This window comes from Halomonas sp. hl-4 (assembly GCF_900215475.1).
Taxonomy (GTDB): Bacteria; Pseudomonadota; Gammaproteobacteria; order Pseudomonadales; family Halomonadaceae; genus Vreelandella.
In genome coordinates, this window is the sequence record NZ_LT907845.1 from 509,190 (window position 1) to 624,532 (window position 115,343).

Annotated in this window: 106 protein-coding genes, 5 tRNA genes and 2 pseudogenes (2 of these 113 cut by a window edge); 78 read left to right on the plus strand and 35 right to left on the minus strand. The window is 53.8% G+C overall.

The window, feature by feature from the left end; all coding sequences use genetic code 11:
- The 4 genes from CPH17_RS02565 to CPH17_RS02580 all read left to right on the plus strand — a co-directional run.
- Positions 1-1,323, plus strand: partial view of a bifunctional prephenate dehydrogenase/3-phosphoshikimate 1-carboxyvinyltransferase gene (locus CPH17_RS02565; protein ID WP_074396462.1) — the 3' portion only. Its footprint begins 951 nt before the window's first position; the window shows 1,323 of its 2,274 coding nt (coding positions 952-2,274); its start codon lies off the left edge, out of view; its stop codon occupies positions 1,321-1,323.
- The gene (cmk, locus tag CPH17_RS02570) at positions 1,320-2,009 is read left to right on the plus strand and encodes a (d)CMP kinase (RefSeq protein ID WP_074396461.1); all 690 of its coding nucleotides are present in this window, start codon (positions 1,320-1,322) and stop codon (positions 2,007-2,009) included. The genes CPH17_RS02565 and cmk overlap by 4 nt, the downstream gene beginning before the upstream one ends.
- Before the next feature lie 184 nt (positions 2,010-2,193).
- Positions 2,194-3,870: a 30S ribosomal protein S1 gene (gene rpsA, locus CPH17_RS02575; RefSeq protein ID WP_074396460.1), complete on the plus strand. Its 1,677-nt coding sequence runs from the start codon at positions 2,194-2,196 to the stop codon at positions 3,868-3,870.
- Between the two features lie 276 nt (positions 3,871-4,146).
- A complete protein-coding gene (locus tag CPH17_RS02580; RefSeq protein WP_074396459.1) occupies positions 4,147-4,521 on the plus strand; it encodes a histone-like nucleoid-structuring protein, MvaT/MvaU family in 375 nt (124 codons plus the stop codon).
- A 72-nt stretch (positions 4,522-4,593) separates the two neighbouring features.
- Here CPH17_RS02580 and CPH17_RS02585 read toward each other — a convergent pair whose 3' ends face one another.
- A complete protein-coding gene (locus CPH17_RS02585) occupies positions 4,594-5,424 on the minus strand; it encodes a helix-turn-helix domain-containing protein (RefSeq protein WP_096298202.1) in 831 nt (276 codons plus the stop codon).
- A 357-nt stretch (positions 5,425-5,781) separates the two neighbouring features.
- Between CPH17_RS02585 and CPH17_RS02590 the strand changes: the two genes are divergently transcribed.
- Positions 5,782-6,108, plus strand: a complete 327-nt coding sequence (locus CPH17_RS02590; protein WP_074396457.1) for a hypothetical protein — start codon at positions 5,782-5,784, stop codon at positions 6,106-6,108.
- 16 nt (positions 6,109-6,124) lie between these two features.
- Here CPH17_RS02590 and CPH17_RS02595 read toward each other — a convergent pair whose 3' ends face one another.
- The 6 genes from CPH17_RS02595 to pilB all read right to left on the minus strand — a co-directional run bounded on the left by CPH17_RS02595 (position 6,125) and on the right by pilB (position 11,852).
- The gene (locus CPH17_RS02595) at positions 6,125-7,003 is read right to left on the minus strand and encodes a DNA replication terminus site-binding protein (protein WP_096298204.1); all 879 of its coding nucleotides are present in this window, start codon (positions 7,001-7,003) and stop codon (positions 6,125-6,127) included.
- A gap of 51 nt (positions 7,004-7,054) precedes the next feature.
- Entirely contained in the window at positions 7,055-7,288 is a 234-nt protein-coding gene (gene yacG / locus CPH17_RS02600; protein WP_074396455.1) for a DNA gyrase inhibitor YacG, read from the minus strand.
- A gap of 63 nt (positions 7,289-7,351) precedes the next feature.
- Positions 7,352-7,954 carry a dephospho-CoA kinase gene (coaE, locus tag CPH17_RS02605; protein WP_074396454.1) on the minus strand — a complete coding sequence of 201 codons (603 nt, stop codon included), beginning with the start codon at positions 7,952-7,954 and terminating at the stop codon, positions 7,352-7,354.
- Between the two features lie 40 nt (positions 7,955-7,994).
- Positions 7,995-8,840 (minus strand): prepilin peptidase, encoded by an 846-nt coding sequence (locus tag CPH17_RS02610; RefSeq protein WP_096298206.1) that lies wholly within the window; start codon positions 8,838-8,840, stop codon positions 7,995-7,997.
- A 21-nt stretch (positions 8,841-8,861) separates the two neighbouring features.
- The gene (locus CPH17_RS02615) at positions 8,862-10,094 is read right to left on the minus strand and encodes a type II secretion system F family protein (protein ID WP_096298208.1); all 1,233 of its coding nucleotides are present in this window, start codon (positions 10,092-10,094) and stop codon (positions 8,862-8,864) included.
- Positions 10,095-10,097: 3 nt separating this feature from the next.
- Positions 10,098-11,852: a type IV-A pilus assembly ATPase PilB gene (pilB, locus tag CPH17_RS02620; protein WP_096298210.1), complete on the minus strand. Its 1,755-nt coding sequence runs from the start codon at positions 11,850-11,852 to the stop codon at positions 10,098-10,100.
- Between the two features lie 239 nt (positions 11,853-12,091).
- Here pilB and CPH17_RS20350 point away from each other — a divergent pair, with 239 nt between their 5' ends.
- The 10 genes from CPH17_RS20350 to CPH17_RS02670 all read left to right on the plus strand — a co-directional run bounded on the left by CPH17_RS20350 (position 12,092) and on the right by CPH17_RS02670 (position 22,727).
- Complete coding sequence (locus CPH17_RS20350; RefSeq protein WP_096298212.1) at positions 12,092-12,559, plus strand: pilin; 468 nt, start codon at positions 12,092-12,094, stop codon at positions 12,557-12,559.
- Positions 12,560-12,680: 121 nt separating this feature from the next.
- A complete protein-coding gene (locus tag CPH17_RS20355; protein WP_096300881.1) occupies positions 12,681-13,097 on the plus strand; it encodes a pilin in 417 nt (138 codons plus the stop codon).
- Between the two features lie 83 nt (positions 13,098-13,180).
- Positions 13,181-13,633: an anti-virulence regulator CigR family protein gene (locus CPH17_RS02635; protein ID WP_074396448.1), complete on the plus strand. Its 453-nt coding sequence runs from the start codon at positions 13,181-13,183 to the stop codon at positions 13,631-13,633.
- A gap of 25 nt (positions 13,634-13,658) precedes the next feature.
- Complete coding sequence (locus CPH17_RS02640) at positions 13,659-14,477, plus strand: inositol monophosphatase family protein (RefSeq protein ID WP_074396447.1); 819 nt, start codon at positions 13,659-13,661, stop codon at positions 14,475-14,477.
- A gap of 126 nt (positions 14,478-14,603) precedes the next feature.
- Positions 14,604-14,680 (plus strand) — tRNA-Pro (locus tag CPH17_RS02645).
- Positions 14,681-15,345: 665 nt separating this feature from the next.
- The gene (locus CPH17_RS02650; protein WP_231896436.1) at positions 15,346-16,794 is read left to right on the plus strand and encodes a YfcC family protein; all 1,449 of its coding nucleotides are present in this window, start codon (positions 15,346-15,348) and stop codon (positions 16,792-16,794) included.
- Positions 16,795-16,817: 23 nt separating this feature from the next.
- Positions 16,818-18,047: an arginine deiminase gene (locus CPH17_RS02655; protein WP_074396445.1), complete on the plus strand. Its 1,230-nt coding sequence runs from the start codon at positions 16,818-16,820 to the stop codon at positions 18,045-18,047.
- 17 nt (positions 18,048-18,064) lie between these two features.
- Entirely contained in the window at positions 18,065-19,066 is a 1,002-nt protein-coding gene (argF, locus tag CPH17_RS02660; protein ID WP_074396444.1) for an ornithine carbamoyltransferase, read from the plus strand.
- 15 nt (positions 19,067-19,081) lie between these two features.
- Positions 19,082-19,987, plus strand: coding sequence for a carbamate kinase (arcC, locus tag CPH17_RS02665; RefSeq protein ID WP_074396443.1), 906 nt, complete (start codon positions 19,082-19,084; stop codon positions 19,985-19,987).
- Entirely contained in the window at positions 19,974-22,727 is a 2,754-nt protein-coding gene (locus CPH17_RS02670) for an HAD-IC family P-type ATPase (protein ID WP_074398499.1), read from the plus strand. Before arcC ends, CPH17_RS02670 begins: the two co-directional genes overlap by 14 nt.
- Before the next feature lie 610 nt (positions 22,728-23,337).
- Here CPH17_RS02670 and CPH17_RS02675 read toward each other — a convergent pair.
- The 4 genes and pseudogenes from CPH17_RS02675 to ppnN all read right to left on the minus strand — a co-directional run bounded on the left by CPH17_RS02675 (position 23,338) and on the right by ppnN (position 28,000).
- A pseudogene (locus CPH17_RS02675) lies at positions 23,338-24,458 on the minus strand (IS3 family transposase).
- A 339-nt stretch (positions 24,459-24,797) separates the two neighbouring features.
- Positions 24,798-26,099: an MFS transporter gene (locus tag CPH17_RS02680; protein ID WP_074396442.1), complete on the minus strand. Its 1,302-nt coding sequence runs from the start codon at positions 26,097-26,099 to the stop codon at positions 24,798-24,800.
- 234 nt (positions 26,100-26,333) lie between these two features.
- Positions 26,334-26,534, minus strand: coding sequence for a hypothetical protein (locus CPH17_RS02685; protein WP_074396441.1), 201 nt, complete (start codon positions 26,532-26,534; stop codon positions 26,334-26,336).
- Positions 26,535-26,617: 83 nt separating this feature from the next.
- Entirely contained in the window at positions 26,618-28,000 is a 1,383-nt protein-coding gene (gene ppnN / locus CPH17_RS02690) for a nucleotide 5'-monophosphate nucleosidase PpnN (protein ID WP_074396440.1), read from the minus strand.
- Positions 28,001-28,128: 128 nt separating this feature from the next.
- On the opposite strand from ppnN, the gene CPH17_RS02695 reads away from it, so the two are divergent.
- Positions 28,129-29,019 carry a LysR family transcriptional regulator gene (locus CPH17_RS02695; protein ID WP_096300882.1) on the plus strand — a complete coding sequence of 297 codons (891 nt, stop codon included), beginning with the start codon at positions 28,129-28,131 and terminating at the stop codon, positions 29,017-29,019.
- A 52-nt stretch (positions 29,020-29,071) separates the two neighbouring features.
- Here CPH17_RS02695 and gcvP read toward each other — a convergent pair.
- Both gcvP and gcvH read right to left on the minus strand, forming a co-directional pair.
- Positions 29,072-31,970 (minus strand): annotated as a pseudogene (gene gcvP, locus CPH17_RS02700) (aminomethyl-transferring glycine dehydrogenase).
- 75 nt (positions 31,971-32,045) lie between these two features.
- On the minus strand, positions 32,046-32,435 hold the full coding sequence (gcvH, locus tag CPH17_RS02705) for a glycine cleavage system protein GcvH (RefSeq protein WP_074396438.1): 390 nt from the start codon (positions 32,433-32,435) through the stop codon (positions 32,046-32,048).
- 410 nt (positions 32,436-32,845) lie between these two features.
- On the opposite strand from gcvH, the gene CPH17_RS02710 reads away from it, so the two are divergent.
- Positions 32,846-34,246, plus strand: a complete 1,401-nt coding sequence (locus CPH17_RS02710; RefSeq protein ID WP_074396437.1) for an alanine/glycine:cation symporter family protein — start codon at positions 32,846-32,848, stop codon at positions 34,244-34,246.
- Between the two features lie 94 nt (positions 34,247-34,340).
- Positions 34,341-35,453, plus strand: a complete 1,113-nt coding sequence (gene gcvT / locus CPH17_RS02715; RefSeq protein WP_074396436.1) for a glycine cleavage system aminomethyltransferase GcvT — start codon at positions 34,341-34,343, stop codon at positions 35,451-35,453.
- Positions 35,454-35,507: 54 nt separating this feature from the next.
- Here gcvT and CPH17_RS02720 read toward each other — a convergent pair whose 3' ends face one another.
- From CPH17_RS02720 to CPH17_RS02730, 3 genes are read right to left on the minus strand one after another with little or no spacing between them, the layout of a single operon-like run.
- A complete protein-coding gene (locus tag CPH17_RS02720; RefSeq protein WP_096300883.1) occupies positions 35,508-36,368 on the minus strand; it encodes a LysM peptidoglycan-binding domain-containing protein in 861 nt (286 codons plus the stop codon).
- Between the two features lie 35 nt (positions 36,369-36,403).
- The gene (locus CPH17_RS02725; protein WP_074396435.1) at positions 36,404-37,285 is read right to left on the minus strand and encodes an acyltransferase; all 882 of its coding nucleotides are present in this window, start codon (positions 37,283-37,285) and stop codon (positions 36,404-36,406) included.
- A gap of 52 nt (positions 37,286-37,337) precedes the next feature.
- Complete coding sequence (locus tag CPH17_RS02730) at positions 37,338-38,249, minus strand: LysR family transcriptional regulator (RefSeq protein ID WP_074396434.1); 912 nt, start codon at positions 38,247-38,249, stop codon at positions 37,338-37,340.
- Between the two features lie 173 nt (positions 38,250-38,422).
- Between CPH17_RS02730 and CPH17_RS02735 the strand changes: the two genes are divergently transcribed.
- Together CPH17_RS02735 and CPH17_RS02740 are read left to right on the plus strand one after the other, a co-directional pair.
- The gene (locus tag CPH17_RS02735) at positions 38,423-39,121 is read left to right on the plus strand and encodes a CoA transferase subunit A (protein WP_074396433.1); all 699 of its coding nucleotides are present in this window, start codon (positions 38,423-38,425) and stop codon (positions 39,119-39,121) included.
- Between the two features lie 49 nt (positions 39,122-39,170).
- Positions 39,171-39,836, plus strand: coding sequence for a CoA transferase subunit B (locus tag CPH17_RS02740; protein ID WP_074396432.1), 666 nt, complete (start codon positions 39,171-39,173; stop codon positions 39,834-39,836).
- Between the two features lie 41 nt (positions 39,837-39,877).
- On the opposite strand, the gene CPH17_RS02745 is transcribed toward CPH17_RS02740, so the two are convergent.
- Together CPH17_RS02745 and CPH17_RS02750 are read right to left on the minus strand one after the other, a co-directional pair.
- Complete coding sequence (locus tag CPH17_RS02745; protein ID WP_074396431.1) at positions 39,878-40,645, minus strand: DUF1338 family protein; 768 nt, start codon at positions 40,643-40,645, stop codon at positions 39,878-39,880.
- Between the two features lie 114 nt (positions 40,646-40,759).
- Positions 40,760-41,035 carry a GrxA family glutaredoxin gene (locus CPH17_RS02750; RefSeq protein WP_074396430.1) on the minus strand — a complete coding sequence of 92 codons (276 nt, stop codon included), beginning with the start codon at positions 41,033-41,035 and terminating at the stop codon, positions 40,760-40,762.
- A 198-nt stretch (positions 41,036-41,233) separates the two neighbouring features.
- Here CPH17_RS02750 and CPH17_RS02755 point away from each other — a divergent pair, with 198 nt between their 5' ends.
- Entirely contained in the window at positions 41,234-42,007 is a 774-nt protein-coding gene (locus CPH17_RS02755; RefSeq protein WP_074396429.1) for a 3-hydroxybutyrate dehydrogenase, read from the plus strand.
- Between the two features lie 44 nt (positions 42,008-42,051).
- On the opposite strand, the gene CPH17_RS02760 is transcribed toward CPH17_RS02755, so the two are convergent.
- Genes CPH17_RS02760 through CPH17_RS02770 form a run of 3 tightly spaced genes read right to left on the minus strand, consistent with a single transcriptional unit; the run spans position 42,052 to position 44,323 of the window.
- Positions 42,052-42,591, minus strand: a complete 540-nt coding sequence (locus CPH17_RS02760; RefSeq protein ID WP_074396428.1) for a response regulator transcription factor — start codon at positions 42,589-42,591, stop codon at positions 42,052-42,054.
- A gap of 41 nt (positions 42,592-42,632) precedes the next feature.
- Entirely contained in the window at positions 42,633-43,901 is a 1,269-nt protein-coding gene (locus tag CPH17_RS02765) for an ATP-binding protein (RefSeq protein WP_074396427.1), read from the minus strand.
- 5 nt (positions 43,902-43,906) lie between these two features.
- Complete coding sequence (locus CPH17_RS02770; protein WP_074396426.1) at positions 43,907-44,323, minus strand: hypothetical protein; 417 nt, start codon at positions 44,321-44,323, stop codon at positions 43,907-43,909.
- A 184-nt stretch (positions 44,324-44,507) separates the two neighbouring features.
- On the opposite strand from CPH17_RS02770, the gene pyrC reads away from it, so the two are divergent.
- On the plus strand, positions 44,508-45,542 hold the full coding sequence (gene pyrC, locus CPH17_RS02775; protein ID WP_074396425.1) for a dihydroorotase: 1,035 nt from the start codon (positions 44,508-44,510) through the stop codon (positions 45,540-45,542).
- On the opposite strand, the gene mtnN is transcribed toward pyrC, so the two are convergent.
- Together mtnN and folD are read right to left on the minus strand one after the other, a co-directional pair.
- Positions 45,535-46,242, minus strand: coding sequence for a 5'-methylthioadenosine/S-adenosylhomocysteine nucleosidase (gene mtnN / locus CPH17_RS02780; protein WP_074396424.1), 708 nt, complete (start codon positions 46,240-46,242; stop codon positions 45,535-45,537). The two genes, pyrC and mtnN, sit on opposite strands and share 8 nt — an antisense overlap.
- Positions 46,243-46,285: 43 nt before the next feature.
- The gene (gene folD / locus CPH17_RS02785) at positions 46,286-47,149 is read right to left on the minus strand and encodes a bifunctional methylenetetrahydrofolate dehydrogenase/methenyltetrahydrofolate cyclohydrolase FolD (protein WP_074396423.1); all 864 of its coding nucleotides are present in this window, start codon (positions 47,147-47,149) and stop codon (positions 46,286-46,288) included.
- Between the two features lie 201 nt (positions 47,150-47,350).
- On the opposite strand from folD, the gene CPH17_RS02790 reads away from it, so the two are divergent.
- The 8 genes from CPH17_RS02790 (at position 47,351) to CPH17_RS02825 (ending at position 52,479) form a co-directional block, all read left to right on the plus strand.
- A tRNA-Pro gene (locus CPH17_RS02790) sits at positions 47,351-47,427 on the plus strand.
- Between the two features lie 87 nt (positions 47,428-47,514).
- Positions 47,515-47,591, plus strand: a tRNA-Arg gene (locus CPH17_RS02795).
- A 52-nt stretch (positions 47,592-47,643) separates the two neighbouring features.
- A tRNA-His gene (locus tag CPH17_RS02800) sits at positions 47,644-47,718 on the plus strand.
- A 50-nt stretch (positions 47,719-47,768) separates the two neighbouring features.
- A tRNA-His gene (locus tag CPH17_RS02805) sits at positions 47,769-47,843 on the plus strand.
- 488 nt (positions 47,844-48,331) lie between these two features.
- Positions 48,332-49,573, plus strand: a complete 1,242-nt coding sequence (locus tag CPH17_RS02810; RefSeq protein ID WP_074396422.1) for an NAD(P)/FAD-dependent oxidoreductase — start codon at positions 48,332-48,334, stop codon at positions 49,571-49,573.
- 73 nt (positions 49,574-49,646) lie between these two features.
- On the plus strand, positions 49,647-49,856 hold the full coding sequence (locus tag CPH17_RS02815) for a putative motility protein (protein ID WP_074396421.1): 210 nt from the start codon (positions 49,647-49,649) through the stop codon (positions 49,854-49,856).
- 231 nt (positions 49,857-50,087) lie between these two features.
- Positions 50,088-51,677 (plus strand): peptide chain release factor 3, encoded by a 1,590-nt coding sequence (locus CPH17_RS02820; RefSeq protein WP_074396420.1) that lies wholly within the window; start codon positions 50,088-50,090, stop codon positions 51,675-51,677.
- Between the two features lie 28 nt (positions 51,678-51,705).
- Entirely contained in the window at positions 51,706-52,479 is a 774-nt protein-coding gene (locus CPH17_RS02825) for a TatD family hydrolase (RefSeq protein WP_074396419.1), read from the plus strand.
- On the opposite strand, the gene ygfZ is transcribed toward CPH17_RS02825, so the two are convergent.
- Positions 52,476-53,438: a CAF17-like 4Fe-4S cluster assembly/insertion protein YgfZ gene (gene ygfZ / locus CPH17_RS02830; protein ID WP_074398496.1), complete on the minus strand. Its 963-nt coding sequence runs from the start codon at positions 53,436-53,438 to the stop codon at positions 52,476-52,478. The two genes, CPH17_RS02825 and ygfZ, sit on opposite strands and share 4 nt — an antisense overlap.
- 200 nt (positions 53,439-53,638) lie before the next feature.
- On the opposite strand from ygfZ, the gene CPH17_RS02835 reads away from it, so the two are divergent.
- The 7 genes from CPH17_RS02835 (at position 53,639) to CPH17_RS02865 (ending at position 61,316) form a co-directional block, all read left to right on the plus strand.
- Positions 53,639-53,836 (plus strand): hypothetical protein, encoded by a 198-nt coding sequence (locus CPH17_RS02835; protein ID WP_074396418.1) that lies wholly within the window; start codon positions 53,639-53,641, stop codon positions 53,834-53,836.
- Positions 53,836-54,243: an OsmC family protein gene (locus tag CPH17_RS02840; RefSeq protein ID WP_074396417.1), complete on the plus strand. Its 408-nt coding sequence runs from the start codon at positions 53,836-53,838 to the stop codon at positions 54,241-54,243. The genes CPH17_RS02835 and CPH17_RS02840 overlap by 1 nt, the downstream gene beginning before the upstream one ends.
- Before the next feature lie 26 nt (positions 54,244-54,269).
- Positions 54,270-56,294 (plus strand): excinuclease ABC subunit UvrB, encoded by a 2,025-nt coding sequence (uvrB, locus tag CPH17_RS02845; protein WP_096298219.1) that lies wholly within the window; start codon positions 54,270-54,272, stop codon positions 56,292-56,294.
- 3 nt (positions 56,295-56,297) lie between these two features.
- Positions 56,298-57,125 (plus strand): endonuclease VIII, encoded by an 828-nt coding sequence (nei, locus tag CPH17_RS02850; RefSeq protein ID WP_096298221.1) that lies wholly within the window; start codon positions 56,298-56,300, stop codon positions 57,123-57,125.
- A gap of 180 nt (positions 57,126-57,305) precedes the next feature.
- Entirely contained in the window at positions 57,306-58,811 is a 1,506-nt protein-coding gene (locus CPH17_RS02855; protein WP_096298223.1) for a fumarate hydratase, read from the plus strand.
- A gap of 113 nt (positions 58,812-58,924) precedes the next feature.
- Complete coding sequence (gene cls / locus CPH17_RS02860) at positions 58,925-60,343, plus strand: cardiolipin synthase (RefSeq protein WP_074396413.1); 1,419 nt, start codon at positions 58,925-58,927, stop codon at positions 60,341-60,343.
- A 55-nt stretch (positions 60,344-60,398) separates the two neighbouring features.
- Positions 60,399-61,316, plus strand: a complete 918-nt coding sequence (locus CPH17_RS02865) for a LysR substrate-binding domain-containing protein (protein WP_074396412.1) — start codon at positions 60,399-60,401, stop codon at positions 61,314-61,316.
- A gap of 9 nt (positions 61,317-61,325) precedes the next feature.
- Here the strand turns inward: CPH17_RS02865 and CPH17_RS02870 are convergent, their stop codons facing one another.
- The gene (locus CPH17_RS02870) at positions 61,326-62,429 is read right to left on the minus strand and encodes a bifunctional nicotinamide-nucleotide adenylyltransferase/Nudix hydroxylase (RefSeq protein ID WP_074396411.1); all 1,104 of its coding nucleotides are present in this window, start codon (positions 62,427-62,429) and stop codon (positions 61,326-61,328) included.
- 155 nt (positions 62,430-62,584) lie between these two features.
- Between CPH17_RS02870 and CPH17_RS02875 the strand changes: the two genes are divergently transcribed.
- Entirely contained in the window at positions 62,585-63,493 is a 909-nt protein-coding gene (locus CPH17_RS02875; RefSeq protein ID WP_074396410.1) for a YihY/virulence factor BrkB family protein, read from the plus strand.
- A 15-nt stretch (positions 63,494-63,508) separates the two neighbouring features.
- Positions 63,509-63,784: an acylphosphatase gene (locus CPH17_RS02880; RefSeq protein WP_096298225.1), complete on the plus strand. Its 276-nt coding sequence runs from the start codon at positions 63,509-63,511 to the stop codon at positions 63,782-63,784.
- On the opposite strand, the gene CPH17_RS02885 is transcribed toward CPH17_RS02880, so the two are convergent.
- Entirely contained in the window at positions 63,781-64,722 is a 942-nt protein-coding gene (locus CPH17_RS02885; protein WP_096300884.1) for a D-2-hydroxyacid dehydrogenase, read from the minus strand. The two genes, CPH17_RS02880 and CPH17_RS02885, sit on opposite strands and share 4 nt — an antisense overlap.
- Before the next feature lie 182 nt (positions 64,723-64,904).
- Here CPH17_RS02885 and CPH17_RS02890 point away from each other — a divergent pair, with 182 nt between their 5' ends.
- The 13 genes from CPH17_RS02890 (at position 64,905) to CPH17_RS02950 (ending at position 75,775) form a co-directional block, all read left to right on the plus strand.
- Positions 64,905-65,189, plus strand: coding sequence for an FmdB family zinc ribbon protein (locus tag CPH17_RS02890; RefSeq protein WP_096298227.1), 285 nt, complete (start codon positions 64,905-64,907; stop codon positions 65,187-65,189).
- A gap of 64 nt (positions 65,190-65,253) precedes the next feature.
- Entirely contained in the window at positions 65,254-67,035 is a 1,782-nt protein-coding gene (aspS, locus tag CPH17_RS02895; protein ID WP_096298229.1) for an aspartate--tRNA ligase, read from the plus strand.
- 71 nt (positions 67,036-67,106) lie between these two features.
- On the plus strand, positions 67,107-67,661 hold the full coding sequence (gene ruvC / locus CPH17_RS02900) for a crossover junction endodeoxyribonuclease RuvC (protein ID WP_074396406.1): 555 nt from the start codon (positions 67,107-67,109) through the stop codon (positions 67,659-67,661).
- A 130-nt stretch (positions 67,662-67,791) separates the two neighbouring features.
- A complete protein-coding gene (gene ruvA, locus CPH17_RS02905; protein ID WP_096298231.1) occupies positions 67,792-68,400 on the plus strand; it encodes a Holliday junction branch migration protein RuvA in 609 nt (202 codons plus the stop codon).
- Positions 68,401-68,435: 35 nt separating this feature from the next.
- The gene (ruvB, locus tag CPH17_RS02910; protein WP_074396404.1) at positions 68,436-69,473 is read left to right on the plus strand and encodes a Holliday junction branch migration DNA helicase RuvB; all 1,038 of its coding nucleotides are present in this window, start codon (positions 68,436-68,438) and stop codon (positions 69,471-69,473) included.
- Positions 69,470-69,862, plus strand: coding sequence for a tol-pal system-associated acyl-CoA thioesterase (gene ybgC / locus CPH17_RS02915; RefSeq protein WP_096298233.1), 393 nt, complete (start codon positions 69,470-69,472; stop codon positions 69,860-69,862). Before ruvB ends, ybgC begins: the two co-directional genes overlap by 4 nt.
- Positions 69,863-69,930: 68 nt before the next feature.
- Entirely contained in the window at positions 69,931-70,605 is a 675-nt protein-coding gene (gene tolQ / locus CPH17_RS02920) for a protein TolQ (protein ID WP_231896537.1), read from the plus strand.
- A gap of 12 nt (positions 70,606-70,617) precedes the next feature.
- A complete protein-coding gene (gene tolR, locus CPH17_RS02925; protein WP_074396401.1) occupies positions 70,618-71,055 on the plus strand; it encodes a protein TolR in 438 nt (145 codons plus the stop codon).
- Positions 71,056-71,068: 13 nt separating this feature from the next.
- Positions 71,069-72,271, plus strand: a complete 1,203-nt coding sequence (tolA, locus tag CPH17_RS02930; RefSeq protein WP_231898072.1) for a cell envelope integrity protein TolA — start codon at positions 71,069-71,071, stop codon at positions 72,269-72,271.
- Complete coding sequence (tolB, locus tag CPH17_RS02935) at positions 72,271-73,560, plus strand: Tol-Pal system beta propeller repeat protein TolB (RefSeq protein ID WP_096298237.1); 1,290 nt, start codon at positions 72,271-72,273, stop codon at positions 73,558-73,560. Before tolA ends, tolB begins: the two co-directional genes overlap by 1 nt.
- 33 nt (positions 73,561-73,593) lie before the next feature.
- Positions 73,594-74,148 carry a peptidoglycan-associated lipoprotein Pal gene (gene pal / locus CPH17_RS02940; RefSeq protein WP_074396398.1) on the plus strand — a complete coding sequence of 185 codons (555 nt, stop codon included), beginning with the start codon at positions 73,594-73,596 and terminating at the stop codon, positions 74,146-74,148.
- A 44-nt stretch (positions 74,149-74,192) separates the two neighbouring features.
- Positions 74,193-74,981: a tol-pal system protein YbgF gene (gene ybgF / locus CPH17_RS02945; protein ID WP_074396397.1), complete on the plus strand. Its 789-nt coding sequence runs from the start codon at positions 74,193-74,195 to the stop codon at positions 74,979-74,981.
- A 29-nt stretch (positions 74,982-75,010) separates the two neighbouring features.
- Entirely contained in the window at positions 75,011-75,775 is a 765-nt protein-coding gene (locus CPH17_RS02950) for a YciK family oxidoreductase (protein WP_074396396.1), read from the plus strand.
- A gap of 9 nt (positions 75,776-75,784) precedes the next feature.
- Here CPH17_RS02950 and CPH17_RS02955 read toward each other — a convergent pair whose 3' ends face one another.
- Together CPH17_RS02955 and ubiG are read right to left on the minus strand one after the other, a co-directional pair.
- Positions 75,785-76,453 carry an HAD family hydrolase gene (locus CPH17_RS02955; protein WP_074396395.1) on the minus strand — a complete coding sequence of 223 codons (669 nt, stop codon included), beginning with the start codon at positions 76,451-76,453 and terminating at the stop codon, positions 75,785-75,787.
- Entirely contained in the window at positions 76,454-77,197 is a 744-nt protein-coding gene (ubiG, locus tag CPH17_RS02960) for a bifunctional 2-polyprenyl-6-hydroxyphenol methylase/3-demethylubiquinol 3-O-methyltransferase UbiG (protein ID WP_074396394.1), read from the minus strand. It abuts the gene before it with no gap.
- A gap of 146 nt (positions 77,198-77,343) precedes the next feature.
- Between ubiG and galU the strand changes: the two genes are divergently transcribed.
- The 6 genes from galU to msrA are packed head-to-tail and all read left to right on the plus strand — an operon-like array spanning position 77,344 to position 86,985.
- Positions 77,344-78,234 carry a UTP--glucose-1-phosphate uridylyltransferase GalU gene (gene galU, locus CPH17_RS02965; RefSeq protein ID WP_074396393.1) on the plus strand — a complete coding sequence of 297 codons (891 nt, stop codon included), beginning with the start codon at positions 77,344-77,346 and terminating at the stop codon, positions 78,232-78,234.
- 3 nt (positions 78,235-78,237) lie between these two features.
- Entirely contained in the window at positions 78,238-79,530 is a 1,293-nt protein-coding gene (locus CPH17_RS02970; protein WP_074396392.1) for a nucleotide sugar dehydrogenase, read from the plus strand.
- A gap of 9 nt (positions 79,531-79,539) precedes the next feature.
- The gene (locus CPH17_RS02975) at positions 79,540-80,364 is read left to right on the plus strand and encodes a hypothetical protein (RefSeq protein ID WP_096298239.1); all 825 of its coding nucleotides are present in this window, start codon (positions 79,540-79,542) and stop codon (positions 80,362-80,364) included.
- Positions 80,365-80,417: 53 nt separating this feature from the next.
- A complete protein-coding gene (gene tamA, locus CPH17_RS02980; protein ID WP_074396390.1) occupies positions 80,418-82,274 on the plus strand; it encodes an autotransporter assembly complex protein TamA in 1,857 nt (618 codons plus the stop codon).
- A 9-nt stretch (positions 82,275-82,283) separates the two neighbouring features.
- Positions 82,284-86,336, plus strand: a complete 4,053-nt coding sequence (gene tamB / locus CPH17_RS02985; RefSeq protein ID WP_231898073.1) for an autotransporter assembly complex protein TamB — start codon at positions 82,284-82,286, stop codon at positions 86,334-86,336.
- A 10-nt stretch (positions 86,337-86,346) separates the two neighbouring features.
- Positions 86,347-86,985: a peptide-methionine (S)-S-oxide reductase MsrA gene (gene msrA, locus CPH17_RS02990; protein WP_074396389.1), complete on the plus strand. Its 639-nt coding sequence runs from the start codon at positions 86,347-86,349 to the stop codon at positions 86,983-86,985.
- A 51-nt stretch (positions 86,986-87,036) separates the two neighbouring features.
- Here msrA and can read toward each other — a convergent pair whose 3' ends face one another.
- Positions 87,037-87,684, minus strand: coding sequence for a carbonate dehydratase (gene can / locus CPH17_RS02995; RefSeq protein ID WP_074396388.1), 648 nt, complete (start codon positions 87,682-87,684; stop codon positions 87,037-87,039).
- A gap of 149 nt (positions 87,685-87,833) precedes the next feature.
- On the opposite strand from can, the gene gorA reads away from it, so the two are divergent.
- The 4 genes from gorA (at position 87,834) to CPH17_RS03015 (ending at position 91,813) form a co-directional block, all read left to right on the plus strand.
- On the plus strand, positions 87,834-89,216 hold the full coding sequence (gene gorA / locus CPH17_RS03000) for a glutathione-disulfide reductase (RefSeq protein WP_096298241.1): 1,383 nt from the start codon (positions 87,834-87,836) through the stop codon (positions 89,214-89,216).
- 210 nt (positions 89,217-89,426) lie between these two features.
- Positions 89,427-90,005, plus strand: a complete 579-nt coding sequence (gene ectA, locus CPH17_RS03005; protein WP_074396386.1) for a diaminobutyrate acetyltransferase — start codon at positions 89,427-89,429, stop codon at positions 90,003-90,005.
- A gap of 72 nt (positions 90,006-90,077) precedes the next feature.
- Positions 90,078-91,346, plus strand: a complete 1,269-nt coding sequence (ectB, locus tag CPH17_RS03010) for a diaminobutyrate--2-oxoglutarate transaminase (RefSeq protein ID WP_074396385.1) — start codon at positions 90,078-90,080, stop codon at positions 91,344-91,346.
- A gap of 74 nt (positions 91,347-91,420) precedes the next feature.
- Positions 91,421-91,813 carry an ectoine synthase gene (locus CPH17_RS03015; RefSeq protein ID WP_074396384.1) on the plus strand — a complete coding sequence of 131 codons (393 nt, stop codon included), beginning with the start codon at positions 91,421-91,423 and terminating at the stop codon, positions 91,811-91,813.
- An 88-nt stretch (positions 91,814-91,901) separates the two neighbouring features.
- Here the strand turns inward: CPH17_RS03015 and CPH17_RS03020 are convergent, their stop codons facing one another.
- On the minus strand, positions 91,902-92,447 hold the full coding sequence (locus CPH17_RS03020; protein WP_082934229.1) for a DUF3833 domain-containing protein: 546 nt from the start codon (positions 92,445-92,447) through the stop codon (positions 91,902-91,904).
- Between the two features lie 212 nt (positions 92,448-92,659).
- On the opposite strand from CPH17_RS03020, the gene CPH17_RS03025 reads away from it, so the two are divergent.
- The 6 genes from CPH17_RS03025 to yidD all read left to right on the plus strand — a co-directional run bounded on the left by CPH17_RS03025 (position 92,660) and on the right by yidD (position 97,358).
- Positions 92,660-93,499, plus strand: coding sequence for an ATP-dependent zinc protease family protein (locus tag CPH17_RS03025; protein ID WP_074396383.1), 840 nt, complete (start codon positions 92,660-92,662; stop codon positions 93,497-93,499).
- Positions 93,500-93,535: 36 nt separating this feature from the next.
- Positions 93,536-95,059: an inactive transglutaminase family protein gene (locus CPH17_RS03030; protein WP_074396382.1), complete on the plus strand. Its 1,524-nt coding sequence runs from the start codon at positions 93,536-93,538 to the stop codon at positions 95,057-95,059.
- A complete protein-coding gene (locus CPH17_RS03035; protein WP_074396381.1) occupies positions 95,056-96,054 on the plus strand; it encodes an alpha-L-glutamate ligase-like protein in 999 nt (332 codons plus the stop codon). Before CPH17_RS03030 ends, CPH17_RS03035 begins: the two co-directional genes overlap by 4 nt.
- A gap of 70 nt (positions 96,055-96,124) precedes the next feature.
- On the plus strand, positions 96,125-96,574 hold the full coding sequence (locus CPH17_RS03040) for a transcriptional repressor (protein ID WP_074396380.1): 450 nt from the start codon (positions 96,125-96,127) through the stop codon (positions 96,572-96,574).
- Positions 96,575-96,576: 2 nt separating this feature from the next.
- Positions 96,577-97,035 (plus strand): phosphoribosyl-AMP cyclohydrolase, encoded by a 459-nt coding sequence (gene hisI, locus CPH17_RS03045; RefSeq protein WP_074396379.1) that lies wholly within the window; start codon positions 96,577-96,579, stop codon positions 97,033-97,035.
- Complete coding sequence (gene yidD / locus CPH17_RS03050; protein WP_074396378.1) at positions 97,032-97,358, plus strand: membrane protein insertion efficiency factor YidD; 327 nt, start codon at positions 97,032-97,034, stop codon at positions 97,356-97,358. Before hisI ends, yidD begins: the two co-directional genes overlap by 4 nt.
- On the opposite strand, the gene CPH17_RS03055 is transcribed toward yidD, so the two are convergent.
- Positions 97,355-97,774, minus strand: coding sequence for a SufE family protein (locus tag CPH17_RS03055; RefSeq protein ID WP_074396377.1), 420 nt, complete (start codon positions 97,772-97,774; stop codon positions 97,355-97,357). The genes yidD and CPH17_RS03055 overlap by 4 nt on opposite strands.
- Before the next feature lie 39 nt (positions 97,775-97,813).
- Positions 97,814-98,974, minus strand: a complete 1,161-nt coding sequence (locus CPH17_RS03060) for a tyrosine-type recombinase/integrase (RefSeq protein ID WP_096298243.1) — start codon at positions 98,972-98,974, stop codon at positions 97,814-97,816.
- A 265-nt stretch (positions 98,975-99,239) separates the two neighbouring features.
- Between CPH17_RS03060 and CPH17_RS03065 the strand changes: the two genes are divergently transcribed.
- Complete coding sequence (locus CPH17_RS03065) at positions 99,240-100,286, plus strand: DNA-binding protein (protein WP_074396375.1); 1,047 nt, start codon at positions 99,240-99,242, stop codon at positions 100,284-100,286.
- Between the two features lie 56 nt (positions 100,287-100,342).
- Here the strand turns inward: CPH17_RS03065 and nfuA are convergent, their stop codons facing one another.
- Positions 100,343-100,966, minus strand: coding sequence for a Fe-S biogenesis protein NfuA (gene nfuA, locus CPH17_RS03070; protein ID WP_074396374.1), 624 nt, complete (start codon positions 100,964-100,966; stop codon positions 100,343-100,345).
- 273 nt (positions 100,967-101,239) lie between these two features.
- Here nfuA and metH point away from each other — a divergent pair, with 273 nt between their 5' ends.
- The 4 genes from metH (at position 101,240) to CPH17_RS03090 (ending at position 108,586) form a co-directional block, all read left to right on the plus strand.
- Positions 101,240-104,935, plus strand: a complete 3,696-nt coding sequence (metH, locus tag CPH17_RS03075; protein ID WP_096298245.1) for a methionine synthase — start codon at positions 101,240-101,242, stop codon at positions 104,933-104,935.
- A 2-nt stretch (positions 104,936-104,937) separates the two neighbouring features.
- Positions 104,938-106,263 carry an MATE family efflux transporter gene (locus CPH17_RS03080; RefSeq protein WP_074396372.1) on the plus strand — a complete coding sequence of 442 codons (1,326 nt, stop codon included), beginning with the start codon at positions 104,938-104,940 and terminating at the stop codon, positions 106,261-106,263.
- A gap of 135 nt (positions 106,264-106,398) precedes the next feature.
- Positions 106,399-108,054, plus strand: a complete 1,656-nt coding sequence (locus CPH17_RS03085; RefSeq protein ID WP_074396371.1) for a nitrite/sulfite reductase — start codon at positions 106,399-106,401, stop codon at positions 108,052-108,054.
- A complete protein-coding gene (locus CPH17_RS03090; RefSeq protein WP_074396370.1) occupies positions 108,044-108,586 on the plus strand; it encodes a DUF934 domain-containing protein in 543 nt (180 codons plus the stop codon). Before CPH17_RS03085 ends, CPH17_RS03090 begins: the two co-directional genes overlap by 11 nt.
- 75 nt (positions 108,587-108,661) lie before the next feature.
- Here the strand turns inward: CPH17_RS03090 and smrA are convergent, their stop codons facing one another.
- Positions 108,662-109,255 carry a DNA endonuclease SmrA gene (smrA, locus tag CPH17_RS03095; RefSeq protein WP_074396369.1) on the minus strand — a complete coding sequence of 198 codons (594 nt, stop codon included), beginning with the start codon at positions 109,253-109,255 and terminating at the stop codon, positions 108,662-108,664.
- Positions 109,256-109,387: 132 nt separating this feature from the next.
- Between smrA and CPH17_RS03100 the strand changes: the two genes are divergently transcribed.
- Genes CPH17_RS03100 through pdxH form a run of 4 tightly spaced genes read left to right on the plus strand, consistent with a single transcriptional unit; the run spans position 109,388 to position 111,591 of the window.
- Positions 109,388-109,858, plus strand: a complete 471-nt coding sequence (locus CPH17_RS03100; RefSeq protein ID WP_074396368.1) for a gamma-glutamylcyclotransferase family protein — start codon at positions 109,388-109,390, stop codon at positions 109,856-109,858.
- 24 nt (positions 109,859-109,882) lie between these two features.
- Positions 109,883-110,503: an NAD(P)H:quinone oxidoreductase gene (gene wrbA / locus CPH17_RS03105; RefSeq protein WP_074396367.1), complete on the plus strand. Its 621-nt coding sequence runs from the start codon at positions 109,883-109,885 to the stop codon at positions 110,501-110,503.
- Positions 110,500-110,895, plus strand: a complete 396-nt coding sequence (locus CPH17_RS03110; RefSeq protein ID WP_074396366.1) for a DUF2069 domain-containing protein — start codon at positions 110,500-110,502, stop codon at positions 110,893-110,895. The genes wrbA and CPH17_RS03110 overlap by 4 nt, the downstream gene beginning before the upstream one ends.
- Positions 110,896-110,946: 51 nt before the next feature.
- Positions 110,947-111,591 (plus strand): pyridoxamine 5'-phosphate oxidase, encoded by a 645-nt coding sequence (pdxH, locus tag CPH17_RS03115; protein ID WP_074396365.1) that lies wholly within the window; start codon positions 110,947-110,949, stop codon positions 111,589-111,591.
- Positions 111,592-111,663: 72 nt separating this feature from the next.
- Here the strand turns inward: pdxH and CPH17_RS03120 are convergent, their stop codons facing one another.
- On the minus strand, positions 111,664-114,411 hold the full coding sequence (locus CPH17_RS03120) for a bifunctional acetate--CoA ligase family protein/GNAT family N-acetyltransferase (protein WP_074396364.1): 2,748 nt from the start codon (positions 114,409-114,411) through the stop codon (positions 111,664-111,666).
- Between the two features lie 104 nt (positions 114,412-114,515).
- On the opposite strand from CPH17_RS03120, the gene CPH17_RS03125 reads away from it, so the two are divergent.
- Positions 114,516-115,343: the 5' portion of a histone deacetylase family protein gene (locus CPH17_RS03125; protein ID WP_074396363.1), read on the plus strand. It continues 114 nt past the right edge of the window; 828 of the gene's 942 nt are visible here — the first part of the coding sequence; it begins with the start codon at positions 114,516-114,518; its stop codon lies off the right edge, out of view.

Genomic DNA, 115,343 nt, shown 5'->3' on the forward strand with positions numbered 1-115,343 from the left:
GTGACTTACCGGGTGCGGCCAGGCGGTCAGGCGCAAGGTCGCCTACGTGTACCCGGTGACAAATCCATGTCGCACCGCTCCATTATGCTTGGCGCGCTTGCTGAGGGTGTCACTGATGTCACGGGGTTTCTAGAGGGTGAAGATAGCCTCGCGACTCTTCAAGCGTTTCGGGAAATGGGCGTGGCCATTGAGGGCCCTCACCAGGGACGCGTTACTATCCATGGCGTTGGTATGCAGGGGCTAAAAGCGCCTTCCGGGCCGCTTTATGTAGGCAACTCAGGCACGGCGATGCGTTTGTTTGCGGGTTTATTGGCTGGTCAGGCCTTTAATACCGAACTGACAGGCGATGAGTCGTTGAACAAGCGCCCGATGGCACGCGTTGCCGACCCGCTGCGATTGATGGGGGCAACGATCGATACCGCAGAAGGCGGACGGCCGCCCTTGAAGATTACCGGCGGCGCCGTTCTGAAGGGCATTTATTACGATATGCCCATGGCCAGTGCCCAGGTGAAGTCCTGCTTATTATTAGCTGGATTATACGCCGAGGGTGAAACCCGCGTTCGAGAACCCGCGCCTACTCGCGACCACACTGAGCGCATGCTTAATGGCTTTGGCTATGCAGTATCGCGCGAAGGCGACACCTGCTGGCTGCAGGGCGGCGGTAAGCTGACAGCAGGCCCGATTGATGTGCCGTCGGATATTTCATCGGCGACATTCTTCTTGGTCGCTGCTGCTATTACGCCGGGGTCTGACATAACGCTTGAGCACGTCGGCATTAACCCGACCCGCATTGGTGTGATCAATATTCTCACCTTAATGGGTGCAAACTTAGCGCTTGAAAACCAGCGCGAAGTGGGGGGTGAGCCCGTTGCGGATATTCGCATTCGCTACTCGCCCCTCACCGGCATTGATATCCCCGTAGACCAAGTGCCACTAGCGATTGACGAATTTCCTGCGTTGTTTATTGCCGCCGCGAATGCCACAGGCACCACCCGGCTGCGCGGAGCAGAAGAGTTACGGGTTAAAGAGTCTGACCGCATCCAGGCAATGGCCGATGGACTCACTATTTTGGGCGTTGAAAACACAGTGGTTGCTGACGGCATCGATATCATTGGCAATGGCAATGATCAAACACCCAGTTACGGCGGTGGTCGGATCAATAGCCTTGGTGATCACCGTATCGCGATGGCCTTTGCCATTGCGGCGCTACGGGCAAGTGACGATATCGTGATCGACGACTGCGCTAATGTCGCCACCTCGTTCCCTGATTTTGTCCCTCTGGCCACACGCGTGGGCATGACGCTTTCAGCGGAGGGCGTATGACCGAGCAGTTCCCTGTGTTGACGATTGATGGTCCCGGTGGTGCGGGTAAAGGCACCATTAGCGGGCTGGTGGCTGACCGTTTGAAATGGCATCTATTAGATAGTGGTGCTCTGTATCGCTTAACCGCGCAGGCGGCTGTTAAGCATCAGGTTGCGCTTGATGATGAAGATGCCCTGGCAACATTGGCGCAATCACTGGATGTCGCCTTTCCAGTTGATGATGGTCAGGCGCGGACGCTTTTGGAAGGAGAGGATGTTAGCCGCGTGATTCGTACTGAAGAGGCTGGTGAGCGCGCCTCTCAGGTGGCCGCGCTGCCCAAAGTTCGTCAGGCGCTATTGCAACGCCAGCGCAACTTTTGCCAAGCACCTGGACTAGTGGCGGATGGCCGCGATATGGGAACGATCGTTTTTCCTAACGCTTCCTTAAAAATATTCTTGACTGCATCGGCCTCCGAGCGGGCCCGCCGTCGCCATCAGCAGTTGCAGGAAGCGGGCGTGGATGCTAGTCTTTCGAGTCTTCTAAAGGAGATTCAGGCGCGCGATGCACGCGATATGCAGCGCAACGTGGCTCCACTCAAGCCGGCAGATGATGCCATTACGCTTGATACCACGTGCCTGAGCATACCGGAAGTGGTTGATCAATTGACCGAGTTGCTTTCCCAGCATGGCTTAGCATCCGGCATTTGACTCTCCCTTGCGGCGTTTTTGGATAGGTGTCACGACATGGCAGGGCGCAATACTCACATCGGTGAGCCCGGTCAGGTCTAACCAGCGCTAACACCCCCAAAAGCAGAGTGACATTAGGCCCGTACTCGCTGGTGGTACGGAGAAGGCATTTATGCCTCAACAACGTTGATCACGTAGGAACACCATGAGCGAAAGCTTTGCTGAACTGTTTGAACAGTCTCTTAACGACATTAACATGGAGCCGGGCGCTATCGTTGCGGCCCAAGTTGTCGATATTGACGGTGACTGGGTTACCGTTAACGCCGGTCTAAAATCGGAAGGTCAGATTCCCGCGTCTCAGTTCCGTGACGAGAATGGCGAACTGAACATTGCCATCGGTGACGATGTGCACGTTGCACTTGAAGCTGTTGAAGATGGCTTTGGTGAAACGCGTCTGTCCCGTGAAAAAGCCAAGCGCGCAGAAGCTTGGAAGATTCTGGAAGCCGCCTTCGAGAAAGATGAAGTTGTCAAAGGCGTGATCAACGGTAAGGTCAAAGGCGGCTTCACTGTCGACGTCGACTCTATCCGTGCCTTCTTGCCAGGCTCTCTGGTTGACGTTCGTCCGGTTCGCGATACCGCGCACCTGGAAAATAAAGAGTTGGACTTTAAAGTCATTAAACTCGATCCGAAGCGCAATAACGTCGTGGTTTCACGCCGTGCGGTTCTGGAAGCAGAAAATAGCGCTGAACGTGAAGCGCTGCTGGCGACACTCCAGGAAGGTCAGCAAATCAAAGGTATCGTTAAGAACCTGACCGATTACGGTGCCTTCGTTGATCTGGGCGGTGTTGATGGCTTGCTGCACATCACTGATATGGCGTGGAAGCGTATCAAGCATCCGTCTGAAATCGTGGCCGTAGGCGACGAAGTCAACGTGAAAGTGCTTAAGTTTGACCGTGAGCGCAACCGCGTTTCGCTGGGTCTTAAGCAGTTGGGCGAAGATCCGTGGGTTAACATTAAAGACCGTTACCCAGAAGGTACCAAAGTGCACGCAGTGGTCACTAATCTGACCGACTACGGCTGCTTTGCTGAACTGGAAGAAGGCGTTGAAGGTTTGGTTCACGTTTCTGAAATGGATTGGACCAACAAAAACATTCATCCGTCCAAAGTAGTGCAAGTGGGCGATGATGTTGACGTCATGGTATTGGATATCGACGAAGAGCGTCGTCGTATTTCTCTGGGTATTAAGCAGTGCACTGCGAACCCGTGGGAAACGTTCAATGCCGAGTACAACAAAGGCGACCGTGTATCAGGTACCATCAAGTCAATCACTGACTTCGGTATCTTTATCGGCCTGGAAGGCGGTATCGACGGGCTGGTTCACTTGTCGGATATTTCCTGGACAGATACTGGCGAAGAAGCGGTTCGTAACTTCAAGAAAGGCGACGAAGCTGAAGCGGTTATTCTGTCTATCGACCCTGAGCGCGAGCGTATCTCCTTAGGTATTAAGCAAATGGATTCCGATCCGGTTGCCGAGTACCTGTCGGTTAACGACAAAGGTAGTATCGTCACGGGCCGTGTAGTTGAAGTGGATGCTAAAGAAGCTCATGTCGAGCTGGCCACTGATGTGGTAGCCGTTCTTAAGGCATCTGAAATCGCCGCTGATCGCGTTGAAGATGCACGTAACGTGCTCAACGAAGGTGACAGTGTTGAAGCGCGCATTGTAAGCGTTGACCGTAAGAGCCGTCAGATTAATCTTTCAGTAAAAGCGAAAGAGCAAGACGACACGCGTCAGAACCTTAAGAAAATACGTGAGCAAGAGCCGGAAACAGGTGGCGCCACCACTATCGGTGACTTGATTAAGCAGCAGATGGGTCAAGACTAATGACGCATTAGTCATGGCTTTGTAAGAGCGCCGCCTTTAAGGCGGCGCTTTTTTTGTCTGTGACTTCCTGGCTTCAGTGACTTATTGATAAAGCCTTTTAAAGTTATTCAATGCTAAGTCAATATTTAAAAAATTTTCGTAATTGACTAAAAATGAACTAGACTGTTGTCAGTTGGCTTTTTTGCAGTAATAATGAATGCGCATTCTGAACTAATGGATACTGGCAATGTCAGTTCGGTATCTTATCTGGTTTGACCTGATGTTAAAGGATTCCCCATGTCACTACTTAATGAATACATCCAAAAAGAACAGCAACTGAAGCAGCTTCAAGAAGATCTTCAGCGCCTTGAGGGTGATCAGCGGCTCAAAAGCGAGCTAGAGTTCAAATCAAAGCTTGAAGCGCTAATGAATGAATTTGGTAAGCGGCCAGCCGATGTGGTGGCGTTACTTGATCCAGCCGCTGATCAGCGTGGTGCGAAATCAACTGGCAGCAATGCTGGTCGCCGTAAGCGCCGTTTGAAGATATACAAAAACCCCCATACAGGTGAGGTTATTGAAACGCGTGGCGGTAACCACAAAGGGCTGCGCAGCTGGAAAGACGAACACGGCGATGAGGCCGTTGAGTCCTGGCTCGTCCGCATGGAAGACTAAGCACTAAGCATCTACAAGCCGGCATTTCTATTGAAGTGCCGGTTTATTTATGGCCCTAAATAATCTCTATTTTCAGTGTGTCAGCGGTACCCTTAGCTCCAAATAATCCGGCTGCCAGAGAACCATAGGTGCATCGCCGCTAATATAGACGTTTTTTGGTTTATGCAGAAGCTCTAGCAGCGTGTTGGTTAATGCGCGTGAAAGCTGTGAAAATTCATGAAAGTAGGTGCTTGCATAATAGCGCGTTGCAATATTTACTCGGCGGTAGGGCGCTGGTAAAGGTATGCTTTTTATATTATGAAGCGTTTCCAGATAAAGTCCGATATCGGTGCGTACTGGATGTGATGTTTGATCGCTGAGTGCGTCTATTTTCTCGCTTAGCAGATCGGGCAGCGAGACGACCGGTGTGGAGTCAGCCAAACGTGCTTGCAGGCCTTCCAACTGATGGCTATGGTAAGTAGTATCCCCTAGGCCTTGTAGGTGTTCAGGCGATTTATACAGCCGCATTAAAACTGCCTGTCGCGCTGGTGTGCGTTCAATACGTGTCGTAAAGCCGTGAGAGGGTATCTGTTGGTGTAGGACGTAGCGCATACCCTGACGATAATTTCGCGGGGATAATTGAAAGTGCCGTTGAAAAGCTCGCGAGAAAGATGAGTGATTTTGGTAGCCACAGCCTATCGCTATTTGCGCTATATTACGTGGAGTAAAGGCTAGTAATACTGCAGCTCGTTCCAAACGCCGTTTTTCTCGATAAGCACTCGGCGAGGTGTGGAAGTAATGGCGGAATTGGCGCCGTACTTGTGAAGCTGAATACCCTAGATTTTGAGCAAGATCATCAATGCTTAATGGCTTTTCAAGTGTGTCCTGCAGCCAGATCTCAGCTCGTGTCATTGCGTTGAACATTATCTGGCCTCCCATGCATGAGTATTACGGCCAGATGCCGGATCTGGCTGTAATGTGCACCCTCCCGGTGCGTTGATGTAGCGGGTGTACTTTCGCATTAGGGCAATGTGACGACGGCTTACTTGGCGCCGTGATAGTTACATTGCAGCTTACTATTACAGTGATTGCAAAATGGGCAACGATACGTAAGCTTTTTTTGCTATGTGCACCGATTTATAACGATGCTCTCTTTATGCTAGTAACAGCCGATGAAGGCAAGTTTGCTTTGCCTTTTTACGCGTTTGGGCACAGTTTTTAGGGAAAATAGCCAAATAAACAGGCGAATCCCATAATCGAAAGGGTGTAAATGAAACATCAATGAAATATCAAAAAGTTCATAAACAGTTGGACGAGCGCGATAAGCTTCGCAAATTTCGTGAATTAGATGATGCGTTTGCGCAAGCGCTACGTCAGCTAGAAGACCCTGGCAGCACGATGGATATTCCTACCGGACCGCCTGTTCGCTCTTTGGAAGCGCTTGAGAAAGAAGACGCGGAAAAGAATGCCCATCTACGCGAGGAGCAGTTTCAGCAGCGTTTTGAAGCCCTGCTGACGGAGTACCATATTGCCCCGCATGACCTACGCCTCCTGATAGAGACATTAATAACGGCTGGGCGTTGGACAGACGGACAGGTGCCTGCCTAAAGTCTTCAAGTCGTGGTTATGAGCGGTAACGATAGACTCGCAGGCTGGGTAAAAAAACGTCAGATTCTAGCTTTTCATCGCGTCGAGTTGCACGTGTTCGCGTGGGCTGAGGATGAGAAGGCGGTGCTTTGATATTAGGTAGCCCAGCGCTAGTGCTGGGAACAAATAGGGGCATTGCGACGTTTAACGCTCGCCTGGTATGGCCATCTGCAAGCGGGTGGGTAAAAAATAGATTGGCTCGCATTAGCGGTGCCTGAGGCTGGACTTGGGCGAGCGGCTCACCGCTAGGCAAACCTGCAAGGCGACGCAGTTGCAGCTTTACATGAGGTGCTTCGGCGTCAAGCTGGAGAAGTTTTTGTTCTGCTTCTCGAACGGTGATGCGTTTAATTGACCGCCCGCTTTGGTACCAGGCAAAGCGTACTTTGCTTACCTCCGCATCTGCGATAGGTAACTGACGCCAGCATTGCTTTAAATGCAGCCGAGCTAGGCCTTCTTTACGTAAAACGCTTTTAACTTCTGGGTGCCGTGTTGTTAGGCGTGCTTTGGCGTCACTCAGCGCCTTCGGTGAGGTGTTTTTGATTTTTTGTAAGCCTGTATGAAAAGCCTCTTTCGCCAAATTAACATTGTGAGCAGCGTCGATAAGCGCATCATTGGCAACCACAATGCCTAGGTAATTGCGTGTTTCCCGGCCGTCCTGCCCCGTTTGGTGCCAGACATCAAACATGGCCGTTCTAAACCATTCAGATGAGGTATCGTTTGTCGGCAATAGTGTCCAGGTAAGCGGACGTTGCTCCTCGTAGCGTTTTGCGAGTACTTCCAATGCTGCCATCAGATTGTCAAAACACCGCTCAAGCTCCTGCATAAGTTGGTAGGCAGGGTAGTGTGGTGCCGTCATGGAGTGGTGACTCTTTGATCGTGGAATGCGCTTTGTAAATAAGCTAAAAGGTCAGGAAAGCGGTGCATCGCGATCTGCCTGGGCTAGAAGGGTGTCGATATCCGCTTCGTCCATGGCGTTTTCACCGGCAATCCGATGAGACTCCTCTGCCCAGGCACCCAAGTCGAGCTGTTGGCATCGCTTACTGCAAAATGGACGATAGGGGCTTTCGTCACTCCACGGAACGGCGCGAGTACACTGGGGGCAAGCAACTTCAAATGGGCTGTCGTTAGCGGGTTGAGGCATAATAAATCCGAAGTGATGTAAAACGTATTAGTGAGTGAGAAACGAAAATAGTTGTGAAGCCAATCATGAAGAAAGGTACGCGCGATAGGCTTGATCAAGGCTAGCGACTTGCTGCTTCATATGCGCAATATCGCGACTATTGTCGATGATGTCATCGGCCCTAGCGCAGCGCTCCTCACGCGACATTTGTGCTTTTAGGATAGCACGCACGTTTGCTTCACTGACACCGTCTCGCTTCAGCGTTCTTGATAGCTGCATGTCGGTGGGAATGTCGATCACCAGGGTACGATCCACTAATGCCGCTTGCCCAGACTCGAACAGTAAAGGCGATACCAGCAGCGCGTAAGGTGAAGGTCCCGCTTCGATGTGCCGTAGCGCTGCAATGAGGCGTTCACGAATGAGTGGATGAGTGAGTTGCTCAAGCCATTGGCGTTGCTCTGGTTCTTCAAAAACAATCTCGCGAAGTGTGGCCCGGTTGAGCGAGCCATCTTCGGCGATCACCTCGGGCCCAAACCGGTTAAGGATGTCGGTGAGGGCGGGCTCGCCGGGCGCGACAACTTCACGGGCGACGTCGTCGGCATCGACCCAACCAATGCCGCGTTCGCCAAAGGCGCGGGCGACCGTCGACTTACCCGAACCGATCCCCCCCGTTAAGCCAATAATCATGGTGTTTATACCTGTGACATGTCATTTGTTTGCGTGATGCTTAACTGACGATATTCAAGTACATTGCTAATACCTCGTTGCCAGCAAGCAGCATAATCCAGCCGGCGAGCGCCAAAAAGGGCCCAAACGGTATAGGCGTGCCGCGGGCTTGGGGAGATGATGCTTGATAGACGATGCCCAATATGGCTCCTAAGCCCGCTGAAAATAGCATGACCAGCGGTAGTGATAACCAACCCAGCCAAGCGCCTAATGCGGCTAATAGTTTAAAGTCACCAAAGCCCATGCCCTCTTTGCCGGTAGTAAGTTTGAATAACCAGTAGAAACTCCAAAGACTTAGATAACCGGCCACGGCGCCGATGACAGCATCGGCCAGGAAAGCAGGCTGAAAGAGCCACTGGTAAAGTAACCCGGCCCACAGTAACGGCAACGTTAGAGCGTCAGGTAGCAGCTGCACTCGCCAGTCGATGACCGCCAGCGCAAGCAGCGTTAAGCAGGCACCATAAAGCCATAGGGCTTGCCAACTGAAGCCATAAAGCACGACAACAGTGATGGCCAGGACACCACCGGCAAACTCAATTAGCGGATACTGTACGCTGATTCTGGCCTGGCAATGCGCGCAGCGCCCGCGTCGCTTAAGCCAGCCGATTAGTGGTAGATTGTCGTGCCAATGAAGAGTGGTTTCACAGCGAGGACACATGGAGCGTGGTTGGGCAAGATTGAATCGCGGCAATGGCTCGTCGCCCAGCGCCAATTGAGCGCGTGCTTCCTGGCGCCATTGCCGCATCAGCATGACGGGCAGTCGAGTGATGACAACGTTAAGAAAACTGCCCAGGCACAACCCCAGCATAAAAATAAGCGGCCAGAACGTTATCGAAAAATACTGCATGACAAGCCTTTGCACTGACCCTTATAGAGCCGAGCCTAAGTTAAAGATGGGTAAGTACATCGACACCACGACACCGCCGACCAAAAGGCCTAGCACCACGATAATGAGCGGTTCCATCAGCGAGGTTAAGGCATCAACCTTGTTGTCGACTTCTTCTTCGTAGTAGTCCGCAACGCGGTTTAGCATGGCATCAAGTGAGCCAGCTTCTTCACCAATACTGACCATTTGTACCGCCAGGGGCGGGAACTGATTGGTCATGCGCATGGCGAAGTGTAGCTGTTGGCCGGTGGCGACGTCATGTCGCGTCTGGGTGACTGCGCGTTCGTAAACCCTGTTGCCGGTGGCACCTGACGCCGTATCAAGTCCCTCGACTAATGGCACGCCAGAAGCAAACGTCGTCGCCAGGGTTCTGGCAAAACGGGCGACTGCCGATTTATGCAAAATGTCGCCGACAATGGGCAGGCGCAGTATAACGCTGTGTGCTCGGTAAGCAATGCGCGGGGAGCGCTTAATCGACTGTTTTAGCAGTAATACGCCTGCTAGGACGGCCCCCAGTGCGTGTAGCCAAAATCGCTGGGCAAGATCGGATAGGTTGACGGTCATTTGCGTCAAGGCGGGTAGCTCCGCGCCAAAGCTGTCAAACATGCTATCGAACTCGGGCACTACCTTAACCAGTAACAGCAAAGTGACCCCTACACCGATAAGCAACACGGCGGAAGGGTACCACAAGGCCTTTTTAACGCGGCTCTTCAGCGATTCGACTTTTTCTTTATAGGTGGCTATTCGGTCTAGCATCTGGTCCAGCGCACCGGCTTGCTCACCTGCTTCTACCAAGTTCACAAACAGCCGATCAAAATATTTAGGATGGCGGCGTAGCGCATCGGAGAAACTGGCACCCGCGGAAATATCGCTCATCATTTGCTGTACCAGCGCCACCATCGCCGGTTTTTTTAGACTTTCGGCCACCACCTGCAACGCCTGCAAAAGCGGAATGCCGGCGCGAATCATGGTCGCCATTTGACGAGCAAACACCATGATATCTTGCGGATTGATGCGCCCGCGCCCGCTGAGGCCAGTTTTTTTGCGTAGTCGACGCACGCTGATCTGTTGATTCGCCAGCTCGCTTGCCACATCCGCCTTGCTGCGGCCAATGATTTCTCCGCTCAGTGTACGATTTTGTGGTCCTGTGCCTTCCCATTTCCAACGATAAAGTTGAACGGTCGGCTGGCGTCGAGCGCGGGGCGCCTTGGCCATGATTTACTCCTTGCTGATGCGGTTAACTTCCTCAAGGCTGGTAATCCCTTGCATCACTTTTAAAAGGCCGCTGCGATGCAAGCTAGGATACCCTTCGCGACGAGCCAACTGGTCAATATCGAGGGCATTGGCTTCGCGCATAATCAACTGACGCATCGCATCGGTAATGGGGACCACTTCATAAACGCCAACGCGTCCTTTGTAGCCTTGGGTGCACTGTTTACAGCCCACCGGACGATAGAGAGTAGCTTGCTGAATTTCCTGTTGATTAAAGCCTTCGCGCCGAAGGGTTTCATGGGGAATATCAGCGGGTGCTTTGCAATGAGGACAAAGCTTGCGCGCCAGACGTTGTGCGATAATTAAGCTGACCGCACTGGCAATATTGAAGGAGGACACCCCCATATTGGATAAGCGAGTCAAGGTCTCGGCAGCCGAGTTAGTATGTACGGTGGACAGAACCAGGTGGCCGGTTTGGGCGGCTTTGACCGAAATCTCAGCGGTTTCTAAATCGCGTATTTCACCCACCATGACCACGTCGGGATCCTGGCGCAAGAATGCCCTTAACGCGCTGGCAAAATCCAGACCTATTTTCGGCAGCACGTTGACCTGGTTAACGCCAGGGACTTTGATTTCTACAGGATCTTCGGCAGTGCAGATATTGCGTTCTACCTGGTTGAGCATATTGATGCCGGTATATAGCGATACGGTTTTACCACTGCCCGTTGGACCCGTCACCAGGATCATCCCTTGTGGCTGTGCTAACGCCCGCTCGTAGTAGCCACGCTGGTCATCAGTGAAACCAAGCTGCTCAATACCCAGTTGTGTGGCGGTAGGGTCTAGAATCCTCAACACCAGCTTTTCGCCATACACGGTGGGTAGAGAGTTAACCCTAAAATCGAGAGAACGGGTGCGTGACAGTTTCAGTTTAATGGCCCCGTCCTGGGGCAGTCGACGTTCGGAAATATCCAGCCGCGCCATGATTTTCAAGCGCGCGGCAATGCGGTTACGCATGGCAAAAGGAGGGCGCGCCACTTCAATTAACATGCCGTCAATCCGGAAGCGAACGCGGTATTGGGTTTCATAGGGCTCAAAGTGGATATCCGACGCGCCTCGGCGAATGGCATCCAATAATAATTTGTTGACGAATTTAACGATCGGCGCATCGTCGCTATTTTGGGGTGCCTCTTCAAGTGGAGCGTCATCCCCCGCGCCCTGAACGACATTTAAAGAGCTGACGGCATCATCGACGTCGTCAAGCTCTTCCAGCATGCTGCGCTCGTTTTGTGTTAGGTATTGATTTAGCGCCGTGGTGAGTTGGTCAACGGGGGCCAGCACCCCTTCAACACTTAGACCGGTGGCAAATTGCAACTCATCCAGTTGGGTGAGTGTTGCTGGGTAGGGGACGGCAACGGTGAGCCGGTGGCCATGACGCGCCAGCGGCAAAACGGTTAAATGTTGCAGCACTTTGACGGGATATTCCGCGGCCGGTGGTAGCGATGATAAACGCACTGCATTGAGATCAATCACCGGCAGCCCGTACTCCCAGCCAGCGGCGACTGCTGCCTGCTTAGAGTCGACTAGGCCGCTATCCACCACGTGTTGTAGCAGTGAAATGTCTAAATCAAAGGCCGTCGCCTCGGCGGTGGCCGCCTGAGACTCAGTGAGCAAGTCATGCTTGACCAAACGCTGGGCAATACCCCGAAGCCCGCCCCTGGCGGCGGCATGGCTTAAAGTGGACTCGACATTAGATTCGCTCATGCGGGACTCATTAGTGAATAGCGCTGTAGGGTACTTTTACCATACTTGGCCCCGCACGGCAGTAACATGGCTTAAGTCGATAAGCTCAAGAAAAGCATATAACGGTCGATAATGTTCATACGTTAGGGTTAATGCGCAGCGTTGATAAATAACAGACTGTAAGTTAATGTCATTAAGCCTTCACCCCATTGTGGTGCCCAGCGCCGACGCTGAGTACGATTCCCCAAGGAGACGTCTCCATGCAGCATTCTGCACAACCGGCAGTAGGTAACAAAAAACAGGGCGGTTTTACGCTGATTGAGCTGATGATCGTGGTGGCGATTATCGGCGTACTGGCGTCCATCGCCGTGCCGCAATATCAGAACTACACCGCCCGTGCCCAGGCAAGCGAAGGACTGTCGGTGACAGCTGGAGTGCGAGCAGATATCGCAGAGCAGTATTCACTGCGGGGTGAAATGCCCGACGATGATGATATTGATACAGATGATGTTACTGGCCGTTATGTTGATGAAGTAACGTACGACAACCCCAATATAGAAGTTGAGTTTGGGGAGAATAGCTCGCTTGATGGTGAATTGATGGTCATCACACCTATTGCCGATGATGGTGCTGATGATTCTGAGGACCCCAGCAATGGATGGGTTTGTTCTTGGGATGATGAAGATACACAAGAGAATCTGCTACCTGCTGGCTGTCGCGAAGATTAAAACAACCTTGATTTTGAATATGGGGCCTTTGTTGGCCCCTTTTAGATAGTGACGTTCAAATACGTCCTAAGAGGGATAAACGGTGAAGGGAACCCAGCGTGGCTTTACGCTTATTGAACTGATGATTGTGGTGGCCATCATCGGCGTATTGGCTTCTATCGCCATTCCGCAGTACCAGAACTACACGGCTCGGGCCCAGGTCTCCGAGGCGCTTAATGTACTCAGCGGCGTAAAGAGCGAGCTTGGCGAGCGCTATGCCATGGAGGGGAGTTTTGGTCAGGACAATTCGCTAGGCGATGAGTCTCTGGTTAGCCACACCCAGTATATCCAATCCATTGACTATTACGCCGCCGAGGGCGGCGAAGGCGTTGATATTGGCATTCGCATGCGCAATGAAGCGCCGGTCTCCCAGGCCATTCGCAATACGCGTTTCAGGATTGAAGTGCGCGCAAGCGAAGGGGCGATCACCTGGCGCTGTATGCCTGCTGAGCAACAGCCAATGGGGGACCAATACCTGCCTGGAAGCTGCCGCTCATAAGACATAAAAGCCGTATTATTTCCACACTCCCTGCGCATTCGCTCGTTACACTGTAGGTTCTAAGCCCATACGAGGAGCTTACAGTGAATCCTTTCAAAATCGTTTTTGTTGGTGGCGTGGCCGCCCTGGTGCTTAGTAGTGCGGCGTTTGCTCAGCCTGATCATGCCCCGGCGCATGGTGCTCGGGATAAGCAGCATCAGCAAGGCCAGCATCAAGAGCACCGCCAGCGGTCATCCGACCATCGCGGCGAGCGTGATTACCGTGATGATCAGCCGCGCATTGAAGAGCGCGCACTTCAGCGCTTGCTGCGTGAGTATGGCGCGCCCCGAGCTGAGTCGCTGCCGCCCGGCATTGAGCGTAACCTGGCGCGTGGCAAGCCGTTGCCGCCGGGTATCGCCAAGCGCTTTGACGGCTCTTTAGCCAATCAGCTTCCCGACTATCCGGGTTATGAATGGCAGCGAGTGGGCGCCGATGTGGTGCTGATTGATGCGGCTACTCGTGTGGTTGTCGATATCCTGGTGGATGCTCTACGCTAACGTCTCATCCACTAATGGAGTTGCTATGTCGGCCTATACGCTCAAAGAGCGCCTGGAAATTGCCCGGTCGATTGCCGAACAGGCGGGGCAAATGATTATCGAGGCACGCCAAAACCAGTCATTTGGTCGGCACTTAAAAGCAGGTGATGAGCTAGTAACGGATGCCGATATAGCGGTAGATCGCTTTATCAGCAAGCAGTTAGCCTTGCATTTTCCTGACGAGACCCGTCTAAGTGAAGAGCTATCCCCCGACCAGGCGTTCAACGTCAGTACACCGCAGCTATGGGTCGTCGATCCGATTGATGGCACGGTTAATTTTGCCCAGGGGCTACGCCATGTGGCGGTCTCGATAGGCTGGCTGGAGAACGGGGTGGCGAAAATCGGCGTCGTCCACGCGCCGTTTTTGAATGAAACCTTTACCGCGGCCGATGGGTTTGGGGCATATTGCAATGATAAGCCGATCGCTCCCAGTGAAGCCCGTGAGCTAGCGCATAGCCTTGTGGCGACCGGTTTTCCGTACCAGCGTGAGGCTCGCGATGCCCTGTTGCCTCGCCTAGCCGCCGTATTGGCTAACTGCCGAGACATGCGTCGCAATGGGGCGGCCGCTCTGGATATTTGTGACGTCGCCTGCGGCCGCTTGGACGCTTACTATGAAAGCGTTTCGCCTTGGGATTTCGTTGCAGGCTGGGTGATTGCCCGCGAGGCGGGTGCACGTATTGGTCATCTTTACGACGTACCTGATGACGTGCCCGAGGATCTTTACTCCAAGCACTTGCTCGTCAGCGCACCCGCCATTTATTCCGCGATGGCTAATTTACTACGCGACGCAGATAGCCATGCGTAGGGCGTATTTATGAATCTTTATGGAAGACAAGCACTTGAAAAGAAAGCGCAAAAAGAGCTTTTCATTTGTTCGATAAAACGCTAGTATACGCACCGTCTTGAGGCAAGAATCGTATGCTGAGACGTACGGAGCGTGGCGCAGCTTGGTAGCGCGTTGCAATGGGGTTGCAAAGGTCGCAGGTTCGAATCCTGTCGCTCCGACCAAAATATATAAAAGTGGCCACTTAGCTCATTGCTACAGTGGCCGTTTTTATGTGTGCTTGTTGCTAGGTGACAAGCGTACGAAACACCTAGTTGGAACGGTTCCTTTTCGGTCTTTAAGACATCACTTCAAGTATCGAATGTAAAGCTGTCTAATTGCGAATCTGGATGAGTTACGCCCAACTATCTGCTATCACGCTTGTTCTAATTACGCTCAAAGTTCGTAATATCCTCCCACTGCCCAGTCGTCACGCTCGGCCTGCCCCAAGAATTGGAGCCTGGGGTGCCAGTACGGTTCGGTGCCGCATTTTATCCTATCTCGGGAGAAAAGGTTTTTCTCTTCTTGCTCCTTATGTTTCTTAGCGCACAGAACCCATTAGATTGCCAGTCTAGTGTTCCTAATTAAGAAGCACTGCGACAAGCGATCGGCTATCAGATTCCCGGTTCGACTGTTCTTACGATGACGGAAGACAAGCCTACCGGGACGATTGGAGAAGTTGAGCACGAATAATAGGACCACATTGAAGTAGGTAGGTGCGTCCTGGAAGCTGATAGCCGATTGCTCCGTGTTTTGGTCGACCCAATACTGGAATTCCAGTGCTAGACTTGATTTGAAGTTCCAGGAGAGAGCTTGTCTGCACAATGCGATTATGGACTGGAGACATATCGTGGCTGAAGATCCAAAAGCGTCAGTAAACTTAGAAAACAACCTAGCTTCGCGCTTCCCCACGGCTTACACCATTCTTTTTTGTCTGATTATGCTGATTGCTGCTCTGACCTGGATTATCCCGGCAGGGCAGTATGAACGGACTATGAATGAAGAGGTCGGTCGTGAAGTGGCAGTGCCAGGTACCTATCAAACCGTTGATCCCAATCCTCAGGGATTTGTTGAGGTCATGCTGGCCCCAACCGCCGGATTCTACGATCCCGAGAGTTACGCTGCGAATGCCATTGATGTCGCACTATTTGTGCTGTTCTTAGGGGGCTTTCTCGGCGTGATGAATGCAACCGGTGCCATTGATACCGGCATTCGTAGCGCTATGCGCCACCTAAAGGGGCATGAAATCTGGATGATTCCTATCCTGATGACGTTGTTTGCACTAGGCGGAACAACCTATGGGATGGCTGAAGAAACTCTTGCTTTCTACGCCATTCTTGTTCCCGTCATACTCGCGGCCGGATACGACGCGGTGACCGGTGTCGCTATCATTTTGGTTGGCGCGGGGATAGGCGTACTGGGCTCCACTATCAATCCTTTCGCCACCGTTATTGCGGCTAATGCTGCAGGCATCCCGTTTACCGATGGTATCGTGCTGCGTTTTATTCTGCTTATTGGCGGTCTGCTGATCTGCATTGCCTATGTCATGCGGTATGCCCACCGCGTTAAAGCAGACCCGTCCCGCTCGGTGGTTGCAAAACAGTGGGACGCCCACCGCAAACTGTTCATACAGGGACATGATGAAAATACCCATAGCGCTAGACTCACCAAGACTCAGATCATTTCGCTGATTATCTTTGGGCTGGCCTTTGTTGTCATGATCTGGGGTGTTTCGTCCCAGGGGTGGTGGATGGCGCAAATGGGCGCTTTGTTTTTTGGTGCCGCTATTGTTATTGGCATCATTGCCCGACTGGGTGAAAAGAAACTGACCGGCAGCTTTGTGGATGGTGCCCGAGATCTTCTCGGTGTTGCTCTGGTGGTTGGGCTAGCCCGTGGCATTGTGGTGATCATGGAGCAGGGCATGATTGCCGATACCATCCTCCACAGCGCAGAAGCATCGCTAGGCGGTCTGCCAGAGCTCGCTTTCATCAATCTCATGTTCTGGATTGAGATCGGCATGAGCTTTTTTGTGCCATCGTCCTCCGGGCTGGCTGTTCTTTCCATGCCGATTCTGGCACCGCTCGCCGATTTTGCGGACGTGGGACGAGATCTCGTGGTGACGGCCTACCAGTCAGCGAACGGTCTTGTAAATCTGATCAATCCCACTTTTGCAGTTGTAGTTGGTGGCCTTGCCATCGGGCGGGTGTCTTACGATCGCTGGCTCGCCTTTATCTGGCCTCTGCTGCTCATCCTAACCGTGTTTATCACCGTGATTATCAGCGTCGGAACTATGCTGTGACGCTTGGAAAAAGGACGTTTGCCATGTCTGGACAAAGCATTGGAGTGCACTCTGAAACCGGGATCCTGCGCCAGGTCATTGTCTGTCGGCCTGGCTTGGCCCACCGTCGGTTAACGCCCTCGAACTGCGATTCCCTGCTTTTTGATGATGTGTTCTGGGTAAAGCAGGCCCAGAAAGACCACGATGTATTTACCGATCTGATGCGGAGCCGCGGCATTGATGTTCTAGATGTTAATGACCTTCTGGCAGAAACGCTGGAAATTACGGAGGGTCGCGCATGGGTTCTGGGCCATCGTATCAACTGGAACTACATCGGCGTTGGCATGGTATCGGACCTTCAGGCCTGGATGAATGAACTGCCTGGTAAAGATCTGGCCGAATTCCTGATTGGCGGCCTGGAGGTCGGGGATCTTCCTTTTGACCCGACTGGGCTGTTTGGTAACCATCTTGGGCATTTCGGATTCGTGTTGCCCCCGCTGCCCAACTTTCTTTTCACCCGGGACAACAGTGCCTGGGTTTACGACGGGGTAACACTGAACCCCATGTATTGGGCAGCCCGAAAGCCGGAGACCCTTTTGATGAACGCCATCTACAAGTTTCATCCGAAATTTGCGGGCAAAGTGAAAGTACATTGGGGGGACCCCCTGAAAGACCATGGTCTGGCCACTCTGGAGGGGGGAGATATCATGCCTCTGGGTAATCGCACGGTCCTGGTGGGTATGGGCGAAAGATCCTCCCCTCAAGGCATTGGCCAGCTGTCAAAAGCACTGTTCGACGACGGTACGGTAGAACGAGTTATTGCCTGTCAGTTGCCAAAAAACCGCTCAGCAATGCACCTGGATACGGTATTTACCTTTTGTGGCGGAAACGTTGTGACCGCTTTCACGGAGGTGGCAGATGCGGTGGTCTGCTATGACCTGAGGCCGGGCGAGGGCGCCAAAACATTGGCCTTCATACAGGATTCCCGCCACCTGTTTGAAGTAGTTGCCGAGGTTCTCGGATTCCCGACGCTGGAGGTTGTGCCAACAGGCGGCAATAGCCCGCAAGAGCGTGAGCGGGAGCAATGGAACGATGGTAACAACGTGCTGGCGCTGAGCCCCGGGGTAGTTGTCGGTTATGACCGTAATGACGACACCAACGCCGCCCTGGGAGCGGCCGGCATAGAAGTGCTGGCTATTCCTGGTGCTGAACTGGGCCGCGGCAGGGGCGGCGGACGCTGCATGAGCTGCCCAACCATCAGGGATGCTGTCTGACAGTAAAGGAGAAGTACATGGCTTTTAACCTCAAGAATCGTCATTTCCTGACGCTACGGGACTTTACTCCCCGTGAGATAAGTTTTTTGCTCAAGCTTTCTGCCGACCTGAAAACTGCCAAGTACGCCGGCACAGAAGTACCGCAGTTACAAGGCAAAGACATTGCGCTGATCTTCGAAAAAAACTCCACCCGAACCAGGGTGGGATTTGAAGTTGCAGCGTTTGATCAGGGAGCCCGGGTGACCTACCTGGGGCCAACAGGTACTCATATTGGCCATAAAGAGTCGGTGAAAGACACTGCACGGGTGCTAGGCCGGGTGTATGACGCAATAGAGTACCGAGGGTTTGGCCAGTCGGTGGTTGAGGAGCTGGCCAAGTTCGCTGGCGTGCCCGTTTATAATGGCCTGACCAACGAATTCCACCCTACTCAGATACTGGCCGACTTCCTGACCATGCAGGAAAACGTTGAAAAGCCGCTGCGGGACGTAGCGTTTGTGTTCATCGGCGACGCCGCAAATAACATGGGCGACAGCCTGCTGATCGGGGGTGCGAAGATGGGTATGGATGTCCGTATGTGTGCCCCTAAAGCTTGCTGGCCAAGCGAGGCAATTCAGAAGGAAGCCCAGGCCATTGCCACTGACACCGGCGCGAGGATCATGATCACTGAAGACACTGATGCCGCTGTCGCGGGCGTGGATTTCGTCTATACCGACGTGTGGGTGTCAATGGGTGAGCCTAAGGAAAAGTGGGCGGAACGGATCAAGCTGCTTCAGCCTTATCAGGTGAATACGGCTCTGATGGAGAAAACCGGTAACCCCAGGGCAAGATTTATGCATTGTCTGCCAGCCTTCCACAACACCGAAACCACTGTCGGGAAGGAGATGGAGGCGGAGTTCAAGATTAATGCCATGGAAGTTACTGATGAAGTCTTCGAAAGCCCCGCTTCAATCGTATTTGATCAGGCGGAGAACCGAATGCATACCATCAAGGCGGTTCTCGTTGCCACTCTTGGAAGCTGATAGGGAGAGTCACACATGCTGGTAGTTGCAGCTCTGGGCGGCAATGCCCTGTTGCGTCGCGGTGAACCACTGACCGCTGAGGCTCAACGAGCAAATGTGAAGGTTGCCGCCGAATCACTGGCCAAAATCGTCCGGGCAGGCCATCAGCTGGTGATCACTCATGGCAACGGCCCGCAGGTAGGCCTGCTGGCGCTGCAGGGTGCGGCTTACAAATCTGAAGAAGCCTATCCATTGGACGTGCTTGGCGCCGAAACCGAAGGCATGATTGGGTATGTCATCGAACAGGAGCTGGAAAATGCTCTTGAACATGACCGGCCGGTAGCAACTCTGCTTACCCAGGTAGTGGTAGACAAGGACGATCCTGCTTTCAGCAAACCCACGAAATTTATCGGTCCAGTGTATGGCAGAGAAGAGGCCGAAGCCAGAGCTGAAGCGGCAGGTTGGAAGATAGCTCAGGACGGTGATAAGTGGCGGCGAGTCGTGCCCTCGCCCAAACCTTTGGAGATACCCGACATGCGGGTGCTGAAACTGCTGCTGGAGCAGGGCGTTGTGGTGATCTGCGCAGGGGGCGGGGGCATTCCCGTTCTTCGCCTTGATGATGGCAGCATGATCGGCGTGGAAGCTGTGATCGATAAAGATGCTGCGAGCGCACTGCTGGCCCGCCAACTGGGTGCCGATGCCTTATTACTCCTCACAGATGTGGATGCCATCTATCGCGATTTCGGAATGGACTCCGCTGAACCGATCAATGAATTAACTCTTGCTGAAGCCAGAGAACTTGACCTGCCGGCCGGCTCAATGGATCCCAAAATGGCGGCAGCGGGCAACTTCGCCGAAAGCGGTGGTGTCAGTGGCATTGGTAGGCTGAGGGATGCTCTCGCAATTCTTGAGCGCCGGGCAGGTACCTGTGTTGTCCGTTGATAACTTACCCGTCCAGTCTCCAGAACAGCACTGGCACACAGTGGATGCCTTCGGTACCAGAGAGCAACTGGAAGCAACAGCGCCTCTTAGTGGTGAGGAAGCCGCCGCGCGACTTGCAGTCTATGGCCCTAATCGTCTTCCGGAAGGAAAGGCAAGCGGGCCCATTGCTAGACTCATTCGCCAGCTCCGCAACTTCCTGATATACGTTCTTTTGGCTGCGTCGGCTATTACAGGGGCACTTGGCCACTGGGTAGATGCTGGGGTCATCATGGCTGTGGTTGTGATCCAGACGCTTGTGGGCTTTATCCAGGAAGGCAAGGCCGAGCAGGCATTGTCCGCCATTGGACACATGCTGGCACCGAAGGCACGTGTAGTCCGTGAGGATGGCCAGCATCAAATTAACGCCGCTGACCTGGTGCCCGGAGACACGGTGCTATTGGAACCCGGCGATCGCGTACCGGCGGATACCCGCCTGGAAAAATGCCATAACTTGAAGATCGAGGAAGCCATCCTTACGGGTGAATCCGTAGCGGTAGAGAAATCCCCGGAACCGGTGGAGAAAGAGGCGGCGCTGGGTGACCAAACCAGCATGGCGTTTTCCGGCACCATGGTATCTACGGGTACCGGGCGTGGCGTGGTGGTTCGCACCGGAGCGTCGACGGAGATTGGTCGTATCTCTGGTCTGTTGGCACGGACCACGTCTCTAAAAACACCCTTGGTAGAACAGATGGACCGCTTTGCCAAAATCTTGTCCATCATTGTGGTCATTGCCGGTGCGGTCATATTTGCCGGGGGGCTGGTCTTCAGTGACCTGCCTTTCCGAGAGCTGTTCATGGCTGTTGTAGGGCTGACGGTGGCCGCTATTCCAGAGGGATTACCGGCCATACTGACCATCACCTTGGCGATAGGTGTCCGCCAGATGGCTAGACGAAAGGCCGTGGTACGTCGAATGCCCGTCCTTGAGTCACTGGGGGCGGTATCAGTAATTTGTTCCGACAAAACCGGCACGCTCACTCGCAATGAAATGGTGGTGACCACAGCAGTGGTGGGCAAGCAGCGACTTGACATAACCGGTGAGGGTTATGAACTGGAGGGGGTCGTAAGCCAGAATAGCAAGCCCGTGGATATCACCGGGGCGCTGGAGGAGCTGGCTCGGGCCGCCGGGCTTTGCAACGATGCCCACCTTGATTTTCGAGAAAAGCAGCCGCGTATTCAGGGCGATCCTATGGAGGCAGCCCTGAAAGTTTTTGCTCACAAGGCGGCGTTTGATATTGAAGGTAGTGCACATGATTGGCCCCGCAGAGATGAAATCCCTTTCGACACCCAGACCCGTTTTATGGCCACTCTTAACCATGATCACCATGGCCACAGCATGGTGTACGTCAAGGGTGCTCCGGAGCGCATCCTGGACATGTGCGAGGTGGAAGTGACAGAAAACGATGGTACCGCTGCCCTTGAGCGTTCTTGGTGGGACCAGATGATTGCCGATTTGGCATCGGATGGATTGAGGGTACTAGCCTTGGCCCGGAAACCCGTTTCCCGAGGCACGGCCGATCTCGCAGTGGAGGATATTGGCACCGGCGTAGAACTTCTGGGCCTAGTGGGGTTGCTGGATCCGCCCCGGCAAGAAGCAATACGCGCCATCTCCGACTGCCATGCGGCGGGTATCCGAGTAAAGATGATTACTGGGGATCATGCTCTGACGGCGGGGGCCATTGCGAGAAGACTGGGGCTGCGTAACAGCGAGCGTGTTTTGACCGGAATGGATTTGGATGATCTCACCACTGATGAGTTGCAACAACTAGTGACTGAAGTAGATGTGTTCGCGCGCACTAGCCCGGAGCATAAACTGAGATTGGTCGAAGCCCTCCAGGCACAGCATGGGGTTGTTGCCATGACCGGAGACGGTGTCAATGACGCCCCGGCCCTGAAGCGGGCCGATGTGGGAATTGCCATGGGTGTGAAGGGATCAGAAGCAGCGCGTGAGGCCTCATCCGTGGTATTGCTGGACGATAATTTTGCCAGCATAGTTGCGGCCATTCGCGAGGGGCGATCAGTTTATACTAATTTGAAAAAGGGCATTGCGTTCATGCTGCCAATTAATGGCGGTGAGTCCATCAGCCTTATCATCGCTTTATTACTGGGACTCGCGTTACCGATTTCGCCGCTGCAGATTCTCTGGGTCAACATGGTCAGCGCTGTTGTATTGGCAATGACCCTGGCTTTTGAGCCACCAGAACCGGATGTCATGAAACGCCCGCCCCTGCCGAGAGAACAGTCCTTGCTGCAAGGCTTCTTGATCTGGCGGGTAATTTTCGTGTCACTACTGTTTCTAACAGGCATTTTCGGCGCCTGGTTCTTTGCCATGCACCACTATGACGACCAAAGTATAGCTCGCACCCTGGCCGTCAATACTTTAGTAGCCATGGAGGTGTTTTATCTGTTCGCTGTGCGCTATCTCGACACACCGTCTATTACGCTTCGTGGTGTTTTGGGCACTCCTATTGTATTACTTGCAGTAGCGGCAATCGTAGTTTTGCAACTTCTGTTTACTTATTTGCCTTGGTTCCATAACACTTTTGAAACTAGTGCCTTATCCCTGGAAATGCTGGTCTTAGCTTGTCTAGCCGGAGTGGCGGTGCTGGTGATTTTGGAAATCGAAACCTGGGTTCGCAGGCGCCTATGGCCGGTCAGGTTAAACGAGCATGCGAATGCACCAACTAAAGCGCATGTAAAATAAAATTAGACTTGAGGCATTAATGTTTTAGCATGCCTGAGAATTGATCCGAGGGTTCGAAGTGCCGCTCAACCAGTGCATTGTCACGATTTATGTCGGACACAAAAGCAGATAGATTACGTTTTCCGGTTTGGGCTCCGCACAAGCCTAATTGTGCTGCCTGTTAAGGTGCTTAATTGAGAAAGCGTTCTCTTGGGTCGAATGAGCATGGTGATGGAATGTTGAAATGCTTCGTACTTTCAGTTCTCTTGCTAAGCCAAAAGCATAAGGCAGACTGACAGCTGGTCGACCATCAGTGCAATATCAGAGGTTTCGATGATCGTTGTTAAGCAGTTCGCTTACAAGGCGATTCTAATATAGACCTGGGCTAGGGTGGGGTGACGTTGACGCTTTCACCGTTCAGGGCCAAGGTGCGCTTAAATTGGCAGCCCTTGATTATACTTTGTATGCCAGCTCGTCGTGCTCGTGCCGGCTGATGCACTCACTTCTACGTAACATTCCCGCCGACATCTCCCCCTGATTGATAAGCTGCTCAAGCGCTTTGCCGGTTAGCTTCATTTTCCCGTGGTTTCCATGCTTGGTCTCTTATTTTCTAGGCGACGTCACCCCATCTTCAGTAGCACCCGGGTTTAGAGTCAGAAATAACTTTATCGTGTTTTACCACCAGTTGCTCGGCATAGGCTGACGGTGTCAGCCCTCCAAGACTCTTCTTCGGTCTTTCTTCGTTGTACTCCCGCCGCCATGCCTCGATGACAACCTGGGCGTGTTGAAGGCTGGTGAACCAATGCTCATTTAGGCATTCATCTCGAAAGCGCCCATTGAACGATTCGATGTAGGCGTTTTGGTTGGGTTTTCCAGGTTCGATTAAAAACAGGGCAACGCCACGTAGATGCGCCCATGACAGCATGGCGCGCCCACAGAACTCCTTTCCATTATCCGTACGAATGGCGCTCGGTAGGCCACGTTCTACAGCCAGGTGATCCAGAATACGTGTTAAAAACAGTCCGCCAATGGCACGTTCAGGCACGATTGCCACGGCTTCATGGGTGGCGTCATCGACAACCGTGAGGCTCTTTATCACTCGTCCGTCTGCCGTCCGGTCAAACACAAAATCCATTGACCAGACCTGATTGGCGACACCCGGGCGACCAAGTGGCTTTCGCTCAGACATGGGAACCTTCTTGCGCTTGCGACGCTTCACCTGCAAGCGAGCTTCCGCCTACAGACGCTCAACACGCTTGTGATTGACCGGCTCTCCGGCCTGACGCAGCTTCAGGTAGATCATGCCAGCGCCATAGCGACGATGCCGGTGTGCTAAGGCAACAATGCGTTCACGCAATGTCTCATTGCGGTCAGGGGCCGGCTGGTAGCGCAATGCACTGGCACTCATACGAATGACACGGAGCGCTCTGCGCTCACTCAGGCCACGTGACACCATAAAGCGCACCACGTCTCGGCGTGCCGGGGCGCTCACCACTTTTTTCTCAGCGCCTCGCGAGTGACCTCCATCTCCAGTAGCGACTCTGCGAGCAGCTTTTTCAAGCGTCCATTTTCGGCTTCGAGTTCTTTGAGTCGCTTGGCATCGGGGACACTCATGCCGCCAAACTTGCTGCGCCATAGATAGTAACTGGCTTCTGAGAAACCGTGCCGACGGCACAGCTCTTTGATGGGCAGTCCCGCTTCGGCTTCGGCCAAGAAGCCAATGATCTGTTCTTCGCTGAAACGCTTCTTCATGTCCAATCTCCTTACCCATAGGATCGGACTCTAAAGTGTAGCGCTACTCAATCAGGGGGTGACGTCGTAGGTAGCAAATAGGTAGCAGGAGCTGAATATAATAGGGTACAGAGGGAAACAATGGGAAAACTATAATTCATGATTAATTTAATATTTTCAATATTTTAATGTTGCTTCTTGTTTCTGTTAGTTCCTGCTTAAATTTGGGGTAAACGGAATGGGGTTGCAAAGGTCGCAGGTTCGAATCCTGTCGCTCCGACCAAAACATATAAAAGTGGCCACTAGCTAATAAAGCAAGTGGCCTTTTTTATGGGGGAAGTATAACGCTCAGCGCAACTGCTAGCGTTGTTCCTGGGGAGATGCTTCCTCTTCGTTCTCGACCGGTTCGAGGGGGTTACCATCCTCGTCAAGGAATTGGTGGTCGTATGCTGCCTGAAGGCCTGTTTCTTCGGGTTCTCCCTCTTGCGGCTCGTCGTCTTCTGTCAAATAGTCAATGTGGCCTGGATAGATAGGTGAGAGCACCGCCATCAGAATGCCGATGACGCAGAATATTGAAAAAGCATCGGCATAGCCGAACTCGCCGACCAGCATGCCGACCACTGGAGAGCCGGCGGCCTGTCCCAGCGCGCAGGCCATGAAAGGCAGTACCGGGCCCATTGATGGGCGGCCCGGCAATAGGCGGATGCCGGTCATCAGATACAACCCTGTCAAACTCATGTAGGCAAGGCCGAATATCAAAGCGGAAAACATCGCCAGGGCCAACTCGTCAGGGCTGGCGGCCAGTAGCACAAGGCTCGACGACAGCATCATAAGCATCAATGCTTGCGTAATGGGGGGATTATTTCGATCAGCTAAATCGCTGATCACAGCACCTCCAAGACCAGCAATGCCGGCTGCAAACCATAGCCAGCCTGTAAAGGCGGAAGGCAACTCGCCCAGCTTAACCACTAAGTCCGGAGCGAAAATCCAGTACGGCGCAGATACAAAACCCATCGCGAAGGCGAACAGCGAAAGCCGGGTAAGGCGCGACCACTGCTGCCGAGTCACGGGCGGTGGGGGCGCCGCGTTGGCGGGAATAACCCGTGAGACCGAGGGGATAAAAAACCATGCTGCCACGACTCCAGTGCCTGCCAGTACGGCAAAGGTTGTGTAGGTAAAACGCCATGCATCTGCAAGAAACACGACGGTGGGCACCGCCACGATGATGCCGATACTGGTGCCGGCGTTCATAATCGAGCTAACGCGCCCGTGCATCGAACGGCTAACCATTACCTGCATGGCGGAGGTAAGCGCCGGCATCATCAAACCCGTACAGATGCCGCAAATAAACACACCAATAGACAGCGATAGGGCGTCTGAGGACCGGCTTATCAGTGCAAGGCCGCCAACACCCAAACACCCCGAGAGCATTGCCAGGTTGCGAGCCCCGAGGCGATTAGCGGCAAGCGGTGCCACCATCGTGGCAAGCACGAAACTGACAAATGGCAATGCGCCGATGATGCCGACGACATATGCTGACAGATCCAACTCGTTACTGATGGACGGCACGAACAAGCCAAACGCAAAGCGCGCAAGTCCGTAACTGATTGCAACGAGAGCGGCCCCAAAGAGGGCAAACCCCATATTTGATAAAGGCTTCATACAGGCCTCCAGCGTTGCGTTTGGCTGAACTCTAATTGGCCGGTGAATTGTCTCAGTGACATCGCTGATGAGCAATGCAATAAGACTTCTTTGTGTATGGGGAGAAGTAGATCCGGAGAAGCTAGGCTTCAGCTGAATCATAATGCCGCCAGATTTTATTCTCAGGCGGCATTATGGGTATGCGGCATATTTCATGTGCAGATAATAAGCCTTGTAGACTTATTATCTTGGGCATTAGCCTTGCGACTGATGATCGGCGAGGGCGGCGGCAACCGCTTCTTCCCACTCTCCTTCGCTAATGCCCCAGTGCTTCATTTCAGCTTGATCGGGGCTTCCTTTGGCGGCAGTTTCGAGCTCATCTTTCGAATGCCTTTCAAAACAATGCTTGGCGAACGCCTTGGTTTTGCCATCACTTAACTGATTAATCATGTCCATATTGATCTCCTATCCGTGGTGAACCCTAAATGGCTAATCAGACTAGCCTAGTGTAGCGAGTTGGCGGTGTTTTGCCCGCCCTGTCACGTCAAAACGTAACAAGGAGTGTAATCCTGCCCGTCGAGTTTCATCCGCCCCTGCGCTACAAACGAGCTTAGCAGTTCATCTAAACGCAGCATAAGCTCAGGCTCGGCATTAAGCACGAAAGGGCCGTGTGCCTCTATGGCGCGGATACCTTGCTCTTTGACGTTACCCGCAACGATGCCCGAGAAAGCGCGTCGTAAGTTGGCGGCGAGCTCATGGGTCGGCTGTTGGCGGTGAAGCGCCAAGGCGCGCATGGCATCGTGTGTGGGATCGAAAGGGGCCTGGAAGTCACGGGCAACCGTTAAGCGCCAGTTATAGTAAAAGGCGTCCTGGTGGGTGCGGCGGAATTCGGTGATTTCATCGATGCTTTGGCGCATCTGGCGTGCGACGGCTACCGGGTCGCCGGTGATGATGGTGTAAAAGCGTCGAATGTCTTCGCCAAGGGTATACACCAGAAATTCGTCAATTTTTTCAAAGTAGGCCGCTGAATTGGCCGGACCGGTTAGGATCAGCGGAAACGGCATATCTTGATTCGAGGGATGTAACAGAATACCCAGCAGGTAAAGGATTTCTTCCGCGGTACCGACACCCCCGGGGAAAACAATAATACCGTGGCCCAATCGTACGAACGCCTCAAGGCGTTTTTCGATATCGGGCATGACCACAAGCTCGTTGACGATAGGATTAGGCGCTTCGGCCGCAATGATGCCCGGCTCTGAAATGCCTAGATAGCGGCCATCGCGGCGACGCTGCTTGGCGTGGGCCACGTTGGCGCCTTTCATAGGGCCTTTCATGGCGCCGGGGCCGCAGCCTGTGCAAATATCCAAGTCGCGCAAGCCCAAGTGGTAACCGACGTCTTTAGTGTACTCGTACTCTTCCCGAGAAATGGAGTGGCCGCCCCAGCAAACCACCAGGCTAGGGTCACGGCCAGGTTTGAGCGTGCCCGCTTTGCGTAAAATATGAAACACCGCGTTAGTGGTACCTTCGGCGGTGGTGAGGTCAAAACGATCGTGGCGTTGGATTTCGTTGTAAATATAAACGATATCGCGGATTACCGATGAAAGGTGTTCCCGAATACCGCGAATCATGCGCCCATCAACGAAGGCTTCGGCGGGAGCATTGGTCAATTTTAAACGAATGCCACGATCCTGCTGAAGCACTTCAATATCAAAGTCTTTATAGGCTTCTAAAATTGCTAAGCTGTCGTCAGTCGGACTACCGCAGTTAAGCACGGCTAATGCGCAGCGCCTAAGTAAATCATGCAGTCCGCTTTTTGACGTGCGGTGCAGTCGATTGACTTCGTGTTGTGAGAGAACTTCAAGGCTGCCTTCAGGCGAGATAATGCTGGAAATAGTGTCGCGCGGTTGAGCGTTGTGGGTCATTAGTGGTGCAGTTCCTGACGGTGTGAGGTCTTATCGCATACTATCACGCTCCTTAAGTAGGTACACCGTCAGAGCCCTGCGGGCAGTATGATATGATAAGTACCATTGCTAACCCGATGATGCCCAACATGTTTAATGCGCAATATTTTCGAACGTACATCACCTTAGTAGAAACTGGCAGTTTTACACGCACGGCGCAGCGACTTGATATGACGCAGCCGGGGGTGAGCCAGCATATTCGCAAGTTGGAGCGTTATTTAAATAAGATCTTATTAGAACGGCGTGGCCGAAGTTTTACGTTAACCGAGTCGGGACGTCGTGCTTACGACTATGCGTTAAAACTATTTGCTGAGCACGAGCAATTTCGTCACGCGTTAGATGACGATTTGCTGGATAGCGGCGAATGCCGTATTGCGTCACCGGGTAGCGTTGGCCTGATGTTTTACCCGTATATCTTGGGCCAGCAGCAAAGACATCCCAATTTAACCGTTAGCTATAGTTTCGCGTTTAACCACGAGATCGTAAATGATTTATTAGAAGGACGTTACGATATCGGGATCGTCACCGAAGCAGTCAATCATCCAGATTTGGCATGCCAAATCTGGCACCAGGAACCGCTGTGTTTGGTCGTGCCTGCTGATTTTGCCGAAGGTACACTTTCGGACCTAATGGGCATTGGGTTTCTTAACTATTACGATGGCATCAATCACGCCAACGCCCTATTGCGCGCCAACTATCCCGATGATTTTCGATCGATGACGCATTTCCGGCACCAGGGCTTCACTAATGAAGTCAGCATGGTATTGGATGCCGTTGCGCGGGGGCTGGGTTTTACGGTGGTGTCTCGCCTGGTGCTTGAGACATCCCCCTGGCAGCGCCAGGTGAAGGCGCTTAACCTTCCCAATACGGTTAATGAAGTATTGTATTTACTGCGGCGGCAAGATTCCGTGCTTCCCAAGCGGTATGAAAAGCTACTCGACGGTTTTCACCAGCAGCGGCTGCAGGAAAAAACGCCTTGAGGCTCGCTGGGATACAGGAAGCCTCAAGGCGGTCAGGCTGCTGATTGAGCCGTTATTCGTCGCGGTACTCGTCAATTGGGGGGGCAAGAGCAAATCAACTGGCGGTCACCAAAGACGTTATCCACTCGATTCACCGCCGGCCAGTATTTCGACGCCTTGACGGCTTCAGTAGGGAAGGCGCCCAGTTCGCGGTTGTAAGGGCGCTGCCATTCGGTGTCGATAATATCGGCCTGGGTGTGCGGCGCATTTACCAGCGGGTTATTGTCCAGCGGCCATTCGCCCTGTTCGACACGAGTAATCTCTTCGCGAATAGCGATCATGGCATCGCAGAATCGATCAATTTCGTAGAGCGATTCCGACTCGGTGGGTTCGATCATCAGCGTGCCCGGCACGGGGAATGACATGGTCGGGGCGTGGAAGCCGTAATCCATCAAGCGCTTGGCGATATCTTCTTCACTGATGCCAGACGCCGCCTTGAGTGGACGAATATCAATGATACATTCATGGGCCACCGTGCCGTTCTGGCCGCGATATAGAATCGGGTAGGCCGCTTCAAGCCGCTTGGCAATATAGTTGGCGTTTAAAATGGCCAGCTCGGTTGCTTCGCGCAACCCGCGTGCGCCCATCATTTTAATATAGGCCCAGGAAATCGGCAGAATGGAAGCACTGCCAAACGCCGCAGCGGATACGGCGCCGCTCTCTGGATTGACACCGTTTATCGGCGTGACGACATGGTTGGACACGTAGGGCGCCAAATGGGCTTTAACGCCGATGGGCCCCATGCCAGGGCCGCCGCCACCGTGTGGGATGCAGAACGTTTTGTGCAGATTGAGGTGAGACACGTCGCCACCAAAATCGCCGGGCCGCGTTAATCCTACCTGGGCGTTCATGTTGGCCCCGTCGATATACACCTGGCCGCCATTATCGTGAACGATCTGGCAGGCTTCACGCACGCTGGTTTCGAAGACACCGTGAGTGGACGGGTAGGTGAGCATGATGGCGGAGAGCTGCTCGCTGTGCTGTTCTGCCTTTTGGCGCAGGTCCGCCAGGTCGATATTGCCGTTTGCGTCGCATTCGACCACCACCACTTTCATTTGCACCATCGCCGCCGATGCCGGATTGGTGCCGTGGGCGGAGCTGGGTATTAAGCAAACATTACGATGGCCTTCGCCTTGGGCATCTTGGTAGCGCCGAATTGCCACTAGCCCGGCATATTCACCTTGAGCACCAGAGTTGGGCTGCATGGAAATATGGTCATAGCCTGTCACTTCGACTAAGAAGGCGGCTAGCTCATCAATCATCTGATGGTAGCCTGCCGTCTGTTCGCGAGGGGCAAACGGGTGAATATGGGCAAAGGCCGGCCAGGAAACGGGAATCATCTCGCTGGTGGCGTTGAGCTTCATGGTGCACGAGCCAAGCGGAATCATCGCGTGTGCAAGCGATAAATCTTTATTTTCCAACCGCTTCAAGTAGCGCAGCATTTCGGTTTCGCTGCGGTAGCGCTTAAACGTCGGGTGGGTCAGGAAATCGCTTTCGCGCTGGTAAGCGCTAGGTATGCCTGAAATACGTTCAGCAACAATCTGTTCGTCAAGGGTGGCGACTGAAAGGCCATGCTCATCGCCAAGTAGTACATCAAAGAGCGTCGCCACATCATGAGCCGTAGTGGTTTCGTCCAGGCTGATGCCTACGTCGCCGTTGGCAAAGTAGTGTAGGTTGATATCGTGGGTCATGGCGCGGCCGTGAATCTTACCTGCGTCTACCTCGGTCAAACGCAGCGTATCGAACCAGGTGTCGTGGCCCAGTCGAACTCCCGACTGCTGAAGGCCATGCGCCAGCAAGGTAGTCAAGCGATGTACGCGCCCGGCAATTTTACGCAGCCCTTCGGCACCATGGTAAGTGGCATAGAAGCCAGCAATATTGGCCAGCAGTGCCTGAGCGGTACAGATGTTCGACGTGGCCTTTTCGCGGCGGATGTGCTGCTCGCGGGTTTGCATCGCCATGCGCAGCGCCGTATTGCCGCGGCTGTCCTTGGACACGCCAATAATCCGGCCAGGAATTGACCGCTTGAGCTTGTCCGACGTGGCAAAAAACGCGGCGTGGGGGCCACCAAAGCCCATGGGAACCCCAAAGCGCTGGGAGTTACCCACCACAATGTCGGCGCCGAGAGCGCCCGGTTCTCTAAGCAGCACCAAGCTTAGCAAGTCGGTGGCGACACAGGTCATGATTGAGCGGTCAGCCGCCGCACGGATCAGCGGTGCCAAATCGCTGATCTCGCCGCTGGCGGTGGGGTACTGCAGTAAAGCGCCAAACACATCATGCTCGGCAACCGAGTCTGCGGGCCCCGTGATCAGTTCAAAGCCAAAAAAGTTGGCGCGGGTCTTCACCACGTCCAGGGTTTGTGCAAAGACATCGTCAGCGACAAAAAATGCATTGGACTTGCTTTTCTTGTTGGCCCGCTTGCACAGCGCCATGGCTTCTGCGGCCGCGGTGGCCTCATCCAGCAGCGACGCATTGGCCAGTTCCATGCCGGTCAAATCCATCACGACCTGCTGGAAATTGAGTAGCCCCTCGAGACGGCCCTGGGAAATTTCCGGCTGATAGGGCGTGTAGGCGGTGTACCAGCCTGGATTTTCCAGCACGTTGCGCTGAATCACCGCGGGCATGTGGGTGCCGTAATACCCCTGGCCGATATAGCTTTTGGCGACCCGGTTTTGACGCGCCAGCTGGCTCAGGTAATCAAGCGCTTCGGCTTCGCTTCTGGAGTCGTCCAGGGCAAGTTCTCGGCCCAGGCGGATGTCGCCCGGAATGGTTTGCTCGATCAGGTCATCCATGCGCTGAAGGTCGAGCGCTTTTAACATTGTGGACGCGTCATCGGCGTTGGGGCCATTGTGACGTTTGATAAAAGCATCGTGGTCAGCCAGTTCGGCTAATCGGCGAGTTTCAAAAGGCATGGAGAAAATTCCGAACGTGATGAGAAAACCGTGCAGGGCTTGGAATTACGCCTGACAAAAGACAGGCGTTAACGGCTAGTCGTCGCTGCTTAGCGTCGCTTGGTAAGCATCGGCATCCATTAGCCCGTCAAGGCTAGGGTCACTTAGACGCACCTTCATGATCCAGCCGCCTTCATAGGGTGCATCGTTGACCGTTTCAGGGGCATCTTCCAGCGCCTCGTTGACTTCGATGACTTCGCCATCAACGGGGGCGTAGAGATCGGAAGCGGCCTTGACCGATTCAATCACACCAAACTCATCGCCTTTGGTCAGCGTAGCGCCAACGTCTGGTAATTCGACAAATACAACATCGCCAAGCGCGGCCTGTGCGTGGTCAGTAATGCCAATGGTGACTGTGCCGTCTTGATGATCAAGTACCCACTCGTGGCTCTCAGCGTAACGAAGATTGGCAGGAAGGTTGCTCATAATGATTCCCTATACGAAACGGATGTGGAGCCGCCATGTTAGCGCTTGTAGTCCACCTTGGCGATGGGCGCTGTTCACGGCAAGCGTTTAGCGGTGCATGGTAACGTGTTTCCGATAGGAAACAAGTTTCTTGATGCCGCCTGCCTCTGCATTTGATCAACCTTGCCAGCAATGAGGATTACGTGGCGATGAATTGTCAAAATAGCGATATTTGCTGCATTAACTCGACAATGGCATAGCAAGCCACCGAAGTTATGGTGTAAAACATGCCAATCTTACGTTTAGCGTGGTCGGCGAATGGTTCGTGACACGTTAGCGTTTGATGGCCAGAATAAATTGATGTGTAAGACATTGACCGGTTGGGTCGACTTCGAATAAATCAAACCATGAAAGGGTTAAGGAGATAACAAGTGGAAACATTAACAAGTCTCTTCGGAGCCATTAACGGGGTGGTCTGGGGCCCGTTGATGCTCATCTTGCTGTTAGGTGTGGGGATTTACCTTCAGCTTGGCTTGAAACTGATGCCGATTAGAAAGCTCGGTATGGGTTTCAAGCTAATGTGGCAGGGGCGCAGTGGGGCGGCAGCTGACGTTAAAAGTGCCGATGATAAAGAAGGCGAAATTTCGCCTTTTGACGCGTTAATGACGGCATTATCGGCAACGATTGGTACCGGTAATATTGCCGGGGTAGCCACTGCGATTGCGCTCGGTGGGCCCGGGGCGGTTTTTTGGATGTGGATCACTGCCCTGGTGGGGATGGCCACGAAATTCTCCGAGGCCGTACTGGCGGTTCGTTTCCGCGAGACCGATAGCACTGGCTACCATGTCGGTGGGCCGATGTTCTATATCAAAAACGGTCTTGGCAAAAAGTGGATGTGGTTAGGCGGCTTGTTTGCTTTCTTTGGGGCTGTCGCGGCATTCGGGATCGGCAATACGGTTCAGTCCAACTCGGTGGCCGATGCCATGAGCTCGACTTTTGGTGTGCCCACTTGGCTTACTGGCGTTGTCATTATGGTGCTCGCCGGGGCAGTCATTCTTGGTGGCATCAAGCGGATTGCAAAGGTGGCCGGCAAGCTGGTGCCGGTGATGGGTATCGCCTACGTGGTCGCGGGTATTATTGTTTTGATTGTCAATGCTGGGCAGATCGGTGAAGCCTTCAGCCTGATTTTCTACTACGCCTTTAACCCGATTGCTGCCGCTGGTGGTTTTGCGGGTGCTGCCGTCATGGCGGCTATTCGCTTTGGCGTAGCGCGAGGGATTTTCTCTAACGAAGCGGGTCTAGGCAGTGCGCCCATTGCCCACGCGGCGGCGCAAACCAAAAATCCTGTGCGTCAGGGCTTAATTGCCATGCTGGGAACGTTCATTGATACCATTGTTATCTGTACTATCACAGCGCTGGTTATCCTCACCTCTACGGTGTGGGTTGATGGTGAAGAGGGCGCATCGCTGACGGCGCTTTCCTTCGATGCGGCGCTACCCGGGTTTGGTAATCAAATTGTTGCCATTGCGTTGGCCGTATTCGCTTTTACAACCATTCTTGGGTGGTCGTTCTACGGCGAAAAATGCTTCCAGTTCCTGTTTGGAACGCGCTCCATTATGCTGTATCGCGTGCTATTCGTATTAGCAATTCCGCTCGGTGCTATCGCGCAGCTTGGTTTCATCTGGCTGATGGCGGATACCTTCAACGCCATGATGGCCATTCCGAACTTAATCGCCTTGGCGCTGCTATCGCCCGTCGTGTTTAAACTGACCAAAGACTATTTCGATGGCAAAGATGTGTTGCCAGGGGAATCGTTAGACCACGATAACTAATAGTTGCTAGGCGCTCGTGCGCATTTGCAATGCTTTTGAAGAGTCGGGAAGGCACTCATGTGACTTCCCGCTCTTGTTTGTAAAGGAGTGATCAATGACTGAGCTTAAAAAAACACCGTTGCATGCACTGCACGGCCGCCTAGGGGCGAAAATGGTGCCTTTTGCCGGTTACGATATGCCCGTTCAATTTCCGATGGGCGTAAAAAAAGAACACGAGCACACTCGCCAGCAGTGTGGCTTGTTTGATGTCTCACACATGGGGCAGGTGATTGTTTCTGGCGATAACGTGGCTGAGGCGCTGGAAACGTTAATTCCTGCCGACTTGATAGGCTTGGCACAGGGTGCACAACGCTATGGCCTACTTACCAATAACGAAGGCGGGATTCTTGATGACCTGATGGCCGTCAACGCCGGTGATCACTTTTATTTAGTGGTCAATGCTGCCTGTAAAGACCAGGATATTGCCCACCTGAGAGTTAACTTGGGCGATCACCTGACCGTAGAGCGATTGGACCGAGGCTTGCTGGCTTTGCAGGGCCCTACTGCTCACCGAGTGATGCAGCGTCTTTGCCCGGCTGCCTGTGAACTGGTCTTTATGCAGCACGGACGCTTCCAGGTGCTTGATCATGAGGTTTGGATTAGTCGCAGTGGTTATACCGGTGAAGATGGCTTTGAAATATCAGTCCCCGCCGACGCCACTGAAACGTTGGCTGAGCGCTTGCTGTCAGAGCCTGAAGTGGAAGCGATTGGTCTTGGCGCGCGGGATTCATTACGTCTTGAGGCAGGTCTATGTCTTTACGGCCACGATATGGATACCACCACCACACCGGTTGAGGCCGGTTTGATCTGGGCAATCAGCAAACCGCGTCGACATGGAGGCGAGCGGCCTGGAGGTTTTCCGGGCGCAGATTTGATTCTTCACCAAGTAGAGGCCAAAGACCATAGCCGTAAGCGTGTTGGTTTAGTCGCTGATGGACGGGCGCCGGTTCGTGAAGGGGCCTTGCTGGTAGATGAAGAAGGCAACGAGGTGGGGCAGGTAACGTCTGGCGGTTTCGGTCCGAGTGTTGGCAAACCGGTGGCGATGGGCTATGTCACCCGAGACGCCGAAACCCCGGGCACGACAGTGTATGCCGAAGTACGCGGCAAGCGGCTGCCCATGACCGTTAGCAAGACGCCTTTTGTAACAGCCAACTTTTATCGTGGCTAGGTCTGAAAGCCGCTTGAGATAGCCCCCGCGATGGCATACGCCGCGGGGGTGTCGTCATTCCAATATTTTCCTCGGGTCAATAGGTTTCCCTCCCTGACGTAAGTCAAACAACAAATCATATCGGTCGGTTGCGCGGCTTTTGCCTACTTGGCAAAGAGGGTCCCCAGCGGATACCTCCTGTCCTTCTTCAACGGTTATTGTTTCGCAAAGCGCATAGACACTTTGCAGATTATCCGCATGGTGGACAATGACCACCTTGTCAAGTTGCCGCATGCTGCCCGCAAAACGCACTTCGCCTGCGGCTACCGCGTGCGCATTTGCATTCGCCTGTGTTGCTAGCAGCATGGGCTGAAGCGTGCCCCGGCTATCGGGACCAAAGCGTCGAACGACACGGTAGTCTTCCAGCGGCCAGGGCCAGCCTTTGGCTGAGGCGGGGAGTGATGAGTTGTTTTTGCTAGACGTTGGCTTAGCAGGCTGGCTAGCACTGACTGGGGTCGAACTCGCGGTGCTTGAGGCGCTGGGGTTTGAGCCGATAGGGATGTTGATCATCTGCCCAACGCGTAGCGCTGTCGCCGAGCTGCCGGTATTGGCGCCTTGCAAGCGAGATGAAGTCGTCCCGAAGTGGCGAGCTAGGCTCGAAAAGGTATCACCAGGGCGAATTTGATAACGGTATGGGCCGCTCGCTGGAGCACGCTCCTGCTGAGTAGGGACAAGCAACCGTTGGCCAACCACCAAGTGACGTGCTTTGACGCCGGGGTTGAAGCGCTGTAAGCGCTCTAGTGGCACATTAGCGCGTTTGGCTAACTGGCCCAATGTGTCACCGCGCTGGATTTCCACCCAACTGCCACTGATCTGAGCCGCCGCCGGGGCGGTGACTCGTTGGGAAGAAGGGGGCGAACTGGCGCAACCGGCCATCGCGCTGACCAACATGAACATGCCAAGCCAATGGCTCAGGCGTGATCGATCTGACCATCCAGCTGACAGTCTTTTTCCTGCCAGAGTGCGTTGATCCATGTGTGAAATTTTTCCTTGTGCTGGGTTTCAGCGTGATAATCAGCGGTTAGCATCCATTGGGGCACGTCAAGGACACGTGCCTGTAAGGTGACAGGTGCTTCCTTTCCACACAGAAAACCCCAAAAGGTAGGCGTGGGGTTGGCATAGCTCAACGTGACGTCAAGGATGCCGTCGAGTTTGTCACCCAACAATCTGAGCACCTGGGCGACACCGCCGGCTTTGGGGCGAAGCAGGTGGCGATAGGGGCTTTGCTGCAGGCCATGCTTGTGCGGTGTGAAGCGAGTACCTTCCACAAAATTAAAGATTGCAATGGGGGTCTGTCGAGCGCGGGCACACATGCGCTCTGTTGCCTTTTGATCCAACGTTGCAAGTGTCGGGTTTTGGGCCACTTGCTCCCGGGTGATACGGCGCATCACAGGAAATTCGAGAGCCCAAAAGGCAAGGCCGACAACGGGTATCCAGAGCAATTGCCGCTTAACAAAGAAACGCGGCATGGGTATGCGTCGATGGAGGACCATTAACAACATGAAAATATCCGTCCAGCTGCGGTGGTTGGAAATGACCAGCCACCATTGGTCTGGATGCAGATGGTTAGGAAGGGAGGCATTCAACTGAGGCTTGAGCCAACGGCGCATCCACCACAAATTGACGCCAATCCAATTCAGGGCAACGCGGTTTAGCCCCTGAAGCACTGTTTGCCTAGGGCGACCAGAAGGGGTGACTAATTTGACCAGCGTAAGCGCAATCAGCGGTATTCCCCAGAACAGCGTATTGAGCGTTAATAGCGTAACGCTAATCACTCCTTTCAATATTGGCATACCGCATTTCCTTACCATCGTCGTGCGTATTGATGAATGCTAAAGGATATTGCTAACCCTGCCCAGCCTCTTGCTCAGGTAAGTAGGGTGCTTGTACCGTTTCCAGCAACACCGTGCGCAATGCATGAGCGGCTACTGATAATTCTTGTTGCGTCAGTATGCCAACTCGGCAGGCGATGGTAGGCGATGTTAAGGGTACGCAACGAGCGCCCAACGCCTGCATTTGAGGAATACACATTGAGGGCACCCCGCTGACGCCGAGACCCGCCCCGACCATGCGGCCGACCGTAGAGAGTTGATGGCTTTCGAATGCGACCGGCAAGTCAATCCGCTGTTTGGAAAGTGCGTGCTCCAGCAACCGGCGGACCATCGACGGACGCTGCAAGGTAATAAAGTCCTCTTTAAGCAGCTGTTCCCATGTTATAGATGCATGACCGTTCAACGCTGAATCCTGGGGGACGGCGGCGACAAAATGATCCTCGAACAGGGGCGTAAACGACAGGCTATCGGTACCTTCCGGCGAAAACGCGATGCCCATTTCCACTTGGCGTGAGCGCACCATATCGGTCACGTCTTCGTTGATGACATCGTGCACGGTCACATTAATTTTGGGGTACTGTTGACGAAAACGCACCAGTGCGGCGGGTAGCAGATTGCAGGCAAAGGCAGGCATCGCCGCCACGCTTAGCCGACCCAGCTGTAGGGTGAAGCGTTGCCGCAGACGCTCTTCGGTATTGTCCCATTGGGCAAGTAAATGTTTAGCCAGCGGCAGCAACGATTCGCCTTCAGGCGTTAAACGGACGCTGCGTGTACTACGCAGCAATAATTTGCCGCCCAGCGCATCCTCCAGACCTTTTATGGCTAAACTCAGGGCAGGCTGCGATAAATGCAGCCGTTCACAGGCCTGTGTAAAGCTCAGAGTCTGGGCAACAGCCAGAAAGGCGCGGAGTTGCTTGACGGTCATGGAAGGCTCTTTATAAGTTATACAAATAAATTGATAAGAAAAACAAACTTAACAAATATATCATCTGGCACAACACTGCAAGTCAGAAGTCTGCGTCGCGTTAGCCGTCACAGCTTGCGGATCGTGGGCTTAGCGACATTGGCGTATCACCGACAATAAGACGAGGCATAACAATGGCAGGATTTGATAAGCGTGTTGCTTCCTATGAAGAAGCGATGGAAGGCATTGAAAGCGGTATGACCGTGTTAGCCGGCGGTTTTGGCCTATGCGGTATCCCCGAAAACTTAATCGCCGAAATAAAGCGACGTGGGGTTAAGGACCTTACCGTTGTATCGAATAACTGTGGCGTTGACGGTTTTGGGCTTGGCTTGTTGCTTGAAGACCGTCAAATACGCAAGATTCTGGCATCCTATGTAGGTGAAAACGCGCTGTTTGAGCAGCAAATGCTCAATGATGAAATTGAAGTGATCCTGACGCCCCAAGGGACACTAGCGGAAAAAATGCGCGCAGGCGGGGCGGGCATCCCGGCCTTCTACACTGCTACTGGGTACGGTACGCCCATCGGTGAAGGCAAAGAAGTTCGTGAGTTCAATGGTCGTCCGCATATTTTGGAAGAAGCGATTACCGGCGATTTCGCTATTGTTAAGGGCTGGAAGGCCGACCGCTACGGCAATGTGATGTACCGTCACACTGCGCAAAACTTTAATCCCATGGTCGCAACGGCGGGCAGAATTACCGTCGTTGAAGTTGAAGAGATCGTCGAGCCTGGCGAGTTAGAACCCAGTCAGATTCATACCCCGGGTATCTATGTCGACCGAATCATCCAGGGCACGTTTGAGAAGCGCATCGAAAAACGCACGGTACGCTCTTAACAAACGTTGTTGCTTCGGCTTTTAATCGATTCACTATGAGGAACTGACCATGGCTTTAACACGTGAACAAATGGCACAGCGTGTGGCACGCGAACTTGAAGACGGTTTTTACGTTAACTTGGGTATTGGGATTCCGACGCTGGTCGCTAATTATATTCCCGACGGCATGGACGTCATGCTGCAGTCGGAAAATGGTCTGCTGGGTATGGGACGTTATCCCACTGAAGAGGAAGTTGATCCCGATATGATCAATGCTGGCAAACAGACCGTTACGGCGCGCCCCGGCGCCGCGATCTTTTCGTCGGCAGAGTCCTTTGCGATGATTCGTGGCGGTCACGTCGACCTCACCGTGCTGGGCGCTTTTGAGGTGGACCAAAACGGCAATATCGCTTCCTGGATGATTCCCGGTAAGTTAATTAAAGGCATGGGCGGCGCCATGGATTTGGTTGCTGGCGCGGAAAATATCATCTGTACCATGACCCACGCCTCGAAACACGGCGAGTCCAAGTTGCTTGAGCAGTGCAACCTGCCACTCACCGGCGCCGGCTGTATTAACCGCGTCTTGACGGATCTGGCCTACCTGGAAATCAAAGACGGTACTTTCATCCTGAAAGAACGGGCACCCGGTGTCAGCGTTGAAGAAATTATCGAAAAAACCGCTGGCAAGCTGGTGGTGCCGGACCACGTGCCTGAAATGACGTTTGTTGAAGTGTGACGGGCGCGTTGTCCGGCGGGCGGCGTAACGGTTAATCTCGGTTACGCCATCTCGCAGCGAGCGTGTAAAGGCAGCAATAATTCCGCCACCCGCTCGTGGTCATTGCCCAGGTACTTTTGAACAATGGCAAGGCCACCCAAACAAAGTCGATGTTCATCCCCTTGGCTGAAAATTATCTTTTGCGGCGTGGCAGGATAAAAGCGATGTGCAAGGAGGTTAGAAACGCCGAATACCCCGTTTTGCTGGTCGTCCATGTGTGTTAAACCACTTTGTAGAAGTTGTTCGTCAAGCGCTTCAAGTGAGTTGCCTAGCTGTTCGCAATCAAAACCTGCGTGGTGCAGCCTGGGCCCCATGACGGCCAGCCAAGCGGCGAGCGGATGCGCATTGTGCAGTTGCTGATAAAGCGCCCATGAAGGCATTGGCCAAGGGCGGCCGCGGCATAGCAGGTTTTGTCCCTTACCGTCTTGCGGGTGTGTTTGCTGGACGAGATCAAGCAATGCATCGCGCAGGGGCTTGGATAGAGTGCCTGTCTGCAATTCGGCGAGGACTAGCCAGCTGCCACCGTCTGCTGGAGCGAGCAAATAAATTAATAGTCCTTTATCGGCCATCGCGTAATGCCCAGTATGGCGATACCCCATGTGAGCAAGCGCTGGCGATAGCGCTTGAGCGGAGAAATTACCCACGTTAAGTGTTACCAGGGTGAGGTAATCCGCTGGGGTGGAAAGGGGCCATAGGCGAAGTGCCCCGATATCAGGGTGGGTATGAATATAATCCAGCCATAACTGCTGGATGAACTCCTCGCGGTGCATAGTGCCTTCCTTGCCAACGTGTCGGCCCATTTGGGTATGGGTTTATATCGATTCAAGTATAGGCAAGTGGCAATACGATGGTTCAACGCAGCTAAACGGCGGACTAACGATCGTCTAGGCGGTAGATGATGCGCTGAGTAACTGGCGGTCGCGTACGAACTGATCAAACTCGGTAAAACCGCCTACGTGTTGCTGATCCACAAACACTTGTGGAACCGTATGGATGGGTTTGCCAGCGGTTTTGGCAATATCCTCTTTGCTGACACCTTCAGAAGGCATGTCAATGTAACGGTAGCCTTCAATATTGCCTAGCTGTTCTAGTTGCTCAGCGAGCTGCTTGGCGCGAACGCAAAACGGGCAGGATAAGCGCCCAAAAATGACTACAAACATGCATAACTCCTTTGCCAACCCCATAAAGAATGGTCAATTGTGAACCAGCCATCGAATGTTATCCAATAGGGCCACGCTAAAAAGGTTATTGAATCACGTTATCATCTGCAGCTTTTTATCGTATAGACGCAGTGGTGCCGTGAGCAATCGACTAAACTAAATTCATCCACTAAATGCATTTGATTAACAGGAATTGCCATGACAACGACACCAGCGGTTACCCCTCGTATTGCCCTCGTAACCGGTACTAGTAGCGGTATTGGCGAGGCGGTGGTAAAGCAGTTTTGTGAATTAGGCCATCAAGTATTAGCGGTCGATTTTAACCCGGATGGTAAAGCCGTCGCTGAGGCAGCAGGTGCTGCGTTTTATCAAGCTGACTTAACCGATCCGGTTGCCTGCCGAGGAGCCGTCGCCGAAGCAGTGAAACGCTTTGGTGGCGTGGATATCCTGGTTAACAATGCAGGGATTCAACATGTCGCGGCCATTGAAGATTTTCCTGAAGCAAAATGGCGTCAAATTATCGACCTGATGCTGACGGCGCCATTTTTGCTTACTCAGGCAGCGTGGCCGCATATGCGCAAAAAGGGCTGGGGGCGAATTGTTAATATTGCCTCCATTCATGCCCAAGTGGCCTCGCCAGGCAAGGCAGCCTATATAAGTGCTAAGCACGGCATGATTGGCCTGACCAAAACGGCTGCATTAGAAGGCGGTGAGCAGGGAATTACGGCCAATGCGATTTGCCCGGCCTATGTGAAAACGCCACTGGTCGACAATCAAATTGCTGACCAAGCGAAGTTGCATGGCATGGGCGAGCAAGAAGTGATTGAAAATATCATGCTCAAAAACGCAGCGGTAAAACGCCTTATTGAGCCCAGTGAAGTGGCGCAGCTTGTGGCCTATATGGCCTCCGATGCAGCCGGGGCGGTGACCGGAGCGAGTTGGAACATTGATCTTGGCTGGACCGCCCATTAATTAGTGTTAACTCAAAACGGCTGCTGGTTAATCTCGGCGTGCCGTTAGTGGCGAACGGGGCGTTTTTGTAGTTTGCGCTGCAGCGTGCGGCGGTGCATGCCAAGCGCCCTGGCAGTGGCGGAAATATTGCCGTCGTGCTCTTGTAATACCTTTTGAATGTGCTCCCAGGTAATGCGATTAATCGAGGGTGGGTTATCAGCAACCTCAATATTAGGGTCACCGTCTGATCGTTCGAACGCAGTTAACACATCGTCAGCGTCGACCGGCTTGCATAAATAGTTGACCGCCCCTAGCTTGATGGCTTCAACCGCTGTCGCAATACTTGAATAGCCGGTCAACACGACCACACGGCAACTTGGAGACACCGTCAGAAGCTCGGGCAGTAGCTTGAGTCCCGAGGAGTTTTCCAGCTTTAAGTCGAGTGTGGCCATAGTGGGCATATGTTGAGCCGCCAGCGTAAGGGCTTGGTCAGCATCATGTGCGACGATGACTTCAAAGCCTCGCCGGGTGAGCGATCGGCTGAGCACGTGACAAAACATTTCGTCGTCGTCGACAATCAGCAGCCGTTGGTCTTGTGTTTGCATGATGACCTCAATAAATAACTAACGGAACACGCAGTAGGGCGTTAAGCAGCGCCTGCACGGGGAAGCGTGACTTCGGTTAACGTGCCGCCCTCGGGATGGTTATACAGACTGACCCCGCCACCAAAGCGATTGATGGTGGCGTGGGTTAAAAATAAGCCAATGCCCATGCCTTTGCTTTTAGTTGAAATAAACGTATCGCCAAGCTGGTCAGCAATTGACATGGCAACGCCTGGGCCGTGATCACGAATATCGATCACGATGCGATCCGAATGCCAATCCAAACCGATGGCAACGCCCTCGGGATTGGCATCTGCGGCGTTATTGAGCAGGTTGGTGAGTGCTTGGTCGAGCGTAGCGTCGACCGCCAGCCAGGGCCGCCCACGACGTTCTGCAATTTCAAGTCGATGGCTTACATCGGGTCGGAGTACTAGCCAACGTTGCACAACACCGGTGAGCCACGTTTCAGCGTCAAGCATTTCTGGCTCCGCCATGCGCCGCCTGTCCGCTTGGCTGACGAGATGCTGTAAGCGTGATTTACAAATATCGACTTGCTGGCGCAGCAAGGCGATATCTTCTTGATGTTCCGGGTTGTCTTTGGCTTCTTCCTGCATGTCTTTAAGCAGGACCGCCATCGTCGATAAAGGCGTGCCCAATTCATGTGCTGTACCTGCGGCTTGAGTCGCGACAGCCAGTACTTGCTCATTGCGTAATGCTGCCTCTCGAGTGCGAGAAAGCGCTTGGTCCCGGCGTCTTAGGGCATGGGCCATTTTATAAATGAAAAAAGTGACTAGCCCCGCCGACATACCAAAATTCACCCACATACCAAGAATGTGTAGGCTCAAGGGACTGCTGCTATTGATATGGCCAAGTTGGGGAATGGGATGGTAATCAATCATCAGAAAGCTATACGCCGCCATGGCGCAGCCTGCAATAATCCATGCATGGCGCCAGGGTAAGGTGGCTGCCGCTATGGTAATCGGCACGAGATAATAGGTAATAAAAGGGTTGGTAGAGCCGCCGGAAAAATAAAACAGCAGCGTCAAACCCACCAAGTCGGCGAGTAAGTGCATTAAATATTCTAGATGCTCGACAGCACGAGGGCGCCCCAGTCGCCACCATGTGGCAATATTGAGCAGTCCCATCGCTAGAACAACGCTCAACACCTCGGGAATGGGTAGCTCAAATGCCAGAAACTTCGTGCCCACAATGATGGCAATTAGAAACCCCGTCCAGGTAATGCCTCGCACAATGGTCAAGCGAACCAAGTTTCGGTTTGGGGTTGATAGCGGCAGTGGGAGCTCGGTTGGCATGTCGCTCACTTGGCGGTGGTTTTAAAGCGGTGGATTAAAAATTTAATGCATAGCGTCACCACATAGGTTAGCCATCCCGCCGTGGCGACAATATTGACCATAAGCATTTTAGGTGGCAGCCAAGCGCTGCCCAGCAGGCCTTCGATCATAATGTGGAAAAACATCGCGATAAGAAGCGGCAAAGCCAGCAGGTGAATCCACATATCGGTACGCCGTTTACGCACGTGGTAGCGTCGCAGCAGGCAGCGAAACGGGCGGTGCGCCCAGCTAAAAAATACCAGTGTGGCAATGATAAGCAGCATGGCGAGGGTCGCTTCTGTACTGCCGTAATACGCAGAAAACGATACCGACCATGCAAGGCCCAGCCATATCAGGCCTTCGGCGCTGGCAATGATATCGGCATAGCGCCGAACGTTCTGCATAAAGTGTATCCTTTAACCAAACAACGATAATTAATCATACGCCAGATCACGTTAGCTGTGGGTGACTTCTGGTCGATTCAACCTGGTGGCGTATCCGGTATACTGAGGAGTTGGGGCACTGCATGGCTCATTTTTTACTTTGCTATGCATCATACGACGTTACTGACTACGTACAGGATTTTCCGTGGACGCTATTACTTTGACTCGGCCAGACGATTGGCACCTACATCTGCGTGATGGCGAGGCGCTTAAAGCGGTCGTGGGCCATACGGCGGCCCAAATGGGGCGCGCTATCATTATGCCGAACTTGACGCCGCCAATCACTACGACGGAACAGGCCGTGGCCTATCGTCAGCGTATTCTCGCGGCTCTGCCCGCTGGGAGTCGCTTTGAGCCTCTCATGACGCTTTATCTGACCGATACCACTCCCCCGGAAGAAATCGAGCGGGCGGTCAAAAGCGGCATTGTTAAAGCCGTCAAGCTTTACCCTGCTGGCGCGACAACCAATTCCGCCTCAGGCGTTACCGATCTAGCGCTTTGCGACGCCACGATTGCGGCGCTTGCCGAGGCGGGCATGCCGTTATTGATGCATGGCGAAGTCACCGATAGTGATATTGATATTTTTGATCGTGAAGCGGTTTTTATAGAGCGCGTGCTGACACCTCTTTTGGCGCGTCATCCCACGCTAAAAGTGGTGTTTGAGCATATTACTACCCAGCAAGCCGCTGAGTTTGTCGCCCAAGCGCCGGATACGGTGGCCGCGACAATCACCGCGCACCACCTATTGTTTAATCGCAATAAAATGCTGGTGGGCGGCATACGGCCACATTATTACTGCCTGCCCATTCTCAAACGCGAACAGCACCGCCAGGCGCTTTTAAAAGCAGCGACCAGCGGCAGTGGGAAGTTTTTCCTGGGCACCGATAGCGCACCGCATGCGCAAACGGCGAAAGAGTCTGGCTGTGGTTGTGCGGGTGCTTACACGGCATCAACTGCCATTGAGTTGTATGCCACGGCGTTTGAAGAGGCGGGGGCGCTTTCTGCGTTGGAAAAATTTGCCAGCCTGAATGGGCCGCATTTTTACGGTATGCCGCCTAATGGCGACACGATTACCCTATCCAGGCGTTCGCAAACACTCCCCGCCAGCTATCCCTATGCCGATGGCGAAGCAATTATCCCGTTGCTGGCCGGGGAAAAACTCGATTGGTCAATTAGCTAGCACTTAACGTAAGTAGCATCTGATCGACCATTCGCGATGAGTGGTCGGCAGCCACATCGAGAAACTGCTCGAAAGATAGGTGGTTATCACCGCTGCCGGGAATGTCGGATAGGGCGCGAATGACTACAAAGGGGCATTGGTACAAGTAGCATGTCTGGGCGATGGCAGCCGCTTCCATCTCTACCGCTAACATGCTGGGAAATAGCGCGCGCGTTGCGTCCACTCGGGCAGGGTCAGCCATAAAGGCATCGCCAGTGGCAATTAAGCCTTCGCGCACGTTAACCTCGCCCAGTGTTTTGATAGCTCCACGGGCGATGTCTCGCAATGTCGCGTCGGCTGGATACGCCGCTGGCATGCCGGGAACCTGGCCCATCTCGTAGCCGAATACCACCGCGTCCACGTCGTGGTGGCGTACTTCGTCCGAAATAATGATGTCGCCAATACGCAGATCGCTGGCAAACCCGCCGGCTGATCCAGTGTTGATTATCGCGTCTGGCTGATGTCGCTCTAAAAGTAGCGCCGTGCCAACGGCCGCATTTACCTTGCCGATGCCTGACTGGAGTATAGTGATGTCCAGGCCGTGGCGCGTGCCGCGATGGAAAATAAAGCCCGCGTGCTCGTAACGCTCTGGATTGTCCAGCTGTGACGCTAAGATGCTGACCTCTTGTGCCATGGCGCCGATAATGCCAATACGCTTCACTGTGTTAATTTCCTATCGTTAAAGGGATGGCCATTAGCCGTCGTTAGCTTTCAGATTGATCGTGTTGTTCAGCGGCAGCTAAGGTGTTTTCAAGTAGCGTGGCAACGGTCATTGGCCCCACGCCCCCCGGAACGGGTGTAATAAAGCTGGCGCGTTCGGCGGCGGCGGTAAAATCCACGTCCCCCCTCAATGTGCCATCGTCTTGGCGGTTAATGCCTACATCAATGACCACCGCGCCGGGTTTAATCCATTCACCCTTAACGATGCCGGGTTTGCCAACGGCGACCACGACAATGTCGGCGCGTCGAACGTGCGCCGCTAAGTCTTGTGTGAAGCGGTGGCATACCGTCGTTGTTGCGCCGGCGAGCATCAACTCCAGCGCCATGGGACGTCCGACAATGTTGGAGGCGCCTACTACCGTGGCATCCAGGCCACGCACTTTGATATCGCTCTGCTCAAACAACGTCATAATGCCTTTTGGTGTGCAGGGGCGAAGGGCGGGCATGCGTTGGGCGAGTCGGCCAATGTTAAACGGGTGAAAGCCATCCACATCTTTGTCAGGGCGGATACGCTCTAAAATTGGCTCGGCGTCGAGATGGTCGGGTAGTGGCAGTTGGACGAGAATGCCGTCTACGGCGGGGTCGTCGTTAAATTGGTCAATCAGGGTTTCAAGTGCCTGCTGGGAAGTGTTGCTGGGCAGCGCGTGCTGAAAGGAAAGGATGCCTGCCTGCTCACAGGCACGGTGCTTATTGTTTACATAAACATGCGAAGCAGGGTCGTTTCCTACCACCACAACCGCAAGTCCGGGTGCTCGTTTGCCAGCTTGTTGGCGAGCCGTTACCTTTAGAGCAACCTGTTGACGGACATTGGCGGCGATAGCTTTGCCATCGATGAGTTGGGCGGTCATGTAAAGAAATCCCTGTGAGGTTGAAGGCGAACAAAGTAATAGGGTTAACCAAAGGCCAGCCATGGCTAATTTTCGCATGATGGGGCAGTTAGGCAAAGTGCCTGGGTAAGTTGTTAGCTTGATGGTTGACTTTAAAATTAAAAACAGTAATATATGCCTCGCTTGAGACGGGCCATGCGGCAGCGTTTAGGCTAGTAAAATCGGGGTGTAGCGCAGTCTGGTAGCGCGCCTGCTTTGGGAGCAGGATGTCGGGGGTTCGAATCCCTCCACCCCGACCACGTCTAACGTGAAAGGTAGTTTTGCTTTTCCAGGCGGTGGTTGTGGTCAAGTGCTCATCAATGTCTTTGCTTACAGATATTACATGTGCGCTCATAGCTCAACCGGATAGAGCAACGGCCTTCTAAGCCGTAGGTTGCAGGTTCGAATCCTGCTGGGCGCGCCATTTGTAACACTGGCGATCAGCCTCAATGTGTTTTAAGCCGCAGTTGTCAATGGTGGGTGTAGCTCAGTGGTAGAGCCCCGGATTGTGGCTCCGGTGGTCGTGGGTTCGATCCCCATCATCCACCCCAGCGACAACGCAGCAAAATCAAGCAGTAGTATTTCCCTTCTTTAGGTTATGGTGGGTGTAGCTCAGTGGTAGAGCCCCGGATTGTGGCTCCGGTGGTCGTGGGTTCGATCCCCATCATCCACCCCATTAACCTCCTCATGCAGCTCATTTCCGCTTTACTCTGTCCTCGTTTGTTGTCCCATTATACTTACTTAGTTTTATTTGCCTTGCTCTAGCGTGGCATTACTTTGATTGGGCGACCGGTCGCTTGGGTGAGTGGGACGGGGCGCCCTAATAAAAAACTGCGCGTAGTCGATGCTTAACATCAAATTTTGGTGCGATTGACGTGCTTTTTTAGTGCGCTGTGCCACGTAAAGATGATTAAGGTAGTGCTGAATTAACCTCTTATCGCTTTGCGATGGCCCGCGTAGTTATAAGGCTAAGCAATTGCTGTGCCGCAATGCATGATGTTGGCGTTATTGCTGATTTGGCGACATTAATTCCTGATTTCTCAATTAAAAACAGTTTTTTACACTGTATTAATGCTTGTTTATCAGTGCTATTTTTTTAGATAGAGAGGCGCGCGATGGACCTTGCCTGCGCGTCGAGTAATCAGCAGATGGAGGGCGTTATTAATGTCGCGTCACGCGGTGGTGTTAGGAGCAGGCATGGTAGGTGTCAGCATTGCATGGCACTTACAGCAGCGTGGCATTCAGGTCACGTTAGTTGATCGACGCCAGCCAGGGCAGGAAACATCGTTTGGTAATGCTGGTATTATCCAGCGGGAAGCGATAAAGCCTTACCCGTTTCCTCGCGATATGAAAACCATCCTAAGCGTACTGCCCAATCGCCGGGTCGATATTCGCTACCGCACCGGTGGGATGTTTAAGGCTGCATCGCCCTTACTAAGTTATTGGCATCACTCATCATCGCGCCGCTACCAGCAAATTGTGCCGGAATATGCATCGCTGATTCAGCTATGTCTTAAGACCCACGGACCAATGATTGAAGCGGCCGGCGTCGAGCATTTGGTGCGTCGAAATGGGTGGCTGGAAATCTACCGAACGCCGGAAAAGCTTGCTAAGCGTGCGCAAGAGGCGCAAGAAGCCCGTGAACGTTATGATGTTCAGTTTCAAGTGCTAGATCGCCCGGCCTTACTAGACAAACAAGCCGACCTTAGTGATGACATTATTGGGGCAATTCATTGGCTTGACCCCTGGACGGTCGCAGATCCTGGTGCTCTGGTGGCCGCGTATGCGGCGTCATTTGTTGCCAATGGCGGTCGGATTGTACAAAGCGATATTCAGTCGGTAACGCAGCTCGAAGCCCAATGGCGTATTACTACCGCCGATGAGGAACTAGCCGCAGACGACGTCGTAATGGCACTCGGGCCTTGGGCAGGCGAGTGGTTGAAAGGATTAGGCTACCGCTTTCCGACCTTTGTTAAGCGAGGCTACCACATGCACTATTCGACGCAGTCGCCTGCCTGCCTGCGTTACTGGCTGATGGACGCTGAAGTGGGGTATTTGCTGGCGCCGATGAATGCTGGCATACGGCTCACGACCGGTGCTGAGTTGGATCGTCTTGAGTCGCCCTCGGACGAGCAACAATTAGGCGCCGCAGAAAAAGTTGCTCGGTCGCTCTTCCCGTTAGGTGAGCGGCGAGACAAGGCGGCCTGGAAAGGCGCGCGTCCATGTCTTCCCGATATGAAGCCGGTAATTGGGCCCGCCCCGCATCATAAAGGGCTGTGGTTGGCCTTTGGGCATGGTCATCAAGGGTTTACATTGGGACCGGCGACGGGCTATTTGCTTGCCGATATGATGGAGGGCAAAACACCGGCCATCGATATGGCGCCCTTTAGGGCTGAGCGGTTTTAATAGGTCTGATTTTGCGTGTTTTCATACTCTTTGCTAGGCTGCTCATACATTCGCACTACAATGAGGTGAACCTATGGATGTTGCGGTTAGTAATGCGGTAAGCACGTCGCTATCCATGAATCAGGCACAAAGTGCTGAACAAGCGCAAATGAAAGTGTTTAAAGATGCGCTTAATACCCAAGAGCAGCAGGTCAGTGAAATTATGGCTTCAGCTGATATGGGTGCTGAGCCAGACTTGGCTCAGGAAGGGAGCGTAGGCACTCAGGTTAATACTTTCGCCTGAGTGGTTGTGTTCTAGCAGTTATAAAGCTGTGATTGAAAAAAACGCCGGTTCGCCCGGTGTTTTTTTATGCCATTGTATCCGGTTGCGCTTCGTTACCTACCCGTTAGCCTGCCTGGCCCCTTGTGGCTCAATGCGCTCTGCAAGGGTACAATCCCGGCATTGCCATTTAGCTCAGCCGTTGTCACTTGGTATCTATATGTTCGGCTGAGTCCACGCTAATGATGAGGCCCGATGAAAGATACTCAATTAGCCCAAGAAGCCGGGCTTAGAAGAACCTTTGCTATCATTTCGCACCCCGATGCCGGGAAAACGACCATCACTGAAAAAATGCTGCTGTTTGGCAATGCCATTCAGTTAGCCGGCTCGGTGAAGAGCAAGCGTAACGACCGGCATGCCACCTCAGATTGGATGAAAATGGAGCAGGAGCGGGGCATCTCGGTAACGACCTCGGTGATGCAGTTCCCCTATGGCGGGCGTATCGTCAACCTGCTGGATACGCCGGGTCACGAAGATTTCTCTGAAGACACCTACCGTACATTGACGGCGGTGGATTCCGCCCTGATGGTGATTGACGGGGCGAAAGGTGTTGAGGACCGGACCATCAAACTGATGGACGTATGCCGCCTACGCACCACGCCGATTCTGACGTTTATCAACAAGATGGACCGCGATATCCGAGATCCTATCGAGGTGATGGATGAAGTCGAAACGGTTCTCAATATCCAGTGTGCGCCAATGACATGGCCCATCGGCATGGGGCGGCATTTCCGAGGCGTTTATCACCTCTATAACGATGTGGTTCATCTCTATACCCAGGGCCAGGGCAGCCGCATTCCCGAGGACAAGCGCATCGAGGGGCTGGATAATCCCGATGTTGACGAAGTGCTGGGCGAAGAGCAGGCCGAAGAGCTCCGTATGGAAGTAGAACTGGTGCGTGGGGCTTCCCATGAGTTTGATCTGGAGGCTTACCGTAGCGGTAAATTGACGCCAGTCTATTTTGGGACCGCGATGGGCAATTTTGGCGTACGTGAAATGCTGGATGGCTTTGTTGAATATGCCCCAGCGCCTCAAGCCCGGGAAACCAATGTGCGGAATGTACCAGCCGATGATCCACGCTTCACCGGCTTTGTGTTCAAGATCCAGGCCAATATGGACCCTAATCACCGTGACCGTATCGCGTTTCTGCGGGTGTGCTCGGGTAAATACGATAAGAACATGAAGATGCGCCATGTGCGTATCGGTAAGGATGTCAAAATTGCTGACGCGCTGACATTCATGGCCTCCGACCGCTCCCAGGTTGAGGAAGCTTGGCCCGGCGATATTATTGGCTTGCATAACCACGGCACCATCCAGATTGGGGACACGTTCACTGTCGGTGAAGATATGCGCTTCACTGGGATTCCTCACTTCGCCCCCGAGCTTTTCAAACGCGTTCGTTTAAAAGATCCGCTTAAGATGAAGGCTCTGCAAAAAGGGTTGCAGCAACTTTCGGAAGAGGGGGCCACCCAGGTCTTTATGCCGATTGACAATAATGACCTGATTCTTGGCGCGGTAGGGACCCTGCAGTTTGACGTGGTGGCACATCGCTTAAAAGAAGAATACAAGGTTGACTGCCTGTATGAAGGCGTCAATGTTCAGACGGCGCGCTGGGTGTATTGCGAGGACGCCAAGATGCTTGAGGAATTCAAGCGTAAGGCAAGTGCCAATTTGGCCATCGATGGTGGTGGCTATTTAACTTATATTGCGCCGACCCGGGTTAACCTGCAGATGACGCAAGAGCGTTGGCCTGAGGTCCGCTTCCAGCCGACACGTGAACACTAATCGCTCGCCTTGCCATCACGAGGCGAACATGCTGATCGATGCCCACTGCCATCTTGATTTTGCAGCTTTCGATCCAGACCGCGATGCGGTCATCGAAGCCGCAAGAGGCGTGGGCGTTAAGCATTTTATCGTGCCAGGCACCACGCGAGCCCGCTGGCAAAGCGTGCTGGCATTGGGCCAGTGCCGGGCTGATATTAGCGTCTGCGCTGGCCTTCATCCCTACTTCATAGCGGAGCACCGCGAGCAAGATATCAACCAATTAGATAGCGTATTGAGTGAGCATCCCGAACTCGTCGCGGTGGGCGAATGCGGAATCGATGGTCGCTTTGACGATACGCTCGCCGCGCAGTGGGATTATTTTGATGCCCAATTAACGCTGGCCAAGCAACATGGATTGCCCATCGTCGTGCACTGTGTCAAAGCCAACGATACCGTCGCCAAACGGCTTCGCCAACGCGCGCTTGCCAGAGCTGGTCTGATCCACGCCTTTGCCGGGTCTTACGAACAGGCCAAAAAATTTGTGGATCTCGGTTATGTGCTGGGTCTTGGCGGTGCGGCAACCTATCGGCGGGCAAAACGGCTGCAACGCGTTATCAAGGCATTGCCCGATGACAGCTTTGTGTTGGAAACGGATAGCCCGGACATGCCATTGAGCGGCTATCAAGGCCAACGCAATGAGCCTTGCCGAGTGAGCGACGTGTGCAAGGTAGTGGCCGGATTACGCGGCCAAACATGCGAGCATGTCGCCGCGATTAGTAGCGCTAATGCTGCCCGCATGTTTCGCTTGCCTACCTGCGGTTAATTAGCCAGGCCCATGGCGAGCTGCTCAGGGTCGAGCCGCTCAATAGGGTAGGGAAGGTCGAGTAGTGTCAAGCGTGCTTCCCCAAGATAAACGGGCATTGCCTCGTCCATTACCTTGGTGTTCATGACGGTCAGAAGCTCAATATTGCCTGTTTCGCTAAAAGCGCTGGTGACGACTTCGCCAACGCCCTTGTCGGTTTCGTTGACGATAGTCTCCCCGGTTGCTGGCGCAGTCGCGTTTGTCAGCTCGGCGCGCACCAGGCGTTTTTTTACCTGGCCACGGAAGTGGGCGCGGGCAACGACTTCCTGACCGGTGTAACAGCCTTTTTTAAAGCTGATACCTCCCAGTGCTTCCCAGTTAAGCATCTGCGGCAAAAAGTGGTCTTGCTGTGCATCGGTCAGCCACGCGAGGCCGCTTCGTATGTCAGCCAACTGCCAGGCCGCCCGGCCTGCATCATCATCCAGCGCTGAGATGTCGGCGTTGTCTTCCAGGCAGAATAGCCAGCGCGGCGTGTCGCCCGGGTAACAAAGTACGCTGGCGTGCTCATTGGTGAAGTGAGTCCCAGGCGCGGTGGGCAGGGTTAAACCTAGCGCTTGCGCGATCGAGCGAGCATTTTCACCTGCTCCAATCAGCGAGAGCTCAGGAAGTGGGGTTAACTCAGCTTTATAGAAGGCAGCAAATTTTTTTAAGTGACTGGCCAGAGTTTCCAGCAGCGACGCGCTGAGCAAAAGGCGATAGTGAGCGTCACCGATTTTCATCAGCTGAGCATTTGCCAGCATGCGCCCTTTCGGGGTGCAGAAGCAGGTGAGGGGAGCAAATCGGCCGTCTGCGAGGCTAACCTGAGTGCTGGTTTGTCCCTGTAGAAATTTCTCAGCGTCGACACCTTTCACGTCTAACGCGGCTAGGTGGTTAAGCCATACACCGCTGTTGAGAGTGTCGAATGAGGGAACGATCACAATGACAACTCCTAATAAAGAATATAAATCAATAATGTTTAACGTGTGGGCAGTAGGCAGCGATTGCAAGGTACATGCTGCATGCTAGACTCATTTGTCTGTATCAGTTTTGCATAGGGCGAAACCAGCGCACTTGGCGAGCCACTTCGGTTGGCGATGGCCTGTGGCGATATACTGCAGTCGTAATGAGGGAGCCCAGCGCGATGGCACAGCAATCATTAACCTTTCACGGTGTTAAATCCGCCGAGCAAGTCAACCAGATTACCACTGCGTTGATGATGCTTGATGGCGTGGACAGTGCCGAAGTTGGCCGCTACGGCGCCGAAATAGACGGTCGGGTAAAACGCGAGGCGCTCATCAAGGCCGTTGAAAAACTCAACCTCGGCATAAAGGTAATATGATGCACAAGCCCATTACCGTGATCAGTGAACGCAACCGCATTTTCCGCCAGCGCGTAGAAGTAGACGGTTGGGAGGATATGTATGCCGATGTGCCGCCCGTTGTCGGGGGGGAAGGCAGTGCCCCGGACCCCCATGACTACTTCGATATTGCGTTGGGTACGTGCAAGGCGATCACGGTACAAATGTACGCCAAACGCAAGCAATGGCCTTTGGAAGGCATTACCGTCAGGGTGCAGCGCGATGATAGTCAGGAAAGGAAAGGCGTCTACAAGTTGGCTGTCATATTGACGTTCCACGGCATTGATGATCCTGAGCAGCGCGCTAGGCTTGAAGATATCAGCCACCGCTGCCCCATCCAGCGGTTGATGACCCATTCTACCGTGGATATTACGACGAGCACCGAGTAGCTCGTCTTACCCCGACAGGAGCGATGATGAGCAAGGAATTCCGGTTGCAGTCAAAATTTAAGCCCGCAGGGGATCAGCCCAATGCTATAAAAGGTTTGATCGGCGGTCTTGAGTCGGGGCTTGCCCACCAAACATTGCTCGGCGTTACGGGGTCCGGCAAAACCTTTACCATGGCCAATATCGTCGAGCAGCAGCAGCGCCCAACGATCGTCATGGCGCCCAATAAAACGTTGGCCGCCCAGCTGTACGGAGAATTCAAGGCGTTTTTTCCCGACAACGCCGTCGAGTACTTTGTTTCCTACTACGATTACTATCAGCCGGAAGCCTATGTGCCGTCATCGGACACCTTTATCGAAAAGGATGCCTCGATCAACGATCACATCGAGCAGATGCGCCTTTCCGCCACCAAGGCGCTGCTGGAGCGTCGCGACGCCCTGATCGTCGTGTCGGTGTCGGCGATATACGGCTTGGGTGACCCTGATCAGTACCTGAAGATGCGCCTGCACTTTACCCGCGGCGAGCTGATCGACCAGCGGGCGTTTCTGCGCCGGCTCGCGGAACTTCAGTACACCCGTAACGATATGGATTTTCGCCGCGGTACTTACCGGGTACGTGGCGACGTGATCGATATTTTTCCGGCGGACGCTGAAGAAGAGGCGGTGCGCGTCGAGCTGTTCGATGATGAAATCGATTCGATCCGGCTGTTTGATCCGCTGACCGGTGACGTGCGGGGCCAGGTCCCGCGCATGACGATCTACCCCAAGTCGCACTACGTGACCCCCCGCGAGACCATCCTCGGCGCTATCGATGACATCAAGGCCGAGCTCAAGGAGCGCCTTGAGTGGCTGCGCAAGCACGATCGCTTGGTCGAGGCGCAGCGCCTGGAGCAGCGTACACTCTACGATATCGAGATGATGCTTGAGCTAGGCTACTGCAACGGTATCGAAAACTACTCGCGCTATTTATCAGGCCGTGCGCCTGGCGAGCCACCGCCGACATTTTTCGACTACCTGCCCGACGATGCGCTGCTGTTCATCGATGAATCCCACGTCAGCGTGCCCCAGGTGGGAGGCATGTACAAAGGCGACCGCTCGCGCAAAGAAACGCTTGTCGAGTACGGCTTTCGCTTGCCGTCGGCGTTGGACAATCGTCCCATGAAATTTGAAGAGTGGGAGGCGATTTCGCCGCAAACGATTTTTGTCTCGGCAACGCCCGGCCCTTACGAAGCCGAGCATGCCGGGCAAATCGTCGAGCAGGTCGTGCGGCCGACGGGGCTGCTGGACCCTGAACTAGAGGTGCGCCCGGCCAGTACCCAGGTTGACGACCTGTTGTCAGAGATCGGTCTGCGCACCGAGGTGGGCGAGCGGGTATTGGTAACCACGCTGACCAAGCGAATGGCCGAAGATCTGACGGAATACCTGGACGAGCACGGCATTCGCGTGCGTTATCTGCACTCGGATATCGATACCGTCGAGCGGGTGGAGATCATCCGCGATTTGCGTCTAGGTAAATTTGACGTGCTGGTGGGCATCAACCTGCTTCGCGAGGGCCTGGATATCCCTGAGGTGTCGCTGGTCGCCATCCTCGATGCCGACAAAGAAGGCTTCCTGCGTAACGAGCGCTCGCTCATCCAGACCATTGGCCGTGCTGCGCGTAACGCCCACGGTAAAGCCATTCTCTATGGAGACCGAGTGACCGATTCCATGCGTCGGGCAATGGATGAGACCGAGCGTAGGCGTGACAAGCAGAAGGCACACAACGAGGCGCAGGGCATTACCCCGACCACGATTACCCGTTCGGTAACCGATATCATGGAAGCCGCTCAAGCACCCGGTAAGAAAAACAGCCGTAAACGCGGCAATGATCGCAAAGTGGCCGAGAGTGTTGCCGAGTACGATATTGCCAGTATGAACAAGCATGATTTCCTCTCTGCAATTAATAAGTTAGAAGACGCCATGTTCGAAGCCGCGCAAAATCTTGAGTTTGAAGAAGCCGCTCGTTTGCGCGATCAGTTGCACCAAATGAAAGAAAAACAGCTGGCGCTAGGGTAGGGCATGCCTGAAGGACCGGAAATTCGTCGCGCGGCGGACAGCATTCAGAACCAGATCGGCGGCAGGGTCGTTGATGAGGTCTGGTTTGCCTTTCCCGAGTTGGCCAAGCACGCGAGCGCACTTGAAGGAATTCGCGTCAAGGTGGTGGATACGTGGGGTAAAGCGTTGCTGCTGCGCTTCGCTAATCAGCAGGTGTTGTACTCGCATAACCAGCTGTATGGCGTTTGGAAGCTTCACGATGCGGCAAAGCCACCGACCACCAAACGCTCGCTTCGCGTTCGACTGATTGCAGATGGCAGGGCGGCTAGCCTTTATAGCGCGTCGGATATTTCTCTCTGGCATGAGAGCAACCTCCACTATCATCCTTTCCTGTCGCGGCTAGGACCTGATTTGCTCAGCCAGCAGCTTACGTCGGCGGAGGTGTTAGCCCGGCTCGAACTGAAAGCTTTCATGCGTCGGCAACTGGGTGGCCTATTACTCGATCAAGGGCTTGTCGCGGGGCTCGGCAATTACTTGCGCTCAGAAATTCTTTTTTATGCTCAGTGTCATCCTAAGCAGCGTCCGATTGATTTAACCGAGCATCAGCGCCACCAGCTGGCCACTTGTATTATTGAAACGACACGTCAGGCATACCAACAGGCGGGCGTGACCAATACCAAACCTTGGATTGACCAGGCCATTGCGGCGGGTGAACCGCGTCGCCAATGGCGGTTTAGCGTTTTTGATCGCGCGGGGCTTTCTTGCCATCGTTGTGGAAACCTCATCGAGCGGATGATGGTTGGATCTCGTCGGCTCTACTGGTGCCCTTGCTGCCAAGCTGATCCTTCATAGTTTATACCGTTATCTTGTATGTTGTTCACGTATGAAACAACGCATAGCCCGCGTTTATATGACCTTGGTGTTGCTGCCGCAGTGAGGGCATTCCGGTATACTAACGTTACGCTAACCAGGCTGTAGTAACGATAACCGCTAAGTCTGCAGATAAGACGATAACCGAGGAGCTGTTTGTCCATGACCGTGATTCGCCAGGACGACGTGATTCAAAGCGTTGCCGATGCGCTACAGTATATCTCCTACTACCATCCCAAAGATTTTATCGATGCCATGGCGGCCGCTTACGAGCGTGAAGAAAACCCCGCTGCCAAGGATGCGATTGCCCAGATCCTGATTAATTCACGCATGTGTGCCACCGGCCATCGTCCGATCTGTCAGGATACCGGCATCGTCACCGTGTTCGTTCACGTGGGAATGAATGTGACCTGGGACGCCGACATGAGCCTGGATGATATGGTGAATGAAGGGGTGCGACGCGCCTATCAGCTCCCCGACAACATCCTACGTGCCTCTGTTCTAGCCGATCCGGACGGCAAGCGTCAAAATACCAAGGACAACACGCCTGCGGTTATTCATCACAAACTCGTGCCGGGTGACAAGGTGGATATTCATGTGGCCGCGAAAGGCGGTGGTAGCGAAGCAAAATCCAAGTTTGCCATGCTCAACCCGTCTGACAGCGTCGTGGACTGGGTGATGGAACAGCTACCCAAAATGGGGGCGGGCTGGTGCCCACCAGGCATGCTGGGGATCGGGATTGGTGGCACGGCGGAAAAAGCCATGGAAATTGCCAAAGAAGCACTGCTTGATCCAATTGATATTCAAGACCTTCAGGCGCGAGGCGCGAGCAACCGCGCAGAAGAACTGCGTCTTGAGCTTTTCGACAAGGTCAACAAAAGCGGCATTGGGGCTCAAGGGCTGGGCGGTCTGACCACTGTGCTGGATATCAAGGTCAAGGATTATCCGACCCATGCGGCGAACAAGCCGGTCGCTATCATCCCCAATTGTGCCGCTACCCGGCATGCGCACTTCACACTGGACGGCTCGGGCCCCGTGGCGCTGCCTGCGCCCAAGCTCGAAGACTGGCCGGAAATTACTCGCGAGACGGGCGATAACGTCAAGCGGGTAAATCTAGATACCGTTACCCCTGAAGACGTCAAAACCTGGCAGCCGGGCGACACACTGCTGCTTAATGGCAAACTGCTGACAGGGCGCGACGCCGCGCACAAGCGCATGGTGGACATGCTTGCCAAAGGTGAGCCGCTGCCCGTGGATATGAAAGGCCGGTTTATCTATTACGTCGGCCCCGTTGACCCTATTGGTGATGAAGTGGTGGGACCTGCTGGCCCCACGACCGCAACGCGCATGGATAAGTTTACCCGCACCATGCTTGAGGAAACCGGTTTGTTGGGAATGGTGGGTAAAGCCGAGCGTGGTCAGGCGGCGATCGACGCTATTCGCGATAACCAAGCAGTTTATCTGATGGCGGTAGGTGGATCGGCCTATCTCGTTGCTCAGGCGATTAAGAAGTCTCGTGTGGTTGGCTTTGAAGATCTAGGTATGGAAGCCATTTACGAATTTGAAGTGGAAGACATGCCCGTAACTGTGGCCGTGGATAGCGCAGGAACTTCGGTGCACCAGACTGGCCCTGCCAAGTGGAAAGAAATCATCGCCCAAACGGCGTAAGCTACGCGTAGAGTAAAATATCCTTGGCTTAAAAGGCCCCGCCATTGGTGGGGCCTTTATCCATGCCGACAGGTACAGCGCACGGAATTAACACGCATATTGAGGACACCACTATGACCTCGTGGTTGCTAGGGACCGGCATATTATTAATCTACGTGCTAGGCATCGTTTCAGCGGTGATGGCTTTGATGTCAAGCCGAACCTCCCAGGGGGCGGTCGCCTGGATTATCTCACTGTTAACGTTTCCTTATGTCGCGGTGCCTGCCTATTGGCTGTTTGGTCGGCCGCGGTTTTATGGTTATGTCACCGCGCGGGGCGTACGAGATAATATCTTACGCCGTATGCTAGTCCGCTATCGCACCCACGTTGATCCTTATTCTGTTCCGTCTAAAAGTGCCGACGTCCAGGCGGTTGAGCAATTAGCCATGATGCCGATGACGCATGGCAACCAAGCAACCTTATTGATCGATGGTAAGGCGACGTTCGATAGTCTATTTGCAGGCATCGAGCACGCACAGCGCTATATTTTGCTGCAGTTTTTTATCGTGCGAGACGATGCCCTTGGGCGTCGATTGATGGGATATCTTCAGCAAGCCGCTAGTCGCGGCGTCAATATCTATTTCCTTTATGATGAAATGGGAAGTCGCAAACTCAGTGAGCGCTATTTAAACGACTTAACTCAGTCAGGTATTGAAGTGAGTGCGTTTCGCTCCTCCCGCGGTCTAAAACACCCCTTTCAGTTAAATTTTCGAAATCACCGTAAAGTAATGGTAGTGGATGGCCAGGAAGGCTGGCTCGGTGGATTCAACGTGGGCGTGGAGTATTTGGGGGAAGACCCCAGTCGTGGTGCCTGGCGAGATACCCATCTAAAGCTGCAAGGACCTAGTGTTTTGGGTTTGCAGGAAGCCTTCTGGGAAGATTGGCATTGGGCCACCGGTGAGGTCATTACGTTAGATTGGCAGCCACAGGAAACGTTCGCCAGCAACCATCACGTGGTGGTAGTCCCTTCCGGCCCTGCGGACCGGCAAGATACTGCGAGCTTGTTGATACAGCAGGTAATACAAAGTGCCGAAGAAAGGCTCTGGGTCACCAGCCCCTACTTCGTTCCTGATCAGGGAGTACAGGATGCTCTTCGTTTAGCCGCGATGCGCGGCGTAGATGTTCGCGTGATGATTCCCGAACGCCCTGATCATTTATTGGTATTTCTTTCGGCGTTCTCGTTTCTACCCGATATGCTACGTGCAGGCGTAAAAATATACCGTTATCTTCCTGGATTTTTGCATCAAAAGGTGATGCTTGTCGATAATAAGGCGGCTACCGTGGGCACGGTTAATATGGACAATCGCTCTTTCCGTTTAAACTTTGAAATTACAGCGTTTATGCCTAGTGCCGCTGTGGCCGCCCAGGTTCGGGTGATGCTCGAAAAAGACTTTGCGCAGTGCCGACGTATCGGGCTGGACGAAATTGCTCAACGCCCCTGGTGGAAAAAAGTCGTCTCGCGCGCCGCTTATTTAACCGCCCCGATTCAGTAGCTCAACGGCTCGGTGTCAGATTAATTTAGACCTTTAGGGTGACAAGGAGTCGTAGGTGAACCTTGAAACAAAGTGGCTAGAAGATTTCGTTGCATTGGCCAATACGCGTAGTTTTTCCGCCTCGGCAAGGCAGCGGCACGTCACTCAGCCAGCCTTTAGCCGCCGGATTCGCGCCTTGGAGCAGGCAGTAGGGGTTACGTTGGTGGACCGCTCGACGACGCCGGTGGGTTTGACATCAGAAGGTCAACTATTTCTGGTCACAGCACGCAACTTAGTTGAGCAGCTCGCTGAATCGCTAGGCCATTTGCGCGGACTTTCGATGGCCAATGAGGCGTTGGATATAGTCGCCGCCCACTCATTAGCGTTGAGCTTTTATCCGCCCTGGATATCTCGCTTGCAGAAAGGTCTCGGTGAGCTGCCAACCCGATTGGTTGCCATGAACGTTGGGGAGGCAATTCACGTTCTGCGAGAGGGAAACTGTGATCTTATGCTGGCCTATTATGATCCCTTTGCCACCATGCAGTTAGACGCCGAAGTGTTTCCGTCTTTTTCAATCGGCAATGTCAATATGCTGCCGGTGTCCTTGCCTGATGCAAAGGGTCGGCCAATGTTCTCGCTCCAGCACGACAGCTCAGTGCCTTATCTGGCCTATACGCAAGGGGCCTTCCTGGGGCGCAGCGTTCGCATGCTACTCAAAAACGACCCCCTGCGCATGAAGCTGCGCACGGTCTATGAAACTGCCATGGCAGAAGGGCTAAAGGGAATGGTATTGCAAGGAGTTGGTATGGCGTGGATTCCTGATTTCTGTATCCGGGAGGAGCTAAAAAGCGGTCGCTTGGTGCGCGCCGCCGATGCTCAATGGGATATTCCACTAGAAATACGGCTATACCGATGCTCGTTGGTGCATAAACCCGGCGTCGAACGCCTGTGGCGGCAAATGATGAAGCTGCCACGGGATTTTCTGCAAGGCTAATCATTAGGCTTAATGCGACAGCGCGCTACTAAAGTCCGCGGGCAAGCCTAGAAAGTTTTGGATAATGAAAAAATGGTCTTCAAATAGACTGTCGGGCTCCAGGTCAGCCAACGCAACCCAGCGGGCATGATCGCCGCCCTTAACGGGTTTTAAGCGGGGCAGCTGTTGATCGGGGCGTAATGCAAAATAAAACGCCTCGGCTAGCGTACGGCCTCGCCAGCTCCGGTGAGGCTCATCAAACAAGCGTTGGCCTCTTAATGAACCTTTTAGAACTGGCTCAGGTACTTTTAAACGAATGCGTTCGCGTAACTCGCGCAGACATGCATCCAGTAGGCGTTCATGAGGGTTGATAAACCCACCAGGTAACGCAAACAGGCCTTTACCCGGCGCCGCGGTGCGTCGTACTAGCAGCACATGGCCCGATTGGACCACTACGGCATTAACCGTGACAAAAATAGGTGGGTAGGGCGCTTGTTGCCATGCTTGACGATATTGGTCCAAGAGCTGCTGTTCCTCTAGCAGTTGCTCGTAGTCGCTGTCCCGGCAGAAATTTTGTACCCGCTCAACCACTCCAGGCGGTAAATCGTGGTAAGCCCCTGTGCTTAGATAATCGTCTGTAGAGCCGGGCGAGCGGAATAGGCGTTCACGGATATGATTGGCGGAAATGCCTTCGATCAACGGGACGCTTACCGATTCCCACTGGGGAAATAACGATAGGTAATAGCTTGATTGCCCACGGCTAGCCCCAATCAGGCCGATCCGTGGCAGCCGGGCGTTTGCCGGCGCTGCCAGGTCGCGCACTTTACGCTGGACGTCCCGAACCCATACATCGTCGTTATAAAGGGCATCGAGCAGCGGCGTAATTTCCAATCGCTGGTGATCCTCCTCGTCAAATCCCGAACGCAGCATTGCCTCGCGCTCTTCGAATCGCCATGGGTTGCGTAACGAGCGTGCTTGCCAGGATGACCCCACCAATACAATTACCTGACGCGCTTGCTTGAGTGCCTCACGAATAACCGCCAGGTGGCCCATGTGCGGTGGCTGAAAACGGCCAATGAAGACGAGACAGTCAAAGTCGTAGGCCTTGCTCGGATGAGGGGCATCAGTGGGCATGCGAGGCTGTCCTTTGTCTGCAAGTGATTAGCTGAGCATTATGGTGGGCTTGGCTAGGTGGCGCAATCTAGCTCTGCAGCCAACGGTTTGATTGGGTATGCTAATTAAAATAGGTCATGGATAACTGACCCTATATCAATCACTAGGGAGTCGTCATGCTCAAACGCAGTGCTTATTTTTGGGGCAACGTTATCAAGGATTCAGCGTCACTGTGGTTGAAGCGCAATGCCTTCAGCTATGCAGGCTCCCTGGCGTTTTACACCCTCTTTTCACTGGCGCCTACCATTATTATTGCGGTCACCGTCATTGGCCTTGTGCTGGGAGAGGAGGCGGCTCAAGGGCAGATTGTGGCTCAGCTGCAAGGCACTATCGGTAGTGACGCCGCGGCGGTGGTGGAAGAAGCCGTTGCTCAATCGCGTATTCAAGAAGCGGGCATTATGCCTACGTTGCTGGGGATCGCGGCGCTCATGGTTGGTGCGACGACGGTATTTGCGCAAATGCAGTTTTCGCTCAATACGATCTGGGGGGTGACCGCAAAGCCGACTGCTAATGGGGCGCTGGTATTTATAAAAAATCGCATACTCTCGTTAACGGTGGTGCTCTCCATCGGGTTTATATTGCTGGTGTCGTTGGTAATGGGCGTGGCGATTCGCGGCGCGCTAGGGGCAGCTGATCAATTGCTGCCATATGTTGGTTTTCTCAGCCAATTAGCCGAGTCATTGATTTCGCTCATGGTGGTAGCACTGCTTTTCGCGACGATTTTTAAAGTCTTGCCCGATGTGGTGTTAAGTTGGCAGGATGTGTTTATTGGGGCGCTTGTGACCGCCGTACTATTCACAATTGGCCGCAGCGTTATTGCCGTTTACTTAGCATACACAGCCACTGCTTCGACCTACGGGGCGGCCGGATCGGTGGTGATGATATTGCTATGGGTTTACTATTCATCGCTTATTTTGTTGTTTGGTGCTGCGTTTACACGGTCTCTTTTACTGCGCAGAGGTCGGCCACTGGTGCCACGCAATAGCGCCGTTGTGATTAAATATCAGGAAAGTGTCGACAGCTAGGAACCGGAGGCAACAATGGCCGAATGTTGTGTACGCGCATTGGTGACAGGCAAAGTGCAAGGTGTGTGGTTTCGCCGTTCTACTCAGCAGCAGGCGCTCCAGCAGCGTTTGACGGGTTACGCAAAAAACTTGCCCGATGGCCGTGTAGAAGTACTGCTTTGCGGCAGTCCGGAAAATGTGAAAACGGTTAGCGAGTGGTTGTGGAGAGGCCCAGACGGGGCGCAGGTGACCCACGTTGAATTTAACGTGCTGGATCAGTGCCACGCCCCGGATCATTTTGCGAATTATTAACGTTTTACTTCCCACTGCTGAATATTGTCAGCGGTTAAGCTGACAATGTTTTGCCTCGCCTCCGGGGTAACCCAAGCGTTATGGGGCGTGACAATCAAATTGAGAGGTTCGGCCAACGCTGACAATAGCGGATGGCCTTCCCGCGGTGGTTCTTGAGGTAACACATCGACAGCCAGGCCTCCGATTTGTTGATTCTTTAGCGCCGCTAATGCAGCTTCTTCATCGATAATTCCCCCACGGGCGCAGTTGATCAGCAAGAGCGACGATTTTGCCCTGGCAAGGCGCGCGGCATTGATCAAGTGGCTTGTCGACTCATTAAGTGGGCAGTGCAGACTGATAACGTCAGCCTCGGGCAGTAATTCGTCAAGCGACGCCCGGGTATCGTTAGCCTCATTGCCCGGGCGGGCCGCAAAGCTAACGCGCATTCCCAGCGCTTCAGCCAGGCGCGCAACCTCTGAGCCTAGTTCGCCTTGGCCAACCATTACCAGGTGCTTGCCCGACAGTTGCAACGTTGGATAATGCTGCAGGCAAAAGAAATCGCTTTTCTGCCATGCGCCTGCGGCTACATCGCGTTGATACAGCGGCAGTCTGTTTGCCAGCGTTAGCATTAGCATAAGGGTATGCTGCGATACACTGGCGGTGCCGTAGGCCGTCACATTTTTGACCTCAATGCCCTGTTGTTTGGCGGCATCCAGGTCGATGTTGTTCAGCCCTGTGGCGAGCACACAGATCAATTTAAGATCCGGTAATTGTTGTAGCGTTTCCGCATCCAAGACTACTTTGTTTACAATCGCGATGTCAGCATTAACCAAACGTTCCCGGGCTTGCTGAGGGGAGCTTTGGCCAAACACCTCAAGGTGAGATACCACGCTGCGGATAGCGGTTAGATCAATTTGTGGGCCAAGGCTATCGGCATCCAGCATCACTGCATTAAGCATTTTCTGACCTCCATAACCCACCGGAGACGTATAGCCTTGCTCGGCAGGGGGCACAAAAGGGTATAATAACGTGGCGTGAATAATCATCGCCTTGGAATTTATCCCGACTGGCCGCATATCGCAGCTTGTCAGCATTTATACTGCTGTTTTTGTCGGAGTTGAGCTTTTCAGGAGCCATCAACATGCCCATCTATGAATATGAGTGCAAGGCCTGCGGCCATCGCATGGATAAATTGCAAAAAATCAGTGCGGATCCGTTAACGGACTGCCCAGCCTGTGAAGACGCTAGTTTATCGCGTCTGGTATCAGCGGCAGGCTTCCGATTAGCCGGTGGCGGCTGGTACGAGACGGATTTCAAAACCGGCAGTAAAAAGAATTTAGCTGCTGACGCGAAAAGCGCAACAGCAGAGACTGGTGGCCAAAAAAGCGCCAGTTCAGAGCCCAAGAAAAAAGACACGGCGGCTTAGCCGGCGTTGTCAGGGCCGGTAAGGCCCACGATCACTTTTGCCACGAAACACAACAGGATGAGACATGCGCAGTCATTATTGCGGCCAGCTAAACGAAACCTTGGTAGACCAGACGGTCACCGTATGCGGATGGGTACATCGCCGCCGTGACCACGGTGGGGTTATTTTCCTCGATATGCGCGATCGCGATGGCGTCGCTCAGTTCGTGGTAGATCCGGATACCGCCGAGGCGTTTGCCAATGCAGACCGCGCTCGTAATGAGTTCGTTCTGCGCATTACGGGCCGTGTGCGACTGCGCCCCGAAGGCACGCAAAACCCCAACATGCCGACAGGGATGATTGAAGTACTGGCAAAAGACGTCGAAGTGCTTAATACCGCTGTCACGCCGCCTTTTCAGCTCGATGAGCATGGCAAAGTCGGTGAAGAGGTGCGTCTCAAGCATCGCTACATCGATTTACGCCGTCCGGATATGATCGACAAGCTGCGTCTGCGTTCTCGCATATCGCACAATGTCCGTGCGTATCTCGAAAACCAAGGGTTCTTGGATATTGAAACGCCGGTATTGACGCGTGCAACGCCGGAAGGGGCCCGTGACTACTTGGTACCAAGCCGCACTCATGCAGGTAGTTTCTTTGCGCTGCCGCAGTCACCTCAGCTATTCAAGCAGTTATTGATGGTGGCGGGGTTTGACCGCTACTACCAGATTGCCAAATGTTTCCGTGATGAAGATCTACGCGCCGATCGTCAGCCTGAGTTCACGCAAATCGATATTGAGGCCTCATTCGTCGAAGAAAGCGACATCATGGACATTACCGAATCCATGATTCGCCAGCTCTTCCAGGAAGTGCTTGATGTCGAGTTAGCCACGTTTCCGCGCATGACCTGGCAGGAAGCTATGGACCGTTTTGGTTCAGACAAGCCAGATTTGCGCATCCCACTTGAATTGACCAACGTAGATGACCTGATGCAGCAGGTCGACTTTAAGGTGTTCTCAGGTCCAGCCAACGCCTCCGACGGTCGAGTTGCTGCGCTAAAAGTACCCGGCGGCGCTTCGTTGTCACGCAAGGAAATCGACGAATACACCAAATTTGTCGGTATTTACGGTGCCAAGGGGCTCGCCTGGATCAAGGTTAACGAGCGCGCTAAAGGGCTTGAGGGGCTTCAATCACCGATTGTGAAGTTCATGGAAAACGTGGTCGAGGAGTTGCTCGATCGTGTTGATGCTAAAGACGGCGATATTATTTTCTTTGGTGCTGACAAAACTCGTATCGTCAACGAAGCTATCGGTGCGCTACGCGTTAAACTTGGCGCGGACCTCAACTTGTATACTCAAGCCTGGGCTCCTCTGTGGGTAGTGGACTTCCCAATGTTCGAAGCGGACGCTAACGGTCGACTAAGCCCGTTACACCACCCCTTTACCGCGCCATCCTGCTCACCTGAAGCTCTCAAGAAAGACCCGGCGAACGCGCTATCCCGAGCCTATGATATGGTGCTTAATGGTACGGAGCTCGGCGGCGGTTCGATCCGTATCCATGATCAAACCATGCAAAGCACGGTATTTGATATTTTGGGTATCGGTCAGGAAGAGGCCCAGGAGAAATTTGGCTTCTTACTCGATGCGCTTCAATACGGCGCGCCACCCCACGGTGGGCTGGCCTTTGGTCTAGACCGCTTAGTGATGTTGATGGCCGGTGCCAAAACCATCCGTGAAGTTATTGCTTTCCCGAAAACACAGAGCGCCGCCTGTCTGATGACCGACGCGCCGGGCGAGGTAAGTTCAGATCAGTTGAAAGACCTGAATATTCGTTTGCGCCAAAAAGCCAAAGCGGAAACCAACGCTGAATAAGTGTTCTTTCGCCCTTATACACCGGCGCTTAGGCGTCGGTGTTTTTGTATGGATAACCTGAGTGCTGTTACATGCAGACACCCTCCGCCTCCTCGCCGGTGCGCATTCTGGGTATTGATCCTGGCTCACGTATTACTGGTTATGGTGTTATTGAGCTAGAGGGATTGATTCCCCAGTATGTTGCCAGCGGTTGCATTCGTACTGCTGAAGGCGCTCTAGAGCAGCGTTTAGCGCAAATATACGCTGGGCTTGGCGAGGTGGTGGGATTGCACCGGCCGAATGCAGTGGCGATAGAGCGCGTCTTTATGGCAAAAAATCCCGATTCAGCGCTGAAGTTGGGACAAGCGCGAGGGGTGGCATTGGTGTGTATGGCCAACCACGGCTTGGCGATTGAGGAGTACGCCGCCCGGCAGATCAAGCAGGCCGTAACCGGCCAAGGTGGCGCTGATAAGACGCAAGTACAGCATATGGTGGCGGCAATTTTGCACCTTGCGGCCTCGCCGCAAGCCGATGCTGCCGACGCCTTGGCTATTGCGCTGACCCATGCGTACGCCAGTCAGGCTCCTCAGGCGCTATCAACCCGAGGGGGAGGGCGTCGACGTTCGGCGGGGCGCTGGCGACTCTGATGATCAAGCGCTAGGGTCTATTGACGTTTCGCTCATGGTTGCGCTGAAGTCACAACAGACCCTAACTACTGGTCACTTGTACAGAGTCGCTTTATAGTAGTGATTGATTTTGCTTAGCGTGAGCGTAAATATGATCGGACGGCTTCAAGGCCAGTTAATAGACAAACAACCACCCTGGATTGTAGTCGATGTACAGGGAGTGGGGTATGAGCTGGAAACGTCGATGACGACGCTAGTCGCGCTGCCGATGGTAGGTGAGCGCGTTTTTTTGTATACCCACTTAAGCATCCGCGATGACGCTCATCTGCTCTATGGGTTTGGTCGAGAGCATGAGCGCGCCCTGTTTCGCGCCTTGATCAAAGTTAACGGCGTGGGGCCAAAATTGGCTCTGGCTATTTTGTCAGGCATGGACGAAGACGCCTTTATGCGTTGTGTAAGAGATGACGATAGCAAGGCACTCACCAAGCTCCCTGGCGTGGGTAAGAAAACCGCTGAGCGCTTGATCATTGAAATGCGCGACCGTTTCCCTAATTGGGAAAGCGGACGCGATGCCTCGCTACCTCTTGAAGCGACCAATGGGCAAGCGGCTGCCCGCAATAGCGTGGCAGACGCGGAGGCGGCTTTGGTAAGCCTTGGCTATAAACTAACTGAGGCTTCAAGAATGTTGGCGGATCTTGATGGTTCCCAATCTACCGAAGCACTTATTAAAGCGGCACTAACGCAGCGTATGAAAGGCTGATCGCGGTTTAACCACGGACGTAAAAAAGAGCGCTTATGCTAGAGCACGATCGACTGATTGCCGCTGAGCCAGAGCAGGGTGAAGGCCGCATCGATTATGCGATCCGCCCCAAACGGCTTAAAGATTATATTGGCCAACCCCGCGTTCGCGAGCAGCTGGAAATATTTATTGGCGCCGCGCGCCTACGTGAAGAAAGCCTTGATCATACGCTGGTATTTGGCCCACCAGGCTTGGGTAAAACCACCTTGGCCAACATTATCGCCGCTGAGATGGGTGTGGGGCTCAAGTCTACCTCAGGACCGGTACTAGAGCGCGCGGGTGACTTGGCCGCGATGCTTACTAACTTAGAGCCCGGTGACGTTTTGTTTATCGATGAAATCCATCGTTTATCTCCCGTTGTGGAAGAAGTGCTTTACCCGGCGATGGAAGATTTTCAACTCGATATCATGATTGGAGAGGGGCCAGCTGCGCGTTCGATTAAGTTAGATTTGCCACGCTTTACTTTAGTGGGCGCCACTACCCGAGCGGGGCTGCTTACTTCACCTTTACGCGATCGTTTTGGTATCGTTCAGCGACTTGAGTTTTACAACCTGACAGAGCTCACTGAGATCGTCACTCGCTCTGCAAAGCTGCTTGGCGTAGAGACTCATCATGATGGTGCCGTAGAGGTGGCGCGCCGTTCACGGGGCACGCCGCGAATTGCTAACCGGCTATTGCGCCGTGTACGCGACTACGCCGAAATGAAGGGTAATGGTACGGTTGATGCTACGCTGGCAGACGCAGCGCTCAACATGCTCAATGTCGACCACCACGGTTTAGATCATATGGACCGGCGGCTTTTGCTGGCGATGATCGATAAATTTGACGGTGGACCAGTCGGCGTCGATTCGCTCTCCGCGGCGATTGGCGAAGAACGCGATACCATTGAAGATGTCATTGAACCTTACTTGATTCAGCAAGGACTGATGATGCGCACCCCACGCGGACGAGTCGTTACCCGGCAAGCATGGTTGCATTTTGAGCGTGCCCCACATGAGGCGTCTATTGAAGCCCAAGGGGAACAGCGACCATGAGTCAATCCGTTTGCTTGCCGGTTCGCATTTACATGGAAGATACAGACGCCGGTGGGATTGTCTACTACGTTAACTATCTGAAGTTTATGGAGCGTGCCCGCAGCGAATGGTTGAGATCTCTTGGACTTGATCAACAATCGCTGCTAGACGCAGGCACGCAGCTAGTGGTATATCGCTTGTCCTGTCATTATGCCAAGCCTGCGCGGTTGGACGATGCGCTTGACGTGACTGCCAAAGTGGTCAGCATTGGCCGCTGCCGGATGACATTTGAGCAGCACGTATGGCGGGAAAAGGAACGTCTTTGCGCCGCCACGGTCGAGATAGCGTGCTTAAGCGCGCAGCATCTCCGTCCAATGGCATGGCCGTCTGCGCTCAAATCGGTAATCTAACGCACGATGCGGGCACGTTATTTCCACATTTATTGATATTGATGAGGGCACTTGTGAACGATAATGCCATGTCTATTCCACACCTGATCATGAACGCCAGCATTGTGGTCCAGCTGGTCATGCTATTGTTAGTGGTGGGGTCTATTCTCTCGTGGATAGTGATTTTTCAACGCGGCATAGCCCTTCGTCGCGCTCAAAAAGAATATGCGCAGTTTGAGGAAACGTTCTGGTCAGGCGTTGATTTAAATGAGCTTTACCGTGATATCCCGGCCGACGATCCCCGTCATGGTGCCGAGCACATATTCCAAGCTGGATTCCGTGAATTCAATCGTTTGATGCCCAAAACGCGCAACACGCCAACCATCTTGGAGGGCGTGCAGCGCAGCATGCGGGTAGCGTGGTCACGTGAGGAAGACCGTTTGACGCAACACCTTGTGTTCCTGGCGACAGTTGCCTCCGCAAGTCCTTATATTGGGCTGTTTGGCACGGTTTGGGGGATCATGGGGTCTTTTCAATCGCTGTCGATGACCCAGCAAGCCACGCTGGCAACGGTAGCTCCCTGGATTGCAGAGGCGTTGATCGCCACGGCGATGGGGTTGTTTGCCGCGATACCTGCGGTGATTTTTTACAATCGCCTTTCTAACACTGCCGGTCGCCTATTAGGTAAATACGAAGATTTCGCCGAAGAATTCCACGCTATCTTGCACCGTAATCTGCAAGGGCGTGATAGCGCGTCAAGCTAAGGGAGTTGCCCCATGCAAGGACCGTTTAAACGCGGTGGACAGCGTAAGCCCATGGGTGAAATCAACGTTGTCCCCTTTATTGATGTCATGCTGGTGCTGCTGGTTATCTTTATGATTACCGCCCCCATGTTAAATCAAGGGGTAGATGTGGAGCTGCCCCAGGTGAGTTCTGAACCGATGGAAAGTCAAGAAGACAATGACCCGATCATTATTTCCATCGACCGTGAAGGGCAATACCATCTCAGCTTAGGAGAAGAGTCGACCCAAGTTTCTCGCGATGACATTACACGCCGGGTGAGCGCCGTTTTAGAACAGCGGCCTGATACTCCGGTGATGGTCAGGGGCGATCAAAATGTGGCTTACGGCGAAGTAGTGGTATTAATGAGCAACCTACAGCGCTCGGGTGTGGCAAATGTGGGGCTCATATCTGAGCCACCACAGGATGAGTGAGGGTACCCAGGGCATGGCTGTAAAGACACCTCGTGACCCTCAAGACGTTGGCTATACCTGGCCAGCCGTTTTCGCGATTGCAGTGCACTTGTTGATCGTGCTGATATCAATAATTCATTGGCCGGAACGCGATGCAGAGCCGGACTCGTCTTCGATTGTGCAGGCAACGCTGGTCAGCACTGAGGCTTTTACCGATCAGGCTCAGCAGGCAAATGATCAGTCGGCGGCAATGGAGGCGGCTGATGAAACCACTGAAGAACCTGATGCCGATACATCGGAGGCCGAAGATGAAGCTGCTGAAGAGCAGGCGGCGGCCGAAGATGAAGCTGCTGAAGAGCAGGCGGCGGCCGAACAGGAAGCTGCTGAAGAGCAGGAAGCTGCTGAAGCCGAAGCGCAAGCCTTAGAGGCCGCTAGAGCCGAAGCCGAGTCGCAGGCTCAACGCCGCCAGGAAGAGGCGGAAGCCGAGGCCGAACGCGAACGTGAAGCCGAAGAGCAGCGCCGCCAGGAAGAGGCAGAAGCCGAGGCCGAGCGTGAGCGTGAAGCCGAAGAGCAGCGCCGCCAGGAAGAGGCAGAAGCCGAGGCCGAACGCGAACGTGAAGCTGAAGAGCAGCGTCGCCAGGAAGAGGCAGAAGCCGAGGCCGAGCGTGAACGTGAAGCCGAAGAGCAGCGCCGTCAGGAAGAGGCAGAAGCCGAGGCCGAACGCGAACGTGAAGCTGAAGAGCAGCGCCGCCAGGAAGAGGCGGAAGCAGAGGCCGAACGCGAGCGTGAAGCTGAAGAGCAGCGCCGCCAGGAAGAGGCGGAAGCAGAGGCCGAACGTGAGCGTGAAGCCGAAGAACAGCGTCGTCAGGAAGAGGCGGAAGAAGCTATGCAACGCCAGTTAGAAGGTGAGGCTCAGGCCGCTGCCGAGGCACAACAAGCTGAAGAGGCAGCCAATAGTTTCTTAACGATAGTCAAACGTGCGGTTGAGCAGGCATGGATTATCCCATCTGAGGCAAGCGATTCAATGAGTGCTACGCTTCAAGTCAGGCTCGGCCCATCTGGTGAGGTGCTGGCAACGTCGGTGGTCTCGTCCAGCGGCGATAGCAACTTTGATCGGTCGGCGATGCAGGCGGTAGAGCATGCAGCGCCATTCGGTGAACTGCGTGAGTTGCCGACCGAACAGCAGCGTAATTTACGTCAATTCAATCTGCGATTTACCCCGGGGGATGTTCGCTGATGCACACCATAAGTAAGGTATGGCTATTCTGTTTGTTGCTTGCAATGAGTACTGCTGCTAGCGCAAACCTGACCATTGAAATCACCCGTGGCAGTGATGAGGCGCTACCGATAGGCGTGGTTCCGTTCCAAGGCTCCGATGACATGCCCGAAGACGTGGCACAAATTATCCATGACAATCTGGATCGTAGCGGTTTTTTTGATCCCCTTGATCGCGATTCTATGTTCGAGCAACCAAGCGAAGCTGACGACGTTGAATTTAGTACTTGGCGTTCGCTGGATGTTCGTTACCTGGTAGTGGGCCAAGCCGAGCGAACCGATGATGGCTATCGCCTGCAGTACGACCTGATGGATATCAGCGGACAGCAGCGCATGATGAGCGAAACCGTTAACGCCAGCGAAGATGATCTTCGTGGCGCCGCTCATTACATTAGCGATCAAATTTTTGAAGAAATCACCGATATTCGCGGTGCTTTCTCTACGCGTATCGCTTATGTGACCGCTCAAGGAGTGGGCGACAATACGGATTATGGCCTATACGTTGCGGATGCTGATGGGCGCGATAGCCAACAGATTCTAACGTCAGATGAACCGATTTTATCCCCTGCTTGGTCGCCGGACGGTGGCAAACTTGCCTATGTATCGTTCGAAAACGAACGCCCTGAAATTTACATTCAGGAAGTGAACAGCGGTAATCGTGCGCGGATTACATCATTTGAGGGCATTAATGGTGCACCGGTATGGTCACCAAATGGCCGTCGATTGGCCATGTCATTGTCAAAAGACGGCCAGCCGGAAATCTACATCATGGAGATCGCTGATCGCTCGTTAACTCGCGTCACAGATAGCAGCAGTATCGATACCGAGCCTGCTTGGTCGCCGGATGGGAATAGCCTGCTGTTTACCTCTGATCGCAGTGGTGGTCCGCAAATTTATCAGCATGATCTCGGTAGTGGTGAAACGGAACGCCTGACCTATACCGGTAATTATAACGCCCGGGCGCGCTTTTCACCTGACGGCGACAACCTGTTTTTCATCCATCGTTCGGATCGCGGTTATCAAGTGGCACGCCAAGATGTTGAGAATGGCCGTTTAGTAACGCTAAGTGATTCTACTCAGGATGAATCTCCTAGTGTTGCGCCGAACGGGACCATGGTAATCTTCGCTACCCAACAGGGTAACAACGGGGTGCTGAGTGCCGTTTCTGCCGATGGCCGTTCGTCATTCAGGCTTCCCGCAGCACAAGGTGATGTGCGTGACCCCGCATGGTCACCGTTCCTAAACGAATGAAGTCATTCACGTTTTCAGGCAAGGAGTCTGATTATGCAACTTAAACCGTTGGCTCGCTCATTGGCAGTCGCACTGTCTCTTGCAGTAATCGCTGGTTGTTCCAGCACCGGCGGCACTCAGGACGGCGATTCATCTGGTAGCCAGGATGGCCGTAATGGAAGCAGTAGCAGCACATCGGGGGCCGGCTCCAGTGGTCAATATGGCAGCGACTCTTCCCGTTCTGACTCTGACGGTAGTCAGCAGCAGTCTGACTCACGGATTCCAGACGTCAAAACCATTTACTTTGATTACGATCGCGACACGATTAAAGACGAATACGAATCCGTAGTGATGGCCCACGCGCGTTATCTTCGCTCCAACCCTGATGCGGAAGTCGTGTTGCATGGGCATACCGATGAGCGCGGTACACGTGAATACAACATGGCGCTTGGCGAACGTCGTGCTAATGCCGTTGAGCGTTTCCTGAATATTCAAGGCGTATCATCATCGCAAATGAGCGTGGTGAGTTATGGTGAAGAACGCCCGGCAGAACGTGGTGATAGCGATGAAGCGTATTCACAAAACCGCCGCGTTGTGTTCAATTATTGATGACCCGCATGGGGTAAGTGCGCATCAGTCATTTTGGAGTCATCATGAATCACAGTCTCAAGCGTTACTTTGAGAGGCTGTGCGGTGCGGGAGCCTTAGTGCTCCCGCTATCCGTATTGCCCTTAGTCAGTTTTGCCCAGCAACCGGTTGTCGAAGATCTGTCAGACTCGGACAGTGGGTTCTATGAACAAGCCCAAACCCAAGGCGATTCTAATGGCAGCTTGGTATTGTTCAATACGGTGCAAGAGCACCAGCAAGAAATTCAACGTTTGCGCGGTGAAATAGAAGAGCTTCGTCATCAAATGGAGCAGCTTCGCCGCCAGTCCCAGCAGCAATACTTGGATATTGAAGACCGCCTGATGAGCAGCGGTCAGAGTCAAATCGAAGAGTCGACGCCTGAGGTCGAACCGGAAGCGGCAGAGGAAGTGGCAAGCGCGCCTTCTTCTCGCGACGTAAGTGATGAAGCACAGCAGGCATACCAAGATGCCTTTGCTCACGTGCAGGCACGGCGTTTTGATGAAGCTATTTCCGCCTTTGAATCTTTCGTGGAAGCTCACCCTGATACCAGTTTAACGGCTAATGGTCATTACTGGCTGGGTGAGCTCTATGCGGCAGAAGGCGAACTGGATTCTGCAGAGCAATCGTTCACCCGCGTGATTGATGACTATGATGGTAGTAGTAAGGTGCCAGATGCCATGTACAAACTCGGTTTAGTCAAAGCACGTCAAGGTGAAGCGGAAGAGAGTCGTGCACTTCTTGAGAAAGTGCAGGACGATCATCCGCAAAGCAGTGCGGCGGGGCTAGCCGATGATTTTCTTCGCCAAGGCGGTTAACGGCGACGTCGTCAGGAGGAGGGTCTGCGATGACATGTAAAATTGATTATCAGCCAGCGCCCGATTTACTCCGTGATCGAGTGGTCTTGGTCACCGGGGCAGGAGATGGCATCGGTCGTGCTGCCTCGCTTAGCTATGCACGCCATGGGGCGACCGTTATTCTATTAGGCCGCACCATTGCTAAGCTTGAGCGGGTATATGATGAGATAGAAGCCGCAGGTGGCCCTCAGCCAGCTATTTTTCCGCTTAATTTCGAGGGTGCAACGTTAAAAGACTTTCACGATATGGCGGACACTCTCGATAGAGAGTTTGGATGTCTAGACGGTTTGCTGCATAACGCTGGTCTACTAGGGCGTATTACGCCTTTTGCTCAGTATGATGCTACGCTCTGGGAACAAGTCATGCAGGTGAATATCAACGGCCCTATTTGGATGACGCAAGCGCTATTGCCGTTGTTACAGCGATCCAGCGATGCCTCAGTGATATTTACCTCTTCCAGTGTTGGCCGTAAAGGCAGGGCATATTGGGGTGCGTATGCGGTGTCTAAGTTTGCAACCGAAGGTTTTGTAGAAGTGCTGGCCGATGAGATGGATAGTGAGCCAAATCTGCGCATTAATACGCTTAACCCAGGGGCCACACGGACTCAAATGCGCCGCAACGCATACCCCGGGGAAGATCCAAATCGCTTACGCACCCCCGACGATATTATGCCCACCTATCTTTGGCTAATGGGGCCCGACAGCGCCGGGACCCATGGACAGAAAATCGACGCGCAGCCGCCGAAACAGCCATAGCATTACGGGTTAGGCAATACTAGGTAGGGCGTCTACTAGGGAAGCACATTGCTGATACCAGCAGTGTGCTGGCCATTGGCGATAATCATCGCCTTCCGCAATATACCCATAGCCAACCGCGACCGCCGTCATGCCTGCCGCCCTGGCTGCTTGCATATCCCGGAGGTGGTCGCCGATATACCAGCAATCCTGCGGTTTAACGCCCAAACGATGAGCGGCTTCCAGTAGTGGCATCGGATCGGGTTTCTTGGCGGCAAGGTCGTCAGCGCAAAGCAGCGCGCCAGGGGTTAGGGACAACGCCTCAAGCAGCGGGGTGGTATAGCGCCTAGGCTTATTAGTAACAATTCCCCACGGGCGATTGCGCCGCTGCCACACCTGAAGCCACTGATCGAGGGGTGAAAACACCTGACTGTGAACTGCCACGGATTTTTCGTAGGCATCCAGTAAATACTGGCGAGCCTCCCTCTGATGGCTAACGCTCAGGTCGTTTCCTAGCGCCAAGCTGACTAGGGCGTTGCCGCCATTGGAAACTTGAGCACGAATCGTTGCGAAGGGCAGTGGGGCCAGGCCGTGGTGCTGACGCAGCGCGTTGGTCGCCACAGCTAAATCTGGGGCGGTATCCACCAGAGTGCCATCCAGGTCAAACAACACGGCGCTGGGCGTTGAACAGGTCGACATTTACGCGCTCACCTTACGGCAATACATCATATAGTTAACCGAGACATCGTTTTCGGTTAGTCGATAACGCCGTGAAATGGGGTTATAGGTCAGACCGATCTGCTCGCGAACCTCTAGACCGCTACGACGGTTCCAACTGGCCATTTCGGAAGGGCGAATAAATTTCGCGTAGTCATGCGTGCCCCGGGGCAATAATTTCAGCACGTACTCGGCACCCAAAATAGCGAATGCGTAAGACTTGGGAGTGCGGTTAAGGGTTGAGAAAAACACATAGCCACCTTGACGCACCAAAGCAGCGCAAGCGCGCACTACCGACGCTGGGTCGGGGACGTGTTCCAGCATTTCCATGCAGGTCACCACATCATATTGGCCTGGCTGCTCATCCGCCAGCGCTTCGACACTGACATGACGGTACTCAATGGCTACGCCTTGCTCTTGGGCATGTAAGCGGGCGACGCCCAATGGGGCTTCACCCAGGTCAATACCGGTCACATCCGCACCGCGGCGAGCCATGGCCTCACTTAAAATACCGCCACCGCAGCCGACATCCAGCACTTTTTTGCCGGCTAAGCCTGCCCTTGCGTCAATAAAATCGAGTCGCAAGGGATTAATCTCGTGCAGTGGCTTAAACTCACTTTGTGGGTCCCACCAGCGGCTGGCAAGTGCTTCAAATTTCGCCACTTCGGCATTATCAACATTGCCTTGATATTGGTGAGCAGTGCTATCCTGAGGTGTCGCTGACATATTTTGACTCCATCAACAGTGAGCAAGCACGGCGTGACCCGTGGCCCGATACTTGCAGTGTAACGGCGAACTGGAAACCCACCGCGCGTTCAGTATGATGGGCATTCTAACCACTCCTGAGCCGGAACGCATGAAAAGGACCTCTTATGATTCGTAAGGCTGTACTGCCTGTGGCGGGGTTTGGTACCCGCTGTTTGCCCGCTTCCAAAGCCATTCCCAAGGAAATGATCACCATAGTAGATCGACCGGTGATTCAGTACGTGGTTGAAGAGGCTATTGCCGCTGGTATCCGCGATATCGTGTTTGTGACCAGCAGTAACAAAGGGGCCATCGAAAACCACTTCGACACCCACGCGGAATTAGAGGCGAGCTTGGAAGCCAAGGGTAAGCATGAGCTATTGGCCTCGCTAAGAGCCATGGTGCCTGATGACGTAAACATTATTAGTATACGCCAAGGCGAACCTCTAGGCTTGGGCCATGCCATCCTTTGCGCGCAGCCGATTATTGGTAATGACGAGCCGTTTGCGGTGCTGCTGCCGGACGTATTGGTAGATAACAGCGACACGCCGCGCAGCGACCTGGCGGGTATGCTGAAGGCTTACGATCAGCATTCCACAGCTCAATTAATGGTCGAAGAGGTAGACTGGGATCAGGTCGAAAAATATGGCATTGTCGCGCCAGCCGGTGACGTGCCTGCGCCCGAAACGTCTGCCGACCTAGTGGGCATGGTAGAGAAACCACCACGTGACCAAGCCCCTTCGAATCTAGCCGTTATTGGTCGATATGCCTTGCCGGGCGCAATTTTCCCTATTCTTGAAAACACCCCGCCTGGTGCAGGAGGTGAAATTCAGCTGACCGATGCGATTGAAACGCTTCGCGAGCAGCAGGGCGTTCAGGCCTACCGCATGCGAGGGACGACGTACGATTGCGGGCAGCCTCTGGGTTATTTAGAGGCGACGCTGGCCTATGCGCGCAGGCACCCTGAGTTGGGTAGCGATTTTAAAGCGTTGCTCGCGCGCTATCACCAGGGAGCGTAACCGATGCGGGTGCTTCTATACGGCAGTGAATTAAGCACCGCAACCGCGGCTGCGGCGCTGTCTTCGGTGGGCCATGCCGTTAAATGGCTTCCCCACGAGACAATGCCGTGGTCTACGCTGGTTAATGAGGATTGGCTACGCCGCGAGCCCCAACTGCTTGAGCAGCTAGATCAGTCTGAAAAAATGGGAACGCTTGAGTTACTCAGCGAGCTTCACGCCAATTCGGTGTTTGATGTGGTTTGGATAGCGCTCTCGCCGTCGCAGCGTGAGTCGGCTGCTGAGCTACTCCAGCATCCCCTGTTGACGCCGCAGGAAGGCCGTGTCCTAGTCAATAACTCGACTTTTCCGGTAGGTGATACGGAGCGGTTACAACACCTCATTGGCCAAGACGGTTTGAGTGTGGCCTTGCCGGATACGCTAGAAGAAGGGCGGGCCTGGGCGTCGTTCACACGCCCTACGCGCTGGCTGCTAGGGTGCGATAACTTGCTGGCTGAGCAAAAACTTAGGGAGCTGCTAAGGGCCTTTAACCGTCGCCGAGACGCTTTTCAAGTAATGCCTCAGCGTGCTGCCGAGCTAACCAAACTGGCCATTAACGGTATGCTAGCGACACGCATCAGTTACATGAATGAAATTGCCGGGCTAGCGGATACTCTGGGCGTTGATGTAGAGCATGTACGTCAAGGGATGGGAGCCGACTCTCGCATAGGCTATGAATACCTTTATCCAGGGTGTGGCTTTGGCGGACCAAGCTTTTCACGAGACTTAATGCGACTAGCCGACGTACAAGTCGCCAGCGGACGACAATCGGCCTTGCTGGAGCATGTGCTTGATATCAATGAACAAAAGAAAGAAACACTATTTCGCAAGCTGTGGTCTCACTATAACGGCGCCCTTGAAGGGAAGACAATTGCCATTTGGGGGGCTGCCTTTAAACCTGGCACCGCGCGAATTGATCATGCCCCGGTGTTAACGCTACTCAACGCACTTTGGGCGCAAGGCGTTCACGTTAAACTTCACGATCCAGCGGCCACCCCGGCATTGAATGCCGTAGTGGGCTCACGCAATGATTTGGTTACCTTTGTCGATAGTCCGTACGATGCCTGTGAAGGTGCCAATGCACTAATGTTGGTGACCGAGTGGAAAACCTACTGGAACCCCGATTGGCATCGCTTAGCTGCGCAGCTTAGCGATAAACTAGTCCTGGATGGCCGAAACATCTACGACCCTGATTTTGTTGCCAGCTGTGGGTTAAAGTATCGAGGAATAGGTCGGCGCGCCGATCCAACGCCGTTGTGAGGAAAATGCATGTCCGATAAAGCCCCGTCTTCGCGCATTGTGCCCGATGCAGATCAAAGTATCGCATCTCAGCACATCAAGCACCGCAAAGGTCCTTCACTTTGGCCGCTTTGGCTATGTGTGCTGCTGCTGATTGCTCTATTAGCGGCGGCTGCTGTTGGCCTTTATTTGGAGCGCGAGCGGCTTCAGGGGGAGCTCCAGCGGGTGAGTGGAGAAGTATCAAATATGCATGCTCGCTTAGACGCGGGTGACAGTGATGTACAAGATACGTTAACCTTTGTCCAGGCTCAGATGAGTACCTTGTTTCAAGAGCAAGAGCAATTGTCCACGGCGCTAACCGATACGCGCAATGAGCTCTATGACGTATTAACTGAAAATGAAAGCAATGTTTCAAGTGACGCGATTGATCCATTGCTTGAACGTTTGGAAGAGCAGCGTGAGCAGGCGGCATTACGTGATAGTCAGCTCGCCTCTATCCACACATCGTTGGATGCGTTAGAGCAAGCGGGCACGTCAGGGCGGTCTTCGTTGGCAGATGAAATAGCTCACGTGGAAGCCCAAAGCCGAGAACGACTGGAAGCACTTGAGTCCTCGGTTGCTGGATTGGCTAGCGATATTGACGAACGCTTCGATGAGCGCGATGCCGAGCAGCAAGAACAGTGGTCGCGCTTTGAAGAGTCAATTAGCGCGCTTGAAGAGAGCAATACCGGAAACGAAGCGCTCGAAACACTTGAAACCGATTGGTCGCAGCGCGTCGATGAGATTGAAGATGACGTACGCCAAGTTCGCCAAGCACAGCTAGCTTTCAGTGCTCAGCTTGAAATGTTGCGGTAATTTACACTGGTGGCTGAAAGGCAACATGCCGATGATTAGGTTAGGGAAAATGTATGGGACGACAACGGCAATGGCTACCAGCATCGGTAATCGCCCACTTAATGACGTTGCCGCTATGGATGGCTGCGCCAGCGGTTTGGGCGCTGAGTGTTGATCTGGAAGGCGTTGAGGGTGAAGTGGCGCGCAATATTCGCGCCTATCTGCAAAATATTGAAGAAGACGAGTACACCGAAAGCCGACTGGAGGTAGAAATACGCCAGCGTATTGAAGCGGCCATTCGCGTTTACGGCTATTACGAACCCGATATTTCGATTGATCTCCCTGAAGACGGTAACCCTCGCCTGACCATCGATCCAGGCCCGCAGGTAACCATTGAAACGCTGGACATCAATGTGCTTGGTGATGCCGCAGAGGATGAACCGTTTCAGGAGGCGCTGGAGCGATTCCCTCTGAAAGAGGGGGATACGTTGCGTCATGCACCCTGGGATCGCCTACGTGGTGAGTTTTCCGGCTTGGCCATTGAGCGAGGCTACTTCGATTGGGGGTTCACCGACCGCCGTATGGAAGTACGCCCCTACTTACAAAGCGCCCAACTGTACATGGATTTTGACAGTGGTCCGCGCTATCAATTTGGCGAAACGCTTGTTACGGGCAGTCATATTCAACCCGAGCGCCTACAAAAAATGCGCACTTATCAAGAGGGCGAGCCTTATCTTGCGGAATCGCTGGCACGTTTTAACCAACGACTCGCTGAGACCGGATGGTTTAGCTCAGTGTCTGTTACCCCACGTCTGGAAACTGCGCAAGAACTCTCCATTGCACCCTCAAGCGGTGGTGATGCCTGGTGGGTAGCGGCCACCGAATCACAGCCAGAACGACCCAGGATCAGCAGTGCCGCACTATCAAGCGCACTTAGCATGCGTCAATCTGACGACGCATCATTACCCATTGATGTCCGCGTTGAACCTGCTAATCGTCATCAGTTTGAAACTGGGCTGGGGTTCGCTACCGACGTAGGCCCTCGCTTGCGATTTGGATGGGATCAGCCTTGGATCAACCGCTATGGGCACAGCCTGGATCATGACCTTTACCTTTCGGCTCCTGAGCAGCGCTTTACCGGCGTTTACGATGTTCCGCTAGAAGATCCGCTGCGCGATAGCTATCGCCTGCAATATGGTATTCGGAATATTGACGACAGCGATACCGACTCGCTCGAGGGTACCGTGGAAATCGCCAGGCGCTGGGAGTTCGATAATGACTGGGTGCAATCGCTGTATTTTCGAACCACCTATGAAGATTTCACCCAAGGCGGAGAAGCTGATCAAGTGTGGTTGTTTTACCCAGGGGTTCAGTGGTCCCGGACGCGCACGAGGCCGCAGCGATTCCCGTTATGGGGCGATCGTCAGCAGTTCTCGGTGGAGTACTCTGATCCAGCTTGGGGCTCGGATGCACAATTTTTGCGCATCACTGGCGATACCGAATGGATTCGCACCTACGGCGATGATAACCGTTTTTCGGCACGCGTCAGCGTAGGGGCTATTGAAACCAACGATTTCGATAAGATTCCCCCATCGCTTAGGTTTTTTGTCGGTGGCGACCGCAGTGTGCGCGGTTATTCGTACGAAGGACTCTCGCCTCGTAACGAAGAAGGCAAGCTGCGCGGTGGTCAACAAAAAATTACTTCCAGCCTCGAGTACCAACGCCGTGTCACCGGGGACTGGTGGGGGGCAACGTTCGTTGATGCAGGCGATGCCTTCGATAACTGGGGCCCTAGCGACCTGAAAAAAAGCGCAGGCTTGGGGGTGAGATGGATATCCCCAGTTGGCCCTATTCGCTTCGATATTGCGCATCCCTTTGACGATGACGACGATAACTGGCGTTTGCATTTTTCGATTGGACCCGAATTCTAGGAGGGCGATGTGCCTGAAGTTTCGCAAGCGCCTGCGACCGGTCGTCGGGCGTTATCACGTCGCTTCCGTCTGTGGTTGTTATTGTGGAGTACCCTGCGACTCGTTTTGTTACTTCCGCTATGGCTGATTGGTGCTTTGGCTTTATTGTTGGGTGTTGCGCTATCGCCATGGGGCACCGGTGTTTTGTTATCCCAAGGCCAAGATCGCGGCTGGTTTAGCGTCGAGGAGCACGATGGGGGGTTACTCGATGAATTCCATCTCACGGATTTTCAACTTAACGCCGCGGGGGCAGAGATACGAATTGACGAGCTGGAACTGGCTTGGGCCGATGACTGTGTATTATCCGGCAAGCTATGTCTGGACACGCTGCGTGTAGTGGGTGCCGATATTCGTCTGCCTAGTGGTGGCGGCGGTGAAGAAACACCTGCTGAAACCAGTGGCTCAGGTGGTCCGGCGGCACTCCATTTTCCTTTTCCTATCGAGCTGCGGCAGTTGGTGCTTGATGATGTAACGTTGCACTTGGCCGATGGCAGCCAATTTTCCTGGGCATCGTTCCGTTCCTCGGTTGAGGCCAGCGCGGGGCGCGTCGATATTGCGTCGACGCACTTGGAAAATCCCCGGCTTTATTTACCGCCTTCAGAGGGGGCACGCCTAGCGCCACCTGATGATGATTCAGGCTTGAGTGCTGCGGCCATTGATGCCGCTATCGCGTTACAAAATCCGCCCGACGAAACACCTGACGACATGCCCGCCAGTAACGATGCAGAGGAGCGCTCACCAATTGAGTTGCCCGAAATTCGTTTGCCGGTCGATATCCGCCTGGCTACGCTGACGGTCAATGACATCAACGTTGCAGGCCGTTTTGATTATGTTGTTGAGCGCTTAACCTTGGGTGTCGAAACCGAGGGTAGCAACGTTACACTTTCCCATCTCGACGTAACGTCTGCCGATGCCGAATTCAGTCTGGCGGGGCAGGTGGCACTACGTGATGACTATCCGCTGGACCTTCGCGCTGAAACTACCTTGTTTCTTGATCAACCGCTTCCGGCCCTGAATGGCCAAGCTCTCACCCTGGAGCTTTCAGGAGCGCTCAGCGAGCTGACGGCACGCCTTGAAGCTGAAGGGGCGGTTAACGCAGTGTTAGAAGGTCAGCTCAACGCGTTAGACCCGGCGTTGCCGTTTCAAACTCGACTGCAAAGTGATCAGGTGACGTGGCCGCTGCCAGAGACCGCTGCGGCGCTTGAAGAAGGCGATGAAGCTGTAGAGCAAAATGAAGGGTTTACCATTGATAATATTGACCTGCAGGCCAGTGGTGATCTCGACGCCTATGAAGCGCAGCTCGGGGTGAAGGCACAAGGCCCCGGTATTCCCGAAACCGATATTTCGTTGACGGGACGCGGCAATACTGAGCAGTTTAATTGGCAACCGCTGACGCTGGCAGCAGGCGAAAGCCGGCTGACCAGCCAGGGTAGTGTGGATTGGACAACGCCACTGACAGTGGATGCCCAAGTAGAGCTAGAGCAGTTTGATCCGGCTTTATTTAATGGCCAGTTAGATGGCGATATCGATGGCGAGTTAGCGTTCAATCTACGCCAGGACGGAACACGCTGGTTAGTTGATGTACCTAACTTAACGCTGGACGGTGATCTTCGTGACTATCCGCTACAGCTAGATGCTGCCTTTGATGCCAATAGCGACTTGCAGGCAAACATAGAGCGCTTTCGCTTTCGTCAGGGTGAAAACCGATTATCCGCCAGCGGTTCGGTGCAGCCAAACGATGTGGCTGTAGACGCCGATATCGATCTGCGCGAACTGCAGACGCTTTCACCGGATCTCGCCGGCACCCTAAGCGGTGAGATTATGGCGCGTGGCAGCCTAGAGCAGCCGCAGCTTGAGGCAACCATCAACGGAGATGCGCTGAGGTTTGCTCAAAACCGTGTTGAACAGTTACGCCTAACCGCTAATGTCGACGGACTTGAGGATCCCCAGCTAGATGTTTCGTTGGCCCTTGATGAATTACTTGCTGGCGGTCAATCTTTGGCAGCGGCAAACCTGACACTGGATGGTCGCCTGTCATCGCATCAATTGGATATCAACGTTGAGGGTCAGCCTAATGGCATATTAGAGCGTGCCCTGCTCAGTCTCAATGGCCAGTTTGACCAGGACGCACAGCGCTACCGTGGGCGGCTCACACCGCTTGAGATTGACGCTGAGGCAGGCAATATTCGGCTTGAAGATCCTCTCGATATCACCTTCGATCTAGCTAGCAGAGAGGCTCGCTTAACACCGTTTTGCCTACTGCGAGAGCAGGGCGGACGCTTATGTGCCGACCAGCCAACGGTCGCATCACCTGACCAAGGGCAAACGGCACTTAGCGTGCGTGATATTCCTATCGAAGCACTTGAACCCTGGCTGCCTGAGGAATGGCAGGTTGAAGGTGATACCACCGCGGACCTATCCGCTCAGTGGAGCCAAGGCGGTCAGCGCTGGCAAGCTGACGCCGAGGTGCTGGGTGATTTGGCCGTCACGGCAATTAATGATTATGGTCAGCCTGTTGAGTTGCCGCGTATTTCGCTGGACACCCAGATCACGGCTAACCAAGCCCAGGCGGACGGTAATGTATTGTTGTCGCTTGAAGAAGCGGGGGATGTGGAACTGGCGCTGTCAGTCACTGACCCGCTCGGTGCGGGCGAGTTATCCGGCGTTCTTGAAGCCAACGAGGTATCGTTGGCGCCTTATCGGCCCATGGTGGTGGGATTTGAAGAGCTTGCGGGCGATCTGAATGGGCGGGTGGATATTGCCGGTACGACTCGTCAGCCTGATTTACAGGGTGAATTGTCTCTATTGGGTGTTCAGGTTAATGGCCCGGATATTCCTGTTGATATACAAGATGGTGAGGTGGTGGTTACCTTCGACGGTGAAGAAGGCGCTATTGATGGCTTTTTGGAGGCCGAGCGAGGGCGGCTCAACGTTGAGGGCGATGCCTACTGGCCAAGTGATGAAGATTGGCGAGTAGGCGTCGACCTCAACGGCACACAGTCTCCTATACTGGTCAATTTGCCGCAATTTGGTCGCTTGGAAGCCGCACCGGATATTCGCGTGCGTGTCACGCCAGAGCGATTGCAAGTGCGCGGCAACGTCGACTTGCCGTGGGCCAGGTTAGAGGTGGGTGACCTGCCTTCATCCGCAACATCGCCAAGCGCTGATGAAGTGATTATTACCGAGCGAGAGGACCAGCAAGCGGAGCGCGAAGCACGTCGCGCTGCTGAACGCGGTGATGACGAGCCTAGTGCGGCAGACGAGTTGGCGAATAGTGGGATGGCACTTGACGTCTTGATTACCCTTACGCTGGGTAACGATATGATGATTTCAGCCTACGGGTTGGAATCCGCATTAGGCGGCACATTAGAAGTTCGTCAGGATAGCGGCTCGCTGCAATTATTTGGTGAGGTTAACTTGGTTGACGGTCGGTTTCAGGCTTTCGGACAAGATCTGCTCATCCGGCGCGGCCAATTATTATTCAGCGGCCCTCCAGGACTGCCCACGCTTGATTTTCAGGCGATACGCAATCCGGATGTGACCGAAGACGATGTTATCGCTGGCCTTAGAGTGACGGGTAATGCACAAGAACCGAATGTGGCAATTTTTTCCGAACCCGCGATGAGTGAGACCCGTGCGCTTTCCTACATGTTGAGGGGGCGGGCGCCCGACGACTCTGGCGGCGGTGTTGATAGTGCAGTAGCAACGGCGCTAATTGGCATGTCATTGGGCCGTACCGGCGGCGCGGTAGGCTCTATTGGTGAAGCCTTTGGGATTGACGATTTAACCCTTGATACCGCAGGTTCTGGCGACGACAGCCAAGTAGCGGTGAGCGGTCAGTTAACAGACGATATCCGTATCAGTTACGGCGTGGGAATTTTCTCGCCGATTGCGGAACTAACGTTACGCTACACCTTATGGCGCAATCTGTATTTGCAAGCGGTGTCCGGGACGAGTCAGGCGGTCGATCTGATCTATACCTTCAGTCGTCCGGGCGACCCCACCATTTTCGATCAGCAATGAGGTAAACACTATGCATGTGTTTGGACATCACAATACAGCCCGCCAGGCTGAGCCTTCCTTGCCTGGCCGACAGTCACCCATTGCCACGAGTGATCACCATGCCGTTAACGGCCACTCACTGCATCCGCCTTTTCCTCCGCAGTCGGAAGAGCTTGTGGTGGGGATGGGCTGCTTCTGGGGCGTTGAGCGACTGTTTTGGGATCTCCCAGGTGTTTACGTGACGGCGGCAGGTTACGCAGGTGGCGAAACGCCCAATCCTACCTATGAGGAAACCTGTACGGGACGAACTGGGCACACTGAAGCAGTGCGTATTATTTACCAGCCGAGCCAAATATCGCTGGCTACCTTACTGAATGTTTTTTGGGAACAGCACGACCCAACCCAAAAAAATCGCCAAGGTAATGATATTGGCTCCCAGTATCGTTCGGCAATTTATACCACGACAGCGGCGCAATACGAGACTGCCCTTGAGAGCGCCGACGCCTTCCAAGAAGCGCTTCATGCCGCTGGAAAAGGTGATATTACGACTGAAATAAAACCGTTGGATACTTTCTACTATGCCGAGGCTTACCATCAGCAGTATCTCTACAAAAATCCCAATGGTTACTGTGGGATTAAAGGGACAGGTGTTAGCTGCCCCATTGGATAATCGCTGAGGGTGAACGTATACCCCCGCACGCAGTACTGCGGGGGTATGTGCTCAGTCGCCAGCCTGTAGGCGGTCAATGCGGTATAAGGTTTCCACTTGGTCGAGGCCTTTTATGGTGCAATCAAGATCTTTTACGCGTCCATCGCTTAATCCATACACCCATCCATGTACTGAAATCTGTTGACCGCGTTGCCAGGCCCGCTGAAGAATTTTGGTCCGGCACAAACTATTCACTTGCGCCTTTACATTCAGCTCACACATGCGGTCAATTTGCTCGTCTATGGGAAGGTGTTCGAGAGAGCTACGGTGCTGATTGTACTGCTCACGCACGGAGTGCAGCCAATAATCAACAACGCCGCACTCGCCACCGGTTACTGCAGCTTTGATACCACCGCAGCCATAATGTCCAACAATCATGATATGGCTTACGTGGAGCACATCCACCGCAAATTGCACCACCGACAGTGCATTCATATCAGTATGATGCAGCAAGTTGGCAACATTACGGTGAACAAAGACTTCACCTGGTGGAAGGGCGATGATTTGATTGGCAGGCACGCGACTGTCGGAGCAGCCAATCCATAGATAGTCCGGATTCTGTTGCTGTGAAAGTCGTTTAAAATAGTCAGGGTCTTCTTCGCACATGCGCTCTGCCCATGCGCGATTATTCTCTAATAACGTTTCAATAGGGTCGGACATAAGGTCTCCCGTTACACTAGTTGCCCATCATTACCAAGGTGCGTTCGTCGTTAAAACGTAATAGCCGGTGTATCAACATTGAGGGGAGGTTTTAACCTTCTCGCATCATTTGGTCAACATGCGATGTGTTGGCAGTAAAGGAGTTTCCAATGTCAAAGGTTGCGGAGTACGACTACGATTTATTGGTGATTGGCGCCGGGTCTGGTGGGGTACGTACGGCTCGAATGGCCGCAGCAACAGGAGCCCGCGTGGCTATTGTGGAAGACCGTTATCTTGGCGGCACCTGCGTTAATGTAGGCTGCGTGCCCAAAAAGCTGTACGCCTACGCATCCCATTTCAACAGTGTGTTCGATGATGCCACTGGCTTCGGCTGGCAGTTGCCTGGTGAGGCGCGTTTCGACTGGGCGACGTTAAGGGACAACAAAACTAGCGAAATTAAGCGACTTAATGGCATTTATCTACGCTTGCTAGAGACAGCCGGGGTCAGCCTATATCACGGGCGGGGCCGCCTAGAAGGTGCCCATACAGTTGCGATTAGCCGTCAGCAAGGCGAAGAGCAACGTGTCACGGCCCAGCGTATTTTACTGGCAACCGGTGGCTGGCCTTGGGTTCCAACGTTCCCAGGTAGTGAATACACATTAACCTCCAATCAAATTTTTGATCTCGATCGTTTGCCAGAGCGGTTTTTAGTGCTGGGAGGTGGCTACATTGCCGTCGAGTTTGCCAGCATTTTTAATGGTTTGGGCAGTGAAGCGCACCTTATCTACCGCGGTGATTTATTCCTCAAAGGGTTTGATAACGAAGTGCGAGAATTCACGCGTCAGGAAATGGATCGACAGGGTGTTCATCTTCACTTTGATACTAATATTGAGGCGATCGAAAAAAACGAGGCTGGTTACCAAGTTGCCCTAACCAACGGCGATACGATGGAAGTGGATGCCGTTCTAGCCGCAACCGGACGACGCGCCAATGTGGCGGGTTTGGGCCTAGCATCGGTAGGGCTTTCATTAAATGAGCAGGGCAAACTAGACGTCAATGAGCGTTTTGAAACCGATGTCCCGTCGATACTAGCTTTGGGTGACCTCATTGATACGCCAGAGCTGACGCCAGTGGCTATTGCAGAAGCCATGCTGCTCGTTGATCACCATTTTGGAACGGTAACCCCCGAGCCGCTGGATTACACTCGCGTACCTACTGCCGTGTTCTGCCATCCCAACATTGGGACGGTAGGGCTATCGGAAGAAGCCGCACGGCAGCAGTTTGGTACCATTCGCGTTTACCGCACCGATTTCCGGGCCATGAAACACACTCTGTCAGGCAGCCAGGAGCGAACCTTAATGAAGCTAGTGGTGGATGATGCCAGCGATGTAGTGGTCGGAGCGCATATGGTGGGTGACGATGCCGGAGAAGTCATTCAGGGAATCGCTATTGCAGTGCGCGCGGGGCTGACCAAAAAAGACTTCGATAACACGGTGGGGATTCATCCCACCGGCGCTGAAGAATTTGTCACTATGCGCACGCCCGCTCGTTGAAATTCACACTTAAAAGTCGAGAGGGAAACTGCCCCAGGTAGCCACCTTGGGTGGGCTAAACTAATAAGCGCAAGGTGATGGATTAGGACAGCAAAAACAGCTCGTATAATAAATATTTATCGAATACAGGGGATTGAATAACATGGCTTTTGAATTGCTCATAATCAGCTGTTATAATTGCGTTCAAATTCGCAACAGCGAAGCATAACCATGAGCACCCCAACACCGCCGTTTACCCCTTCAGCTGATCTTGCTCGGCCTACTGTTGCTGATGCTGTTGTTGGTCATGCGGACACCCCACTATATATTCGCAAACCCAATGCCGAAGACGGCTGGGGCGTTTATGAGCTGATAAAAGCGTGCCCTCCGCTCGATGTAAATTCTGCCTACGCTTACCTCTTGTTAGCCACTCAGTTTCGCGACACCTGTGCCGTTGCCACCAATGAAGAGGGTGAAGTCGTGGGCTTCGTTTCTGGCTACGTCAAAGATAACGCGCCGGATACGTATTTTTTATGGCAAGTGGCCGTGGGCGAGAAGGCCAGGGGTACCGGTTTGGCACGCCGCTTGGTAGAAGCCATCATGTCACGCCCCGAGTTAGCCGATGTGCATCATCTTGAGACGACTATCACGCCGGACAACCTAGCTTCTTGGGGGTTGTTTAAGCGGCTGGCAGGGCGCTGGCAAGCCCCCTTGAACAGCCGTGAATACTTTTCAACCGAGCAGCTCGGAGGAGAGCACGATCCGGAAAACCTAGTGCGTATTGGTCCGTTCAATACCCACAATATCTAACCGGTTTTCCTGCTCGCGTCATCTTCTATTTCCTCCCGCTTGGCAAATTGATCATTAAAAAGGAGGTCGCCAATGCAGACCCAGACACTCGAACGCATGGAATCCAATGTACGTACCTATTCACGTTCTTTCCCGGTCGTGTTTACCAAAGCGCAAAATGCCCGGTTGACCGATGAAAATGGCCGCGAATATATTGATTTCCTTGCCGGTGCGGGCACCCTGAACTACGGCCACAATAACCCTCACCTCAAGCAAGCCATGATTGATTACCTGGCGACAGACGGCGTGGTACACGGTCTGGATATGTGGACCGATGCCAAACGAGATTACTTAGAAACGCTCGAAAACGTCATTCTCAAACCGCGCGGATTGAACTATAAAGTCCATCTTCCTGGCCCGACAGGTACTAACGCGGTAGAGGCGGCCATCCGCTTGGCGCGTGTTGCCAAGGGGCGCCATAATATTGTGACCTTCACTAATGGTTTCCACGGCGTCACCATGGGGGCTCTGGCTACCACCGGTAACCGTAAATTCCGTGAAGCAACCGGCGGCATTCCGACCCAGGGCGCAAGCTTCCTACCTTTCGATGGTTACATGGGCGAGCATGCGGACACCCTCGATTATTTTGAGAAATTGCTGAAAGACAAGTCGGGTGGCTTGGATGTTCCTGCAGGCGTCATTGTCGAAACAGTACAAGGCGAGGGCGGTATTAACGTAGCCGGACTCGAGTGGCTGAAGCGCTTGGCTGATATCTGTAAAGCCCACGATATCCTGTTAATCGTCGATGATATCCAGGCTGGCTGCGGACGTACAGGTAAGTTCTTTAGTTTCGAGCACGCAGGCATCAATCCCGACATGGTCACCAATTCCAAATCCTTGTCTGGGTTCGGCATGCCTTTTGCGCATGTTCTGATGAAACCTGAGTTGGATAAATGGAAGCCGGGGCAGTATAACGGCACCTTCCGCGGCTTTAATCTGGCCATGGTCACCGCCACCGCGGCATTCAAAAAATATTGGACAAATGACACCTTTGAGCGTGACGTACAACGTAAAGCGCGCATTGTAGAAGAGCGCTTCCAGTCGTTAGCCGCCTTGCTCACCGAAAACGGCATTCCAGCCACTGAGCGCGGCCGTGGCCTGATGCGTGGTATTGACGTCGTATCAGGCGATATCGCGGACAAGATTACTGGTATGGCGTTTGAGCACGGGTTGATTATTGAGACCAGTGGCCAAGACGGTGAAGTAGTGAAATGCCTATGCCCGCTCACCATTAGTGATGAAGACTTGCTGGAAGGGCTGGATATCTTAGAAAAATGTGTCAAAGCTGTCGCTAGCGAGTAACAACGCTGCCAATATCCCGCTAAGATATAAAATATGCGGCCCCGCTCGGGCCGCCTTTAAATTGGAGCACAAATATGATCGTTCGCAATATTGACGAAGCACGCAAAACAGATCGTCTAGTAACAGCCGAGAGCGGAAACTGGGACAGCACGCGCTTGGTATTGGCGAATGACGGTGGCAACTTTTCATTCCATATCACCCGCATCTTTGAAGGCACCGAGACACATATTCATTACAAGCATCACTATGAGTCCGTGTACTGCATCGAGGGTGAGGGCGAAGTAGAAACGCTAGCCGATGGTAAAATTTGGCCCATCAAGCCTGGTGATATCTACATTCTTGACCAGCATGACGAACACTTGTTGCGTGCTCATAAAACCATGCACTTAGCGTGTGTATTCACACCGCCTATCACCGGCAATGAAGTACACCGTGAAGATGGCTCGTATGCACCGGCTGACGATTGAAGCCAGGCGCTAAAATTTAGTCCGATGTAGTATCCAAACAGCCTGCTGAATTAGCAGGTTGTTTTACGATAAGCTAAAAGCGTGCTTGCTACTGACTCTGGGACGCCTGCTCAAATACCAGCGTAATTTCACCCAGGGTTACACCGAACTTTTTCATCTCCGTACGGTTGATTAAGCGTCCATCGGGTTGAAGATACATCCAGTCATTCATAGTGAAATTGAACGTTCTGTCGCCGATATCCACATCTAATGGGTAGTTCATGTGAAATGCATGCCCATATTGGCGAGCCTCCACAGGACCCTCAACGTCGTTGGCTGTGCCTACCCAGCGATGTTCATCGACACGCTCGAAGCGCCATACACGCCGATCCGTTTCACCATCGGCAAACTCGAAGTCTTCATCCAGAATTAGCGTGTCGTCTTCAACACGGCCATCAATGGTGACGGTAAACCGACGCTGAACTTCACCACTATAATCCTGCACCATACCCCAAGCGCGGGTGGTGCCGGTAAAGTAGTCTGCTATATCCAGGCGTGGCTCAGTGCCAGCATAATCTTCAACGTCGACGCTTGAGCATCCTGCAAGCAAAAGGAATAAAAGGGGAGCTGCCATCGCTAGAATGCGGATTTTCATTGTGCATTTCCTATATAGTCCGTATTGTTCGTACAAATATTGGTTAGTTTAGCCTGGCAGCAACGCCTGAAGTCAATTGTTTTCTTCCGGTTCGCATAATATATATTATGTTAAATAATATAGATTGTGCGGGAAAACAGCATGCGGTGTTGGACAACGGGTCTTACTACTCCTTATCATTCATCCTCTTATTGTTTAAGGATGTAGCTCTTATGCGCCCAGGTGTTGTATGGCTGATGGTAGGTATGGCTTTTTTGGCGACTGGTTGTGCGGTGCCAAAGCCTGTTGCCAATAAGCCCCCTCCTCTTGATGAGGATGCTTTCAACCTTCGCATGGATGAACTACAGAGCAATGTATCCCAGCAGTGCAGCAACGCTGCCTCCCTCCAGCAGCGCCAACTGGACCAGCAACACGTATTTACCGCCGATGTACGAGAAGTCGGCAGCCTGCTTCGCTTGCTGCGTGATGATGTCCAACAGTTGGGCGCCCGCAATGAAGAGCCTGTGATTATCCGTGAGGAATGCCAAGCAGAAGACAGCTTATTAGATGGTAAAACTCTGCTGGGTCGTAATGAATGGGTAGGTTTGCCCGGCATCGGTACCTATCTGCAGGCCCGCGTCGACTCTGGCGCGAATACCTCATCACTGTCTGCCAAGGATATCACCCCTTTTGAGCGCGATGGCGAAGACTGGGTGCGCTTTAAATTAGCGCTTAATGATGACGATGTGGTCGTTGAAAAACTGCGCGATGAATGGATTGAGGCACCCGTTGAGCGTCGTGTACGCATTGTGCAAGCTTCGGGTGACGACTCGCGCCCCGTTATTTCCTTGCTCTTAAACCTAGGGCCATTGAGGGAAAACGTGGAATTTACCCTGAATGATCGTAGTCACCTAGAGTACCCGATCCTACTTGGGCGTCGTTTTTTATTGGATATTGCCGTTATCGATGTGGCAGAAACCTACCGTTTTGATCGGCCAGAGTTTCCCGGTGGAGAGCCTTCAGATCAGGCGGCTGACGATGAAGCAGCCGATTCAGACGATAACGAAGAATAACGACAGCCTCTGCTGTCACTATTGAAAGGAATCTTGATGTCACGGCTACCGTTTTATTTCATCGTCGGCTTGCTGCTCATTGCAGGTATCGCGATGAGTGTTCACCGCCACATTCAGTTTGAGATCCCTTGGGTACCGGACGAACAGCGCCAGGTTTGGGAAATTGAAGCGGTTATTTCTTTTGACGCCCAGGATGGTCCCGTAGAGGTTGATTTCGCGCTGCCAACACAACAGTCAGGGTATCGTGTATTAACCGAGAACACAGCTTCTTCCGGCTATGGACTCGCCTATCAATCCGATGAGACCGGGCGCAGTGCCGAGTGGACTATTCGCGAAGCCGATGGAGAACAGCAACTTTATTATTCAGTGCAAATGCTGGTCTCACCTGATGCCCAGGCGCCCGTACAAATCGCACCGGAGCTGCCGCCAGCGGTGGAGTGGGAATCGCCTTTCGATTCCGCCGCCGAGCAACTTATTGAGGAAGCCTGGGAGCGCAGTGCCAATAATGCCACCTTTGCTCGTGAGCTGATTCGTGACATCAACGGCGAACGTCAGGATGAGAACGCCCGGTTACTGCTTGGTGAGGTCGATCCGGCGCCGCTGATTATCCGGCTATTGAACCAGGCAGAGGTAAAAGCACGCGCGGTGAGTGGCTTGCTCTTAGAAGATGGTCGCCGTCGGCAAACCCTAACCAGTTGGATCCAGGTATTCGATGAAGATGAAGAAACCTGGTCGCTCTTTCATCCAGTAACTGGCGAGCAAGGCAAACCCGACAATTTATTGTTGTGGGAAACGACCGGCGAGGCTGTGCTTGAAGTCCAGGGAGGCAGCAACTCCAACGTTAGTTTTTCAATGATGACTCACCACCAGCCCGCTTCGGCGGCGGTGCGTAATCTTAACTCTAATGACACACTGCTCAACTTCTCGATTCATAGCTTGCCGCTTGAAGAACAGGCGCTGTTTCAAACCATTTTGTTAATCCCCATTGGGGCTCTGGTGGTGGTGTTTCTGCGCGTGTTGGTCGGCATTAAAACCTCAGGCACTTTTATGCCGGTATTAATCGCCCTCGCCTTCATTCAAACCAGCCTTACCACCGGTCTGATTGGTTTTTTACTGGTGGTCGCGGTTGGGTTGATTATCCGTAACTATTTGTCTTATTTGAATTTATTGTTGGTTGCTAGGGTCTCGGCGGTGATCATTACCGTCATTGCCATTATCTCGGTGTTTTCGGTGTTGGCGTATCGAATGGGCCTCAACGCGGGGCTGACCATTACATTCTTCCCGATGATCATTCTCGCCTGGACGATTGAGCGGATGTCGATTTTGTGGGAAGAGGAAGGCCCCAAGCAGGTCTTGATACAGGGAGGTGGTAGCTTATTAACCGCAGTGATTGCATTTTTAGCGATGAACAACCCTTGGGTACGCCACATCACGTTTAATTTCCTGGGCGTCCAGTTCATATTAATGGCGCTGATTCTGCTGCTGGGTAATTACACCGGCTACCGGCTGTTAGAACTGCGTCGCTTTAAGCCTATTACCGAAGAAGATAAACCCTTATGAGTTGGCTGAGTAATTGGACATGGCCAACGAAGCTGCGCGATAAAGGCATCATCGGCATGAACCGGCGCAATATCCGGTACATCGGGCGCTACAATCACCGACGCCTATACCCGCTGGTTGACGACAAGCTTAAAACCAAGCTGCTCGCGCAGCGCTACGGCATTACCACGCCAGCGTTAATTGGCACGGTAACAACACAGTTTGGCGTCAAGCACATTAGTCCGATGCTGGCGGGCCACCATGGGTTTGTGATTAAGCCGGCCAAGGGGAGCGGTGGCAAAGGTATTTTGGTCATAGAAAGCGTCGAGGATGGCGACTTCATCAAACCCAGCGGCGCGCGCCTCTCAATTACCGATATTGAACGCCATGTTTCCAACATTCTATCGGGTCTTTACTCGCTAGGCGGTTCACCCGATGTGGCCGTTGTGGAAACGTTGATCAATTTTGATGAAAGCCTGATGGAATATACCTACGAAGGCGTGCCTGACATTCGTGTTATCGTTTTTAAAGGGTACCCTGTTATGGCCATGATGCGGCTGTCAACGGCCGCTTCGGATGGTAAGGCTAACCTTCACCAAGGGGCTGTCGGTGTAGGGCTTAATATGGCTACGGGGGCTGCCCTTCGAGGTGTTCAGTTTGATCGGCCTTGTTTTGCTCACCCGGATACCGGGCACGATCTGGCAAGTCTAGTGGTCCCACAGTGGAAAACGTTGCTGAACTTGGCAGCCGGCTGTTTTGAGATGACCGGATTAGGCTACTTGGGAACCGACATGGTGCTTGATCGTCAGCATGGCCCTATGCTTCTGGAGCTCAATGCTCGCCCTGGGCTAGCTATTCAAATGACCAATGGTGAGGGGCTTCGTCGTCGGCTGGATCTTATCGAGCGGCAGCCAGAGGGCGTATCCGTTGAGAAACGGGTGGCGTTTGCGCAGCATCATTTTGCTCGCACAAGCGAGTTGGTTGAGCCCCCTGACACACCTGATGTAAGCGCGTAAACTTATACTTATCACGTAAACAACTATTTCCACTGCACGAACTGTGCTCACAGTGGCCAACGAGACGTTTATGACACACGCCAATGCGCTATTGCAGCAGGCAGAATCCCAATGCCACACGCGTGGCGTGCGCTTTACGCCTATTCGGCGCCGAGTGCTGGAGCTTATTGCTCGCCATGGTGGTGGTTTAAAAGCCTACGACCTACTCGATAAACTCTCGACGGAACACGCAGCAGCTCGCCCGCCGACAGTCTACCGTGCTTTGGAGTTTCTCATTGAGCAGGGGCTTGTTCACCGTATTGAATCGCAAAATGCCTATGTTGCCTGCGCGTGCCCGGAACACGCCCATGGGTTTCAACTGTTGATTTGTCGGCAGTGCGGCTATGTGGATGAGCTACATTTGGATGAAATTAGCGATCAACTGGCCGCTCTTGCTCAGCGTAAGGGCTTCAATGTAGAGCGTCAAACCATTGAATTATCAGGGTTATGCCAGCAATGCCAAGCCAATGATGAGTCGTAAACATGTCCTCAGAAAACCCTCTATTCAAAGACCTTGAATCAGCGTCACCTGCTGATGCCCTCCCCTCATTAACGACGTTGCTGGATGCCGCTGCGTTTAATGCCGACGGTTTGATACCTGCCATCGCCCAGCAGCACGATACCGGTGAGGTATTGATGATGGCCTGGATGAACCGTGAAGCGCTGGAAGAAACGCTACAAACCCAGCGGGTATGCTATTACTCGCGCTCGCGGGGCAAACTATGGCGTAAAGGCGAGTCTTCCGGCCAGCAGCAGCATCTGAAAGCCGCTGCGATCGATTGTGATGGGGACACGCTACTGCTCCAGGTCGAGCAAACGGGACCTGCCTGCCATACGGGGCGGCGCAGCTGCTTTTATCTGTCACTGTCGAATGAACGCGTGGCGGTCAATAGCGAGCCCCTTATTGATCCCGCCGAGCTCTATGCCAAGTCATCGTCATGAAGGCTTGGCGCACCCTGGTTAATGCCGTTCGCTGGCTGGTCGGTCAGTGTCTCGTCGTCATGGTGCGCATCTACCAATATACGTTAAGCCCCCTACTCGGCCCGCGCTGTCGCTTTTGGCCAAGCTGTTCGTCCTATGCCATTGAAGCCATTCAGGTGCACGGGCCGTTCAAAGGCAGTTGGATGGCCATGAAGCGTATTTTGAAATGCCACCCGGGCAGCAAAGGCGGTATGGATCCCGTTCCCGGTGGGCGTAGTGAAGCCTTGTGCCGGGAAGACGAGGATCCCTGTCATGCCGATTGCCACCACCCCAAGCGCGACTAAGCGGTCTGCCGGGCAACCTGGTAAATGCGCTCCAGCATCGAATGCAAACCGTTGCTGCGCGTCGGCGACAGGTGTTTGTCCAGGCCCAGGTCCGTCATGAAATGCGGCTCCGTATTACGCACTTCGGCAGCGGTTCTTTCGCTGTAAATGCGTAGCAGCACGGCAATCAATCCCGATACAATCGCTGCATCAGAGGTGGCCTTGAAGATCAGTTTGTCACCCTGCGCTTCATGGTGCATCCACACATTCGACTGACAGCCCTGTATTTTACGATCTTCGGTTTTCCACTCGTCTGGGAAAGGGGGTAGCTGTTTGCCCATATCAATAATGTATTGATAACGGTCCATCCAGTTATCAAACATATCGAACTCTTCGATCAGTTCCTGTTGGGCTAGCTCGGCACCGGACGTGCTCATGGTGAATCCTTTGGCGTTGGGGTCACAAAATAGGGTCCATTATAACGTCTCAATGTTGTCTTGGGGGCTTCGCGGCATAATCTGATGGCGCTGTTGCTCATGGTGCCACTCGATGGCTTCGTTATGTAGGTAGCGCGCCGTGGTATCAAGTCGCGAGTGGCGTGCACTGTCGGCTAGGTGCCGCAAGCTGATGCCTGCCTGGGCCTGATGGGTGATAGAGGTGTGTCGTAGCCAGTGCGGGGTGGCTTTGCGCAGTGCAGCGATATGCGCCGAATTACCATCGGCCGCTTGTAGCGTGTCGGCCGCTTCTTTGAAGGTGTCACGGATCAGCCGATACAGCTGGTTATGGCCCACGCTGCGCTGTTTATCCAGTGCGCGAATAACCGGCGCGTCATCGTGGTGAGTCGGCAACCCCGTCAGCCCCAGTGCGAGACGCCACTCGATTAAGCAATTCTGCATGTCGGCGGGCAGCGGAATACGCGCCACCTTATTTCCTTTGCCAACCACAGACCACCACCAGCGGCCTTCACTTTGCTGGAAATCGCCCATTCGTGCATCCGCCATCTCGCTCAACCTGGGGGCTAACAGGTAAGCAAATCCAAAGATAAAACGACGCCTAGCGCTTTCATAAATAGCACGTTCGCCCTGCCCCGCCACCGGCTGATTTAACCATTGCCACAGCCATTCCCAAAGTTCGCGTTCTAGGTAGCGTTCAATACGTGGCGTTTGATTGTTTAGCCGCCGTGACTTATCGCGCATTAAGCGAAACGGGTTATGCCGCACCCACCCCGCTTCAACCAGCCAACTGAAGAGTCCTTGCAAGATAATCAGGCTTTGCCGACGGCTGGCCGCTGACAAGCCGCCTCGAAACGGCCGCCATTGGGGGTGGTGACGCGGTTTGGTGGGCCCAACCCACTGAGCGCTTGGCTGAGGGTCAGCAAGGAACGCCTCAAAGTGGCGCAGTACGTCGCGGTTTACTTGGTCGAGCGTCAACCTCTGGGTCGTCAGCCATAGCAGCAAGCGTTCGGCTTCCCGGCGGTAGCATTTCCAGGTCTGCGGACTTTCCTGATATTCAGCAAGCCAAGCCGATAACGCCTCCACGTCCGTGTTCGCGGTAATTTGCGGCAACACCGGCGAACCACGAAGGCTCTCCAACGGCGCTATCGGGTTGGCGGTGGCTGTATTGTCCCACGTTTCCATTGACGTCTTTTCTCCTCTCGTACCCTACGCTCTTCCTTCTTCCTTCTTCCTTCTTCCTTCTTCCTTCTTCGCCTTATTCGAGTCTGTTGCTGGCTGGTGCACCAAGTCTGGCTTTTATGCTCTAAAAACTCAAGATAATACGGGTAATCTTGAATTTATGTTTTTTAAGATAAATAAATTACATTTTACGTATTACGTAATATTGCGTTATATAAACAAGAGCAGGACAATCATGGTTATTAAAACCTCATAAAAGGAGCAAGAAATGGCGCGCAGCGGTATTCAATATGTAGATGTACAGCAAGCCATCGACACCTTGCTTTCTCGAGGTGACACGCCAAGCGTTCAGCGCATTCGTGAAGTGCTGGGTACGGGCAGCTTTACCACTATCAGCGAACATTTCCGCCAGTGGCGCCTTGAGCGGGAACATAACCGCGACGTACCACCACCCAAGGGCGTGCCCGAGTCGGTGGTCAGCGTCGCCAGTGAACTATGGAAAGAAGCTATGGAAGCGGCGCACGATGCGTTACGCCACTATCGTGAGGAAGCCGATCGCCAAGTAGAGGTCGCCCGATTGGAGGCCAGCGACGCCGACCAGCGGGCCGCCAATGCGGAGCAGCGTGAAAGCGCCCTGGCGGAGCACCTGCGACATACAGAAACGCGCGTCGAGGCGCTCAGTCGAGATCTGGCCGCAAGCCAGGCTGATGAGGCGCAGTGGCGCACCCAAGCTGGCGAGGCGCGTGACGAGCTAGCCAAGTGGCAATCAGCCCATGAACGCCTCCAGCAGCAACTGGCTGAGCGTCAGGCAGAGCATGCTGATCAACTGAGTCGCGAGCAGGCCGAATGGCAGGCGCGTTTGTGCCAGGAAGAACAACGCCACGAAGCCGCCGAAGATCGCCTGATGGGCCTGCTGGACAGCGCTCGGCAAGAACGTGCACAGGAAGAAACCGCCTACCAGCAACGACTGAAGCAGGCAGACGAACGCAATCAGGCGCTGTCGAGAGAGATCAAGGCGCTGGAAAGGTCACTCCACCAGCATCAGTTGGAGGCAAATGTCCAGCAACAAGCTCAGCAACAGCTTGAAGTTACGCTTTCGTCCCTGCAGCAACGCTATGATGAGGTGGCTAAAAGACTCGATAGCGCAGAAACAGCACTAGCTGCAGAAGCTCAGCAGCATGAGTCTCGCGAAAAGGCTTGGCAGGAACAACTTTGGTCACGGATGGATGCCATGCAACGGCAACTAACTGACCTGCCGACGTCGATGGCTCGCGATCAGGCTGATGAGGGCATAGAGGAAGGTAAACGTGACTAGCATACAAAAGTGCCCAGCATCTGCTGGGCACTATAAAGCGGGCGGAACGCCATGGCTTACCGGTAGTAAGCGTTGGTCGTATCCGAATGGTCGGTCACATCGCGAATGCCGCCAAGTTCGGGAATACGCTCCATTAGCGTTTTCTCGACGCCGTCCTTGAGCGTCAGGTCAACGGCCGCACAACCCTGGCAGCCGCCGCCGAAGGCCAGTACCGCCATATTTTGCTCGGTCAGCTCAACCAGCTTGACTTCGCCGCCATGAGAGGCCAAACCAGGATTGATTTCGCTGTATAGAACATAGTTGACGCGGTCTTCCAAGGGGCTATCTGCATTGACCTTGGGCATCTTGGCGTTAGGCGCCTTGATGGTCAGTTGGCCACCCATGCGGTCGGCATTGAAGTCGACGACGGCTTCCTCAAGAAATGCCAGGCTGTTTTTATCGAGAAAAACATTAATTTTCTCAAGTTCCAGCTTTACGTCGGTAGGCTCTTCTTCTCCCGGGCGACAGTATGCTAAGCATGTCTCGGCGTAGGGCGTGCCCGGTTGGGTGATGAAAATGCGCACGGCGATACCTTCAACGTTTTGCTTTTCCAGCAATTCCGCCAAGTAATCCTGCGCACTGTTTGTAATATCAATACCTTGGGTATCGACGTTGGTTTCTGCTTCTGCTGTCGTGGTCATGAGGGGTGTTTTCCTCCCGTGGCAGTGGCGGCGCCACTTCACATGTCATTTTGTGTCTATGGTAAGCAAAACAGCGCGCCGACACAATCCCGACTGTTTTACTAGGCTATTTATGATACCCACTTTATGTATGCCTATGGCATTCATAAACAATACATTGCTGCCCCGCATGACACCCTTTGTTATCATAGTGCGCCGCTGACCCATTTAAACGGCGACTGCCGACGATAAGAGAACCTCTTTTGACTGCGACGCTGGAGACTTTCCCCTGCCATGGCTGCTAGTGATTTGATTGCCACCTTAACCCAACGCCTGAATCAACGTATCCATATTCTGGATGGCGGTATGGGGACCATGTTGCAGAATGCCGAACTGAGCGAGGAGGAATTTCGTGGCCAACGTTTCAGTGACTGGCCGTCGGACCTGAAAGGCAACAATGATTTGTTGGCACTGACCTGCCCGGACGTGGTGACCCGCATTCACCGCGATTACCTTGAGGCCGGTGCCGATATTATCGAAACCAATACCTTTAATAGTACGCGCCTGTCCCAGGCCGACTACGGTATGGAAGCTATTGTACCGGAACTGAACCGCGAGTCTGCCAGGTTGGCCAGGGAAGTATGTGACGCCGTTGCCGACGAAACCGGTGTGCCGCGTTACGTGGCTGGTGTGCTGGGCCCTACATCGCGCACCGCCTCATTATCGCCGGACGTTAACGATCCAGCCAAACGCAATGTGACGTTTGATGAGCTGCGTGAAAACTACCTTGAAGCGGCTCAGGCACTCATCGACGGCGGCGCCGATCTTATTATGATCGAGACCATCTTCGATACACTTAACGCCAAAGCCGCCATCTACGCCCTTGAGGAACTGTTTGAGTCCCTTGGCCATCGGCTACCGGTGATGATTTCAGGCACCATCACTGATGCCTCCGGGCGGACGTTATCGGGGCAAACGACAGAAGCCTTCTGGAACTCCATTCGCCATGCCGAGCCGCTTTCCGTGGGCCTTAACTGCGCGCTAGGGGCCGAAGAACTGCGCCAGTATGTCGAAGAACTTTCCACCAAGGCGGATACCTTTGTATCTGCTCACCCCAATGCGGGCCTGCCCAACGAATTTGGCGAATACGACCAAACGCCCGAGGAAATGGCAACCATTGTCGGTGAGTTTGCGCAAAGCGGCCTGGTGAACATTATTGGCGGCTGTTGCGGGTCCACACCGGAACATATCCGCGCCATTGCGGAAGCCGTACATGGCTTGCCGCCCCGCGAAGTGCCTGAGCGTTCACGCGCCTGCCGTTTGTCGGGGCTGGAACCGTTTAACATCGAAGCCGATTCGCTGTTTGTCAACGTCGGCGAACGCACCAATGTGACCGGTTCGGCGCGTTTTAAGCGGTTGATCGTGGAGGAAGATTTCACCACCGCCCTGGAAGTCGCGCTCGAGCAGGTGGAAAACGGCGCCCAGGTTATCGATATCAATATGGATGAGGGCATGCTGGAGTCTCAGGAAGCCATGGTGCGCTTTCTGAACCTGATTGCCGGCGAGCCCGACATCGCCCGCGTGCCGATCATGATCGACTCTTCCAAATGGGAGATCATCGAAGCCGGACTTCAGTGCGTTCAAGGCAAGGCCGTGGTTAACTCCATTTCTCTCAAGGAAGGCGAAGCCGCCTTCCGCGAACAGGCCACCAAATGCCGCCGCTATGGGGCCGCCATTGTGGTCATGGCGTTTGATGAGGAAGGCCAAGCCGATACCTTTGCCCGCAAGACGGAGATCTGTAAGCGCGCCTACCGCCTGCTGGTAGATGAAATCGGCTTCCCGGCAGAAGATATTATTTTCGACCCCAATATTTTCGCCATTGCCACGGGTATTGAAGAGCACAATAACTACGCTGTCGACTTTATCGAAGCGTCTCAATGGATCCGCGAACACCTGCCTCACGCGATGCTTTCCGGGGGTGTGTCCAACGTATCATTCTCGTTCCGGGGCAATAACCCGGTTCGCGAAGCCATTCACTCGGTCTTTCTGTATCACGCCATACGCGCGGGCCTTACCATGGGCATCGTCAACGCGGGCCAGCTCGCCGTTTACGACGACCTGCCTGCCGAACTGCGCGAAGCGGTTGAAGACGTGGTGCTCAACCGGCGCAGTGACGGCACCGAGCGCCTGCTGGATATTGCCGATAAATATAAAGGTGATGGCAGCGGTGCAGCGAAAAAAGAGGATTTAGAGTGGCGCAGCTGGCCGGTTAACAAGCGTATCGAACATGCCCTTGTCAAAGGGATTACGGCGCACATCGAAGACGATACCGAGCTGGCACGGGCAGAAGCGGCGCGCCCCATTGAGGTCATTGAAGGGCCGCTGATGGACGGCATGAACGTAGTCGGCGACCTGTTTGGCGCGGGTAAAATGTTCCTGCCCCAGGTGGTCAAATCCGCACGTGTCATGAAACAGGCCGTTGCTTACCTGATCCCCTATATCGAAGCGGAAAAGAGCGAAGATACCCAGGCCAAGGGCAAGATTGTCATGGCCACGGTTAAGGGCGACGTGCACGATATCGGCAAAAATATTGTCGGCGTGGTGCTTCAGTGTAACAACTACGAGGTTATCGACCTGGGCGTGATGGTGCCCGCCGAAAAAATCCTCCAGGCCGCCAAGGATCACAACGCCGACATCATTGGGCTGTCCGGCCTGATCACGCCGTCCCTGGATGAAATGGTTCACGTGGCCAAGGAAATGAAGCGTCGCGGCATGGACCTGCCGCTTTTGATTGGCGGTGCAACGACCTCGAAAGCGCATACGGCGGTCAAAATCGAGCCCCAATACGACCACCCGGTGATTTACGTCACCGATGCCTCCCGGGCTGTTGGCGTAGCGAGCCGATTGCTTACTCCGACCCTGAAAACGCCCTACATCGCGGAGATACGTGAAGAGTACGAAAAGGTTCGCGAACGCAACGCCAAGCGACGCCCAAAAGCTGCCGACCTTGACTACACCCAGGCGCGCAAGCGGCGTTTCCGTACTGATTGGGCCAGCTATACGCCAGCAAAGCCCCACCAACTTGGGCTGCAAACCTTTAACGACTATCCGCTAGACGAACTGGTCGAGCGCATCGACTGGACGCCCTTCTTCATGAGTTGGCAGTTGGCGGGCAAATACCCCAAGATCCTTGATGACAAGGTGGTTGGCGAGGCGGCCCGCAATCTGTTTGAAGATGCCAAAGTAATGCTGCGCAAGCTGCTTGACGAAAAACGCGTCCAGGCGCGGGGCGTGATTGGTTTATGGCCAGCGAATACCGTCGACGACGACGTCATCGAGGTGTACGCCGATGAATCCCGCACCGAGGTCGTTGAACGACTCCACCATATCCGTCAGCAGACCACCAAAGGGCGTGACGGCATTTGCTATAGTCTGGCCGATTTCATCGCTCCCAAAGACAGCGGAAACGCCGATTGGATTGGCGGCTTTGCGGTCACCACCGGACACGGCGTCGATGCGCTTGCCAAAGAATACGAAGCGGCGGGCGACGACTATAACGCCATCATGGTTCAGGCGCTGACAGACCGTTTGGCGGAAGCTTTTGCCGAGCGTATGCACGAACGTGTGCGCAAGGAATTCTGGGGCTATGTACCCCAGGAGTCGCTTGATAATGACGCCTTGATTGCCGAAAAATACCAGGGTATCCGCCCTGCCCCCGGCTATCCCGCCTGCCCTGATCACACCGAGAAGGCAACGCTGTTCAGGATGCTTAACGCTACCGAAAATACAGGCCTCGCACTGACCGAAAACTTTGCCATGTGGCCAGCCGCTGCCGTATCAGGGTGGTATTTCTCGCATCCCCAATCCAAATATTTTTCAACCGGTAAGATTACTCAGGATCAGGTCAGGGTATTGGCTGATCGCAAGCAAATGCCGCTTGAGGAAATGGAACGCTGGCTGTCACCGGTGCTGTCTTACGACCCCAGTTAGTCGTGTCGTATGTCGCACGCCGCCACGGCAAAGTGGTTCGTCTGGCTTGGCCGATCATGCTGGGCATGCTTTCCCAGAGCATGCTCAATCTGGTCGATGCCGCCCTGGTGGGTCGTTTAGGCGAAACCGCCCTGGCGGGCGTTGGGCTCGGCGGTTACGCCATGTTCATGATGACGGCGCTGGTGTTTGGCCTGTCCTCAAGCGTTCAATCCCAAACTGCTCATCGCCTGGGCGCGGGTCATTCAGGCCTATCTCAGCCACTTTATGCGGGTCTGTTAGTAGGCCTGGTGATCGGCACTGTGTTGGCGTTACTGGCATGGTGGCTAGCGCCGACCTTCATGCAATGGATGTCACCTACCACAGAAGTGCAAAGCGTGGCCGTCGACTATTTTCGCTGGCGCGTGGTGTCACTGGCGGCGATTGCGCTCACCCTTTGTTTTCGTGGGTACTGGAATGGCCGTCAGTACACTCGCCTATATTTGCGTATTATTGTGGTTGTGCACCTGCTTAACGTGGCCCTTAGTGCGGGATTGATTTTTGGCCTTGGTGGACTGCCCGAATTGGGGGCCCGCGGTGCAGGCGTGGCCACAACGCTTTCGCTATGTGTAGGGCTTGTGCTGTGGATAGGCGTCACCGCACGTCAAGGTGATATTACGCAGTGGCGCAAAGTGTTACCTGACGAACAAGTATTGCGAACCACCGCCCGGCTGGCGTTGCCCCACTCGGCCCAGCAGCTTTGGTTTGCCGCAGGCTATGCCGTGCTTTTCTGGCTATTGAGTCAGCTCGGCACGGCAAGCGTTGCCGTCGGGCACGTATTGATCAACCTATCACTATTACTCATACTCCCCGGCGTTGGCGTAGGTGTCGCCGCTATGAGTCTGGTGGGTGAAGCTCTTGGCCGAGACGCCGAGTGGGAAGCGCACCGCTGGGGACTGGACGCGCTGTGGGTGGCGGGGCTATTGCTGGTAATCCTGGCGCTACCCATGTTGTGGATGCCGGACAAAGTCCTTGGCGTGTTTTTTGACGCCCCCGCTTTAATAACGCTCGGTACGCTCCCACTTCAACTGACTGGCTTGATGGTGGTGATAGATGTGGCCGCGCTGGTATTGGCGCAAGCGCTTATGGGTGCTGGCGCTCAGCGAACCGTGATGCTGTTGACGCTGGGCATGCAGTGGCTGCTTTTTTTACCGCTAGCTTGGTGGGCTGGGCTGGAACTTGGCTATGGACTACTGGGGATTTGGCTAATGCAGCTTATTTATCGCATCATTAACTCAGCCGCTTTTTTCTGGATATGGCAACGCCGCCAATGGGCGTCGTCGCTAGCGTAATACTGTTTCAAATACCATTTTGAGATAAAAAGATAATTATATATTCTTTTGTAGAATATGACGCCCGCGTTATGGTGGCGACACTGATTCGTCCCGTTTCAACGTGACAACTTCGCTTTAGCAGGACCGTGCCCCATGTACCGTTATGATATTCATGACCAAACGCTGGTAGATGAGCGTGTCGCTCAGTTCCGCGATCAGATGGATCGCTACCGCGCCGGGCGTTTGGGAGAGGAAGAATTTCGTCCACTGCGTTTGCAGAATGGGCTCTATATCCAACGACATGCGCCGATGCTGCGCATCGCGATTCCATACGGCATGTTGGCTGGCCATCAATTGCGTGCGTTGGGCGACATTACTCGCCGCTACGACCGCGGCTACGGCCACTTCACCACGCGCCAAAACCTGCAGCTCAACTGGCCTGCGTTGGAAGATGTGCCGGACATTCTGGCGGATCTGGCGAAAGTCCAGATGCACGCGATCCAGACCAGCGGCAACTGCATTCGCAATACCACCAGCGACCAGTTTGCGGGTATTGCCAATGATGAAGTGGAAGATCCGCGCCCTTGGTGCGAACTGATTCGTCAATGGTCGACGCTACACCCTGAATTTGCCTATTTGCCACGCAAGTTCAAAATCGCCGTCAGCGGTGCTTCCCAGGACCGCGCAGCCATCCAGGTTCACGATATCGGTCTGCGGCTGTGGTACAACGAGGCTGGCGAACTGCGTGTTAGAGTCCTCGCCGGCGGTGGTCTTGGTCGCACGCCGATGATTGGCGATGTGGTGCGCGACGACCTGCCCTGGCAGCACCTGCTGACCTACCTGGAAGCGTGCGTGCGGGTCTACAACCAGTTCGGGCGTCGCGACAACAAGTTCAAGGCGCGGATCAAGATTCTGGTCAAGGCACTGGGCATCGAAGAGTACCGTCGCCGCGTCGAGGAAGAATGGGCGCATCTGAAAGACGGCCCTCAGACACTCAATGCTGCCGCCGTCGAGGCAGCGAAGAGCCACTTCCCCGAGCCGGAACGTCGCGCGGTAGATAAAACCGCGGTGGCCGATTATGAGCGCCTTCGCCAGGAAAACCGTGGCTTTGCACGCTTCGTGACCAATAACGTGACCGACCACAAGGTATACGGCTATAAAGCCGTCACGCTGTCTCTCAAACGCCGCGAGCATGCTCCCGGCGACGTGACGGCTGACCAAATGGACGCCATCGCCGACCTTGCCGACCGCTACAGCTTCGGTGAAGTCCGCGTTACCCATGAGCAGAACCTGGTGCTTTCTGACGTCCCGGTGGATGAGATGGAAGCGCTCTGGCAGGAGCTTGATGCGCTGGGCATGGCCAACCCGACGGTGGGCACGCTCAACGATATCATCTGCTGCCCTGGCGGCGACTACTGCAGCCTGGCCAATGCCGTCTCGATCCCCATCGCACAGGCATTGCAGGAGCGCTTTGAAGACCTCGATTTTCTTTACGACCTGGGCCCGCTGGATCTGAATATCTCCGGGTGCATGAATGCCTGCGGTCACCACCATGTGGGCCATATCGGCATCCTCGGCGTTGATAAAAAGGGGGAGGAGTACTACCAGGTATCCATTGGCGGCAACTCGACGGATGACGCCTCGTTGGGCAAGATTCTTGGCCCTTCCTTCTTCCGTGAAGACGTTCCCGGTGTCGTCGAAAAAGTATTGGAGGTCTACGTCGCGCAGCGCCATGAAGATGAGCGCTTCCTGGATACCTATCGTCGCATTGGACTGAAACCCTTTAAGGAGCGTGTGTATGCCGCCTAAAGATAACCAGGCCGACGCGGTTGAACTGGCGCCGGTTCATGCCGATCACTTGATCGCCGATGGCGAACTGGCGGCGGAAAACGCCTGGTGCGTGTCCTACGATACGGAGGCACTCCCCGAGCATCGCCCTGCCTTCGTACCGGTTGCACTGTGGAAAGCCAACCAGGAAGACACCGAGCTGGCACCACTGCTGCCAAGCGATTGCGAGCTGACCGCTGCCCTGGCCGAAGAGATCGGTTCGGCCCCGGCAATTGCGATTGACTTTCCGGCGTTTACCGACGGGCGTGGATATACGCTTGCCCGGCTGTTGCGCGAGCGCTTCGGCTATCAGGGTGAAGTGCGTGCAGTGGGCGATGTACTGGTCGATCAACTGGAGTACATGCGCCGCTGTGGCTTTACCGCCATGGCGTTGCGTGATGACCAGCATCCCGAGGATGCCCTGCGGGCGCTGAGTTTTTTCAGCGTGCGTTACCAGACAGATGTAGAAGAACGCCAGGCACTGTTTGAAAAACGCTTAAACGCTGACCAATAGATAGCGTGTCAGCGGTCAAGCGGTATAAAAGGGGCAGCCGCACGGCTGCCCCTTTGCGTTGTTGCTGACACATCACTAACCACGCCGTTTCTGCTGCCGTTCACGGTTATTGGCTTTCGCTCGGTCGCTTTTGCGCAACATTACCCAAGTGGCGCCTAGCCCGCCGTCAGAGGGCTGAGCGGAGATGTAGGCCTGCACTTCGTCAAACTGGATAAGCCACTTGGCAATATAGGAGCGCAGTACATTGGCCGGGCTGTCGATTTCCCGCCCTCGCCCATGAACAATTAATACCGAACGTAGGTCGTGAGCGTAAGCATCCTGGATAAAGGGAAACACCAGTCCTCTGCATTCGGCCAGCGGCCGCCTAATCAAGTGAAGCTGTGCCTGAACCGGGTAGCCGCCGTGCTTGAGTTTATCGACGACGCCCTGCTGAATCCCTTCACGGCGGAACACAATGGGGTCAAAAGGCGGTATCAGGTCGACAAAGTCATCGGACAGAAAATTATGCCGCTCATCAATTTCCGCTTCGGCACATTCGCGTCTTGCCAGCTGTGCTTCAGAAGGTCGCTTACGCGCAGTGGCCGTATTTGCCCGATTTTTTTGTGGAAGCGGCTTAACATCGCCTACAAACGCTCGAAAATCCATCTCATCATGAAGTGGCTGATTCATGGCAGGCTCTCCGATAGGCTGTGGCTCTCATCCTATCAAACCCATATCGATTGCTTAAGCGTCTTGTTACGCTTGTCTTCCACGCAGAGGCACGCCACTCTAATGCGTTTGCTAGCCGCATAAGGGGACACCATGGCTTGGGTCAAACGCCTGCTCGCGTTGTGTGCAATACTGGTGCTGGGCCTTGCAGGATGGCTTTGGCTGACCATGCTTAGCCCTTGGTTCTATGAGCGGCCTGACGATCTTGCGGATGTTGAGCAGCGTACACACTACGTATTTGTATATGGCACCTTGCGTTATGCCCCCGTCCGATGGGTTGTAATGGGCGACTCAGGACACCCCGAAGAAGCCACGCTTGAGGGCTATCAACGTAATGGCCTGGATTTATCGCCCAAACCTGATAGCCATGTTCATGGTTTACGCTTGCGCGTTACCGCTGATCAGCTAGCACGCCTTGATCGCTACGAACGATTGGGTATTCGCTATGAACGGAAAGAAAAGCAACTGGCCGACGGCAAACGCGCCTGGGTCTATCAACGCCTATCCAATGCTCAAAGCCTGTTTTCGCCATTACCCGCTGCCCGCATCGCTCTGGTACCCTAAGGGAATACCTAGTTTGGAGTTATTATGTCCGCATTGCCCTATGTCTTAATACTTTATTACTCGCGTTCAGGTGCGACTGCCACAATGGCGCAGCAGATCGCCGCTGGGGTAGAGCAAGTGGCCGGTATTGAGGCGCGTTTGCGTACCGTGCCGCCGGTATCTCCCACCTGCGAGGCGACAACGCCCGAGATTCCCGAGGAGGGTGCGATTTATGCCGAGCTTGACGATCTACGTCACTGTAGCGGCTTGGCACTCGGTAGCCCCACGCGCTTTGGCAATATGGCGTCACCGCTTAAATATTTTCTCGATACTACCAGCAGCCTTTGGATCAATGGCGCCTTGATCGATAAACCGGCTACCGCTTTTACCTCAAGTTCGAGCCTGCATGGCGGGCAGGAAAGCACGCTATTGACCATGTTGGTCCCCTTGCTCCATCACGGCATGGTATATGCTGGCGTGCCTTACAGCGCCACAGAGTTACTGGCGACCCAGACAGGTGGAACTCCGTATGGCACAAGCCATCTAGCAGGCCCGCGCAGCGACCGCTCGGTAGATGAGCACGAGCGTACTCTTTGCGTAGCGCAGGGCAAACGATTAGCCAAACTAGCCCTGGCGATGCACGCGATGCGCGAGGACGTGCGATGAGACAATGGCTAGAGGGCATCGAGCAACAGCATGGTATCGATCGACTGACGTCACTTTCACGGCAATGGGTGCTGATAAGCTTTAGCCTGCTATTACTAATGATGCTGTTTCGCGGTTTTATGGTCCAGGGAGACGCGTTTAACTGGCGACCTATGATTGCCTTTGTACTGCCGCTGGTGCTGTTTTTGCCTTCTATCATTGGTCGACGTCCGCGAGGACACGCATGGCTCGCTTTTGTAAGCCTACTGTATTTTAGCCAGGGGGTGATGGTGGCGACGCTGCCAACACAAACGCTACGTGGGGTCGTTGAGGCTCTTTTATCGCTTGCCCTGTTCAGCGGTTGCATGGCTTACGCACGTTTTCGTAGCCGCCAAGTACGCGCGCAGGGATAAAAATCCTCTTATTATTCACTACAACGACATTTTTTGATGGAGAGCATAGCAATGGCACGCGACATAGCGGATATCAGGCGTGATTATGAAGGTGGTCGACTCGATGAAGCGCATGCCCCCGACGATCCCCTGGTGTTGTTTGATGAATGGTTCACCCTGGCGATTGAGCAGGAAGGAAGAGACAGCAACGCCATGACGCTCGCTAGTGTTGACAGCCAAGGGAGGCCCCACGCGCGCGTCGTTTTACTAAAAGGGTTCGACCAACGCGGCATGGTATTTTTCACCAACTACCACAGCCACAAAGGCAGCGAACTCAGTAATGTGCCCTACGCTGCCCTTACCTTCTGGTGGCCATCGATCTCCCGTCAGGTGCGAATTGAAGGGGCCGTTGAACAGGTGGCGGCGGAAGAGTCCGACGAATACTTTGCTAGCCGTCCACGTGGTAGCCAGTTAGGCGCCTGGATTGCGACCCAAAGCGTCGTCATACCCGACCGCAACTGGATTGAAGAGCGCCAAAAACGCTTCGAACAAGCATATGAAGGGCAAACTATTCCTCGCCCCATTCACTGGGGTGGCTATCGCGTTAACCCTGATATGATCGAGTTTTGGCAGGGGCAACCCAGCCGCTTACATGATCGTATTCGCTATGAGCGGCGTGATGGTGGCGAGTGGAGCTATTTTCGCATGGCTCCCTAGGGGGCATTCCCAGAGCTGTGGCTGGCCCAAGGTGGTGGGCTAGCCATGAACTTAATCGAGCTTGGCGTCCCTCTAGTCCGGCAGGCTTTCAAGCCGGTGACGCTGCCATTCACTTTCAGGCTCGTTGAGCCGCATGGTGGCATCGATCACCTGCTCTTCCATGTTGTAACGACAAGTAAAGCCTAAGTGCTTCATCAATGCCCGCATGGGGTGATTATCCGGCATGATCTTACCCACCATTTCCAGTGTGCCAATGTGAGTGCAGTAATCGATCATTTTCTTCATTAACAAACTGCCAATTCCCAGCCCTTGCAGGTCGTCGCGAATGATGACCGAAAATTCTGTGCGGATGTTATCCGGATCATTCCAGACGCGCACCACCCCGAGCATTTCTTTACTGCCATCATCACGCTGATGTTCGGCAATGAACGCCATTTGTCGGTCGTAATTGATATGCGACAACACCGAGAGGTCGCGCTGGGTTAAGTTTGATTTGTTATGAAAGTAGCGAAAACGAATGCTTTCTTCCGACAGTTGCCGGTGAAAGTTAGTGATCAACGGCGCGTCTTCGGCACGAATGGGCCGCACCTCGACCTGCCAGCCGTTTTTCAGCGTCACCCATTCTCGCAGCTCTTCAGGGTAAGGCATGATCGCGAAACGGGCTGGAGGCCCGAGATCCATGGCAAAATCCACGGCTAGCATGCCGTCGCGGTTGAGCAACAGCGGGTTCAGCTCAAGTCCGCGCAGCTCGCCCAAATCCGAGGCCATTTGCGACAGCTTCACCAGCAGTTGGCATAAGTGCTGGGTATCCCGATCGGGGTCTGATGAGTGTTCGCGTATCAAGGACGCGGCGTGGGTTCGATTGACCACATCCGCTGCCAAGCTCATGTTGAGTGGTGGTAACGCGACTTGCCGGTCGGCGAGGACATTGACTTTATAGCCACCGATGCCGAATACAATCAGCGGGCCAAATACCGGGTCCCGGGTAATACCCGCGCACACCTGCATGGAATGTTTGCCGCGTTGCATGGGCTGCAAACAGTATTCATGAATCGCATACTCAGGCAGTTTTTCATTGACCTTTTCGCCTAATCTACGTACGCCATCCGCCACCTGCTCGGGCGTTTCAAGATCCTGCAGCAGTCCTGCCGATATTTTATGCGGGTGCTTGCGATAACGATAAGGTCGGCAATTTCCCTCATGAACGACCTTCAATGCTTTTGGTCCTTCAATTTGAGCGGCAACCTCAAGCGCCTGCTCCGCACTGGTTATGTAATAGCTAGTCGCCGCGGGTATGCCATACGCTTCAAGCACCTGCGCGGTTTCAGAGTGGCTTAACGTCTGGCGCCCTTGTGCTTTGGCCTCGCTGATTAACGTTCGACACTGGGCGCGAATCTCGGCGCTGGTAGAAAACGGCAGGCTGGGAGGCGTTTCCTGAAGCAACTGCTGAACTCGCTGATAGTCCACCATGTGCATAAAGGCTTTCACCGCCTTTTCGGGCGAAATATAAGTAGGAATGCCCGCCAGATTGCATTCGTGGCGGGCGTTCAATGCTTCTTTCAGGCCCATCCAACTGGTCAACAGGTTACGACGAAACGCTTTACGATTAGCAATCAATGCCTGTGCAGTCACCAGCGAGGGCGCGAGCCGTGTTGGCGCATGCACCACGAGCACTGCGTCCACATTGGCATCAGCGGCCACAATGCGCAGCGCTTCGACAAACCGTTCGGGTGTGGCATTGCCGCCTAAATCGACGGGGTTCTCCCCGGGTTTGCTGACATCTACCTGACTTTGATGCAATGCCTGCTGTGTTTCTTCGCTAAACTCAGCGAGCTTGCCCCCGGCACTCACCAGTTTATCGATGGCGAGCATGGCAGGGCCCAATCCGTTGGATACCACCGCCAAACGGTCGCCACGAAGCGGCTTCATGCGCGAAAGCGTTTCCAAGGCGTCTAGTAGCTCGTCGGAGTCGTTTACGCGCACCACGCCCGCGCGAGAAAAAGCCGCGTCAAACACCACGTCGCGATTGGCAATACCTGGTGTCGGTGCCATGCCGGAAATATCCGAAGCAAAGGTTCGGCCGCTTTTGATTGCCAGCACTAGTCGGTTGCGGGAGGCATCACGCACCGCCGTCATGAAATGCTGTGCATCGGATATTCGTTCAAGGTGGAGCAATATTGCCTGCGCTGGCGAGAATTGATTTACGTAATCGATTAGATCCGGCAGCAGCACATCAACGCTGTCACCCACGGTAATCAGGTGTGAAAACCCCACATCGCGCCCTGCGGCCCAATCAATCATGGCGTTGGCCAGCATGCCCGACTGGCCTAGGTAGGCCACACGGCCTGCCTTGACGGGTTGGCTGGCATACGACGCGTTAAGTTTTTTGGCCGGCACGATAAGGCCCATGCATTCAGGGCCTAGAACGCGGATGCCTGATTCCCGGGCGGCACTCAGCATGCGCTCGCGAATCGACCCTTTATTGCCCTTGTCGCGGTCCAGATAAGCGCCGCCGGACAGCACCAATGCCGCTTTTACGCCAAACTTGCCTAATTGATGGATTAATTTGGGCACGCCTTCAATGGGTGAGCAGATAACGGCGAGGTCGGGCACCTCAGGCAAGTCTTCAATGCGCTTGACACAGGGGTCGCCGAAGACCTGATCATAACCTTTCAGGTTCACCGCCCAACGCTGCCCCTTGAACCCGCCTTCATGGATATTGCGAAGGACCAAGCCCCCAAGCGAGGCCGGGTTCTCTGACGCGCCGATGACGGCAAGCGTGCGGGGTTCAAAAAAATGGTGCAAGAAACGTGTACTCACGTTTGCCTCTCCTGAAGCGGTGCAGCGCGATGTAAGACTTATGGACACTGTCGCGCATCAGTGTGTCGCGATTAAGGTGATGCTATCCATCCTGGAGCGCTTGAATGATCACTGCCTACCTTACTCACCCGGACTGCTTATTGCATCACATGGGACCGGAACACCCTGAAAATCCTCAGCGACTGGAGGCGATCCGAGCGCGTTTAGCGTTATCAGGCCTATTACAGCAAACCATGCAGTCCGATGCCAAGGAGGCGGATGAACTGGCGCTTAGCCGTGTTCACGCTACGCGCCACCTTAACGCCCTCACCAAGTGCCTGCCTGAAGAAGGTATCGTACCGCTTGATAACGATACCTTGATGAACCCGGATAGCCTGAAGGCAGCACGTCTGGCGGCCGGTGCGGTCATCAAGGGAATTGATCAGGTCTTCAAGCGCCAGGCCGACAACGTATTTTGTGCTATTCGTCCACCTGGGCACCATGCTGAAGCGGCCGAGGCAATGGGGTTTTGCTTTTATAACAATATCGCCGTCGGCGCAGCCTATGCCAAAGAACGTTATGGAGCCCAACGAATTGCGGTGCTGGACTTTGATGTTCACCAGTGCAATGGCACCATCGATATTTTCAAGAACGACCCGAGCGTGCTGATCTGCACCAGTTTTCAATACCCGTTCTATCCTTGGCGGTATTTGCGCAGCGAATGGCAGAATGTGGTCAACACGCCTCTAGAAGTCGGCACCGACGGGCCTGAGTTTCGTCGTCTAATTGAAAACCAATGGCTACCGGCGCTACATCGCTTCAAACCAGATTTAGTGCTGATCTCAGCAGGATTTGATGCCCACCGTGACGACCCCATGGGCGATGTGTGCTTAACGGACGAGGATTTTTACTGGGTCACGCATTTGGCGATGGAAATTGCCACGCTGTACGCC

Excerpts from the sequence above, each read along its gene's own strand:
- gcvT (WP_074396436.1), top strand. The coding sequence starts at position 34,341 with ATGACTGAGCTTAAAAAAACACCGTTGCATGCACTGCACGGCCGCCTA.
- CPH17_RS03060 (WP_096298243.1), bottom strand. The coding sequence starts at position 98,974 with ATGGAAACGTGGGACAATACAGCCACCGCCAACCCGATAGCGCCGTTG.
- CPH17_RS03110 (WP_074396366.1), top strand. The coding sequence starts at position 110,500 with ATGAGACAATGGCTAGAGGGCATCGAGCAACAGCATGGTATCGATCGA.
- tolA (WP_231898072.1), top strand. The coding sequence starts at position 71,069 with ATGGCTGTAAAGACACCTCGTGACCCTCAAGACGTTGGCTATACCTGG.
- can (WP_074396388.1), bottom strand. The coding sequence starts at position 87,684 with ATGTCCGACCCTATTGAAACGTTATTAGAGAATAATCGCGCATGGGCA.
- smrA (WP_074396369.1), bottom strand. The coding sequence starts at position 109,255 with ATGAATCAGCCACTTCATGATGAGATGGATTTTCGAGCGTTTGTAGGC.
- CPH17_RS03025 (WP_074396383.1), top strand. The coding sequence starts at position 92,660 with ATGCGCCCAGGTGTTGTATGGCTGATGGTAGGTATGGCTTTTTTGGCG.
- CPH17_RS02735 (WP_074396433.1), top strand. The coding sequence starts at position 38,423 with ATGGCAGGATTTGATAAGCGTGTTGCTTCCTATGAAGAAGCGATGGAA.
- ruvB (WP_074396404.1), top strand. The coding sequence starts at position 68,436 with ATGCTAGAGCACGATCGACTGATTGCCGCTGAGCCAGAGCAGGGTGAA.
- CPH17_RS02640 (WP_074396447.1), top strand. The coding sequence starts at position 13,659 with ATGTCGGCCTATACGCTCAAAGAGCGCCTGGAAATTGCCCGGTCGATT.
- CPH17_RS02880 (WP_096298225.1), top strand. The coding sequence starts at position 63,509 with ATGGCCGAATGTTGTGTACGCGCATTGGTGACAGGCAAAGTGCAAGGT.
- aspS (WP_096298229.1), top strand. The coding sequence starts at position 65,254 with ATGCGCAGTCATTATTGCGGCCAGCTAAACGAAACCTTGGTAGACCAG.
- ruvC (WP_074396406.1), top strand. The coding sequence starts at position 67,107 with ATGCAGACACCCTCCGCCTCCTCGCCGGTGCGCATTCTGGGTATTGAT.
- pal (WP_074396398.1), top strand. The coding sequence starts at position 73,594 with ATGCAACTTAAACCGTTGGCTCGCTCATTGGCAGTCGCACTGTCTCTT.
- CPH17_RS03085 (WP_074396371.1), top strand. The coding sequence starts at position 106,399 with ATGTACCGTTATGATATTCATGACCAAACGCTGGTAGATGAGCGTGTC.
- CPH17_RS02730 (WP_074396434.1), bottom strand. The coding sequence starts at position 38,249 with ATGACCGTCAAGCAACTCCGCGCCTTTCTGGCTGTTGCCCAGACTCTG.
- CPH17_RS20355 (WP_096300881.1), top strand. The coding sequence starts at position 12,681 with ATGATTGTGGTGGCCATCATCGGCGTATTGGCTTCTATCGCCATTCCG.
- CPH17_RS02580 (WP_074396459.1), top strand. The coding sequence starts at position 4,147 with ATGTCACTACTTAATGAATACATCCAAAAAGAACAGCAACTGAAGCAG.
- pilB (WP_096298210.1), bottom strand. The coding sequence starts at position 11,852 with ATGAGCGAATCTAATGTCGAGTCCACTTTAAGCCATGCCGCCGCCAGG.
- hisI (WP_074396379.1), top strand. The coding sequence starts at position 96,577 with ATGTCCTCAGAAAACCCTCTATTCAAAGACCTTGAATCAGCGTCACCT.
- CPH17_RS03030 (WP_074396382.1), top strand. The coding sequence starts at position 93,536 with ATGTCACGGCTACCGTTTTATTTCATCGTCGGCTTGCTGCTCATTGCA.
- CPH17_RS02725 (WP_074396435.1), bottom strand. The coding sequence starts at position 37,285 with ATGCCAATATTGAAAGGAGTGATTAGCGTTACGCTATTAACGCTCAAT.
- CPH17_RS03040 (WP_074396380.1), top strand. The coding sequence starts at position 96,125 with ATGACACACGCCAATGCGCTATTGCAGCAGGCAGAATCCCAATGCCAC.
- CPH17_RS03035 (WP_074396381.1), top strand. The coding sequence starts at position 95,056 with ATGAGTTGGCTGAGTAATTGGACATGGCCAACGAAGCTGCGCGATAAA.
- CPH17_RS02975 (WP_096298239.1), top strand. The coding sequence starts at position 79,540 with ATGTCCGATAAAGCCCCGTCTTCGCGCATTGTGCCCGATGCAGATCAA.
- CPH17_RS02740 (WP_074396432.1), top strand. The coding sequence starts at position 39,171 with ATGGCTTTAACACGTGAACAAATGGCACAGCGTGTGGCACGCGAACTT.
- CPH17_RS02595 (WP_096298204.1), bottom strand. The coding sequence starts at position 7,003 with ATGACGGCACCACACTACCCTGCCTACCAACTTATGCAGGAGCTTGAG.
- CPH17_RS02955 (WP_074396395.1), bottom strand. The coding sequence starts at position 76,453 with ATGTCGACCTGTTCAACGCCCAGCGCCGTGTTGTTTGACCTGGATGGC.
- CPH17_RS02765 (WP_074396427.1), bottom strand. The coding sequence starts at position 43,901 with ATGCCAACCGAGCTCCCACTGCCGCTATCAACCCCAAACCGAAACTTG.
- ybgF (WP_074396397.1), top strand. The coding sequence starts at position 74,193 with ATGAATCACAGTCTCAAGCGTTACTTTGAGAGGCTGTGCGGTGCGGGA.
- CPH17_RS02770 (WP_074396426.1), bottom strand. The coding sequence starts at position 44,323 with ATGCAGAACGTTCGGCGCTATGCCGATATCATTGCCAGCGCCGAAGGC.
- coaE (WP_074396454.1), bottom strand. The coding sequence starts at position 7,954 with ATGATTATTGGCTTAACGGGGGGGATCGGTTCGGGTAAGTCGACGGTC.
- CPH17_RS03020 (WP_082934229.1), bottom strand. The coding sequence starts at position 92,447 with ATGAAAATCCGCATTCTAGCGATGGCAGCTCCCCTTTTATTCCTTTTG.
- pdxH (WP_074396365.1), top strand. The coding sequence starts at position 110,947 with ATGGCACGCGACATAGCGGATATCAGGCGTGATTATGAAGGTGGTCGA.
- ectB (WP_074396385.1), top strand. The coding sequence starts at position 90,078 with ATGCAGACCCAGACACTCGAACGCATGGAATCCAATGTACGTACCTAT.
- gorA (WP_096298241.1), top strand. The coding sequence starts at position 87,834 with ATGTCAAAGGTTGCGGAGTACGACTACGATTTATTGGTGATTGGCGCC.
- CPH17_RS03100 (WP_074396368.1), top strand. The coding sequence starts at position 109,388 with ATGGCTTGGGTCAAACGCCTGCTCGCGTTGTGTGCAATACTGGTGCTG.
- folD (WP_074396423.1), bottom strand. The coding sequence starts at position 47,149 with ATGACCGCCCAACTCATCGATGGCAAAGCTATCGCCGCCAATGTCCGT.
- yidD (WP_074396378.1), top strand. The coding sequence starts at position 97,032 with ATGAAGGCTTGGCGCACCCTGGTTAATGCCGTTCGCTGGCTGGTCGGT.
- ybgC (WP_096298233.1), top strand. The coding sequence starts at position 69,470 with ATGAGTCAATCCGTTTGCTTGCCGGTTCGCATTTACATGGAAGATACA.
- cls (WP_074396413.1), top strand. The coding sequence starts at position 58,925 with ATGACCTCGTGGTTGCTAGGGACCGGCATATTATTAATCTACGTGCTA.
- CPH17_RS02970 (WP_074396392.1), top strand. The coding sequence starts at position 78,238 with ATGCGGGTGCTTCTATACGGCAGTGAATTAAGCACCGCAACCGCGGCT.
- CPH17_RS02720 (WP_096300883.1), bottom strand. The coding sequence starts at position 36,368 with ATGGCCGGTTGCGCCAGTTCGCCCCCTTCTTCCCAACGAGTCACCGCC.
- ectA (WP_074396386.1), top strand. The coding sequence starts at position 89,427 with ATGAGCACCCCAACACCGCCGTTTACCCCTTCAGCTGATCTTGCTCGG.
- CPH17_RS02855 (WP_096298223.1), top strand. The coding sequence starts at position 57,306 with ATGACCGTGATTCGCCAGGACGACGTGATTCAAAGCGTTGCCGATGCG.
- ppnN (WP_074396440.1), bottom strand. The coding sequence starts at position 28,000 with ATGACCCACAACGCTCAACCGCGCGACACTATTTCCAGCATTATCTCG.
- msrA (WP_074396389.1), top strand. The coding sequence starts at position 86,347 with ATGCATGTGTTTGGACATCACAATACAGCCCGCCAGGCTGAGCCTTCC.
- CPH17_RS02760 (WP_074396428.1), bottom strand. The coding sequence starts at position 42,591 with ATGCAAACACAAGACCAACGGCTGCTGATTGTCGACGACGACGAAATG.
- galU (WP_074396393.1), top strand. The coding sequence starts at position 77,344 with ATGATTCGTAAGGCTGTACTGCCTGTGGCGGGGTTTGGTACCCGCTGT.
- CPH17_RS02950 (WP_074396396.1), top strand. The coding sequence starts at position 75,011 with ATGACATGTAAAATTGATTATCAGCCAGCGCCCGATTTACTCCGTGAT.
- CPH17_RS03065 (WP_074396375.1), top strand. The coding sequence starts at position 99,240 with ATGGCGCGCAGCGGTATTCAATATGTAGATGTACAGCAAGCCATCGAC.
- CPH17_RS02825 (WP_074396419.1), top strand. The coding sequence starts at position 51,706 with ATGCTGATCGATGCCCACTGCCATCTTGATTTTGCAGCTTTCGATCCA.
- CPH17_RS02610 (WP_096298206.1), bottom strand. The coding sequence starts at position 8,840 with ATGCAGTATTTTTCGATAACGTTCTGGCCGCTTATTTTTATGCTGGGG.
- yacG (WP_074396455.1), bottom strand. The coding sequence starts at position 7,288 with ATGCCTCAACCCGCTAACGACAGCCCATTTGAAGTTGCTTGCCCCCAG.
- gcvH (WP_074396438.1), bottom strand. The coding sequence starts at position 32,435 with ATGAGCAACCTTCCTGCCAATCTTCGTTACGCTGAGAGCCACGAGTGG.
- CPH17_RS02870 (WP_074396411.1), bottom strand. The coding sequence starts at position 62,429 with ATGCCCACTGATGCCCCTCATCCGAGCAAGGCCTACGACTTTGACTGT.
- tolQ (WP_231896537.1), top strand. The coding sequence starts at position 69,931 with ATGTCTATTCCACACCTGATCATGAACGCCAGCATTGTGGTCCAGCTG.
- arcC (WP_074396443.1), top strand. The coding sequence starts at position 19,082 with ATGCTGGTAGTTGCAGCTCTGGGCGGCAATGCCCTGTTGCGTCGCGGT.
- CPH17_RS02750 (WP_074396430.1), bottom strand. The coding sequence starts at position 41,035 with ATGTTTGTAGTCATTTTTGGGCGCTTATCCTGCCCGTTTTGCGTTCGC.
- CPH17_RS02585 (WP_096298202.1), bottom strand. The coding sequence starts at position 5,424 with ATGTTCAACGCAATGACACGAGCTGAGATCTGGCTGCAGGACACACTT.
- CPH17_RS02680 (WP_074396442.1), bottom strand. The coding sequence starts at position 26,099 with ATGAAGCCTTTATCAAATATGGGGTTTGCCCTCTTTGGGGCCGCTCTC.
- CPH17_RS02890 (WP_096298227.1), top strand. The coding sequence starts at position 64,905 with ATGCCCATCTATGAATATGAGTGCAAGGCCTGCGGCCATCGCATGGAT.
- CPH17_RS03090 (WP_074396370.1), top strand. The coding sequence starts at position 108,044 with ATGCCGCCTAAAGATAACCAGGCCGACGCGGTTGAACTGGCGCCGGTT.
- CPH17_RS02685 (WP_074396441.1), bottom strand. The coding sequence starts at position 26,534 with ATGGACATGATTAATCAGTTAAGTGATGGCAAAACCAAGGCGTTCGCC.
- CPH17_RS03055 (WP_074396377.1), bottom strand. The coding sequence starts at position 97,774 with ATGAGCACGTCCGGTGCCGAGCTAGCCCAACAGGAACTGATCGAAGAG.
- metH (WP_096298245.1), top strand. The coding sequence starts at position 101,240 with ATGGCTGCTAGTGATTTGATTGCCACCTTAACCCAACGCCTGAATCAA.
- CPH17_RS02875 (WP_074396410.1), top strand. The coding sequence starts at position 62,585 with ATGCTCAAACGCAGTGCTTATTTTTGGGGCAACGTTATCAAGGATTCA.
- uvrB (WP_096298219.1), top strand. The coding sequence starts at position 54,270 with ATGAGCAAGGAATTCCGGTTGCAGTCAAAATTTAAGCCCGCAGGGGAT.
- wrbA (WP_074396367.1), top strand. The coding sequence starts at position 109,883 with ATGTCCGCATTGCCCTATGTCTTAATACTTTATTACTCGCGTTCAGGT.
- CPH17_RS02815 (WP_074396421.1), top strand. The coding sequence starts at position 49,647 with ATGGATGTTGCGGTTAGTAATGCGGTAAGCACGTCGCTATCCATGAAT.
- CPH17_RS03015 (WP_074396384.1), top strand. The coding sequence starts at position 91,421 with ATGATCGTTCGCAATATTGACGAAGCACGCAAAACAGATCGTCTAGTA.
- rpsA (WP_074396460.1), top strand. The coding sequence starts at position 2,194 with ATGAGCGAAAGCTTTGCTGAACTGTTTGAACAGTCTCTTAACGACATT.
- CPH17_RS02840 (WP_074396417.1), top strand. The coding sequence starts at position 53,836 with ATGCACAAGCCCATTACCGTGATCAGTGAACGCAACCGCATTTTCCGC.
- tamA (WP_074396390.1), top strand. The coding sequence starts at position 80,418 with ATGGGACGACAACGGCAATGGCTACCAGCATCGGTAATCGCCCACTTA.
- CPH17_RS02745 (WP_074396431.1), bottom strand. The coding sequence starts at position 40,645 with ATGCACCGCGAGGAGTTCATCCAGCAGTTATGGCTGGATTATATTCAT.
- nei (WP_096298221.1), top strand. The coding sequence starts at position 56,298 with ATGCCTGAAGGACCGGAAATTCGTCGCGCGGCGGACAGCATTCAGAAC.
- CPH17_RS02835 (WP_074396418.1), top strand. The coding sequence starts at position 53,639 with ATGGCACAGCAATCATTAACCTTTCACGGTGTTAAATCCGCCGAGCAA.
- argF (WP_074396444.1), top strand. The coding sequence starts at position 18,065 with ATGGCTTTTAACCTCAAGAATCGTCATTTCCTGACGCTACGGGACTTT.
- CPH17_RS02590 (WP_074396457.1), top strand. The coding sequence starts at position 5,782 with ATGAAATATCAAAAAGTTCATAAACAGTTGGACGAGCGCGATAAGCTT.
- CPH17_RS02615 (WP_096298208.1), bottom strand. The coding sequence starts at position 10,094 with ATGGCCAAGGCGCCCCGCGCTCGACGCCAGCCGACCGTTCAACTTTAT.
- ubiG (WP_074396394.1), bottom strand. The coding sequence starts at position 77,197 with ATGTCAGCGACACCTCAGGATAGCACTGCTCACCAATATCAAGGCAAT.
- CPH17_RS20350 (WP_096298212.1), top strand. The coding sequence starts at position 12,092 with ATGCAGCATTCTGCACAACCGGCAGTAGGTAACAAAAAACAGGGCGGT.
- CPH17_RS02820 (WP_074396420.1), top strand. The coding sequence starts at position 50,088 with ATGAAAGATACTCAATTAGCCCAAGAAGCCGGGCTTAGAAGAACCTTT.
- CPH17_RS02810 (WP_074396422.1), top strand. The coding sequence starts at position 48,332 with ATGTCGCGTCACGCGGTGGTGTTAGGAGCAGGCATGGTAGGTGTCAGC.
- tolB (WP_096298237.1), top strand. The coding sequence starts at position 72,271 with ATGCACACCATAAGTAAGGTATGGCTATTCTGTTTGTTGCTTGCAATG.
- tolR (WP_074396401.1), top strand. The coding sequence starts at position 70,618 with ATGCAAGGACCGTTTAAACGCGGTGGACAGCGTAAGCCCATGGGTGAA.
- CPH17_RS02755 (WP_074396429.1), top strand. The coding sequence starts at position 41,234 with ATGACAACGACACCAGCGGTTACCCCTCGTATTGCCCTCGTAACCGGT.
- CPH17_RS02655 (WP_074396445.1), top strand. The coding sequence starts at position 16,818 with ATGTCTGGACAAAGCATTGGAGTGCACTCTGAAACCGGGATCCTGCGC.
- nfuA (WP_074396374.1), bottom strand. The coding sequence starts at position 100,966 with ATGACCACGACAGCAGAAGCAGAAACCAACGTCGATACCCAAGGTATT.
- ruvA (WP_096298231.1), top strand. The coding sequence starts at position 67,792 with ATGATCGGACGGCTTCAAGGCCAGTTAATAGACAAACAACCACCCTGG.
- cmk (WP_074396461.1), top strand. The coding sequence starts at position 1,320 with ATGACCGAGCAGTTCCCTGTGTTGACGATTGATGGTCCCGGTGGTGCG.
- CPH17_RS02885 (WP_096300884.1), bottom strand. The coding sequence starts at position 64,722 with ATGCTTAATGCAGTGATGCTGGATGCCGATAGCCTTGGCCCACAAATT.
- CPH17_RS02695 (WP_096300882.1), top strand. The coding sequence starts at position 28,129 with ATGTTTAATGCGCAATATTTTCGAACGTACATCACCTTAGTAGAAACT.